Origin of the sequence: Streptomyces europaeiscabiei (assembly GCF_036346855.1) — a bacterium.
In the GTDB taxonomy this organism is placed as follows: Bacteria; Actinomycetota; Actinomycetes; order Streptomycetales; family Streptomycetaceae; genus Streptomyces; species Streptomyces europaeiscabiei.
The window spans coordinates 8,153,406-8,268,748 of sequence record NZ_CP107841.1; the positions used below are offsets into that span (position 1 = coordinate 8,153,406).

Here is a 115,343-nt window from a genome sequence, read left to right on the forward strand (position 1 = left end):
CGACCCGGGCGACTGGAACAACGCCACCGAGTGCCCCGACCAACCGGCCAGTGACTCCTCCTGGCACGGCACGCACGTCGCCGGCACGATCGCCGCGGCCACCAACAACAGCAAGGGCATCGCCGGTATCGCCTACGGTGCCAAGGTCTCCCCGGTGCGGGTGCTCGGCAAGTGCGGCGGCTACGACTCCGACATCATCGACGCGATCACCTGGGCGTCCGGCGGCACCGTCTCCGGCGTGCCCGCCAACACCAACGTCGCCAAGGTCATCAACATGAGCCTCGGCGGTGGCGGCGCCTGCACCACCGCGACCCAGAGCGCGATCACCGCGGCCGTCAACCGCGGCACCACGGTCGTCGTCGCGGCGGGCAACAGCAACGCCAACGCGGCCAACTTCTCGCCGGCCAGCTGCAACAACGTGATCTCGGTGGCGGCCACCAACCGCGCCGGCTCCCGCTCGTCCTACTCCAACTTCGGCTCGGTCGTCGACATCGCGGCCCCCGGCGGCGAGACCCGTACGGCCGAGTCGGGCGGCATCCTGTCCACGCTGAACGCGGGCACGAAGACGCCCACCTCGGAGTCGTACGCCTACTACCAGGGCACCAGCATGGCCGCCCCGCACATCGCGGGCCTCGCCGCGCTGCTGAAGTCGGCGAACTCCGCGCTGACCCCGGCCCAGATCGAGTCCGCGATCAAGACCAACTCGCGCGCTCTGCCGGGTACGTGCTCCGGCGGCTGCGGCGCCGGCCTCGCCGACGCGGCCAAGACGGTGCAGGCGGTGACCGGAGGCTCCACGGGGGGCACCACCTTCACCAACACCACGGCCGTGTCCATCCCGGACAACGGCGCGGCGATCGAGTCCTCGATCCCCGTCACCGGCCTCACCGGCAACGCGCCCTCGACCCTCCAGGTCGGCGTGGACATCACCCACACCTACCGCGGTGACCTGGTCCTGACCCTGGTGGCCCCCGACGGCTCGACCTACCCCCTCAAGGCCTCCAGCTCGGACTCGGCCGACAACCTGGTCACCACCTACTCGGTGAACGCGTCCAGCGAGGTCGCCAACGGCACCTGGAAGCTCCGCGTCCAGGACGTCGCGGCCGCGGACACGGGCCGCCTCAACAACTGGAAGCTGACCTTCTGATTCTCGGCCCCCGGGCCGAACCCTCCCGGCCGAACGGCCGGACCGAATGACCGCCACCCCCCAATGCCGGCGGCCGACCGATGCGAGCGGGCATCGGCCGGCCGCCGGCGCATGTACGCCGGGCGTTAGCGTATGCGTATGTCGACAGAGAAGTTCGAGGTGGCCGGGCCGCCCGACGGGCGGGCCGGGGGACCGGCCGAGGGGCCGGGCGGGGAATCCGGCAAGGCTCCGGCCATGGTGGTCTGCCCCCGCTGCGGGGCTTCGGGTCCGGCGGTGCGCACGGTTCCCGACACCTGCGCCGATCCCGACGCCCCGCGCTCCGGGCTGGCCGACCGGCTCGCGAAGGCCCCGGGCGTGGAGTCGCGGTTCGACAGCTTCGTGCACTTCCTGGAAGGCATGGCCATGGCCGGCGTCTGCGCGGGCCTCGCCCAACACGGCGTCCAGGACGACAAACCCCTTTTCGCGATCGGTGGCTCGATCCTCGCCGTCCTCCTCTTCGCCGGCACCCTCTGGGTGATCCGCGGCGAGTCCCGCGAACGCACCACCGTCACGGCGGGCAAGCCCCGGGCCGACGACCTCTGGAACCCCGCCCACTACTGCGCCTCCTGCGAGTCCGTGTTCTACCCCACCGGCAGCCCGTGGCCGGGCCCGCTGACGACGGACCAGTTCAGGAAGTACGTGTGGACCGAGGCAGGCTTCGACAAGCACCTCGACGACCGGCAGAGGAAGGTGGAACTCCCGCCGCGGACACCCACCGGCCCCGCCGCCCCGGAAGGAACCCACGGCCATGCCTGACGCCCCCGTCATCCGCAGCGACGACCCGGCCTCCTTCCCGCACAGCGTCCTCGCCGAACGGCACCCCGCCCTCATCCGCAAGGTCCGGGACGCCACGCCCTACGGCCCCGAACAGCGCCGCGCCCTCGACGAGTTGCTGCACAACGGGATCGAGGGCGTTCTCACGCCACCGGCCGACGACGACTGGTGGGACACCTGGAACGTACGCCGTTACGCCGGCCGGTCCTGGTTCTCCCTCCCCTTCCTCGCCGCCGAGAGCTGCTTCTACCGCCAACTCCTGCGTGCGGTGGGCTACTTCGGCCCCGGCCCCTGGCAGGGCGTGGATCCCTTCCGCCCCTTCAAGCTGGCCGAACTGGACACCCCCGAGGCGGCCGCCGAACTCACCGCCCTCGGCCCCCTGTCGGAACGACCCCTCCCGGACCAGCTCGAGTCCCTCCTCCACGGCTCCCTCTGGGGCAACCGGGCGGACCTGGGCTTCCGCATCCAGACGGCCGAGGAGAACACGGCGGCCGCGTCCGCCCAACTGGTCTCGGACGACAGCGAGTCGCTGCTCTCCCTGCTGACCGACGGCGCCACGGCCTCCGCCGACCGCACCCTCTGCCTCGTCGCCGACAATGCGGGCCGCGAACTGCTCCCCGATCTCCTCCTCATCGACCACCTCCTCACCCACGGCCACTTCGACCGTGCCGTCCTGCACCTGAAGCCGTACCCGTACTTCGTCTCGGACGCCACCACCGCCGACACCCTCGACGCGGTACGGCACCTGGTGTCCGCCAGGACCGACGCAGGGAACCGCCTGTACCGCGCCCTCTCCGAAGGCCGCCTGACCCTACGGGCCCACCCCTTCTCCTGCGCCCCGCTGCCCTACGCGGACATGCCTCCCGACCTGCGCGACGACTTCGCCGCCGCCGACCTGACCCTGATGAAGGGCGACCTCAACTACCGCCGCCTGGTGGGCGACCGTCTCTGGCCCCCCACCACCCCCTTCACGGAGGTCACCTCCTACTTCCCCGGCCCGGTCGCCGCCCTGCGCACCCTCAAGTCCGACGTGATCACGGGCCTGACCCCCGAGACGGAGACCGCCCTGGTGGCCGCCGAGGGCCAGAGCTGGCGAACGAGCGGAACCCGGGCCCTGATCCAGACCAGAACATGACGGGGGTCGGGAACGCCCTCGAAGGGCGGGGCGCAGCCCCAGCCTTGCGAAGGGCGCGGGCAACGGCGCGACCAGCCCCCACCGAACCCGCAGATGGGGGTCGAAGGGGCGCAGCCCCTGGGGACGGGAAGGGGTAGGGGCGGCGGGGGCGAGAAAACCGCCCCGGATTCACGCGATGGTGTGATCATGTGTCCCCATCCGGATGCCCGCCGGAGACCACGGGTAGGGCCCGGCCATGACGCAGCCGTTCGAACTCCCGCACTTCTACATGCCGTATCCCGCGCGGCTGAACCCCCACCTCGAAGAGGCCCGTGCCCACTCCTCCGAGTGGGCACGGGAGATGGGCATGCTGGAGGGCTCCGGCGTATGGGACCAGGCGGATCTGGACGCGCACGACTACGGCCTGCTGTGCGCGTACACCCATCCCGACTGCGACGGCCCGGCGCTCTCGCTCATCACCGACTGGTACGTGTGGGTGTTCTTCTTCGACGACCACTTCCTGGAACTCTTCAAGCGTTCCCAGGACCGCCCCGGCGGCAAGGCCCACCTCGACCGACTCCCGCTCTTCATGCCGCTGGACCTGTCGACCCCCGTCCCGGAGCCGCAGAACCCGGTGGAGGCGGGCCTCGCCGACCTCTGGGCGCGTACGGTGCCGGCGATGTCGATGGACTGGCGCCGCCGTTTCGCCGTGGCCACCGAGCATCTGCTCAACGAGTCGATGTGGGAGCTGTCCAACATCAACGAGGGCCGGATCGCCAACCCGGTCGAGTACATCGAGATGCGCCGCAAGGTCGGCGGCGCGCCCTGGTCGGCCGGTCTCGTCGAGTACGCGACCGCCGAAGTCCCGGCGTCCGTCGCGGAGTCGAGGCCGCTGAGGGTGTTGATGGAGACGTTCTCCGACGCCGTCCATCTGCGCAACGACCTGTTCTCGTACCAGCGTGAGGTGGAGGACGAGGGCGAGAACAGCAACGGCGTGCTCGTCCTGGAGACCTTCTTCGGCTGCGGCACCCAGCAGGCCGCCGAGACGGTCAACGACATCCTCACCTCCCGGCTGCACCAGTTCGAGAACACCGCGCTCACCGAAGTCCCCGGACTCGCCCTGGAGAAGGGCCTCACCCCGGACGCGATCGCCGCCGTCGCGGCGTACACGAAGGGCCTGCAGGACTGGCAGTCCGGCGGCCACGAGTGGCACATGCGCTCCAGCCGCTACATGAACGAAGGGGCCACCTCCTCGCGCGGCCCGCTCGACTTCGGCGGCGCGGTCCTCTCCGGCCCCGCCCTGGTCGCCCGCCCCGGGTTCGGCACGTCAGCCGCCGACGTGGGGGCGCTGCTCGCGACCGCCGCCGCGGAACGGTTGCGTGCCCACACGCATACGCCGTACCAGAAGGTCGGACCCTCCCTGCTGCCCGATTTCCACATGCCGTTCAAGGCGGAGCTCTGCCCGCACCTGGACGGCGCCCGCCCCCGCCTCACCGCCTGGATGCACGCGATGGGCATGCTGAGCGAGGGCGTCTGGGACGAGGAGAGGCTCGCCGCCGCCGACCTTCCGCTCTGCTCGGCCGGCCTCGACCCGGACGCCACGCCCGAGCAACTCGACCTCAGCTCCGCCTGGCTGGCCTGGGGCACCTACGGCGACGACTACTACCCCCTCGTCTTCGGCCACCGCCGCGACCTCGCCGCCGCACGCCTGACCACGGCCCGGCTCTCCGACTGCATGCCCGTCGAGGGGGAGCAGGTGCCCGTCGCGGTCAACGGGATGGAACGGGGCCTCATCGACCTCTGGGCGCGGACGACGGCGGCGATGTCCCCCGAAGAACGGCGCGGCCTGAAGGAGTCCGTCGACAAGATGACCGAGAGCTGGGTGTGGGAGGTGTTCAACCAGATCCAGAACCGCGTCCCCGACCCGGTCGACTACCTGGAGATGCGGCGCGCGACGTTCGGCTCCGACCTCACCCTCAGCATGTGCCGGATGGGCCACGGCCCGCAGGTCCCGGACGCGGTCTACCGCAGCGGCCCTGTCCGCTCACTGGAGAACGCGGCGATCGACTACGCGTGCCTCATCAACGACGTCTTCTCCTACCAGAAGGAGATCGAGTACGAGGGCGAGGTCCACAACGCGATCCTCGTCGTGCAGAACTTCTTCGGCTGTGACTACCCGACCGCGCTCGGTGTGATCCACGACCTGATGACCCAGCGGATGCAGCAGTTCGAGCATGTCGTCGCCCATGAACTCCCCGTCGTCTACGACGACTTCGGGCTGTCCAAGGAGGCGCGCGCCATCATGGGCGGCTATGTGACCGACCTGCAGAACTGGCTGTCCGGCATCCTCAACTGGCACCAGCGGGTGGACCGTTACAAGCCGGAGTTCCTGGCCCGCCGGGCCCACGGCTTCGTCCCGGACCGGCCGCCGGTCCTGTCCTTCGCGCCGGAGTACGCGGGCTGAGCCCCCGTCCGAGGCGCGCCGTCCCCGTTCCCGTCCGGGTCACGCCGGCTGGGGCACCGCCGCCCGGGTCGCGTGCTCGACCGCGGCTCGGGCGAACGCCCGCACGACCGGGTGCGGACGGCTGCCGTCGCCGGCCAGCTCCGGCTGGAAGAGCGTCGCCAGGAAGAAGGGGTGGCCGGGCAGTTCGGCGATCCGGACGTGTCCGGCCTCGTCGCGCCCGGAGAACCGCAGCCCGTGCGCGAGCAGGGTGTCGAGGTGACGGGTCGGGCCGTACGCGCAGAAGTACCGCTCGACCGACCGCTCGGCGTTCATCACGGACTGCGCGAGCGAGCCAGGCTCGACGACGACCGTGGCCTCGTGTCCGATCAGGGAACAGGCGAGCGGCTCGATGAGGAAGTCCTCGGCGTCCGGCTCGGTCTCGGCGTGCGCGACCCGGGTGAGCCCGCACTCGTGCCGGGCGTACTCCAGCAGCGCGTGCTGGAAGCCGCCGCACGTGCCCAGGAACGGGATGCCCTCCTCCCGCGCGGTCCGGATCGCGGAGAGCACCCCGGCCTCGCTGCGGTACGGGCTGCCCGGCACCACCCACACCGCGTCGAAGCCCCGCACCGCTCCCTCGTCGGCAGCGGCGTCCTCGGAGGGGATCCAGTACGCGTCGAGGACGAGCCGGTCGCGCCCGGCGAGGGCGTCGAGGAGGAGCGGGATCCGACTGTGCGAGACGACGTCGGGGGAACGGTCGCCGACGAGGGCGAGCCGGGCGGATCGGGCGGTGGCGGAGGAAGCGGGCTGAGCCGCGCTGTGTGTCATGCCCGTCATCCTGGGCGCGATGCCGACTTCACGTCCAACGATGATTCCTGCACCTCTGATAAGCATTGCTGATGGGCCGGTGCGCGATCCTGTGCGCATGGATCCGCATCTGCTGCGTACGTACGTCACCGTGGCCCGGCTCGCCTCCTTCTCCGAGGCGGCCCGCCAGCTGGGCTACACCCAGTCCGCGGTGTCCCAGCACATCGCCGCGCTGGAACAGGACCTGGGCGCCCCGCTGCTGACCAGGCGCCCCGTCGTCCCCACCACGGCGGGCGAGCGGCTCCTCGAACACGCCGGCCCCCTGCTGCTGCGCCTGGACGCGGCCCGCGCCGACGTCGTACGGATGGCGGCCGCACCCGAGCACGGACTGACGCTCGCCGCGACCCCGACGGCACTCGGCCCCCAGGCGGTCGCCGCGCTGCCCGCCGCCGGGGTGACCCTGCGGACCCTGGCCCGCGACGACATCCCGGCTGCCGTCGCCACGGGCACCGCGGACCTGGGCCTGGTCGACGGGCTCGCCGCACCCAGCGACCCCCTCCGGCTCCCCGACGTGGCACCCCTGACCACCCGGGGCATCGGCGAGGAACCCGTCTGTGTGCTCCTCCCCGCCGGGCACCCCCTCGCCCGTCGCCCCGGACTTCGCCTGGCCGACCTTGCCGACGCCCGCTGGCTCGACGCGCCCGGCGCGGGCCTCCCGCTGGACCGGCTCCGCGCTGCGAGCGGCACCGGCGGTGTCCGCACCGCCCTCCGCTACGAGGGCACCGACCTGCGGACACTGACGACCCTCGCCGCCGCCGGACACGGCCTGACCGTCCTGCCCCGCGGCTTCGCAGCCGACGTCCCCGGTGCGGTCGCCGTCCCCCTGGTCGAACCGCGCCTCGTGCACCGCACGGAGCTCGTGTACGGCGGAACCCCCCGCGGAGGGGCCGCGGCCCTGGTGCGGGAGCTGACCGGGCCGCAAGCGATGTGAGTCCTCGGTGTGACGGCTCGGTGTGAGCCCTCGGTGTGAGTTCTCGGTGTGACGGCTCGGTGTGACACGTCGAAGTGATGGCTCGAAGTGACACCTCGAAGTGATGGCTCGAAGTGATGGTTCGGTGCGAAGGCTCGACGCGAAAGTTGGATGTGACGGAGCGTCAGTCTCACTCTTTCGTGGCTCGTCGTGCCGTGGTGCGCCGGGTAGGTGTCCGGCCGGAGGCGACACCATGGAACAGACCGCGTTGCGACCCAAGCCCATGCCGGGCCAGGAGTCCGGTGGCGGCCACCCGTCCGGCACCGCCCGGCGCCCGCACGCCGCACCCCGCCGCGCCCGGCAGCGACTGATCACCCTGCTGTTCGCCCTGCTCACCTGCGCGGTCCTCGTCCTGTCGGGCGTCGGGCTCGGCACGATGGGCGCCACGGTGATCGGCATGAGCAGACTCGCGGAGCTGCGGGCGGGTGCGCCGGGCGGACCGGAGGCTTCCACCGGGCCGGGCGAAGGCGGTCGCTCGCGGTCGAGTCGCCCCAGGTCCTCGCCAGGGAGCGGCAGTTCGATCCCCGCGGCCACGGCGTCCGCACGCCCCGCCCTCGGCGTCGAAGTGGTCGACGCCCCCGGAGACGCCCGGAGCCGAGGCGCGCTCGTGGCCGGTGTCCATGTCCCCGGCGCCGGCTACACCGCGGGCCTGGTCCGCGGTGACGTCGTCCTGGCCCTGGGCGGGAGACGGACCGGCACGGCGGCCGACCTCGCGCGGGCGATCGGCGCCGCCCGCCCCGGAACGGCGCTCAGGCTCGTCGTGCGCCACGCGAACGGCACCCGTCAGTACCTGGTGGCCGTACCCGGAGTCGTCACCTGACGCGTGCTTTCCGGCCCTAGGCTGCGACCCGGAAGTGACTCGTCAGCCGTCCCTCGTCGTCCAGCACATGGAAGGCCAGGCCGGGCGGTGCCTCCCGGTCCGCGACCTGGTCGCCCTCCCAGGGCAGCCGCAGTGTCCAGGTGACCCCGGGGCCGGCGACCAGCGGGCGCCCGGCGAACGTGGTCGCGGCGGGCGTATGGGCGTGTCCGGTGATGATCCCCGCGATCTCCGGCCGGCGCCCGAGCAGTCGGTCGAGCTTCGAAGGCTGGCCGAGCCGGTACGCGTCCGGCAGCGGGTGGTGCAGTGCCACCGGCGGATGATGGAAGGCGAGCAGCACCGGCCGTTCGCCGTCGAGTCCGTCGAGGGTCTCCTCGATCCACGTGTACGTCTGCGCGTCCAGCTCGCCCTCGTCCCGGCCGGGAATGCTGGAGTCGCACATCAGTACGGCGGCGTCCGTGAAGACGTGCGCACTGTTGACCGGCCCGTCCGCGGGCGGCTCCCCGAGGAGCGCCTTGCGGTAGGGCGCCCGGCTGTCGTGGTTGCCCGGGCAGGTGAGCACCGGGAAGGGTGCCCCGCCCTCCCGCAGCCCCAGGATGCGTGCAGCCTCCTCGTACTCGGCCTCCGTGCCGTGGTCCGCGATGTCCCCGGTCACCAGCAGCGCGTCCACCCGCCCCGGCAGCCCCCACAGCAGATCCCGTACCCGCTCGGCCCGCCGGGTCGCCCGGTCGCTCCCGTCCAGATGCAGATCACTGATGTGCGCGAGTACGAGCATCGTCGTACGCCTCCTAGGGCGATGCATGTCCTAATGGAACAGTCGCATACAAGCATTAGTGCTAACGGATGGGCAACCCTCAATCATTAGCGGGAGTGGGATGCGGGCTCTCCGGGGGCGTGCTGCTGCCCGGGGTCCGGCTCGTCCACGTGAGCCGACACCGGAGGCGTACGACAGTTGACGTCATGACTCAATCGGCTCGCGTGTGCCGCGGCGGAGGGGCAGGATGCTGCCCGTAGGCCCAGGGAACTCCGAGCAGACGGAGGCATGGATGACCGGCACACCCGACGACGGGCCCGCGACCGTCACGACCGAGGCCCTGCCCGCGCCCTTCACCGCCGGCGACTACCGGGCCCGGATGCGGCGCGCCGAGCGGGCCGCCGCGGACGCCGGGCTGGACGGGCTGCTGGTCGCGCCCGGCCCGGACCTGGTGTGGCTGACGGGGCACCGGCCGCCGGAGACCGAGCGGCTGACGATGCTGGTGCTGCGTGACGGCGAGGACCCGGTGCTGGTGGTCCCCACCCTGGAGGCCCCGGACGCCGCCGCGGCACCCGGCGGCCCCGCGCTCGCGCTCCACGACTGGACCGACGGCAAGGACCCGTACGAGGCGGCCGTCTCCGTCCTCGGCCCGCGCGGCCGTTTCGGCGTCAGCGACAACACCTGGGCGCTGCACCTGCTCGGCCTGCAGCGGCGGCTGCCCCGGACGACGTACGTGGCGCTGACCGAGACCCTGCCGATGCTGCGGGCGGTGAAGGACACGGCCGAGCTGGAGCGGATGGCCGCGGCGGGCGCGGCCGCCGACCGGGCGTACGAGGAGATCCGGCAGGTGCCCTTCGCCGGGCGGCGGGAGGCCGAGGTCGCCGCCGATCTCGCCGGGCTGCTGCGCCGGTTCGGGCACTCCCAGGTCGACTTCACCATCGTCGCGTCGGGCCCGAACGGCGCCAACCCGCACCACGAGGCCGGCGACCGCGTCATCCGCCACGGCGACATGGTCGTCCTCGACTTCGGCGGCCTCAAGGACGGCTACGGCTCCGACACCTCCCGCACGGTCCACGTCGGCGAACCGGCCGCGGAGGAGCGCGAGGTGCACGACATCGTGCGGGCCGCCCAGGAGGCGGGGTTCCGCGCGGTACGGCCGGGCGCGGCCTGCCAGGACGTCGACCGGGCCGCCCGCGCGGTCATCACCGACGCCGGATACGGCGACCGCTTCGTCCACCGCACCGGGCACGGCATCGGCGTCACCACCCACGAACCGCCGTACATGATCGAGGGGGAGGAGCGTCCCCTCGTGCCCGGCATGTGTTTCTCGGTCGAACCCGGCGTCTATCTGCCGGGCCGTTTCGGCGTACGGATCGAGGACATCGTGACGGTGACCGAGGACGGCGGGCGACGCCTCAACAACACCGCGCGCGAGATGGCGGTGGTCGAGTGACCGACCACGTACCCTCGCTCCTCTGAGCCCCCGGACGACGGCGCGACCATGACCCAGGCACCGACACCCACCGCGGACAGCGTCCGCCGACTGGTCCGTTCCCTGTTGAAGAACGGGGAGGGCCGGCCCGGCGGTGGCAAGGGCGGCGAAGGACCCGAAGTGCGGCCCGTCGCCGGGGACGACACGCACGGCACCTGGTGGGTCGGCGCCCGCCATGTGCTGCGCCTCACCACCGACCGGCACGGAGTCGGACGGCAGAAGCGTGAACTGCGGCTGCGGGACGTGGTCCGTCCGCACATCGGCGTCGCCGTCCCGGTGAGCGTCGCGCACGGTGAGTGGTCCGGCGGCCTCACGTACACGCTCGACACGAGGCTGTCGGGCGGTACGGCGGAGGAGCACGACGTGTCCGCGGTCGGCGAGGCCGATCTGGCGGCGCTCCTCACGGGGCTGCGCGAGGTGCCGCTGCGGCAGGCCGAGCCGCTCGGGGTGCCGCGGCTGGCCCCGCGCTCGCTGGAGGCGCTGCGTACGGCGGCGGGGCGTGCGGCGCGGTTGCTCGCCGAGGCCGACGAGTTCGACGCGGGGCGGCTCGGGCAGTTGACGTCCGCGAGTGCCGCGCAGCTGACGGCGCCGGGCGCGGTGCTGGTCCATCACGGACTGACGGGCGACCACCTCGTGGTGAGCGCGGACGGCCGGGTCCGTGGCGTCCTCGACTGGACCGACGCGGTCATCGGTGACCCCGCCGAGGACATCGCCTGCCTCGCCACGGCCGTCGGCTCCCCGGCCGCCGTCCGTGCGGCCACCCTCGCGGGTTACGGCGCCCGCCCGTGTCTGCGCGGCCTCTGGCTCGCCCGTTGCGACACGGTCGTCGCCCTCGCGCAGGGCTTGCGGGGCCGGGGCGCCGCGCCGCTTCCGGTTCTTCGGGATCGGCTGCGGCGGACGTGGGAGCCGATTCTGCTGGAGCGGGTGACGGATCTGCGGGGTGAGGACTGAGGGGCGCCCAATAGCTCGGGGCTGCGTGTTGGGGGGCGACCGCGGGTGGGATGTGGCTGATCGCGTGGTTCCCCCGCGCCCCTGAGGGGCTGCGGCCTTTCGGTGTCGGCCTTCTCGTCTGTCCGCATGGCTGCGGGCTGCGTGTTGGGGGGCGATCGCGGGTGGGATGTGGCTGATCGTGTGGTTTCCTGCGCCTCTGAGGGGTTGCGGCCTTTCGGTGTCGGCCTTCTCGCCCGTCCGCATGACTGCGGGCAGTCGTGCCGCTGGGGCGGCACGGGTGGGCGCGGCGGTGCCCTGTCAGCGCCGGTAGGCGCCTGCCACCCCTGCCCGGCCCCAGCCGCCGGGTACGCAGGTCACGCCACCGTCAGCACCACGCACGACTCCCCGCCCAGCGTCAGCACCCCGTCCGCCCCCGGCGCCGCCACCGGATCCCAGGCCGCCAGCACCCGCGCGTGCGGGACCCCGACCGGAATCTCGGCCGGGGACTTGCCGAGGTTCATCGCCACGCGCACATCCCCGCGCCGGAAGCCGAACCACCGGGCCTCCTCGTCGAACGCGACCTTGACGTCGGAGAGGTCGGGGTCGGACAGGTCGGGGAAGGTGCGGCGGAGGGTGATGAGGGTGCGGTACCAGGCCAGCATCCGGGCGTGGGGCTCACGCGCCGGCTCGGACCAGTCGAGGCAGGAGCGGTCGCGGGTCGCCGGGTCCTGGGGGTCGGGGACGTCCTCCTCGGCCCACCCGTGCGCCGCGAACTCGCGGCGCCGCCCCCGCCGTACCGCCTCCGCGAGCTCCGGATCGGTGTGGTCCGTGAAGAACTGCCAGGGCGTGGCCGCCGCCCACTCCTCGCCCATGAAGAGCATCGGTGTGAACGGGCCGGCGAGCACCAGCGCGGCCGCGCAGGCCAGCAGCCCGGGGGAGAGGGCGGCGGCGAGACGGTCGCCCTGGGCGCGGTTGCCCACCTGGTCGTGGGTCTGGGTGTAGCCCAGCAGTCGGTGCGCGGAGACGCTCGTACGGTCCAGGGGCCGGCCGTGGCGGCGCTCCCGGAAGGACGAGTACGTGCCGTCGTGGAAGTAGCCGCCCGTCAGGGTCTTGGCCAGACCCGCCAGGCCGGCCCGCGCGAAGTCCTCGTAGTAGCCCTGCGCTTCACCGGTCAGGGTGGTGTGCAGGGTGTGGTGGAAGTCGTCGTTCCACTGGGCGTGCAGGCCGAGCCCGCCCTGCGCGCGCGGGGTGACCAGGCGCGGGTCGTTCAGGTCCGACTCGGCGATGAGGAACAGCGGCCGGGCCACCTCGTCGGCGAGCGCGTCCACCGCCGTCGACAGTTCCTCCAGGAAGTGCAGGGCGCGGGTGTCCTTCAGCGCGTGGACCGCGTCCAGCCGCAGACCGTCGAGGCGGTAGTCGCGCAGCCAGGCGAGCGCGCTGCCCAGGAAGTACGCTCGCACCTCGTCCGAGCCGGGCGCGTCCAGGTTGACCGCCGCGCCCCAGGGTGTGTGGTGCCGCTCGGTGAAGTACGGGCCGAAGACGGGCAGGTAGTTGCCGGAGGGGCCCAGATGGTTGTGCACGACGTCGAGCACGACTCCGAGGCCCAGTCCGTGCGCCGCGTCCACGAACCGCTTCAGGGCCTCGGGGCCGCCGTACGGCTCGTGCACGGCCCACAGCGAGACGCCCTCGTAACCCCAGCCGTGCGTCCCGGGGAAGGGGCACAGCGGCATCAACTCGACGTGGGTGACGCCCAGTTCGACGAGGTGGTCGAGGCGTTCGGCGGCCGCGTCCAGTGTGCCCTCCGGGGTGTACGTGCCGACGTGCAGTTCGTAGAGCACCGCGCCCGGCAGTCCGCGCCCGGACCACGACGCGCGCCACGCGTACCGCGCGTGGTCGACGACCGCGCTCAGCCCGTCGGGGCCGTCGGGCTGACGGCGCGAGCGCGGATCGGGCAGGACCGGGCCGTCGTCGACGGCGAAGCCGTAGCGCGTGCCGTCCGACGCCTCCGCCTCGACGGTCCACCAGCCCGGCCGCTCCGGATCGCGCTCCATCGCGTGCGCCGCGCCCGCGCGGTGGAGCGTCGAACGGTCGGCCTGCGGTGCCCACACCTCGAACTGCACGGACGGTTCTCCCTCGGCTGCCGGTCATGATCCTGGGTAGTCAGGGGGCAAGCCGCTCCGGGAAGGCACGGACACGCCCCCGGAACCGCTTGTCGTCCATCGTGCGGCAAACGAGATCGCCGCGCGGACGGATCGCCGCTTTTGCCCCGCGAGTCGCCCCGCCCGTCGGCCATGTCCGGGGATGGTCACCGTTTACGGCCTGTCTGGACACCTCCGGCTCCCCTGACCGACAATCACACGCGTGACGTCGTCCTTCGAGTTCCACACTTACCCCGCGCGGTTGTCGGACGCCGAGCGCGACCGCGCGCTGAGGGCGCTCCGTGACGGCGTCGCACTGGGCCGCCTGTCGCACGACACGTTCATCCGGCGGATGGAGCTGGCCCTCACCGCCCGTCGTTCCGACGAACTCGCCGCGCTCACCGCCGACCTGCCCATCGAGAAGCGCTGGTCACGGCTGGTGCTCGGCACCGTCGGGGCGGTCTCCGGCTTCGGTGTGAAGCTGCGCCGGGCCTGGCAGGCCGAGCGGCTCCCCAAGCTCCAGCTGCCGCACCCGGCGAGCGGTCACGACCTGCGCATCGGCCGGGACCCGGGCAGCGGGCTCCGGCTCAGCCACGAGACGGTCTCCCGGGTGCACGCCGAGCTGAGCCGGCAGGGCGGCCTGTGGATCCTGCGCGACCTCGGCTCCACCAACGGCACCACCGTCAACGGCCGTCGGGTGATCGGCGCGGCCGTCGTCCGCGACGGCGATCAGGTGAGTTTCGGCCGCATGAACTTCCGTCTCTCCTCGGAATGACCTTCCGACCGTTCCCCTGACAAAGCTCTGGCCTGGGATTTACGCAGCGAATTTGTCAACTTCCCTTCCGTTCCAGGGTGTTGACGTGCGTTCTCGGCCATGACTGACTGTGCTTACACGATGCACACCAGGTGAACCGACGGCACCACATTCGTGGAGGTGTGCCCTGCCGCCACTCCTCCGCTATCCGACCGTGGACGAGTTGTCCGCCCGTGCCGCGGCGCTCGTCTCCCGACATCCGCACCGCGCCCGACTGTGCCGCGTGGGCACCTCACGGGCGGGCACGCCGATGTGGCTGCTGTCCGTCGGACGGGGCAGCCGCCACACCCTGATCGTCGCCGGCCCGCACGCCAACGAGCCCGTGGGCGGCGCCACCGTCCTCCGACTCGCCGAACGGACCCTGGCCGACCCCCGGTTGAGCGACGCCGCCGACATCACCTGGAACCTGCTGCTGAGCCTCGACCCCGACGGCTCCCGCCGCAACGAGGGCTGGCTGTCCGGCCCTTACACCCTCGGGCACCACTTCCGGCACTTCTTCCGCCCCGGCTTCCTGGAGCAGCCCGAGTGGCTGCCCGACGGCGCCGCCGCGGCCGTCCTGCCCGAGACCCGCACCCTGCTCGACCTCCAGGACGAACTGCGGCCCTTCTTCCAGTGCTCACTGCACGGCGTCGACGTCGGCGGCGGCTTCGTCGAGCTGACCCGCGAGCTGCCGGGCCTCGACCGGCGCGTCGCGTGCACCGCCGCCCGCCTCGGCATCCCGCGCGAGCTGAGCCCGTACGACACCCTGTACTGGCCCCGCCTCGGCCCCGCCGTCTACCGAATTCCTCCCCCGCGCCGGGGCGACCTGGCCGCCGCCATCACCGAGGCCGCCGTCGAGTCCACCTGGTACCACCCGCACCGCTACGGCACGGTCACCGCCGTCGTCGAGGCACCCATGTGGGGGGTCACCGCCGTCGAGGACGCCTCCCCGTCACCCGACGCCGACGCCGTACTGCGCCGCGTCAGCCACGCCCTGCGCCGCGACACCCGGCTCCTGGAGGGCATCCTCGCCCGCGTCCGCCCCTCGGTGAGCGGCGGCCCCGACGCCGCCCGGTTCCTCGCCCCGGTCGACGACTATCTACTGGTCGGGCCGGGCCTCGCCGACTCCTGGGACCCCGACGTCCACGACGGCGCCGCCCGGCCGCTGCCCCCGTTCGACACCGCCCGGCTCACCACTCTCGCCATCTCCGGCCGCCGGGTCGCCCTGCGCACCGCCGGGCTGCTGCACCAGCTGGTGACCCGCGCCGGACGCGACCCGGCCGGCGTGCTGCCCGAGCTGGACCGGCTCATCGACGAGTGGTGCGCCGACTACCGCGACGGCTACGGGGCGCGCTGGATCCCCGTCGCCCGCCAGGCGGAGTACCAGACCCGCGTGGTCCTCGCCGCGTTCGACCTGGCGGCCCGGCGCCCGCGCGACTCCCATTCGGGTGAGGGGGAATGGAGTTCCGAGCCCGCCGTGCCGATGCACCGGGAATGACGAACCCCATCCGCGCGGTACGCGCCGGCCTGCTCGCCGCACTCGCCCTTCTCACCGTCGCCGCCTCGGCCCCCGTCCGGGCGACCGCCGTCCAGGGCGACTGGCTCTACGTCTCCCTCACCCGCGTCGACGCCCGCACCCCAGACACCCGCGTCGACGCCGGCTCCTCCGACACCCACTCCTCCGACACCCGCAGCACCCTGCTCCTCTGCGATCCGCCCCAGGGGCACGGCCGGGCCACCCAGGCCTGCGCGGAACTCCGCCGGACCGACGGCGACATCACCCGTATCCCCCACCGGAACGCCATCTGCACCCAGATCTACGCCCCGGTCCGAGCCACCGCGGAAGGCCAGTGGAACGGCCACCAGGTCGCCTACGAACAGACCTTCGCGAACGCCTGCGTGATGACGGCCAGAACAGGTTCGGTGTTCGCCCTGTCGGACTGACGGCCACCGGCCTTTCCAGGGGCGCGGGGCTGTGTCGATCTGCGGCTCCGCCGCGTGGGCGCGACAAGCCGCGACACACCCCGCACTACCGCTGCCCGGGCCACCGGTGGCGCGTTTCCCGTCACCCGGCAGGGGAGTCGCCGACCCGCTCCAGGAGCACGACCGGCAGCGTCTCGAAGAGCTCCGCCACCCGCACGGCGCCCGTGAACTGCCGCCCCCCACCGACCACATCGGCCCACCGCCCCTTCGGCAGCGTCAGCCGGGTGTCCCCCCAGCCCCCGGCCTCCGCCAGCCGCAGCGACAACCGCGTCACAGCCGTGATCACCTCCCCGGACCGCGCGAAGGCCACACAGTGCCCGGCCCCGGGCCCGTCCGCCGACAGCGCCGTGTAGGTCGCCGCGTCCCCGAAGACCTCGGGCCGCCGCCCGCGCAGCCGCAGCGCGGCCGAGGTGAGCCGGAACTTGTCGGAATCCCCCTCCCGCGGTGCGAAGGGCCGCCGGTTGTCCGGGTCCACCAGCGCCCGGTACTCGCCCTCCGTCCCCTGGTAGACGTCCGGCACTCCCGGCATGGTCAGCTGCACCAGGGCCGCACCGAGCCCGTTCGCCCGCACATGGGGCTCCAGGGCCTCCCGCAGCGCGGCGACCCGGGTGTCCACGGCGGGCCCCCGCGCGACGAAGTCGGCCACCGCCTGCTCGTACGCCGGGTTCTGCTCGGTCCAGGAGGTGTGCAGCCCCGCCTCCCGCGCATGCTTCAGCAGGGCACCCTCCAGCCGCTCCCCGTCCGCGGGCCCGAGCCCGAACGCCGTCTGCCAGGCCGCCCACACCAGCTGCGGATCCGGTACACCGGCGCCGTCCCGTGTCACCTCCGCCAGCACATCGGCCCACCGCTGCGGGCACTGTGCGAGCACCGCGATCGCCGCCCGCACATCCGCGCTCCGCTTGGTGTCGTGCGTCGACAGGACGGTCCCCGTGGCCGGCCAGTCGCGCTGCACCCGGGCGCAGTAGGCGTGGAAGTCCTCCGCCGACACGGCCGGGCTCCCCGGGTCGCCGCCCACCTCGTTCGCCGACAGCAACGGCACATAGCGGTAGAACGCCGTGTCCTCCACCGACTTCGCCCGCAGCGCCGAAGAGGTCTGCGCGAACCGCGCCCGGAACTCCGCGTGCTCCGGCCCCTCACCCACCCGGCCCAGCACCAGATCCCGTACGGCGTCCACCGAGCGGGCCTCCTCGGGCACCACGAACACCGCACGCGCCTCGGCCGCGGCCTCCTCGGTGACGACGAGGGAAGCGTCCTGGGAGGTGTACGGCCGGTACACCTCCATCCGCGCGAGCAGCTCGCACAGCGCGGTGCGCAGCGCCCACGGGGCCTGGTCGCGCAGGGCGAGTTCGGGGGAACGCTCGCACAACCGGTGCGCGACCCGGGTGAGCCGTTCCACCTCGGCGACCAGCTCGTGCGTGAGCACCCGGTACGCGGCCCGCCGCACGGTCGACTCCCACTCGCCGCCCCGGTCGGACTGCGCGGCCGTGAACCGCCGGTACTGCCCCAGCAGTTCGCCCGCGCCCGCCGGATCCGTGAACAGCCCGTCGACGTGCCGCAACGCGTCGTAGCCGGTGGTCCCCGCGACCGGCCAGGCCGCCGGCAGCGCCTCCCCGTCGGCCAGGATCTTCTCGACGACGGTCCACCGCCCACCGGTCGCCTCGTGCAGCCGCCGCAGATAGGCGTCCGGATCGGCGAGCCCGTCGGGATGGTCGACGCGCAGCCCGTCGACGACACCCTCCTGAAGCAGCTGGAGGATCTTCGCGTGGGTCGCGTCGAAGACCTCCGGTTCCTCGACCCGCACCCCGATCAGCTCCGAAATGCTGAAGAAGCGCCGGTAGTTCAGCTCCGTCCGGGCCAGCCGCCACCACACCGGCCGGTACCACTGCGCGTCCAGCAGTTGCGGCAACGGCAGCTTCTCGGTGCCCTCCCGCAGCGGGAACGCGTGGTCGTAGTAGCGCAGCTCCCGCCCGTCCACCACGAACTGCTCGATCTCCGCCCCCAGCGGCCCCCCGAGCACCGGCAGCAGCACCCGCCCGCCCTGCGCCTCCCAGTCGATGTCGAACCACCGCGCGTGCGCCGACTCCGGCCCCTCCCGCAACACGTCCCACAGGGCCCGGTTGTGCCGGGGAGCCATGGCCATGTGGTTCGGCACGATGTCCACGACGAGACCGAGGCCGTGGGCCCGCGCGGTACGGGCCAGCGCCCGCAGCCCCTCCTCACCCCCGAGTTCCCCCCGCACCCGCCCGTGGTCGACCACGTCGTAGCCGTGCGCGGACCCCGGCACGGCCTCCAGCACGGGGGAGAGGTGGAGGTGGGAGACACCGAGGGAGGCGATGTACGGCACGGCGGCCGAGGCGGCGGAGAAGGGGAAGTCGGGCTGAAGCTGAACCCGATAGGTGGCGGCAGGCACGACAGAGGTCATGCAGTCCTACGTACCCGCCACACAAGGATTGGAGCGCCCTGACACGCAAGGACGCGATTTTTCGGGGGCGCGGGGCTGTATCGATGTGCGGCTCCGCCGCGTGGGCGCGACCAGCCACGGACGACCCGCACCCGGGAACGACACCACCCCTCACCCGGGAACGACAGCCACCCGTACGGCTAGTCCCGCGACCTGAGAACTACGTCGGCCTCCTGAACACCGCAAGACTCCGATCCACCAAGGTCACCCGGTCCCCGGCCGCCACCTTCGGCCCGTCCTCGGGAACCGCGTCCTCCCGCCCCGTGTCCACCACCATCTGCCACTGCGGCCCATGATTGACCGGTACCACGAACTCCAGCGGCCCCGCCGACGCGTTCACCATCAACAGGAACGAGTCGTCCGAGATCCGCTCCCCCCGAGCCCCGGGCTCGGAGATCGCGTTCCCGTTCAGGAACACGCTCAGCGCCCCCGCCTGGGCGGAGTCCCAGTCCCGCTGCACCATCTCCTCCCCCTCCGGCGTGAACCAGGCGATGTCCGACAGCTCGTCGTGCGTCCCTTCCACCGGCCGCCCGTGGAAGAACCGCCGGCGCCGAAAGACGGGATGATCCTTCCGCAGCCGGACCATCGCCCGCGTGAACTCCAGCAGATCCCCGAACGGCGCACCCCCGTCCCCGTCCTCCCCGGAGGGCCACGGCACCCACGACACCTCGTTGTCCTGGCAGTACGCGTTGTTGTTGCCGCCCTGCGACCGCGCGAACTCGTCCCCGTGGCTGAGCATCGGCACGCCCTGCGACAGCATCAGCGTGGCGATGAAGTTCCGCATCTGCCGGACCCGCAGCCCGATCACTCCGGGATCGTCGGTCTCGCCCTCGGCCCCGCAGTTCCAGGACCGGTTGTGGCTCTCCCCGTCCCGGTTGTCCTCGCCGTTCGCGTCGTTGCGCTTCTCGTTGTACGAGACCAGGTCCCGCATCGTGAAGCCGTCGTGGCAGGTCACGAAGTTGATCGAGGCCAGGGGCCGCCGCCCGTCGTCCTGGTACAGGTCGGACGAACCGGTCAGCCGCGACGCGAACTCCGCGAGCGTACGCGGCTCGCCCCGCCACAGGTCCCGCACCGTGTCGCGGTACTTGCCGTTCCACTCGGTCCACAGCGGCGGGAAGTTCCCCACCTGGTAGCCGCCCTCGCCGACGTCCCAGGGCTCGGCGATCAGCTTCACCTGGGAGACGACGGGGTCCTGCTGGACGAGGTCGAAGAACGACGACAGCCGGTCCACCTCGTGGAACTGCCGGGCCAGCGTCGCCGCGAGGTCGAAGCGGAAACCGTCGACATGCATCTCGGTGACCCAGTACCGCAGCGAGTCCATGATCAGCTGCAGGACGTGCGGCGACCGCATGAGCAGGGAGTTGCCCGTGCCCGTCGTGTCCATGTAGTAGCGCGGGTCGTCGGTGAGCCGGTAGTACGACGGGTTGTCGAGGCCCTTGAACGACAGCGTCGGCCCCAGGTGGTTGCCCTCGGCGGTGTGGTTGTAGACCACGTCGAGGATGACCTCGATCCCCGCCTCGTGCAGCGCCCGGACCGCCGACTTGAACTCCAGCACCTGCTGCCCCCGGTCACCCCAGGAGGCGTACGCGTTGTGCGGGGCGAAGAAACCGATCGTGTTGTAGCCCCAGTAGTTGCCGAGATCCATGTCGGCCAGGCGGTGGTCGTTCACGAACTGGTGTACGGGCATCAGTTCCAGTGCAGTGACGCCCAGCGCGGTCAGATGCTCGATGATCGCCGGGTGGGCGAGCGCCGCGTACGTGCCGCGCAGCTCCTCGGGCAGCCCCGGGTGCCGCATGGTGAGGCCCTTGACATGGGCCTCGTAGATCACCGTGTGGTGGTACTCGGTGCGGGGCCGCCGGTCGTCACCCCAGTCGAAGTACGGGTTGACCACGACGGAGGTCATCATGTGCGGCGCCGAGTCGAGGTCGTTGCGCTCCTCGGGCGCCCCGAAGTGATAGCCGTACACCTCCTCGCCCCACGTGACCGAGCCGCTGATGGCCCGCGCGTACGGGTCGAGAAGCAGCTTCGCGGAGTTGCAGCGCAGCCCGCGCTCCGGCGCGTAGGGGCCGTGCACACGGAAGCCGTACCGCTGCCCCGGCATCACGCCGGGCAGATACGCGTGCCGCACGAACGCGTCCGACTCGCGCAGTTCCACCGCCGTCTCGGAGCCGTCGTCGTCCAGCAGACACAGCTCTACTCGATGCGCGGCCTCCGAGAAGACCGCGAAGTTGGTACCGGCGCCGTCGTACGTGGCGCCGAGCGGATACGCCTGTCCAGGCCAGACCTGCATGGATACGACTCTTCCAGTTGTCGCGCGCCGCCGGGGGTGACTTTCGGGGGGAGTCTCCCCCAAACTGATGGAACCTCCTAGGACATACGTCTCTCCTGCCCGGCGATGGACACATCGTGACGCTTCGTGGGCCCCCGGTGTCGGGTCCTCACCGCCGCACGCTATGAATCAGCTCACTCCCGGCGCGGGGGCGGGCCGGAACAGCCGCGGCACGTGCGGTAGTTGAGAAACGACCTGTCCATCCGGCTGTATCGTCACCCGCTACCGGAGTACCCTTCCTTGATCGTTGAATAGGGGTGAACCCGGGGGAGCGGAAGGCGGTGCGCGGGTGGGCTCGGGAGGGCTGGAGCTGCCTCCTGGTGACGCGGGCGACACGGGTCACGAGGGGAACTCCACGGATGTCCCGCCCGGCGCGGTGTCCCTGGCACGGCCGATGGAGATGGGTTCCATCGGCCCGGAACTGGACTGGAACGCCGACGCCTGGCTCGAGGTGCGTACCCGCGCCCAGCGGGCCGGCCGCGCCTATATCTGGCTGAACCTCGTCGAGCAGCGGCTGCGCGCCGTGGTGGCCGCCGTGCTGCGGCCCATCTACGAGCCCGTCCACGGCGACGACTGGGTGGTCGCCGCCGCCGGACCCGCCGGACAGGAGTGGGTGCAGCGGGCCGTCGCGGTACGTGAGGTCAGCCGCCGCAAGGGCTATCTGCTGGACCCCGCCGACGACAACGTGCTCAGCTTCCTCACCCTTCCGCAGCTGCGCGAGCTGATGGTGCAGCACTGGCCCTGCTTCGAGCCGTACATCGACGAGCGGCGCGACGTGGAACTGGCCCTGGACGAGCTGGAGGTCACCCGCAACGTCGTCTCCCGCAACCGGGCCCTGTCCGAGGCCGTCCTCGCCCAGGCCGAGCGCGCCTCGGCGAAGCTGCTGGAGATCCTGGGCGCGGGCAGCGACGTGCCCTCCGCGCGCCGGCTGCCCGTCGACGCCGTCGAGAACCTCGTCGGCGACCGGTACGCGGACGTCGTCGGCGTGCACCCCGACCGGGTGCGGCTGCTGCGGCAGTTCCCCGCCGAGGACCTCTTCGGCGGCGCCCGCCGCCTCGACGCCATCGGGATAGGCCTGAACCTCCTCGTGCAGAACTTCTCCGGGCGGCGGCTGGTCCGGCTCGCCGAGGGGGGCTGCCGGGTCCGGCTGCTCTTTCTCAACCCCGCCTCCAGTTCGGTGAAGCGGCGCGAGCGCGAACTGGGCATAAAGCGCGGAGAGCTGAGCCGTGCCGTGGAGATGAACATCCTCCATATGCGCCGGGTCCGCTCCCGGCTGCGCGACCCCGGCGCCTTCGAGATCCAGGTCTTCGACGAGACGCCCCGCTTCACCGCCTACCTCGTGGACGGCGACGGCTCCGACGGTGTCGCGGTCGTCCAGACGTATCTGCGCCGCACCCGGGGCATGGAGGCGCCGGTCCTCGTCCTGCGCGGCGGCAGCCGGGTCCTCAAGGCCGACGAGAACGGTGAAGTCGGGCTTTTGGACACGTACCGCGAGGAGTTCGAAGTCGCGTGGGCGGACTCCCGACCGGTGTCGTGAACCGCGCCCGTCGCGAGCCGGTACCCGGTCGGGACCCGGGCCGTGACCGGGTGTCGCGGCGCCCGGCGGAACGCGGTCCTCGGATTGTCAGTGGCCCATGCGATGGTGGTGGTCACTGGGGGAAAGCACCACCGAGAAGGGGGCCAGCATGGGTTGGCACAGGCAGCTGCTGATCGGCTTCGACCTGGAGACCACGGGGACGGACCCGCGCGAGGCGCGTATCGTCACGGGCGCGGTGATCGAGGTGAAGGACGGGGAACCGGTCGGACACCGGGAATGGCTCGCCGACCCGGGCATGGAGATCCCGGCGGAGGCGGTGGCGGTGCACGGCATCACCAACGCCCGTGCGGTGGCCGAGGGCAGACCCGCCGACCAGGTCGCCGACGCCATCGCCGACGTCCTCGTCTCCTACTGGAGGACGGGCGTCCCGGTCGTGGCGTACAACGCGGCCTTCGACCTGACCCTGCTCTCCGCCGAGCTGCGCCGGCACGCCCTGCCGTCCCTGCGCGACCGGCTCGGCGGCCTCGATCCGGCGCCGGTCGTCGACCCGTACACGATCGACCGCTCCGTCGACCGCTACCGCCGGGGCAAGCGCAACCTCGAAGCAGTCTGCGGGGAGTACGGCGTGCCGCTCGACGCCGCGCACGACGCCTCCGCCGACGCCCTGGCCGCCGCCCGGCTCGCCCGTGCGATAGCCCAGCGCCATCCGAAGGTCGCCGCCCTCGGCCCGGCCGAGCTGCACCGCCGTCAGATCGACTGGTACGCCGAGTGGGCCGCGGACTTCCAGGCCTTCCTCCGCCGCAAGGGCAACCCGGAAGCGGTCGTCGACGCGACATGGCCGCTGCGCGAGCTGGAGGACGAAACGGTATGACGACCGCCGACATCTCCCTCCGCGACGTACGGGACAGCGACCTGCCGGTCTTCTGGCGGCACCAGTCGGACCCCGAGGCGCAGCGGGTCGCCGCCTTCACCCGGGAGTACCACCGCGACCGGGCGCTCTTCGACAGCCACTGGGAGAAAATCCGCGCAAACTCCGACAATCTGACGCGCACGGTGGTCGCCGACGGCGAGGTCGTCGGCAACGCCGCGGTCTTCGGGCCGCCGGACGAACGCCAGGTCACCTACTGGATCGACCGCGCCCACTGGGGCCGAGGCATCGCCACCGCCGCCCTCACCGCCCTGATCGATCTCGCCCCCACCAGGCCCCTGCACGCCTACGCGGCCGCCGACAACACCGGTTCGCTCCGCGTCCTGCAGAAGTGCGGCTTCGTCGTCACCGGCCACGACCGGGGCTTCGCCCTGGCCCGCGACGCCCAGATCGACGAAGCGGTGCTCATACTCCGGGCCGTCTGAGCCGGGCGCCGCTCAGAACGGATACCAGCGGACCGACTCGTCGCCCTCGCGCAGCGAGGCGACGCGGCGCTCGAACTCGGCGAGCGCCTTGGGGTTGCTCGGCGCGTGCTGGGCGACCCAGGCACAGCTGGCCGTCTCGCGGGCGCCGCGGAGGACCGAGCAGCCGTCCCACTCGCGTACGTCCCAGCCGTACGCGGCGGTGAAGGCCTCGTACTCCTCGGCCGGAAGCCCGTAGCGGTCGTGGGAGAGGGCCATGACGACGAGGTCGTGCTCGCGCAGGTCGCCGGAGAAGGTCTCCAGATCGACGAGTACCGGGCCGTCCGGGCCGACGTGCACGTTGCGGGGGAGGGCGTCGCCGTGGATCGGACCCGGGGGCAGGTGGGGCGCGAGGGCGGCCGCGGCTGCCGCGAAGCCGTCGCGGCGCTCGCGGAGGTAGGCCGCGTGAGCGGGGTCGACCGCGTCGCCGGCGAGGCGCAGCCAGCGCTCCACGCCGGCCAGCAGTTCACGGCGGGGCAGCGCGAAGGGAGGGGCGGGGAGGGCGTGGACCAGCCGTAGGAGTTCGGCCAAATCGCCGGGGACGGCGGGGCGTACGGGATCGGGCAGACGGTGCCACACCGTCACTGGGTGCCCCTCGACGAGCCGGGGCTCCGACTCGGCGGCCCGCACGGCCGGGAAGCCCGCCTCGGCGAGCCAGGCCGCGACGCCGAGTTCGCCGCGGGCCCGGTCCAGCAGTTCGGTGTCGCGACCCACCTTGACCACCAGGTCACCGGCGGCGAACACCGCGTTCTCGCCCAGCGCGAGCAGCCGGGCCTCCCCGGCCGCACCGGGCAGCACACCGGCCGCGCCCAGTACGTACCGCGCCCGTGCCTCGTCCATCCTTCGCCTCCGTGTCCGTACGGCCGACGCTCCCCTCGGGGCGTCAGGTTCACGCCGTTCACGGCCAGTCTCGCATTCGCACAGGTCGGAGCCTGTGTGCGGTGCCTTGACGCCCTTTCACGCCCTCAGCACCATGGCGGGCATGACCTTGGCGACCGCGAAGCCGAAACGCACGCGACCGGCCAAGCGGCGCGCCCCGGCGGACGGCCGGGAGCGGCGCCTGATCGACCACGGCGCCTGGTTCCTGGTGCTGCCCGCGCTGATCCCCATCCTGGTGCTGAGCGTCGGACCGCTGCTGTACGGGATCGCGCTGGCCTTCACCGACGCACAGTCCGGCCGGACGGAGCCCACCCGGTGGATCGGCACACTCAACTTCCAGGACCTGCTGCACGACTCCCTGTTCTGGGACTCGTTCCGCATCGGCCTGCTGTGGGCGGTCGGCGTGACCGTGCCGCAGTTCCTGCTGGCCCTCGGTCTCGCCCTGCTCCTCAACCAGCCCCTGCGGCTGCGCTGGCTGGCGCAGGCGCTCGCGATCATCCCCTGGCCATGCCCGAGGCGGTCGTCGGCATCATGTGGCGGCTCGTCTACAACCCCTGGGGATGGGACGGGTAGGGGTGGCGGGGCGGGGGCGGGAAAACTCATTGGACGATACGTATCGTCTCGCATAACCTGTCTCTCATGACCACCCCCACCTCCCACATCGCCATGTTCTCCATCGCCGCCCACGGCCACGTGAACCCGAGCCTCGAAGTGATCCGGGAGCTGGTGGCCCGAGGGCACCGGGTCACGTACGCCATTCCGCCGGCCTTCGCGGAGAAGGTGGCAAAGGCCGGTGCCGAGCCGAAGCTCTGGCGCTCGACACTGCCCGGCCCCGACGCCGATCCCGAGGCGTGGGGCACCACACTCCTCGACAACGTGGAGCCCTTCCTGAACGACGCGATCCAGGCCCTGCCGCAGCTCATTGAGGCGTACGAGGGCGACGAGCCCGACCTCGTGCTGCACGACATCACCTCCTACCCGGCGCCCGTCCTCGCCCGTCGCTGGGGCGTCAGGGCGATCTCGCTCTCCCCGAACCTGGTCGCCTGGACCGGCTACGAGGAGGAGGTCGCCGAACCCATGTGGGCCGAGCCGAAGAAGACGGAGCGCGGTCGGGCGTACTACGCCCGCTTCGAGTCCTGGCTGGAGGAGAACGGCATCACCGAGCACCCCGACTCGTTCGTCGGCCGGCCCGCCCGCTCCCTGGTCCTCATCCCGAAGGCGCTCCAGCCGAACGCCGGCCGCGTCGACGAGAGCCGGTACACCTTCGTCGGCGCCTGCCAGGGCGACCGCACGGCGCAGGGAGACTGGCGGCGTCCGGCCGATGCGGAGAAGGTGCTGCTCGTCTCGCTCGGCTCGTCCTTCACCAAGCAGCCCGACTTCTACCGCGAGTGCGTGAAGGCCTTCGGTGACCTGCCCGGCTGGCACATGGTGCTCCAGGTCGGCAGGCACGTCGACGCGGCGGAGCTGGGCGAGATCCCGGCCGGCGTGGAGGTGCGGGACTGGGTGCCGCAGCTCGCGATCCTCAGGCAGGCCGACGTGTTCATCACCCACGCGGGCGCCGGCGGCAGTCAGGAAGGGCTCGCCACCGCCACGCCCATGGTCGCCGTACCGCAGGCCGTCGACCAGTTCGGCAACGCCGACATGCTCCGGTCCCTGGGCGTCGCCCGCCATCTGCCCATGGAGGAGGCGACGGCCGAGACCCTGCGCGAGGCGGTCCTCTCTCTCGTCTACGACCCCGGCGTGGCCCGCCGACTCGAGGAGGTGCGGCGGGAGATGGCGGGGGAGGGCGGCACCCGACAGGCCGCCGACCTCATCGAGGCGGAACTGGCGGGCGGATCGGGGCGGAACCGACCGGCGGATCGAAGTGGCGCGGAAAAGTAGCGGATAGCGGGGCAAGCAGGATGGTTCCACTTTTTCCGTGAAGTCCCGGCACATTTTGGGTAACGGTCAGGTCATTTCATAACGCTGGGGTAACGCCTGGCCTGCGAGACAAACGCATTGACTCTGTTGCCGGGTTGGACCGTTACCCCCGCCGAAAGGTTGCACTCGGCGCTTCTTGTGCCTCGCGTGAACGGATCTCAAGCTGGGCGTGAACTCATTTCGAACGCCAGGAAGTTGACCCATGCGCCGAGACATACCCGACCTCGCTGAAGTGCGCCGCGTCACGCAGAAGAAGCGGGACGCATGGTGGACCGTGCTGCTCGTCGACCCGGTCGCCACACCGCTGGTGCGGCTCACCGCCAAGTACACGAGGATCACGCCCAACCAGCTGACCTGGGGCGCCTTCCTGCTGGGTCTGGTCTCGGCCGCCTGCTTCGCGCTGGGCGACTGGCGCTGGCTGATCGCCGGCGCCGTCGTCTACCACCTGAGCTTCATCCTCGACTGCATGGACGGCAAGGTCGCCCGGCTCACCGGCCAGGGCTCCGTGTTCGGCGCCTGGCTCGACTTCGTCTTCGACCGCGTCCGGGTCGCGGCGTGCTCGGTGGCCCTGATGGCGGGGCAGTACCACCGCACGGGCGAGACCTTCTACATCTGGCTGGCCGCCGCCGTCATCGGCTGCGACGCGCTGCGCTACATCAACTCCCTGGAGACCTTCAAGGTCCGCCACACCATGCGCAAGCAGATCAAGGCCCGGCTCCGCGAGGCCCGCCGCGCCGAGAACGAGCGGGAACTGGCCTTCATGGAGGACCTGCTGCGCGACAACCCCGAGGCCGACATCGAGCAGGACCTGCGCACGGCCACCGCCGAGGTCACCGAGGCCGCGCCGCAGACCCAGGTCGTCGACCTGCACCAGGAGTTCCGCCGCCGCTTCCCCGCCTATCTGCGCGTCCGGTCCTTCCTGCTGCGCCACCGCGTCCGCCCCCACCTGATCAGCGGCATCGAGTTCCAGATGGGCGTCTTCATGATCGGCCCGATCATCGACTCCGTGATGACGACGACCATCGTCTCCGGCGCCCTGCTGCTCGCCTTCGAACTCGCCATCGTCTACAAGCTGCTGCTGTCGACCCGCGACTTCACCCGCACCCTCGACTCCTTCGACCGGGGAGACGTGGCCAAGGCGGCCTGAGCCGCGCGGACGGACGCAGGCGAGACGGACGAGGGCGGACGCGGGCGTGGCCGGGGTGGTGTCTCCACCCCGGCCACGCCCGCGTCCGCGTCGAGCGAATCGTCAGACCCGTACGCGTTCGTCCTTCCGCGCACCCGCACCCGGACCCGGACCCGGACCCGGACCGGCACCCGGCTCCGGCGTCTCGTCGTGGGTGAGGTCCGGCAGGCGGTTCAGCCACTTCGGCAGGTACCAGTTGCGCTCGCCGAGCAGGGCCATCACCGCCGGGAGGAGCACACCCCGGATGATGGTCGCGTCGATGAGGACGGCGGCCGCCAGACCCACGCCCATCTGCTTCATCGACTGCATGGACAGCGTCCCGAAGATCGCGAAGACGGCGACCATGATGACGGCGGCGCTGGTCACGACCCCGGCCGTGGTGACGACGCCGTGCTGGATGGCGTCCTTCGTCGTGAGGCCCCGCAGCCGCGCCTCACGGATACGCGAGACCACGAACACGTGGTAGTCCATCGACAGCCCGAAGAGGATCACGAAGAGGAACAGCGGCAGCCAGGTGATGATGGCGCCGACGCCCTCCGCGCCCACCAGCGAGGCACCCCAGCCGTGCTGGAAGACGCCCACGAGGATGCCGTACGCGGCCCCCACCGACAGCAGGTTCAGCACGATCGACGTGACCGCGATCGTCAGCGAGCGGAACGACAGCAGCATCAGCAGGAAGGCGAAGACCACGACGAAGGCGAAGACCGGGACGACGGAGCCGATCAGCTGGTCGTTGAAGTCCTGGTTGCCCGCGACCTGCCCGGTGACCGGCGCCTCGACCCCTTCGACCTTGCCGAGCGTGGCGGGTCGTACCTCGTCGCGCAGCTTGTCCAGGCTCGCGCCCGCCTTGTCCTGGTCGGAGCCGCCGACCAGCGGCACGTACACGAACGCCACGTTCTTCGCGTCGTGCACCTTGATCTCCACCGGGCCGCGCGAGGCGCCCGAGGCGACGGCCTCCGCCTTGAAGTCGGCCAGCGCCGACCGCACCTCGGGGGCGTTGATGTCCTTCGCCTTCACGACCACCTCGGCCGGTTCGGAACCGCCCGGGAAGGCCTCGTTGACCCGGTTGTAGGTCTGCACGATCGGCAGCGAGTCGCCGAACTCCTGGTCCAGTGTGAGGTTCTGCGTCTTCATCCCGACCGCGGGCGCGGCCACGGCGAGCAGCGCACCGGTCGCGACGACCAGCGACAGCGCAGGCCTCGCGAGGACGACCCGCAGGACGGCGGTCCAGAAGCGGCTCTCCGAGGTGCCCTGGGAGCGGCCGTTCTTCCGCCGCTTGTCCGGGTGCAGGAACGGGATGCGGCCCTTCTCGACCCGCTCGCCCAGCAGCGACAGCAGCGCCGGCAGCACGGTGACCGACCCGACCATCGCGACGGCGACGACCATCAGGGAGGCCAGACCCATCGCCTCGAACTCGGCGAGCCCGGTGAACAGCATGCCCGCCATCGCCACGCACACCGTGACACCGGAGACGATGATGGCGCGGCCACTGGTCGCGGCGGCCACCCGCAGCGCGGTCTGCGCGTCCCGGCCCGCCGCACGCTCCTCGCGCTCACGGCGCAGATAGAACAGGCAGTAGTCGACACCGACGGCCAGACCCACCAGCAGCATCACGGAGTTGGCGGTGTCACTCATCGGGATCACATGGCTGACGATGGCCATCAGGCCCATCGTCGCCATGATCGCGGTCATCGCCAGCGCCACCGGCAGCAGCGCCGCGACGACCGCGCCGAACGCGATCAGCAGGATGCCGAGCGCCACCGGCAGGGCCGAGTACTCGGCCTTCTGGAAGTCGTCCCCGAACGCGTCGTCGAACGTCTTCATCATGGAGGCGCCGCCGATCTCCTCGATCCGCAGCGTCCCGTGGTCCTTCTGGACGTCCTCGACGGCCTTCAGCACCGGCTCGATCCGCTCGCCCGCGGTGTCCGACGCGCCCCGCACGTCGAACTGGACCAGCGCGCTGCGGCCGTCCTTGGAGATCGTCCGCGTGTCGTACGGCGAGGTCACGTCCGTGACCTTCCCGGTGTCCTCGACGGCCTTCATGACATCGTCCACGGCGGCCCGGAACGAGGCGTCCGTGGCCAAGGTGTCGTCGTCCTTCGCCTGGATCAGGACGGTCTCACCGGCGGGCTCCTCGATCCCCGCCTCCTCGATGATGTGGGCCGCCGTGCTGGTCTCCCCCTTGAGCTGGTCGCTGTCCTTGACCTCGACCGAGCCCATCGCCGAGCCGATCCCCATCGTCAGCACGACGAACAGCACCCAGACACCGACCGCCGCCCATCGGTGCCGGGCGCTCCAGCCGCCGGCGCGGGCGGCGATCCCCCGCACCCGTACGTCTCCGTTCCCCATGACGGGCCAGCCCCCTCGATGTCGATGGCGACCCCCTGCCGCCACCTTTCCTTTCGAAGGTATGAGCCGGATAAACACATCTCATCGTGCTCCCCGGTGAACCCCGACGGCCGGGACTCCTCCCCTCGGACCCCGCCCCCTCCCCACCAGGTAGGACAGTGACCCCCTACACCTATCCCGGCGTCTCGGGGCCGCTCCTCAGGGTGAACCCGTCCCGGCCTGCCTATCGTGAGCCCATGACGACATACGCGGCGCTCCTGCGCGGGATCAATGTGGGCGGCAACAAGAAGGTCCCGATGGCCGACCTCCGTACACTCTTGACGGGCCTCGGCCACACCGCTGTGGCCACCTATCTCCAGAGCGGCAACGCGGTCTTCACCAGCGAAAACGGCGACGAGAACTCCCTCGCCACCGAACTGGCGGCCGTCATCGAGAAACACTTCGGCTTCACCGTCGACGTCCTGGTGCGCGACCACGCCTACCTGGAGGCCGTCCGCGAGGCCTGCCCGTTCCCGGCGGCGGAGCTGGAGGGCAAGCAACTCCATGTCACGTATCTCTCGGAGCAGGTGGAGGAGGCCCGCTTCGAGTCGATCGACCGACAGGCCTTCCTCCCGGAGGAGTTCAGGATCGGAGACCGCGCGCTCTACCTCTACGCCCCGGAGGGGCTGGGCCGCTCCAAGCTGGCGGAGACCTTGTCGAAGCCGCGCCTCTTCAAGGGCCTGATCGCCACGACCCGCAACTGGAACACGGTGGCGAAACTGGCGGAGCTCACCGGGGGCGCCCCATAAGAGGCGCGGGGAACTGCGCGATCAACCACGACGCACCCGCGGTGTGAGGAGACGGGCGGACTGTTCGCGAGGGTGCGGGCGGAGGACGAGCGGGTCCTCGACGCCGCCGGGATCGCGTACGCGAGCGCCGAGGAACAGAGGCGGACCCGTGGCGACAAGGTCACCCTCTCCCCGTTGGACGGCGCTCCGCGCGGCGGGGGTTTTTCCTGGCAGTCCCTCACCCGGGGCACCGGCACCATCGAGGCCGGCCACCTCGACGGCGAGATCGCCCTGCTGGGCCGTCTCCACGGCGTACCGAGCCCGCTCAACGACCCGCTGCAACGGCTCGCGAACACGTTCGCCCGTGAGCGGAGGGAGGCCGGTTCACTGCCGGTGGCGGAGCCGACGCCGCCGGCGGACGACGCTGTCGCGTTTGTTCAAGAGCGGTGAGCGTGCCGTCCCTAGCGTGAGGTGCATGAAGAACCACGCCAGCAGCACACACCCGCACCACCCGTACATGGTCGAATGCGCCGCCGAGGCGGCCCGGGTCGCCCGAAGCGTCACGGCGGAACAGCTCGCCCTGCCCACCCACTGCGGCGACTGGGACGTCCGCGCCCTGGTCAACCACTGGGTCCTCTACACCTCGCACGGCCTGGAACACCGCGCTCTGCGCAAGCCCCTCCCCGAGGAGCTGACGAAGCGCGACTTCACCACCGATCCCGACTGGGCCGACGCCTACGCCGCCCAGCTGGACCGCGCGGTCGCGGCCTGGGCCGATCCGGCGCTGTGGGAGGGCGACATCGACCTCGGCATGGGCCCGCTGCCCGCCGTCGACCTCGCCGGCATGATCATCAAGGAGATGGCCGTCCACGGCTGGGACGTCGCGACCGCCACCGGCCGGTCCTTCCGGATCCCGGACGCCGCCGCCCACTTCGTCCTCACCGTCGTGGAAACCCACGGCGAGCTCTACCGCCGGTACGACGGCTTCGCGGACCCGGTCCCGGTACCCGAAGGCGCCCCGGTGTTCCACAGGGCGCTGGCGTCGAGTGGCAGGGACCCCAAGGCGGGTGCCTGACGACCGGAGCCGCATGGCGAGGGCTCAGGCCGCGGTGAGCTGCCTCGGTCGCAGGGCGGCGGTGTAGCGGCGCAACAACAGCGCGGCCAGCTCGGGGGAGGGGCCGAGCACCTCGGCCAGGACGTCCGCGCCCGCCTCGGCCGCGCCTGCGGCGATACGGTCCGGCAGCCTGCCGGGCGCGATGACGTACGGTGCCACGGCCACCCGGTCGCAGCCGAGTGCCCGCAGTTCCCGTACGGCGTCCTCGGTGCGGGGAAGGGATGCGGAGGCGAACGCGGGTCGCACGGCGCACCAACCGGTGTGCCACCACTCCCGCGCGATGTCGGCGATCACCGCGATCGCCTCCGGGTCGGAGGACCCCGCCGAGGCCAGGACGACCCCGGTCGAGGACTTGTCGGCGGGGCTCAACCCCGCCTCGTACAGCCGGCGTTCGAGGGCCGACCGCAGCAGCGGCGAGGGGCCCAGCACCTCCGCCTGGCGGATGCGCAGGCACGGTGGTGCCTCCCGCAGGACCGCCGGGATGTCCGCCTTGGCGTGGAAGGCGCGGGTCAGGAGCAGGGGCAGGGCCACCACGTCCTGTACGCCCTCCGCCGCCAGCGACGCCAGCACCCCCTGGACCGAGGGGAAGTCGAAGTCGAGGAAGCCGGTCTCCACGCGCAGCCCGGGTCGCATCGCCCGCACCCGGCGCACCAGGGCGTGGACGGTGGCGGCGTGCCGCGGATCGCGGCTGCCGTGGGCGATGACGAGGAGGACCGGCTTCCTGGACATGTGGATCAGCTCTTCACCAGCAGGCCGCGGCTGCGCAGGACCCACCGCTCCAGCGGACTGAAGATCAGCAGGTCGATGGCGATGCCCACGATCAGGATGAGGAAGATGGCGAGGAACACCTGCGGCATGCTGCTGTTGGTGCGGCCCGCCTCCAGCATCTGGCCGAGGCCGGAACCGATGTCGGGAGCCTTCGCGATGATCTCCGCGGCCATCAGCGAGCGCCAGGAGAACGCCCAGCCCTGCTTCAGACCGGCCACATAACCGGGCAGCGCCGCCGGCATCACGATGTGCCAGGTGCCCTTCAGCCCGGTCGCGCCCAGCGTGCGGCCGGCCCGCAGGAACAGCGGCGGCACCTGGTCGATGCCGGACACCAGACCGTTGGCGATCGACGGGACCGCGCCGAGCAGGATCACCGTGTACATCACCGACGGCTCCAGGCCCAGCCAGACCACCGCGGGCGGCACCCACGCCACCGACGGCAGCGACTGCAGACCGGAGAGGATCGGGCCGATCGCCGCGCGGACGATCCGGACCCGGGCCACCAGCAGACCCAGCGGGGTACCGATGGCCAGGGCCGCGAGGAAGCCGAGCAGACCACGGGAGACGCTGGTCCAGATGGAGTCCAGCAGCGTGCCCTGCAGCCAGGCCTGCCGGACCTCCCCCCACACCTCGGACGGCGAGGGCAACTTGTAGGCCGGTGCGATCTCCGCCAGGACGAGGAGCTGCCAGACCGCCAGCACCAGGGCGACGGCGGTGATCGGGGGCAGCACCTTCTGCACGAGTACCTGGCGCAGCGGCGGCCGCCCGGTCTGCACCGTGTCCAGCGCGTCGAGGCCCGCCTCCAGGCCGGCGAGGTCGTCGGAGTCCTTGACGTTCCCGCCGGGCCCGGCGTCGCTCTTGGTCTCAGTGCTGCCCATGGCGGCGGATCTCCCTACGCAGTTCTTCGGTGATCTCGACGGACAGCTCCGCCACGGCGGTGTCCTCGATGCGGCGCGGCTGCGGAATTCCCACGGTCCACTCGCGGGCCACCCGGCCGGGGCGCGAGGACAGCAGGACGACCCGCTCGGCGAGCCGTACCGCCTCGCGCACGTTGTGCGTCACGAACAGCACCGAGACCTGCGTCTCGCGCCAGATCCGGGTCAGCTCGTCGTGGAGCACGTCCCGGGTGATGGCGTCGAGCGCGGCGAACGGCTCGTCCATCAGCAGCAGCTTGCTCTCCTGCGCCAGGGCGCGGGCCAGGGCGACGCGCTGGCGCATACCGCCGGACAGCTCGTGCACCCGCTTGCCGTACGCGCCCTGGAGCCGGACCAGACCGAGCAGTTCCTCGGTCCGCTCGCGCCGGTCGTTCTTCGGAACCCCCCTGAGTTTCAGGGCGAGTTCGATGTTCTTGCCCGCGGTCAGCCACGGGAACAGGGCGTGCTCCTGGAACATCAGAGCCGGACGCCCGTCGGTCGTGATGCTGCCCGCGGTCGGGTCGTCGAGACCCGCGACCAGGTTGAGCAGCGTCGACTTTCCGCAGCCCGAGGCCCCCAGGAGGGTGACGAACTCGCCGGGAGCGACATCGAGCGTGATGTCGTCCAGGACGAGCTGCTGCCCGGCGGGCCCGGCGAAGGACTTCGATACGTGCTCGATACGGGCGGCGTGCTCGGCGGCCTGGACGCCGTCGGCGGCCTTGGCGAATGTGGTGGCCATGGTCGTCACCTCCTGGGAACTCATCGGACTACGCGGTTACTTGACGCCGAGACCGGCGTCGTCGACCTCGTCGTCGCCCTCGGCCTTGAGGACCTTGTTGAGCAGCGTCAGGTCGTAGATCCCGTCGAGCTTCGGGTCCTCCAGCAGCCCGGCCTTGACCGCGTGGTCCGCCTCGGTCTGCAGGGTGGACGCCAGCGGGTCGTTGATGAACTGGATGGACTTCCACGCCGGGTCGAGCACGTCCGCCGGCAGCTCCTTGCCGGAGTCGGCCTTGAGCTGGGCGTTCGCCGCGGCCTTCGCCTCGTCCGCGTTGGAGCCGATGAACGCGTTGGTCTTGACCGAGCCGCGCAGCACGGCCTCGACGACGTCCGGGTGCTCCTTCAGGAACTCCTGGCGCACGATGATGTTCGTGATCACGAACTTCTTGTCCGGCCACAGGTCGGCCTCGTCCAGCAGCACCTTCGCGCCCTCGGCGACCAGCTTGGACGCGGTCGGCTCCGGCACCCAGGCGCCGTCGATGGCACCGGACTTGTAGGCGTCCGGGGCGACGGAGTTCTCCGTGCGGACCACGGACACATCGCCCTTGCCGGTGTTCGCGTCGACCTTCCAGCCCTGCTCCGCGATCCAGTTGAGGAACGCCACGTCCTGCGTGTTGCCGAGCTGCGGGGTGGCGATCTTCTTGCCCTTGACGTCCTTCAGCGACTTGATCTTGTCCGGGTTGACGACGAGCTTCACACCGCCGGAGGCCGAACCGCCGATGATGCGCAGGTTGGCGCCGTCCGCCTTGGTGTAGCCGTTGATCGCCGGGGAGGGGCCGATCCAGCCGATGTCGATGGAGCCGCCGTTGAGGGCCTCGATCTCGGACGGGCCCGCGTTGAAGGTCGTGTACTTCGCCTTGGTGGCGCCGAGCTCCTTCTGGAAGAAGCCCTTCTGGATGCCGACGAGAGCGGTGGCGTGGGTGAGGTTGCCGAAGTAGCCGATGTTGACGGTGTCGAGACCGTCGATCTTCTCGGCGCCGGCGGCGACCTTGTCGGTCTTGGCCTCCGTGGACTGGGAGCCGTAGCCGCAGGCGGCCAGGGCCAGCAGCGGGAGTGCGGTGAGGGCCGCGAAGGTACGCCGGAAAGCAGCGGAGCGGTGTGCAGGCACGGGAGGTGTTCCTCTCGGAGGCCCGGCGGTCACGGTCTCTCAGGTCGTGGCCGGGAGGTCGGGTTTTCGTCTACGGCGGTGGGGGGTGAGGGCGCGCAAGCGGTGCGCGTACGTCATCGCACACATCGCGCGACTCCGCCCTGCCCGCTCCCGAGGGCGCCGCTGCCCACACGGCCGCCCTCCTTCGCGAACGTCGCGTAGAAGTCCTGGGGGTTCATGTCAGAAGTCCCACCCGTCGTCCTCGGCCTCGTCCTTGACGGGCTCCGGGGACGCGAACGACTCGCCGACCATGCCGGCGGTCAGCGTCGTGCCGTCGGAGGGGTCGATCAGGATGAAGGAGCCGGTACGGCGGGAGTCGGCGTACGAGTCGACCGGGAGCGCCTCCGCCGTGCGGATCTTCACCCGGCCGATGTCGTTCGCGACGAGCTGTCCCGGGTGCGGGTGCAGGGACAGGTCGTCGAGCGTCAGCCGGGACGGGATGTCCTTGACGATCGCCTTGACGGTGCGGGTGCCGTGCTTGAGCAGCACCCGGTGGCCCACGGTGAGCGGCTGGTCGGCGACATGGCAGACGGTCGCCTCGATGTCCTGCGTGGTCGCGGGCGCGTCCTTGCTGGGCACGAGCAGATCGCCGCGCGAGATGTCGATGTCGTCCTCCAGCAGGAGCGTCACCGACTGCGGGGTGTACGCCGCCTGGACCGGCTCGCCGAGAAGGTCGATGCCCGTGACCTTCGTCGTACGGCCGGACGGCAGCACGGTCACCGAGTCGCCGACGCGGAACGTACCGGCCGCGATCTGGCCCGCGTAGCCCCGGTAGTCCGGGTGCTCGGCGGTCTGCGGACGGATCACGTACTGCACGGGGAGACGGGCGTGGCAGTGCGCCAGGTCATGGGCGACCGGCACGGACTCCAGGTGCTCCAGGAACGTCGGCCCGCCGTACCAGTCCATGTTGGCCGACGGCTCCACCACGTTGTCACCGGCGAGCGCCGAGATCGGGATGGAGGTGATCTCCGGGACGCCCAGCTCGGACGCGTACGCCGTGAACTCCTCGGCGATCCGCGCGAAGACCTGCTCCTCGTACGCGACGAGGTCCATCTTGTTGACGGCCAGGACCACGTGCGGGACGCGCAGCAGCGCGGCGATCGCGGCGTGCCGGCGGGTCTGCTCGACGACGCCGTTGCGGGCGTCGACCAGGATCACCGTCAGCTCGGCCGTGGAGGCACCCGTCACCATGTTGCGGGTGTACTGCACATGGCCGGGGGTGTCGGCGAGGATGAACCGGCGGCGCGGGGTCGCGAAGTAGCGGTACGCCACGTCGATGGTGATGCCCTGTTCCCGCTCGGCCCGCAGACCGTCGGTGAGCAGCGCGAGGTCGGGGGCCTCCTGGCCGCGGCTCGCCGAGACGCGCTCCACGGCCTCCAGCTGGTCGGTGAGGACCGACTTGGAGTCGTGCAGCAGCCGCCCGACGAGGGTGGACTTGCCGTCGTCGACGGAACCGGCGGTCGCGAACCGCAGCAGGGTGGTGGCCGAGAGCTCCTCGGCGGTGATCGTGCTCATGCTTAGAAGTACCCCTCGCGCTTACGGTCTTCCATCGCGGCCTCGGACATCTTGTCGTCGGCACGGGTCGCGCCCCGCTCGGTGAGCCGGGAGGCGGCGATCTCGGTGATCACGGCGTCCAGCGTGGTCGCGTCGGAGTCGACGGCACCCGTGCAGGACATGTCACCGACCGTCCGGTACCGCACCTGCCGCTTCTCGACGGTCTCGCCGTCCTTGGGGCCGCCCCACTCGCCTGCGGTCAGCCACATGCCGGCCCGCTGGAACACCTCGCGCTCGTGCGCGAAGTAGATCTGGGGGAGTGCGATGCCCTCGCGGGCGATGTACTGCCAGACGTCCAGCTCGGTCCAGTTGGACAGTGGGAACACGCGGACGTGCTCGCCGGGCGCGTGGCGGCCGTTGTAGAGGTTCCACAGCTCGGGGCGCTGACGGCGGGGGTCCCACTGGGAGAACTCGTCCCGCAGTGAGAAGACCCGTTCCTTGGCGCGTGCCTTCTCCTCGTCGCGTCGTCCGCCGCCGAAGACGGCGTCGAACTTCTCCGCCTGGATCTTCTCCGTCAGCGGCACGGTCTGGAGGGGGTTGCGGGTGCCGTCGGGGCGTTCCTTGAGCACTCCGCGGTCGATGTAGTCCTGTACGGAGGCGACGTGCAGGCGCAGTCCGTGCTCGGCGACGGTGCGGTCGCGGTACTCCAGGACCTCGGGGAAGTTGTGTCCGGTGTCGACGTGCAGCAGCGTGAAGGGGACCGCCGCCGGGGCGAACGCCTTCAGCGCGAGGTGCAGCATGACGATGGAGTCCTTGCCGCCGGAGAACAGGATCACCGGCCGCTCGAACTCACCCGCCACCTCACGGAAGATGTGGACGGCCTCGGACTCCAGCGCGTCCAGGTGGGACAGCGTGTACGGGGTGCCGGTCTCCCCGGGGACGGCCGCGACGGTCGTCGTCATGCCAGACCCCTCTCGGTGAGCAGCTTGTGGACCAGCGCCGCGGACTCCTGGACCGTCTGGTCCTGCGACTCGATGCGCAGATCCGGGGTCTCGGGGGCCTCGTAGGGGTCGTCGACACCGGTCAGCCCGGAGATCTCCCCGGCCGCCTGCTTGGCGTACAGACCCTTCACATCGCGTTCGGAGCACACCTCGACCGGCGTCGCCACATGCACCTCGACGTACGCGGCACCGCTCGCCGCGTGACGCTTGCGGACCGCCTCGCGGCTGTCGGCGTAGGGCGCGATGACCGGCACGAGCGCATGGACGCCGTTACGGGCGAGCAGGTCGGCGAGGAAGCCGATGCGCTGCACGTTGGTGTGCCGGTCGGCGCGGCTGAAGCCCAGGTCCGCGGTGAGGAACTCGCGGATCTCGTCGCCGTCGAGGACCTCCACGAGGTGGCCGTCCTCGCGCAGCCGGCCCGCCAGCTCGTAGGCGATGGTGGTCTTGCCGGCACTCGGCAGACCCGTGAGCCAGACGGTGGCTCCGGTGGCTCCGGTCGTCACTTGGTTCTCCTGGTTCGTCGCGGGAGCACGGCCCCTCCCGGGGACGGTGTTCCCGACGGTGTCAGCTGTCTCGGCGGGCGCGGTGGCGTTCTCCGCGGGCCCTGCGGCGCTCACAGGTGCAGCCCGCACTCGGTCTTGGTGTTGCCCGCCCAGCGGCCGGCCCGCGCGTCCTCGCCCGGGGCGACCCGGCGGGTGCAGGGGGCGCAGCCCACGGAGGTGTAGCCGTCCATGAGCAGGGGGTTGGTGAGCACGCCGTGCTCGGTGACGTAGGCGTCCACGTCGTCCTGCGTCCAGCGCGCTATCGGGGAGACCTTGACCTTGCCGCGCTTGTCGTCCCAGCCGACGACCGGGGTGTTCGCCCGGCTCTCGGACTCGTCGCGGCGCAGGCCCGTCGCCCACGCGTCGAACCGGGTCAGGCCCTCTTCGAGCGGCTTGACCTTGCGCAGGAAGCAGCACAGGTCGGGGTCGCGGTCGTGCAGCTTCGGCCCGTATTCGGCGTCCTGCTCGGCGACCGTCTGACGGGGGGTGATCGTGATGACGTTGACGTCCATCACGGCCTCGACGGCGTCCCGGGTGCCGATGGTCTCCGGGAAGTGGTAGCCGGTGTCGAGGAACACGACGTCCACGCCGGGCCTGGCCCGGGAGGCGAGGTGCGCGACCACCGCGTCCTCCATGGAGGACGTCACGCAGAAGCGCTTGCCGAACGTGTCCACGGCCCACTGGAGGATCTCCAGGGCCGAGGCGTCCTCCAGCTCACGGCCGGCCTGCTCGGCGAGCGCCTTGAGCTCGGCGCGCTTCGCCGCTTCCGGGTCCGCCGCGTCCTGCTCGGTCGCGTCCGGCAAGGACGCGGACGTATCGGAATCCGCCTGAACGGTAGTCATATGTGATCCCCTCCGCTTTCGGCTCGCTGAAGCCCCCGGGACAGCAGCCCGAGGAACTTCAACTGGAAGGCTCGATTGCAGGCCCCGCATTCCCACGCGCCGTGTCCCTCTTCGTTCGGGCGCAGGTCTTCGTCACCGCAGTAGGGGCAGTAGAAAGGGGCGGCTCGCTCACTCACGACAGAGCCTCCTCAGAAGCACGGGTGACCCAGGCGGCGAAGCGCTCGCCGTCCTCGCGCTCGTCCTGGAACCGCTTGAGCACGCGCTCGACGTAGTCGGGGAGTTCGTCGGAGGTGACCTTCAGGCCGCGTACCTTGCGGCCGAACCCGGCCTCAAGGCCGAGTGCGCCGCCCAGGTGCACCTGGTAGCCCTCGACCTGTTCGCCCGCGTCGTTCAGGACGAGCTGTCCCTTGAGACCGATGTCCGCCACCTGGATACGCGCGCAGGCGTTCGGGCAGCCGTTGATGTTGATGGTGATCGGCTCGTCGAACTCCGGGATACGGCGCTCCAGTTCGTCGATCAGCAGGGAACCGCGCGCCTTGGTCTCGACGATGGCGAGCTTGCAGTACTCGATGCCGGTGCAGGCCATGGTGCCGCGCCGGAACGGCGACGGGTTGACCGTGAGGTCCAGCGCCTCCAGGCCCGCGACGAGCGAGTCGACCTGCTCCTGGGTGACGTCGAGCACGATCATCTTCTGCTCGACGGTGGTGGCGACCCGGCCGGAGCCGTGCGCCTCGGCGAGATCGGCGATCTTCGTCAGTGTCGTGCCGTCCACGCGGCCGACGCGCGGGGCGAACCCGACGTAGTACCGGCCGTCGTTCTGCGGGTGCACTCCCACGTGGTCGCGCCAGCGCGCCACCGGCTGGTCGGGCGCCGGTCCGTCGACGAGCTCGCGCTTGAGGTACTCGTCCTGAAGGACCTGGCGGAACTTCTCCGTGCCCCAGTCGGCGAGCAGGAACTTCAGCCGGGCACGGGTGCGCAGCCGCCGGTAGCCGTAGTCACGGAAGATCGAGATGACGCCCTCGTACACGTCCGCGACCTCGTCCAGCGGCACCCACGCGCCGAGCCGCTGCCCGATCTTCGGGTTGGTGGACAGACCGCCGCCGACCCACAGGTCGAAGCCGGGGCCGTGTTCGGGGTGGCGGACACCGACGAACGCGATGTCGTTGATCTCGTGCGCCACGTCGAGCAGTGGCGAGCCGGAGATCGCCGACTTGAACTTGCGGGGCAGGTTCGAGAAGTCCTTGTTGCCGATGATCCGCCGCTGGATCTCCTCCATCGCGGGTGTGCCGTCGATGATCTCGTCCGCGGCGATCCCGGCGACGGGCGAGCCGATGATCACACGAGGGGTGTCACCGCAGGCCTCGGTGGTGGACAGGCCGACGGCCTCCAGCCGCTCCCAGATCTCGGGCACGTCCTCGACCCGGATCCAGTGGTACTGGACGTTCTGCCGGTCGGTGATGTCGGCGGTGCCGCGCGCGAACTCCTGCGAGATCTCGCCGATCACCCGCAACTGCTGGGTGGTGAGGCGTCCGCCGTCGATCCGCACCCGCAGCATGAAGTACTTGTCGTCCAGCTCCTCCGGCTCCAGGATCGCGGTCTTGCCGCCGTCGATCCCGGGCTTGCGCTGGGTGTACAGCCCCCACCAGCGCATCCGGCCGCGCAGGTCGTTGGGGTCGATCGAGTCGAAGCCGCGCTTCGAGTAGATCGTCTCAATGCGTGTCCGCACATTGAGACCGTCGTCGTCCTTCTTGAACTGCTCGTTGCCGTTCAGCGGGGTGAAGTGTCCCGCGGCCCACTGGCCCTCACCACGGTGACGGCTCACCTTGCGGCGGGGCGTGGCGGGGTTCTGAGGGGTGGCGGCCATGGGTGTATGTCCTTCGGGAAAGGCGGGTAAGCGGCTCTGAGCTGCGCCGGCGCGCGCATGCGGGCACACGCGTGCAGCGTGTGCGGCGCCTGCGCGTCCTTGCGCGGGCTGAAACAGAGGAGGGTGCGGCGCTGTTGCCCGGGGTCGTCCAACCCCTCGCGGTCGGGCGTCAGCTCACCGGACAGATGGCGCTGGACATGCGGCCGAGGTCGACGTGGCGCCGACTCACCAAGGCAATTCCAGTTCCAGACATGACGGAAGCGTGTCACGGCTCTTTAGACCGAGTCCACCATCATCCATATTCCGGACAGGGATGTCTCGCATGTCGAGACGATGTGATGTGGGTCATGGTGTGGAAGCGGCCGCGCCGGGCCAGGGCCCCGGCGCCGGAGCGTCCGCCTCCTCGGTCACCTTGGTGTCGAACAGGGTGAACCCCCGCCGCAGGTAGTTCCCCATGGCGTGCTCGCCGTCCCGGGTGCAGGTGTGCAGCCAGACCCGCTTGGTCGGCGGCAGCCCCGGCCACCGCTCGGCGAGGTCCCAGGCACGGGCCGTCCCGTACGACAGCAGGTGCCCGCCGATGCGCCGCCCCCGGAACGCCGGGATCAGCCCGAAGTACGCGATCTCCACGACCCCGTCGTCCTGCGGCTCCATCTCCACATAGCCGGCGGGCGTACCCCGGTCGTAGGCGACCCAGCTCTCCACGCCCGGCCGGCCCAGGTGCTCCTGCCATTGCTCGTACGACCACGACAGCCGGTCGATCCAGCGGATGTCACCGCCGACGGAGGCGTACAGGAAGCGGCTGAACTCGGGGGAGGGGACCTCGGCGCGCACGATACGGACGTCGTCGCCCTCGGGTGCGGCGGCGGGAAGCAGATCGCTCGGCGAGGTCTGCTCCAGGGACCAGGTGGTGACGGGGCTGCTGCTCATGGCCCCAGGGAATCACGGGGCCCGGCCCGCCTCCAAGGCCGGGCCGGGTCGCCCTGTCGGGCCGGTCGCCCTAGTCCAGCGCGCCGTCGACGTCCGACAGCTTCACCGCGTAGAGCACGCGCTCCGGGATGGGGTCGGTGAGCGTCCACACCTCGCCGGTCTCCGGTGAGTAGGACAGGGAGGCGGTGTGCCGTCCCCAGCAGGCGTACGAGCGGAGGTCGGACTTCTGGTCGGCCTTGTCCGGCGCGCACCTGGCGGCCTCGGAGCCGTCCTCGTCCTGCCGCCAGAGCGTGCCGTGCCGGTCGGACTCCTCGGCGGCCTGGTCGACGTACCAGTTCCCCTTGTGGGCGAGGACCCCCCGGACACCGGTGGCCCCCGTCTCGTACGCCTCGGTGGCGACGGCGGCGCTCTCGCGGCCGGTGGTGGTGAGCAGGCCGGTGCGGTCGGCGGTGATGTCGAGGGCGTAGCGCCAGACGCGGGCGGGTTCATCGCGGCCGGGCCGGAACCGCTCGTTCGCGACGACCGTGGGTGGTGTCGACGTCCGGTCGAGGGAGAGCGAGCCGAAGCAGGGCACCGAGTCGTTGTCGCGCGCGTCGCAGCCGCGGCCCGCCGGTGGACTGTAGGCGGCGACAGCGGGCAGCGCGTACCGGTAGTGGTGGGCCGACCAGCCGTCGCCCACCCTGCCGATCGCGTCGCTGTCGGTCACGTCGGCGCGGAGGAAGCGGGCCAGGTCGAACACGTACAGGGAGTCGTCCCGCTGTCCGCGGCTCTGCGGGCCCCGCGCGGTGACGATCAGCTTGTCCTCGTACCAGGCCATGCCGCCGAGCCGGGAACGCAGGCCCTCGAAGCCCTGTCCGCCGGTGGTCGGCACGACCAGCAGGACCCATCGGTACCTGAGGTTCGCGGGGTCACTGGCGTCGACGAAGGCGACCCGGGCGAGCCCTTCGTCGTCGACGGCGCCGACGTCGGTGCCGTCCGCACCGGTATTACCTGCGCCCGTGTGGTCCGCACCCGTGGTGCCGGCCTTCGTCGAGTCGGCGCCGGGCGTGCCGCTCCCGACGTCGCTGTGCGTCCAGCCGGCCGCGATGACCCGGTTGTTCCGGGACGTGGTGACCGAGCCGGGGACCCACCTGTCGTTGACCGCGTCGCCCGGCTCCCAGCAGTACGCCCGCGACGTCACCGGCTCGACGGGCAGATTGTCCTTCTCGGTGCTGAAACAGTCGCCCTCGTTGCGCATCGCGTGGTTCGCGCTGCGCAGTACCTCGTCGACGCCGACCCCGCCACCCATCTCGCGGGCCAGGGTGTTCAGCCCGGTGCTGTCGGTGAGGGTCTCCCTCAGCTGCAGCCTGCCCAGCTCGGCGGCCGAGGTGATGGAAGAGAGCGCGCCCGGTGTCTCACCGCCTGCCGCCTGCGATGTACTGATCAGCGTCGCCGCCGCCGTGAGGGCCAGCGCGGTCCCCGCCAGGGACGCGCGCAGCACACGTCCCCTTCTGCGTCGACGGTGCCTGCCGCGGTGCTGCATAAAACCTCCCGGGGACGGCCAACTGCCTACCAAGACCAAGATCTTGACGGAGAGGCAGGTGGGGCGGCCTGGCAGCGATGCTACGGCAGTGGGACACGTGTCACACCGAGGTCCCGAGAAATGCAGGGAGATCCCTCACCCCGAGGCCATGATCCGTTCACCGGGACGGGGGTCGAACGTGTTCGGCATGGGCTCAGGGGCCCGGCTCGGCCCTCTCGTGTCCCGAAGATCCTTCGCCCGGGAACCGGTCACCCGCAGTGGTGCCCCGTGCCCGTACCACCCCCGGCGCCACCGAGTGCGGGAACAGGTCCAACGGGGTTTCGGGGAGGAGGACTTCGACGTCGGCCCGTTCGGTGAACCGGTACGGGCGGTGGTCGAGGAAGGTACCGAGATAGCGGCGTACGCGGGACATCTCGGCGCGGACGGTGACGGTGCGGGCGGGGTCGCCGAACATGTCGTCGGCGAGGGCGGAGGCGCTGCGCCCGCCGCGGTGGAGGGCGAGCAGGTACAGGAGTTCGGCGTGGCGGGGGGTGAGCTCATGGGTCCAGGAGCCCGCGCAGCCGACGACGGTGACGGTCCAGCGGCGTGGGTGGGAGACGTCGAGGGTGATGTGCGTGGCGGTCGGGGCGGGCGCGGCGTCCGCGGTGGGGCGTATCAGCCATCCGGCGGGCAGCGGGTCGACGGTGCACAGGCCGAGCGCGGGGAACCAGCAGCAGCCGGGGGACAGGGACTTGGGGAGGGCCACCCGGCTGGTGTACGGCATGCCGGTCACGGCGGCGGTCCAGCCGTCCGGGTCGACGGCGACCGCGCGGCCGCCGATACGGGCCAGGACCGGGGCCGCCACCGCGCGCAGCTGTTCGAGCGAGGTCAGGTGCAGGTCCCGTAGACGGGCCTCGGCGAGTTTGGCGACCGAGTCGACCAGGGCGAGGGTGGAGGGATGCAGGGTCTCCAGGGGGCCGCTGATGTCCACCGCGCCGAGCAGCCGGCCGTCGCGCGGGTCGGTGATGGGGGCGCCGGTGCAGGTCCAGGGGTGCAGGGCGCGGACGAAGTGCTCGGCGGAGAAGACCTGCACGGCGCGGCGGGAGACGAGGGGCGTACCGACGCCGTTCGTGCCGACCGTCTCCTCGCGCCAGTCCGCGCCGATCCCGAGGCCGTGCCCGTCGGCCTTGCGGAGCACGGCCGTACTGCCCTCGCGCCACAGCACCCGGGCGTCGGCGTCCGCGACCATCATGATGTGCTGCGTGGTGTCCGCGAGGGAGAGCAGCCCCTCGCGGAGCACCGGCAGGACGTGGCGGAGCCGTGAGGTCCGGCGGCGGCGCTCGACCTCGTCGCGGCCGAGGAGGTCGGACCGGAAGTCGTGGTCGGGGTCGATGCCGCTGTGCGCCATGCGGCCCCAGGACTCGCGGATCGCGGGGCGCGGGGCGGGTTTCGAGGGCCGGCCGTCGAGGACGGAGGCGCGTGCCTCGCCGAGAACCCGGGCCGCTCGGGCGGCGTCCGTGGCGGTGAGCCGCGCGACTTCCATCGGCGAGTGCGGCACTCGTTCCTCCCCGGCAGGCCGCTCGCTCCTCGGCCCCTGGTGGCCGTGGCAGCCGGGTCTGCGCGACGGCGTTGACTGCGGGTTCACAGTCTGCCGCTCTTCGGCCACGGAGGGACACACTCCGGGCACAGAGCGCAGACGAGTTGCAACCCCCTGCAACCCTGGCGAACCGCCGCACGCTCCTTGAAACTTGTTCAACGTCGCCCTGTGCGGCGTGTGCGCTCCGCTCAGAAGGGGCCCGAGAAGCGGGGGTGGTGCCGTGTCGGCGCAGCACCACCCCCGCGTCGGACCACCCGAAAGAGGGCACGTGGCCCGGGCGGAACTCAGCTGACCGGACGCGCCCGTTCCACCACCGACGCCAGGTCCAGCGTGTGGGGCAGTGTGCCGAAGGCCGTGCCCCGGTCGCCGCCCAGCCGGGAGGCGCAGAACGCGTCGGCGACCGCCGGGGGCGCATACCGCACGAGGAGCGCCCCTTGCAGGACGAGGGCGAGTCGCTCCACGAGCCGGCGCGCGCGGGCCTCGATGCCGTCCAGATCGGCGAGTTCGGTCAGCAGGTCCTTGATCGCGCCGTCGAGCCGGTGGTCTCCGCCCCGGGCCCGGCCCACCTCCCGCAAGTAGGCGTCCAAAGCCTGCGGTTCGCGCCGCAGTGCGCGCAGCACGTCGAGTGCCTGCACGTTTCCGGCCCCCTCCCAGAGGGAGTTGAGCGGGGACTCGCGCAACAGGCGGGGCATGCCGGACTCCTCGACATAACCGTTGCCGCCGAGGCACTCGGCGGCCTCCACCACGAGCGGGGCGCAGCGCTTGGTCACCCAGTACTTGGCGACCGGCACCGCCAGCCGCAAGAACGAGCGTTCGTTCTCGTTGCCCGCCTCCGCCGCGTCGTACGCCGAGGCCACACGCAGCGCGAGCGTCGTCGCCGCCTCCGACTCCAGCGCGAGATCCGCGAGGACGTTGCGCATCAGCGGCTTGTCGATCAGCCGCCCGCCGAACGCCTCCCGGTACGAGCAGTGGTGCACCGCCTGCGCCACCGCCTGCCGCATCAGCGAGGCCGCGCCCAGCGCGCAGTCCAGCCGGGTGGCCGCCACCATCCCGATGATCGTGCGCACCCCCCGCCCCTCGTCCCCGACCCGGCGCGCCCACGTTCCGTCGAACTCGACCTCGGCGGAGGCGTTCGACCGATTGCCCAGCTTCTCCTTCAGCCGCTGGATGCGGAACACGTTCCGCGACCCGTCGGCCAGCACCCGGGGCACCAGGAAACAGGTCAGTCCGCCCGGAGCCTGCGCCAGCACCAGGAACCCGTCCGACATCGGCGCCGAGCAGAACCACTTGTGGCCGGTCAGCTCGTACGTTCCGTCCTCGGCCAGCGGCCGCGCCGCGGTGGTGTTGGCGCGTACGTCGCTGCCCCCCTGCTTCTCGGTCATGCCCATCCCGAAGAGGGCGCCGGCCTTCTGGTCGGCGGGCCGCAGGTCCCAGTCGTAGAGCGTGGACGTCAGCCGAGGTTCCCACTCGGCGGCGAGCGCCGGGTCCGTGCGCAGGGCGGGTACCGCCGCGTGGGTCATGGACAGCGGGCAGCCGTTGCCGGCCTCGACCTGGGTCCAGACGACGAACGCGGCGGCTCGCCGCACATGCCCGCCGGGCCGTGTCCAGGCCGCCGTCAGCCCCGCCGAGACCCCCTTGCCGAGCAGTCGGTGCCACGACGGATGGAACTCCACCTCGTCCACCCGGTGCCCGTACCGGTCGTACGCCCGTAGCTTCGGCGGATTCTCGTTCGCCAGCCGCCCCCACTCCTGCACCTGCGCGGAGCCCGCCGCACGCCCGAACCCCGTCAGTTCGTCCCGGGCCTCGTCCAGCAGCTCCGGCGCCAGATGCCGGTCGACCGCCTCCGTCAGGACCTGGTCGGCGGCGAAGACGTCGTAGTCCACCAGGGGCGGAGCCTGATTGGTCACTTCATGGGTGCGGGCTGCCATGACAGGAACCTACCCGTCGGCATCGCATCGTCACGGCGACGCTCACCGGTGTCCGGCGGGGAGGAGCCCGACGGGCCGGTGTCTCGCGGGCAGGAGTCCGGCGCCGGACCGGAGCGGGCCGGCGCCCGACTCACGGAGGCCGGCTCAGACGGGCGCCGCCAGCTCGCCCGTCCCCAGTTCCCCCGTTCCGAACTCCTCCTCCGGGTCCAGTACGGCCTCCCCGTACTGTTCCAGCGGCCAGCCCGGCCGGTAGACGGTGTCGAGATAGCGCTCCCCGAGGTCCGGGGAGATCGCCACCGCCGTGGTGTCGGGCGAGCCGTTGCGGGCCAGCCACTCGCCGGCGCCGCTGACGACCGTGCCGGTGGAGCCCCCGAAGAGGAAGCCGCGCCGGGCCATGCGGTGGCAGGCCCGTACGGTGTCGATCTCCTCCACCCGGACGACGTCGTCCACATAGGACGCGTCGAGCAGCGCCGGGGTCACGCTCGTGCCGAGCCCCGGGATCATCCGGCGGCCCGGCGCCCCGCCGAACGCGACCGAACCGACGCTGTCCACGGCGACGATCCGCACCCGGCGCCGCCGCTCCCAGAACCACTGGGCGCAGCCCATCAGCGTCCCCGAGGTGCCGACCCCCACGAACAGCACGTCCAGACGCGGGAACTGCCGGGCGATGGCGGGCGCGGTGGTGCGGTAGTGCGCCTGCCAGTTCGCCTGATTGGTGTACTGGTCGAGCCACACGTACCGCTGGTCGGTGGCGCACAGCGCACGGACGTACGCGATCCGGGCGCCGAGGAAACCCCCGTGCGGGTCCGGCTCGGAGATGACGTGGACCCGGCTGCCCAGCGCCTCGATCATGCGCCGGGTCTGTGGATTGCACCGGGAATCGGTCACGCACAGAAACCGGTAACCCCGGCTCGCCGCGATCATGCTCAGCGCGACGCCCAGATTGCCGGACGACGACTCGACGAGCGTCGAGCCCGGCCCGATACGTCCTTCCCGTTCGGCGGCCCGCACCATCTCGGACGCGGCCTTGACCTTGATCGAGCCGGCGAAGTTGAATCCCTCGCACTTCAGGAAGAGCCCGTGTCCGACGACCTGGCGCAGATCGACGTACAGCTCCTCCTCGTTGAAGTCCGTGGGAACGGATATGACTGGCACTGCGGCCCCCCTGGTTGTGCAATGTCGTACTCGCTGTGCCCGGCCGCTCAGCCGTGGCGGCGCAGCTCGTGGAAGAAGTCGTCCACGACCCGTAGTCCGCCGGAGCGGACCACCTGCTCGTGAACATGACCGCCGACCGCGAGGTCGAGGACCCCGAGGCCGAAGGGCGAGAAGATCACCGGCCGGTCCGCCGGCACGGTCGCCCGGCCGGTGAGGACGGAGTGGAGCGTCCCGTCGAGGAAGTCCCGTGCGCCGGTGAGCTGTTCGGTCAGGTGCGGTGAGGTGTCGGCCTTGAGGCAGTGCTCGACGTCGTCGACGAAGTTCGCCGACGCGAGCAGCACCTCGGGCGCGAGATCGCGCAGCGACACGTGCAGCACCAGCGGGTTGTGGGCGAACCACTTCGGTTCACGGATGTGCGGCTCGCCCGCGATCGTGGCGAGGACCACCAGGTCGCTCGCCCGGATCACGTCCTCGGCGCTGTCGTACATGCTCACCCGCCCGTCCGCGCCGGACCGCTCCAGGTACCCCCGGAACCCCGTCGCGCTGTCCGCGGACAGGTCGTGCACCCCCACCTCCTCGAACGCGAAGCCGGTCGCCGCGAGGAACGTGTGGATGTACCGGGCGATCAGGCCCGTGCCGAGGAAGCCGACCCGCGTCGGGCGCGGCGCCCCCCGGCGCGCGTCGCTCAGCCGGTCGGCCGCCAGCGCCGCCGACGCGGCCGTCCGGGTGGCGCTGATGATGGAGGCCTCCAGGCATGCGAACGGATAGCCGGTGGCGTGGTCGTTGAGGATCAGTACGGCGGAGGCGCGCGGCAGCCCGCTCGCCGTGTTCTCCGGGAAGCTGGAGACCCATTTCAATCCGTCCACCTGGAACTTCCCGCCCAGTGAGGCGGGCAGCGCGATGATCCGCGAGGACGGGCGGTCGGGGAAGCGGAGGAAGTACGACGGCGGATTGACCGTGTCGCCCGTGTCCCCGTCCCCGTGCAACAGGTAGGCGGACTCGACCAGTTCGACGATCTCCCGTTCCCGGCCCCGCAGGGCCTGCTGCACCTGGGCGCCGGAGATCACGGCGAAACCCGGAACCTCGGTCATCGGAAGCTCACCTCGTCCTTCGAGCCGGAGTCGTGCGTGTCGGAGTGCTGTGTGCCCGGCCGCTGTGTGTCGCAGGGCCGTGTGCCGGAGTGCTGCGTGCCGCAGTCGGTCGGCCGTACCGGGTCCGCCAGGCCCACCAGCACCTCGCGCGGTCCCTCGAAGGGCTCACGGCTGTGGGCGCAGCGGATGTTGTCGACGAGAAGCAGGTCACCGGGCCGCCACGGTTCGCGGACGGTGTGCGCCTCGTAGACCTCGTTGAGCGTCTCGACGACATCGGCGCCGATCGGATCGCCGTCGCCGTAGCGGGTGTTGAAGGGCAGCCCGTCGGCCCCGTACATGTCCACCAGGTACTCGCGCACCTCGGCGTCCATGGTCCATTCGTTGAGGAACGCGATCTGGTTGAACCAGCAGCGGCGGCCGGTCACCGGATGCCGCAGGACGGCGGCGCGCCGCTGCCGGGTGTGCAGGGACCCGTCGGGCTGCCAGGCGAACTCGATGGAGTGGGCCCGGCAGTAGGCCTCGACGACGTGCCGGTCGTCGGTGCCGAACGCCTCGGCGATCGACGCGCCGATCTCGTCGTTGTACGAGCGGGTGAGCAGCCAGCCGTCCCGCTCGAACCGCTTGGTCAGCTCCGTCGGCAGCGCCGCCAGTACGGCCTCCGCGTCGGCGACGCCGGTCGCCCCGCCCCGCCCGGCGGCTTCCAGGCAGGCGAACAGCATCAGGCCGGGGAACTCCCGTGTGTAGCTCAACTCGTGGTGCATGCACATCGGTTGGGTCGACGGCCAGGCCGTCGAGGAGTACACCCCGTCCGGGTACGTCCGCCGGGGCGCGAAGGCCTCCTTCTCGATCATCAGTGTGTCGGTCAACCCGCGGAAGACCGCGCCGACCTCGGCCGCGTCCCGCAGCCCGAGACCGCGTACGAGGACCGAGCCGTGCTCGGCGACGGCGGCACGCAGGGCGTCCCGCCGCTCGGCCGCCCACAGGGGGGCGGGTTCGGCGGGGGAGACGGCGAGGAGCGGCGGCCTGCCGGGCGATGTCTCGATGCCCGGCGGGAGAAGGGGAGTCGAGTTCGACGGGGGCATCGCCCCGTCCTTTCGACGGCGCCCGGCGGATCGGCGGCGGTTCAGGAAGCCCACGACGGCCTCCCCACGGTGCCGGCGGTGTGCGCGACGGCCCTCGTGTCGATCAGCCCGGCCAGCTCGGACAGGACCGGGTGCCCGGTCACGTCCTTGGGGGACACCGCCCGCTCCAGGGCGATCGCGAGCTTCACCGCCGACAGCGAGGTGCCACCCCGGTCGAAGAAGTGGTCGCGCCGGCCGATGCCGGCCCGCGGCACACCGAGCACCTCGGCCCACGCGGCAGCCAGCCGCTCCTCGGTCGGCGTCGCCGGCGGTTCGCCCGACGTGCCCTCCATCGCGTCGAGTTCCTCGGCCAGCGCCGTCAGCGTCCGCCGGTCGATCTTGCCGTTGCCGGTCAGCGGCAGGCTCTCGCGCCAGTGGAACACCGACGGCACCATGTACGCCGGCAGTGAGTCCGCCAGCCGGCCCCGCAGATCCTCGGCCGCGAGCGGCCGGCCGGAGTGGAAGGCCACCAGCCGCGCGCCCCTGGCGACGACCACCGCGCCGTCCCGCACCCCCGCCACCTTGAGCAGTGCGTTCTCCACCTCGCCGATCTCGATACGGAAGCCGCGCACCTTGACCTGGGTGTCCCGGCGGCCGAGGAACTCCAGCTTGGCGTCGGGCCGCCAGCGCCCGTGGTCCCCGCTGCGGTAGAGCCGCTCGCCGGGCCGGTACGGGTCGGTGGTGAAGGCCCGTGCGGTGCGTTCGGGGTCGTTGACGTAGCCCCGCCCGACACACACCCCGGAGAAGACGATCTCCCCCGGAGCGCCCAGCGGCACGAGGGAGAGGTGTTCGTCGACGACGTACACACGGACGTTGCGGACCGGACGGCCCAGGGGCACCCGGCCCCCCTCCGGAGCCCGGTCCATCACCTCGTGGTTGGTGTCGTCCGAGGTCTCCGTCAGCCCGTAGGCGTTGACCAGGGGTATCCCCGGCTCGCTTGCGAACCAGCGCTCCGCCAGCTCCTGCTTCAACGCTTCCCCGGTGACCGACACCCGGCGCAGCGCGGGCAGTTCCCGGGGGTGCTGCTCCAGATGCGCGAGAACCGCTTCGAGGTACGACGGCACGACCTGGACCACGTTCGCCCGGCCGTCGGCGATCCGGTCGACGAACCGTCCGACGTCCAGGATCACCTCCTGCTCCACCAGGAGGGTCCGACCACCGGCCAGGGGGCCGGCCAGCAGCTGCCACAGGGAGATGTCGAAGCACTGGGGCGCGGTCTGCGCGACGACGTCCCCCTCGCCGATGCCGAGGTCGTCGAGCTTGGCGTGGAGATGGTTGAGCATCCCGGCGTGCTCGCACATCGCGCCCTTGGGCTCGCCCGTGGAACCGGACGTGAAGTAGATGTACGCGAGCCGGTCCGGCGTGATCTCCATACCGAGGTCGGAGTCCGGGTGGGCCTCGTCGTACGCGTCCTCGACGAGCAGCCGCTGCACCCCGGGCAGCGCGGACAGGGCCCGGTCCAGTGCGGCCGTGCTGCCCCGCTCGGTGAGCACCAGCTCGCAGCCGGCGCGGGCGAGCGTGGTGGCGACGCGTTCGGCGGGGAAGTGCGGCTCGACGGGCAGATAGGCGCCGCCCGCCTTGAACACCGCGAGGACGGCCGCCATCCAGTCGAGGTTCCGCTCGGTCACCACCGCGACGACGCCCTCGTGACCGAGTCCCCGGACCAGCAGTGCCCGACTGAGCTGGTTGGCACGGGAGTTGAGTTCGCGGTACGTCCAGCGCCGGTCGCCGTGGACGGCCGCGACCGCGTCCGGGTGCGCCACGACGCGCTGCTCGAACAGCTCGTGCACCCGGCGGTCGGGAAGTTCGCGGTGCGGTCCTGCCAACCCGTCGAGCTGGAACCGGAGTTCGTCGTCCGACACCAGACTTCGTCGTCCGTGCTCGGCGTCCGGCTCGGCGGCCAGCAGGGTGAGGGCGGTGACGTGGTACCCGGCGATCCGGGCCGCGCCGTCCTCGTCGAGCACGTCCGTGCGGTACCGCAGCCGCAGCGCCGGACCGTCGTCGCGGTGCACCAGTCCCACCCGCAGGACCACGTCCTCGTCAAGGTCGCCGTCGCCGCCGCTCGTGTCGAGCACCGTCTCGAACGGCGGCTCGCTGAGGCCGAGTTCGTGCCGCAGGGCGTCCACCGGGTAGCCGGCGTGCGTCAGCAGCTCCGTGGTGACCCGGTGGGTGTGCCCCAGCAGCGCGCGCCAGGTGTCGCCGGGCGCGGTGGTGAGCCGGCACGGCAGTGTGCGGCCGTCCTCCAGCCAGCCGGTGGTGACCTCGCCCTCGCCCGACAGCGCGGCGAGTACCTTCGCATGGGCGGCGAGCAGCGCGGCCGTTCCGTCCGAAGCGGTCAACAACCGCTCTGGTAGAGCCACTTCGTAGGCGGCGACCCCCTTCGCCGGATCGGCGCTCCACCGTGGGACCACGGTCCGCCCTCCGGCGGTGAGCACCTCGTGCCAGTACTTCCGGGCAGCGTCGCCCGACTCCGACAGATCCATCTCTTTCCCCCGATTCACCGTGATCCGGTGGTCTCCGTCGCCGGGTTCCCGCCCCAGCGCGCGTGCGGCGGCACCTCCTCGCCCTTCATCAGGAAGGAGTCGGCCGCGAGCGCGGCCCCCTCGCCCAGCACCACGCCGTAGTGGACGAACGCCTGGACCTCCAGCGTGCTGCCGGCGCCGATCGTGACGTGGTCGGACTTGAAGGTGCCGTCCTCCTGCGAATGTGCCTGGATCTTGCTGCCGGCCGCGAGCGTGCAGTCGTCCCCGACGGCCGTCAGCGTCCGCTCGGTGATGAACACCCCGTCGTCGAAGACCCGGCGCCCGATCCGCACCCCCAGCAGCCGCCAGACGAGGCTCTTGTACGGCGTGCCGTTGAGTACCTCCAGGTGTTTGTCCGGCAGTTTCCACAGCCGCTCCTGCCGCCAGAAGACGGGGTCGTAGATGGAGCACAACCGTGGCCGCAGCGGCCGGAAGCGGGTCAGGGACCGTTCCACGAGCGTGTAGTAGAGGACGGTGAACACCAGCGCAGCCAGGGGCAGCGCGGCGAGCGCGAGCAGTCCCGTGATGCCGTCCCCGCGCCCGTACAGGTCGAAGGCCGTGAAGCCGAGCAGGGTGAGCGCGAAGGTGTGCAGCCAGCGCAGGAACAGGAACAGTCCCATCGAGCGCAGGTTGAAGCGGTTCTTCGCGGCGAGCCGCCGGTGCAGTTCCTCGCCTTCGCGCAGATGGTCGAAGCGGCTGTCGCGCTCCACCGAGCGGGGGATCTCGAAGGGCGGCGAGCCGAGCAGCCCGACCCCTTCGCGGATCTCGCCGTCGAGCGGGACCAGGACCTTGGTGGCCAGCAGGCAGTTCTCGCCGGTGCGGCCGCCGACCGGGTAGGCGATTTGGTTGCCCAGGAAGTTGTGCCCGCCGATCGCCGTCCGGGACACCCGGAACGACGTGGCGGAGTAGTCCGCGTTCATGACCGACAGCCCGTCCGCGACCATCGTGCCGCTGCCGACCTTCACCAGGTACGGCGTCTCGTGCTGCACCGCGGTGCCGAAGTTGGACCCGGTCTGGTCGACGCGCGAGAGGTCGTACCCGAGGGCCTTGAGGCAGGGGACGATGTACGAACTGTCGCCGCACAGCCAGGTGAAGAACCCGAGGTTGGTCAGGCGGGCGATCGCGCGGTGCACCGAGTAGTGGAAGCCGTACAGCGGATAGGTGCGGTCCGGCTTCACCAGCGGGCGCAGCAGCCGCGGTACGACGAACACGACGACGGCCCCCACGACGATCGAGCCGCCGAACAGCGCGAGCGACAGGGCCATCGCCTCGACGTGGAAGCGCGCCGTGGAAAGGTGCTGCGACGCCGGGTCGAGCAGGGTGTCCAGCTCGGGCGCGGCGGTGAGCAGCAGATAGGCGCCGCCGACGGTCAGCGGTATGTACAGCAGCAGGGTCTGGAGCAGGGCGGCGAGCCCGTATCCGGCCCGCCGGAGTGTGCCGCACGGGAGCGGGGCGACCCGGATGTGGTCCACGTCCGTGCGTCGGGCCGGTGAGCCGTGCCAGCTCTCCGCGGCGGGGACCGACTCGTCGGCGCGCAGGGCGGAGGAGTGACCGAGCTGGGAACCGTCGCCGATGGCGGTGCCGATGTCGAGGACGGTGTGCTCGCCGACGAAGACGTCCCGGCCGAGGGTCACGGGGCCGGTGCGGATGCGTCCGCCGCGTGCCCGGTAGCAGAGGAAGGAGGAGTCCTTGCGGATGACCGTGCCCGCACCGATCGTCAGCAGGTCGGTGCAGACCGGGACGGTGCGGCTGAGGATTGTGACGCCCGGTCCGATGCGGGCGCCGAGGGCCCGCAGGTACAGCACGTACAGCGGGTTGCCGACGAACAGGATCATCGGGCTGGTGTGCAGCAGCGACTTGACGATCCAGAACCGCAGATACGCCGGGCCCCACACGGGGAACTCCACGGGCTGCCACCGCCCGATCAGCAGCCATTTGGCGGCGACCGGCAGGGTGCACAGGGCGAGGAGGGCGAGCGCGCCGAAGACGGCCGACCGCAGGTAGATCTCGGCGATCCCCGAGGCTTCCGCCACCCACTCGTACCCCTGTACGTATCCAGAGGTGGCGAGCAGGCAGTAGCCGACGAAGAGGAGCAACTGCAGCGCTCCGCACAGGGTGTAGCGGAACGTGTTGCCCGGGGGCACGGGCCCGGCGGGCACCGGCGGGGCGGCCGGCGACGCCGGCGCCTCGGTCAGCGCGGCGGCGAGGCTGCGGACCGTCGGGTGGCCGTAGACGTCCCGAATGGACACCGACGGCAGATCGGGGTGCTTCCTGACGCGGGCGCAGAAATGTGCCATCGTCAGCGAGTTGGCACCGAGGTCGTCGAAGAAATTGCTTTCTATGGGCACATGTTCGACTCGTGCGACGCCGGCCAGAACTTCGGCCAGAAGTCGCTCGATGGCGGTGTACGATTCCGCCGCGTCCGGTTCGGCCGCCTGGACCTCGCCCGGATTTTCCACCACGTGTCGTGGCGCTGGCAATGTCATTGAATTTCTCCGCGACAGGTATTGCGATGGAAGGCGCCCGGGGGTGAACGGGACGGCGCGCGGAATGACAGTAGGAGAGGGGATGGAAAGCGGTGACGCGTGTGGCGGAATGGATCAGGCCTGTTCGGAGCCTGGACGAATCCCTCGGGGTGTGCTGTGCCGGCACCTTGGACGGGTGGGTTCAGCGGAATGCAATCCGGATTCTTTCGGCACATTCGGGAACGGGTCAAGGGAGGTTGGGCGATTGACGCTTTCCCGCCCCTTTGTCGATCCCCTCCGGTCTGTCGGACCCGGGCCCGTACGCCGCCTCAGCGGGGAACTTTCCAAAGAGACGGTACAAACACACCCGAACGTTCCGCTTCCAGCCACTCAATGATTCGGCCAGCAAGTTCATGACAGAAAAGGCGATTCGGAATCACCTTTGGTTTCTGCTGGGTTTCCCTTTGTTTGCTGCCCCGTGACGCGACCGGAGGGAAGCGTGCGCCGCACGCGGACCATGTCGCGGCCGACGGCACCGGGAGGTGAGGGCGGCACGCGCAGGCGGATACCTTTAGGGCGTGCAGCCAGCAAGTCAGTCACCCCCACCGTCGGAGAGCCCCCATGGGCGTCTCCACCGCGCGCGTGCCCTCTACCGGGACGTGTCCAAGCGCAGGACCGCCTGGCTGCTGCTGAAGGACACCGTCAACTCCTGCATCGAGTACCGCATCCTGGGCCTCGCGGCCGAGGCGGCGTTCTTCTCGCTGCTCTCCGTGCCGCCGCTGCTGCTCAGCATGATCGGCCTGCTCGGCTACGTCGACGACTGGACCGGCGCGGACACCATCGCCAGCCTGGAGCTCAACCTCCTGGAGGCCTCGCGCACCGTCCTGTCCGAGAAGGGCGTCGCGCAGATCGCGCAGCCGATCCTGGACGACGTGATGAAGGGCGGTCGCCCCGACGTCATCTCCATAGGCTTCCTGTTCGCCCTGTGGTCCGGGTCCCGCGCGGTGAACGTCTTCATCGACACCATCACCGTCATGTACGGCCTCGACGGCGTCCGCGGCATCGTCAAGACCCGTCTCATGGCGTTCCTGCTCTTCATCGTGGCTCTGCTGATCGGCTCGATCGCCCTGCCGCTGATGGTTGCCGGGCCCGACGCCGTCGTCCGGATGGTCCCGTGGTCGACGACCGTCGTGCAGGTCCTCTACTGGCCCGTCGTGATCGTGCTGTCCATCGTCTTCCTGACGACGCTGTACCACGTGTCAGTCCCGGTCCGCTCCCCCTGGGTCGAGGACGTACCGGGTTCCCTCGTGGCCCTCGGCATGTGGGTCCTGGGCAGCTTCCTGCTCCGCATCTACCTCACCAGCACGGTCGAGGGAGCGACGATCTACGGCTCCCTCGCCGCCGCGGTCGCCGTCCTCCTCTGGATCGGCGTGGGCGCCTTCGCCGTCCTCGTCGGCGCCGCCGTCAACGCGGCCATCGACCGTGTCTGGCCCGCCGCGGCCACCGCCGCGGCCCGCGCCGCCAACGAGCGCCTTCGCGAGGAACAGGCCGCCGAGTACGTCGCCCGCGCCGCCGCCGCCCGCTCCCACGACCCCGAAGACCCCGACATGCCCTCCGAGTTCCCGGAACGCTGGTCCCGCTTCCTGCCGCCGGAGGACGTGACGTCGAGGCTGCGGTCGCCGGTGAAGAAGGGGGAGGACTGACACGCTCCTCGTCCTGCAGGACGAGGATTCTGGCCTTCCTCGGCTGGTTGCTGTGCCGCTGCGCGGCACGGTTTCCGGTGGGGAATCCGTGGCTTCCTGTTTCTTCGCGCTGTGCCGGGATTGCTCCTGGTCGTACCGGCGCTCCGCAGGCTGATGCCGCCAGTCCGGCGGCCGTTTTCACGTTGATCGCGGCGTTGGTGTCCCGGTCGTGGACGGTGCCGCAGGCGGTGCAGGTCGATTCCCGTACGTTCAGGGGTTTGGGGGCCCGTCCACAGTGCCGCAGGTGGAGCAGGTCTGGGAGGTCTGGGAGGTCTGGAAGGCGGGGTGAACCGGCCGATCTTCACCGGAGTGCGCCCGTATCGGGCGGCCTTGTACTTCAGCATGCCGATGAACGATGACCATCCGGCGTCGTGCACGCGTCGCGCAGGGACTGCTGGAGGACGACCGCGGAGACCTCACCCAGCCAGGACCGCTCCGGCGTCCGTTGTGCCTCGATGATCAGCTTCCGGGACAGCTGACCGGCCGTCGGGAACGGCTGCCCGGCTGCGCGGGCGTCCTCGCGGATACGCGCGGCGTCGTTGAACACGACGCGGGCGGACCCGAACGCCCTGGCCGGCGCGGCCTGCTGAGCGGCGTCGGGGTACAGCCTGAAGGCGTACCGGAGCTGCATGACGATCACACTAGGTACATCGAACCCACGTCGTCATCGGGAACGTGTGGGCGACCCGTCACCGTCAGGAAGGAAGCAGGGCCCGGCACCGCCGGAGCGCTACCGTGGCAGTCCGTGTCGCGGCACGAGAATCGCCTCATCCCCGACCTGAAGGCCGAAACACCGCGAATGATTCCGGGAGCCGTGTCCTGCCACGGCACGGAGGAGCGATGTCCCGTTCCTGCCGCTGGGCACCGGCGGGCTTCTGAGAGGCGCGGGCGAGTGGTGCACGGTGATTCGCTAGGCAACAAACAGCAGGGCGGCCCCGGAGGCGTAGCCTTTTTGGTGTGTATCTGGAAAGGGCGTCTCGGCTGGGTGGTGGGGCCGTCGTGTGGACGAACAGCCCCGGTGGCCCGGTCGGGTCCGGCTCAGGTTCCGGCTCCGGGCGGGTTCTGCCGGACGGGTGCATGGATCTGCTGTGGAGCGACGGGCGGCTGATGGTCGCAGGGCCGGACACGCGGGCGTACGTCACCGAAGGGGCTCCGAGCAGTTGGGCGGGCCTCCGGTTCTATCCGGGTACCGCGCCCGCCTTTCTCGGTGTGCCCGCGCACGAGTTGCGTGACCGGCGGGTGGAGCTGGCCGAGCTGTGGTCCCCGGCGGTCGTGCGGCGGCTCACCGCGCGGGTGAACGCGGCGGGTGATCCGGCGAGCGGGCTGGAAGAGGTGGTCCTGGAGCGGGCGGCCGAGGTGGCGCGGCCCGACCCGGTGCTGCGGCAGGTCGTCGCCGCCCTCGACGCGGGGCGGCCCGTCGCGGCGACCGCCGACGAACTCGGGCTCGGGGCACGGCAGTTGCACCGCAGGTCACTCGCCGCGTTCGGGTACGGGCCAAAGACCCTCGGGCGGGTGCTGCGGCTGCAACGGGCGCTCGCGCTAGCCCGGGACGGGGTGCCCTTCGCCGAGACGGCGGCCCGGACCGGGTACGCCGACCAGGCACATCTGGCGCGTGACGTACGGGAGTTGGCGGGGCTGCCGCTCGGCGCGCTGCTCGGCGGACGGTAGCGGGCCCTGGCGGGGTGCCGGGCTACTCGGTAGCGGGCCTGGCAGGGTGCCGGGCTACTCGGGAGCGGGCGTCGGCAGCGGTGCGAAGAGGTCGACGCCGTTGCCGTCGGGGTCGAGGACCACGGCGTACCGCTGGCCCCACACCGCGTCCCACGGCTTGAGTTCGCCGCGGTACCCGGCGTTCACCAACTCCTCGTACACCGCGTCGACTTCGGCCGGACCCTCGCACAGCAGGGCCAGTCCGGCACCACCGCCCGTTCCCGGGTGATAACCGGGGTGGAAGGAGCGGATGGTCTCCTCGGTGTCGAGCAGCAGCCGCATCCCGCCGGGCAGTGGGGCCTCTGCGTGCGGTTGGTTCTCGGCGCCCTCCGGGAAGGCGAAACCGAGTCGGCGGTAGAAGGCGACGGAGGCGGCCATGTCGGTGGTCACCATGCCGATCGCGTCGAGTCGTGGAGTCATACGGCCACCGTAGGCGGGCTGTCGTGGACCGGTCTTGAAGGAATCGGACACGGGCGCGGGCACGGGGGCGGGCGCGGATACGGGCACGGGCACCTGCGCCCGTCGTTGGTAGCCGCCGCCCGCCGCCCGCCGCCCGCCGCCCGCCGCCCGCCGCCCGCCGCCCGCCGCCCGCCGCCCGCCGCCCGTCGGTCCTCCTCCGTCATGCGATTCGCCCGGCCCTCTCCAGCTCCCATGGTGGGAAAGGGCCGTGTGGGCAAGCGCTCTCACAAGAACGGACTCTTTGGCTCACCTGTGGAACAACTGTGCGGCAGGATATGGGGCATGCACATGCCTCGTACCGCACGTGTTCTGCTGCCCCTGGCGTTGCTGCCGCTGCTGCTCACAGCCTGCGGGACCGAGAAGGTCGTGGTCGCGGGCCGCGAGCCTCTGGTGCCGGCCCCCGACCGGGCGGAGCTCCATGCTCGGGCCGAGGCGCTGGGCCTCGCGCCGGGGCTCGTCTATGTCACCGAGGCCCCCGGATTCACGCTGGCCCGGCAGTCGGTGGGTGTGTACGGCGCCGACGGTTTCTCCGCCGCGTACTGGTCCCGGAAGAACAGCGCCCAGCTCCTGCTTCTCGTCGACCGCGGCACGATGACCGCCGGGAGCTGCCCCGAGCGGCCGCTCGGCCAGGGCACCGGCGAGGCGGTCGGCTGCGAGCGCGACGGGGACGCCTGGTACCGCACCTCGGCGGGACAGCACGAGTACGCCGTGCCGGAGGACGGACACCTCGTCCGGATCAGCGCCGCCACGGCCGCGGTGGACCGAGACACCCTGCGGGCCGCCGCCCTCGCCGCGCGCCGCCCCACCGACGCCGAACTCGCCGTTCTCCTCCCGCCCCGCCACCATGACAAGCCCCCGCCCCCGCCCGACGGCATGCCGATCGAACGCGGTGACCTGCCCCCGGTGGGCGACGGAGCACCGAACAACGAGGTGGGCACGTCGGGCTGAGCCCCCGCGTCGCAGCACTTGGAGCGGTCCCACGGGCGCTCCCGCCCCCGGAGCACGAACTCACGGCATGAACTGCTGCGGGGCGGATCGCCTGAACGATCCGCCCCGAGGGCATACGCGACCGACGATCAGGACGTGCCGCCCGGCTGCTGCGGGCCGAACGCCGTCATGAAGCGGTCGCGGAACTTGTCCATCCGCCACACCGGAGTGTTGTCGGCGGGCTTGAGACCGTCCGTCCAACCCCAGTCGGAGATCTTCTCCAGCACCTCGGGGTCCTGGGCGACGATCGAGACCGGCACGTCATGGCTGGGGTTGTCGCCGGTGACCGTCTTGTTGGGCTGGTGGTCGCCGAGGAAGATCAGGACGGTGTCCTTGGAGCCGTACTTGGCGACGTAGTCGACGAGACTTGTCACCGAGTACTGGATCGACTTGCGGTACTCGTCCCGCACGGCCAAGGGATCCTTCCAGACCTCCGTGGGGTCCTTGCCCTCGGCCTTCTGCAGCGAGTGGTAGATCGACCCGTCGCCGACCTGGTCCTCGGGAATCGTGCTCGGGATCGGCGCCCACGGGTTGTGGCTGGAGGTCAGGATGATCTCCGCCATCATCGGCTCGCGGTCCTTCTTGCCGTGCTCCAGCTCCTCGAAGGCCTTCAGCGTGTACTGGTCGGGCATGGTGGACCAGCTGAACTTCGGTCCCTTGTAGCCGAGTTGGTCGGAGTCGTAGATGTGGTCCAGGCCGAAGTACTTGCCTTCCGGCCAGGCCATCTGGGTGCCCGGAACGATGCCGACCGTGCGCCAGGCGCCGGTGCGGCGGAACGCCTCGGTCAGGGTGAGACGGTCGCTCGCGACGAGGTGGGAGTAACGCGACTGGTTCTTGATCCACAGACCCGACAGGAACGTGGAGTGCCCCAGCCAGCTGCCGGCGCCCGTGATGGGGGAGCGCAGCCAGCCGCTCTGCGACGCGTACCCGGCGTCCTTCAATGCCTGCGTCTTCTCCGAGAGCGTCTCGCTGAGTGGCTCACCCATCCGCGGGTCGTCGATCGCGGAGCGGCCGTAGCTCTCGATGAACGTGATCAGTACGTCCTTGCCGCGCAGCCCCGTCAGCAGTTGGTCGGGCGGCACGTCCGCGAAGGCGTCCACCGCCGACTGCTTGCGGAACGCCTCCCCGTCCTTCAGTCCGTCGCCCACCGACTCGATCCGGTTCTCCACGAGCGTCGCCGCGCTGTGCGAGGCCACCGGTACGTCGGACACCTCCAGCGTCAGTGTCGAGCAGGTGATCCACGCGGTCCCCAGGACGAGCAGCGTACGGCTCGCCGTGTGCCGGTGGCGCGCCATCAGCCGGCTGATCCGCACGACCGCCAGCGTCATCAGCACCGGCAACGCCAGCGCCAGCACGATCACCCCGACCGTCGCGGCCTGCGCGGCCGCGCCGCCGAGCGAGTCCTTCATGAACGACTGCGCGTCGTCCAGCAGGATCCAGTCCAGCACCAGGTCGAACGGGCGGTCCAGGGTCCAGTACGACCCCATGTCCAGCACCTTGACGATCGTCAGCAGCCCGAGCAGCACCCCGACCACCACCACCGCCACGCGCCGCGCCTTCGCCGGCAGCACGAGCAGGAGTCCCGCCACGAGGATCCCTTCGGCCGGGATCCGCAGGAAACGTCCGAACCCGATGTCGGTGACATCGTTCGGCACGAGCAGCGCGAACATGACGAGTGCGACGGCCAGCCCACTCACGGTCCAGGCGACGGCCCGCGCGGCCCGGGGGTGCTCGACACGCCAGCCGGACGGTGCGGCCGGGGGTTCGGGGGAAGGCTCGCCAGGGGGTTGCTCGCCTGCGGTCGGCCCCGATGCAGGTGTCAATGCCGGTGCCGGTGCCGTCGTCGTCGCCGGTTGGGGTGCCGGCCCTGCGTCAGCCTCCGGCTCGGACTTGTCCTTCTGAACGGGCTTCGGCTTTGCCGCTTCGGTCTCGGCCTTGGCTTCGGTCGCTGCTTCCGGCTCTGGCTCTGGCTCTGCCGCTGCCTTCGCTCCCGCGTCCGGCGAAGTCTCTTCCGACGTCGGCTCCGGAGGGGCGGCTTCCTCAGGGGCTTCGTCGTCGTCCGGTGCCGGTGTCGGTCCCGGAAGCTGCGGAGAGCGTATGTGAGACAACCCGAAGGTCCTTCCCTGTGGAGCATGTGGAGCTCAGTGCTGGTGGAACGGAGTGGGCCGGGGACGGCGGGACCGCCGGAACACCCGGTGGGCCATTGCTATGCGTACGGTCCCACGACGCCAACCGTTCACCCGCACTCAGGGTCTTCGCAACCACTTGACCGAACCCAAACGCACCCGTCGCCCACCCGCGTCCACCTGCTCAAGCCGGGCGCAGCGCCCCCGTACTGGACCGTTCCACCAGCCGCGTCGACAACTCGGTGCGCATTCCCTCCGGTTGGTCGCCCTCCATCATCCGCACCAACAGCCGGAGCGCGGTCTGGGCCATCTCCGAGAGCGGCTGGCGGATGGTGGTCAGGCCGGGAGTCGCCCAGCGGGCCTCGGGAAGGTCGTCGAAGCCGACCACACTGATGTCGTCCGGCACCCGCAGCCCCCGCTCGGCCAGCGCCTCGTACACCCCGAGGGCCATCTTGTCCGAGCAGACGAACACAGCGGTCGGAGGTTCGGGGAGGTCGAGCAGTTGGAGCATACGGTGGCGGGCGGTGGTCTCCATGAAGTTGCCGTAACGGACGTACTCCGGCCGGTACGGGATACTCGCGGCCGTCAGCGCCGAGCGGTAGCCCGCCACCCGGTCGCTGCTGCACATCTTCCGCCGGTACCCGGCGATCACCGCGATCCGCTTGTGGCCCAGGGCCAACAGGTGGTCGGTGGCGGTCATCCCGCCCTGCCAGTTGGCCGCGCCCACCGACACCACGCCGGCCGGCGGTTCCAGGACCGGGTCGATCAGCACGAACGGGATGCGGTGCTGGGTGAGCCAGGAGTACTGGGCGGGGGACAGCTCGGCCAGGTTGAACAGCACGCCCGCCGAGCCCCGTGCGGTCAGCTTGTCGAACCAGCCGCGTTCGGGGCGGGCGCCCTGGCTACGGGTCAGGCCGGCCGAGACCACGACCTCCAGGCCGGCGTCGTGGGCGGCCTGCTCGACACCGTGCAGTACCGCGCCCGACCAGGAGCTCTCCAGAGAGTGCACCACCAGGTCGACCATGCGCGGCGGCTTCGAAGCCTCGAACCGGGGTCGGCGGACATAGCCGAGCCGGTCCAGCGCCTCGGTGACCCGGCGCCTGGTCTCCGGGGCCACGTCCTCCCGGCCGTTGACCACCTTCGAGGCCGTCGGTACGGACACCCCGGCCTCGCGCGCCACCACCGCCAGCGTCGGCCCGGCCGTCGCGCTTCCGCCCCGCACCATCGCGACTCCACCTCTCAGGGCCCCGTCCCGAGGGCCGGTGTGAAATTTTCGAACAGCGTCGCCTGCACGTCGGAAGTCCGAACCGCGTAGCAAGCGCTTCCTACGGTAAGCCCAACTCAACACGGCGGGAAGAAGCAGGGATTCACAGGACCGTACTGGTCAAAACTTTCGAAACTTCGAACAAGTGGGGCTCTGTCGGGGTTGGGCCGGGGAGTGAGGTGCGGGCGGGCCTACCGAAGGCCGAGGACAGTCACAGGTTTGAGGCACAGTTTCGAGGCACAGTTTTGAGGCGCACGGCTGTGATGGGCCGGAGGCCGGGGTCAGGCGGGGACGGCATCCGCCACGGGCCGCAGGGCGGGGTGAGTACGGAGGAGTGCGGTTCTTCGATCGGGTGCGGGCCCGGTGACCGGGCCCGCACCCGCGGTACAGCCGGCCCGGAATCCCGTGCCCGCCCGTCCTCGCCCCTCATTCCACCGAGCACACCAGCCTGAACCCGCTGAAGTCCGCTGTGAACTCCGCGGCGACGAGGTCCTGCGCGTGGATGCCGGCCAACGCGCCGGTGAAGCGCAGTCGGGAGCCGTAGTCGTCGGAGAGGTGGGTGAAGTCGAGGACCGGTCCGATGGGGGTGCGTATGCCGTCGCGGAGGTACCAGAAGCGGGCCTCCGCGCCGTCGACGTTCGCTCCCAGGGTGACCGGCTGCTCCGGCTCGACCTCGACGACGGCCACTTGCCGGGCCCCGTCCTCGTCGCGTTCGAGGAGACTGAGCACGGTACGACCCTCACCCCGCCACTGCTGGCCGCGCTGTGGCTCGCCCTCGGGTTCGGCCCAGGTCAGGTCGAGGGAGAGGTAGGAGGAGGTGTTGTACCGGAAGGTCAATCCGGCGGCCTCGCCGAAGGTGCGCGGCCGGGCCTGCACGGTGACCTCCACCTCGGCCCGGTGCTCGGTGAGCCGCTGCGCCAGCAGACTCTGCTCCCACAACGACTCGGGACCTTGCCGACCCCGCAGCCGGATCCAGCCGGGCCGCGCCGCGGTGTCGGCCCAGGACGCGTCCGGCTCGCCACGCAGGCTGCTCCACGGCCAGGCCAACGTGCGCTCGTGCGCGGTGGACCCGGCCACCGACGCCGACGCGGCCGACGAGCCGTCGGCGCTCGACACGACGGACAAGATGCCGGCCGTCCGCACGGCGAACGCGTCGGCCGCCGTCGGCGCGGCGGGTGCGGCGGCGGAGGTCGCCGGGTACGCGGACGCGTCCAGGGTCACCGGCACCGCGTGTCCTGCGGTGGCCGCCGTCTGCGCCATCGGCACCCCCACCTCCACCTCCACCGCCGGATGCCAACCCCCCTGCCGCAGCCGGGGCCAGCCCTCCGCGTCCCAGATCACCGCCTGGACGGCGGTCTCCCGGCCCAGAGGGCAGCGGATGCCGTGGTCGGTGTGCAGGGGGCGGGCGATGAGATGGCTGAGGAACCACTCGCCGGTCGGTGTCTCGACCAGTTCGGCGTGCCCGGCCTTCTGCAACGGCGCCTTCGGGTCGTCCCGTGTCGTCAGCAAGGGCCGGTCGTCGAGTTCGTACGGGCCGGTCAGCGCCCGGCTGCGTGCCACCCGCACCCCGTGTTCGACACCGGTGCCGCCCTCGGCGAGGACCAGGTAGTGCCAGCCGCCGCGAACCAGGAGTTTGGGGCCCTCGATCAGCTGGTCGTGCTGGAGCAGCAGATGGGTGTCGCCGAGGGGGCGCAGGGTGGAGCGGTCCAACTCCGTCAGGACGATTCCGGCGAAGCGCCCGCCGCCCGGACGGTGGTCGCTCTGCATGTTGAGCAGCCAGAGCCGGCCCTCGTGGTGGAACAGGGCGGGGTCGAAGCCGTGGCTCGCCACGCGGCGTGGAGCGGTCCAAGCGCCGTCCACCGCCGGGGCCGTGCTGATGTACGTGTCCAGGTCGAAGTAGCGCGTGCCGACCGACCGCACGATCGTGTAGACGACCCAGAAGCGTTCGCCGTCCCAGCTCAGGGACGGGGCCCAGATGCCGCCCGAGTCGGGCAGCCCGCCCAGCGAGTCGCCCGGGGCCGCGCCGCGCACATGACCGGCGTACTCCCAGTGCGCCAGATCCCTGGACCGGTGCAAGGGAATCGTCGGGAACCACTCGAACGAACTGGTCGCCACGTAGTACCACTCGCCGACCCTGATCAGGGAGGGGTCGGGGGCGAAGCCACGGATGACCGGGTTGCGGGCCACAGTCACGCCCACGCTCGCGTTTGTGCCCATGCCCATGCCCATGCCCATGCCCATGCCCATGGCCACGTTCGCGTCACCGGCTCCCGGCGTTCCGGAAAGGGCCGTCACTTCAGTGCCCCCAGCGTCACGCCCGACCGCCAGTAGCGGCGCATCGCGGTCATCATGATCGCCAGCGGGACGATGGAGAGCAGGGCACCGGTCAGGACCAGGCTGGTCAGGTCGATGCCGGATTCGAGGCGCTTGCCGGTCCAGTTGTAGAGGCCGAGGTTCAGGGTCCAGTTCTCCTCGCCGCGCAGGACGGTGAGGGGGAGGAAGAAGGCGTTCCAGGTGTTGACGAAGGCCAGCAGGAAGACCGTCGCACCGCCCGTGGTCATCATCCGCAGCACGATGCTGAAGAAGATCCGCAGCTCACCGGCGCCGTCGATACGGGCCGCCTCCAGCAGTTCGAAGGGGATCGTCGCCTCGGTGTAGACCTTCGCCAGATACACGCTGAAGGGGTTGATGAGGCAGGGGATCAGCATCGCCCAGGGGGTGTCGACCAGGCCGATCTCCGAGAACATCAGGTACAGCGGGAGCGTGAGCAGGGCGATCGGGATCAGGAACGAGCCCACCACGCACGCGAACACCACACCCCGGCCGGGGAATTCGAAGCGGGCCAGGCCGTAACCGGTTGCCAGCGCGATCAGCGTGCCGCCGAGGGAGCCGACACCGGCGTACAGGAACGAGTTGGCGGTCCAGCGCAGGAAGATGCCGTCCTCGTAGGTGAACAGCTGGTGCAGGTTGTCCCAGAGGTGCATGCCGGAGAACCACAGGCCGTTGCTCTGGTACAGCCCCACCCGGTCCTTGGTGGCGGCGACGATCAGCCACCACACGGGGAACAGGCTGTAGACGCTCGCCAGGATCAGGCCGAGCAGGATGAACCGCTGGCCGCCGCGCCCGCGCGAGGCGGCGTCGGGGCTCATGATCCGCCGCACGGGAGGCACACCGGAACTCCCATACTTACCGGACTTACCGGACTTACCGGGCATCTGGGAAGTCTCGGACGTCCCGTGATTCTTGGGGGAGCCGGTGGTGGTCGTGGCCATCAGTCGACCTCCTTCGAGGTCAGCCGGTAGAAGAGGAGGGAGGCGACGCCGAGGATCAGGGCGAGGAGCACCGACAGGGCGGCGGCGTAGTGGTAGTTGCCCGCGTTGAACGCCTGGTTGTAGATGATCATGATCGGGGTGAAGGCGTCGTCGACGGTCTCCGGGGTGATGTTCCGGAACAGTGCCGGCTCGTTGAAGATCTGCAGCATCTGGATGATGGAGAGCAGACCGGTCAGGACCAACGCCCCGCGCACGAACGGGATCTTGACGCTCAGCGCGATCCGCGCCTCGGAGGCACCGTCGAGGCGGGCGGCCTCGAACAGTTCGCGGGGTACGCCCTGGAGCGCCGAGTAGATGATCACCATGTTGTAGCCGATGCCGTGCCAGGTGAGGAGGTTGCCGATGGACGGCCACACCATGGAGGGCGCGAAGAAGTTCCAGTCGAACCCGAAGAGGTCGCCGATCGGGGTCAGCGGGCCCACCTCGGGGCTGTACAGGTTGATCCACACGATCGCCGCGACCACGCCCGGGATCATGTACGGGACCAGCAGCACGATCCGGAAGCGGTTCGCGGCCTTCGACGTGAGCGCGTCCAGGCACAGCGCCAGGACCAGACTGACCAGCAGCATGAACGGGATCTGGACGCAGGCGAACAGCACCACCCGCAGGATGGAGCCCATGAACGCCGAGTCCGTCAGCCCGAGTCGGTAGTTTTCGAACCCGGAGAACTCCCGGGTCGCGCCGCCGAGTCCGAGCCCGGACTGCTTCTCCTGGAACAGCGACTCGTGGATCGCGTACCCGATGGGCAGCAGATACAGGAAGACGAATCCGAGCTGGAAGGGCACCGTGAACGCGGCACCCTTCCAGCGCTGGGAGCGAATCATCGGGAGATGCCTCAGCCCTTGACGTTGATACCGCGCGACTTGAGGTCCTTGACCGTCCACTCCTGCATGTGCGCGAGCAGATCGGTGACCTTCTGCTTCTTGCTGACGACCTTGCCCCACTCGCTCTGCAGCTCGGTGAACATGGCCGTCCAGTCGGGGCCGTAGACCCAGTCGGTGGTCACCGTGCCCAGGCTGTCCGTGACGACCTTCTTGCCGGGCTCGTAGTGGTCGCCGAGCAGCTTCTCGGAGATCGCCTCGGTCACATAGGAGTCACTGTCGGCGAGCGCCGGCATGACACCGCTGCCCGTCTCCGGGCTCGCCATGGACTTGACCGCGCCGGTGTCGGTGGACAACCACAGGGCCGCCTCGGCGGCCTGCTTCTTGTACGCGCACTGCTCGGTGACCAGGTTCATGCCACCGCTCTGGTTGGTGCCGGCCGGCGTCTTGGCCGTCTCGCCCTTGTACGTCGGCCACGGTGTGAGCGCCCACTTGCCGAAGGAGTCGGTGAAGTTCTGCACCATGCCGGACATCTGCCAGGTGGAGATCTGGCGGGTGACCGTGCCGCCCTTGTCGTAGTTGCGCTGTACGGCCGCGTAGTCGGCGAAGGAGAGTTTGGAGTTGAGGTCGTTGTCGATGATCTGCTGGATCACGTCGGCGGCCTTGAGGCTGCCCTCGTCCTGGAAGTCCACCTTCCAGGAGTCGCCGTCGATCGCGTACCAGTGGGCCCCGGCCTGCATCGCGAGCACCTCCAGGGTGCTCGGGTCCTCACCGGCGTAGTTGGTGATGTGGATGTCGTGCTTCTTCAGGACCTTGCCGGCGGCGATGAAGTCGTCCCAGGTCGCGGGCGCGTCGAGGCCGTACTTCTCGAAGACGTCGGTGCGGTAGATCGTGAAGGCGGGCGCCGCGCTCGTGGGGACGCCGTAGACCTTGTCCTGCACCTGGACCCCGGCCCACGCGCCGGCGTTGAACTTGTCCTTGCTCGGCCCTACGTACTCGGTGATGTCGGCGAGCGCGCCCTGCGACACCCACGTCGTCACGTACTCGGCGGTGTTCTGCAGCAGACACGGGGCGTTGCCCGCCTTCACCGCGTTGCTGAGCTGCTTCTGCATGGTCAACTGGTCGGTGACCTTGGTGTACTTGAGCTGGACGTCCTGGTGGGAGGCGTTGAACGCCTTGACGAGGGCCTCCTGGCCGTTGGCCCAACCCCAGAAGGGGAGGGTGACCGGTCCGGAGGCCCCGGAGGAACCGTCGTCGCCCGAGTCCGAGCCGCCGCACGCGGCGAGCAGACCTGACAGCGCCACACTCGCGACGGCGACGCGGGCGAACCTTCTCCGGGGGCTGATGGAGTTCATCGTACGGTCATCCTTCGAGACGTAGACGATCGCGGAAGTGGGGGAGCGCGAGGGGTGGCTCGGTGGGGCGACGGCGAGCGAGGCGGACCGTCAGCTCGGGTCTCGGGGCCCCTGCGAAACGTTGTAGTAAACGGTTGCTGTGAAACGTAGGTCGCCCGATCGGCTCACGCAAGAGCGCAACGACAAATTGTTACGCCGGATTGTCGGTGGGGTTGCCGGAAGCCGTCGTTCGGTGGCCGTCGAGTGGCGAGGTGTGCCCAGGTCAGAGGTGTGCCGTTCGGGACGTCCGAGCCGTCGCGGGCGTGGCGCTCGCGGCAGCGTGGCGTGAAAACGTTTGTGGTCAGGCTCATGCGCGGTGAGGTGCGGTGTGCGGAGGAGTGCCACGGAGGGGCGTACGGCGTACGGAGGCGCGGGGTGGCGCGGCGACACACGGTGCGCGAAGGGCGTGCGCCGTGTGGGCGGGCGAGGCGGCAGGGTTCAGGCGACCCGGGCCAGGTCCGTGTGCCGGACCTCGTGGGCGGGCGGCAGGCCCGAGGCAAGACGCTCCAGCTCCTCGACGACGGTACGGCCGAGGCGCTCCAGCTCGTTGCCGAGGGAACCCGCGATGTGCGGGGTGAGGAAGACGTTGGGGAGGTTGTAGAGCGGGGAGCCGACGGGCAGAGGCTCGGGTTCGGTGACGTCCAGGACGGCGTTGAGCCGGCCGGAGAGCAGCTCGTCGGTGAGCGCGTCCGGGTCGACCAGGGCGCCCCGGGAGGTGTTGATGAGGACGCCGCCGTCCCGGATCAGCGCGAGTCCGCCGCGGTCGAGCATGCGGTAGGTCTCGGGGATGTCGGGGGCGTGGAGGCTGACGATGTCGCTGGTGCGCAGCAGGTCCCCCAGTGCCATCGGCTCGGCGCCCAGCGCGGCGGCCCCCGCCGTGTCGACGTACGGGTCGTAGAGCGAGACGGCGAAGTCGAACGGCTTCAGCAGTTCCAGAAGCCTGCGGCCGACCCGCGAGGCCCCGATGACCCCGACCCGGCGGCCCACGTTGCCGATGGCCGCGGTCTCGGCGGGTGAGGGGTAGGTGTGCGTCTGCCGGAAGCGTTCGCGCTGGTCGAAGGTGTCCTTGCCGGCCAGCAGAATCATCGCGAGGGTGTACTCGGCGACCGGAAGCGCGTTGCCGGCCGCAGCGCTGGAGACGGTGACCCCGGCGTGCCACAGGGCCTCGCCGACCAGTGCGCGGACGGAGCCCGCGGCGTGCAGGACGGTGCGCAGCCCGGGCGCCGCCGTCAGCACGTCCGCGTCGAGATGCGGGCAGCCCCAGCCGGTGATCAGCACCTCGGCCCCGGCCAGCGTGGAGGCGGCGCCCGGATCGGCGAAGTCCCGTACGACGAACTCGGGGTCGATCTCGGCCACTTGCCGCAGCCGTGCCATGAGCGGCGGCGGGAAGAGCAGGGGCAGATGCACCGGATCCATGGCGAACACGGCTCGCGTCGACTGGGCGCTGGGCATGACTCTCCTGGAGGGCTGGGGGTGGACACGCAGGCTGCTGCGGGAGCGGTTCAGTTCTAGAAAACGTCTTCTACCGTAGGTCCGGGGTCGATCGGCGGTCAATCGTCGTGATCGGGTGACGGGTATGGAAAGAGGTTGAGGATTGTCAGTAAATGGGGTGTTTTGGGCGTCCGTGAGGCTGAGTGGCGCGCGAGACCTGGGCGAGCCCGGCTCTGCGGGGAGGGGGCTGTCGCCGTGGGCGGGCGCGAGCCGACTCGGGGAACGGTGGGATCGCTCACCCCCCTGCCGGTGCGCCGACAGGCTGGAGTCATTCGTCGGCGCCGCTGACCTGCATCATTCACGCCCGTCGGGTGATCGCCCGTGGGCTCCGAGGGGGGGGTCCGGGCGGGTTCCGGGCCTTACGCAGAGTTTCGAAAACTGGTTCACACCCTTGACGCGGTGTGCGGGCAGGCACAAGCTCTGCCCGTCGACCGATAGAAACCGATTGTTGCCCGTCGGTGTCGCCCGGCCGTGCCACCTCACCGGTTGTCGCTCCCGAAGGTGAGGTGTCCACGCGTATCCGTGCGGGTGGCGCCCCGAGCCGACCGTTCCCACGTTCGCCGTCACCGGGATGCCCAGGTCGAGGATCGAGCGAGTCCCGCGCCGTCCCCGTCATCGCATGCGCCGCACCCACATCCCCTGCACATAAGGAAGTCGCTCATGTCCGACACCCAGGGCTCCGGTCCGTCCCGGCGTACCCTCCTCCAGGCCGCCGGCGCCACGGCAGCCGCGTACTCCCTGCTCGGAACGGCCACCGGCACCGCGAGCGCGGCCGACAGCCCGCAGGCCGACGGACCGCGGACCGACAGCCCGCAGACCGACGGACCGAAGGCCGACCGGCTGGTGGTGTACCCCGTCCCGGTCGGACTGCCGCTGAACGCGAGCTTCTCCGTCAGGGCCCGTACACCCGGCGGCGCATGGCAGTCGGTGCCCGTGCTGCGAGCCCGTACCAAGACCATCAACGAGAAGACCGGCGCCGGCGTCGTCCGCAGCTCCTCGGTCGCGGGCCTCGACTTCCAAGGCACCGTGGAGGTCCAGGTCACCTCCTCGAAGGGCGCCGTCCCCTCGGCGCGCATCCGCCCGGTGTCGTACGACATCGCACACGAGGCCGTCGGCGACACCATCACCTTCAGCCTCACCGAGCCGCGCAACCTGTCCATCGAGATCGGCGACGCCGACGGCGGCGCGTTCGACCTCTACGACAACCTCCATCTGCACGCCAACCCGATCGAGAAGTGGCGGCCCGAGGAGGACGACCCGGACGTCATCTACTTCGGACCCGGCATCCACACCGTCACCGACAACGTGGTGAAGGTGCCCAGCGGGAAGACGGTGTACCTGGCCGGCGGCGCGGTGCTCAAGGCGCGGGTGGAGTTCAGCCATGTGGAGAACGCCCGGCTGCTCGGCCGGGGCATCATCCATGACTCGGACGCAGCGACCCTGGTGGCGTTCTCCAGGAACATCGAGATCGACGGCATCCTCGCCCTCAACCCCAAGACCGGCTACTCCTGCACCATCGGCCAGTCGCAGCAGGTCACCGTCCGCAACCTGCACTCCTACAGCTTCGGCCAGTGGGGCGACGGCATCGACGTGTTCAGCAGCGAGGACGTCCTGATCGAGGGCGTCTTCATGCGCAACAGCGACGACTGCATCGCCATCTACGCCCACCGCTGGGACTACTACGGCGACTGCCGCAACGTCACCGTCCGGAACTCCACCCTGTGGGCCGACGTCGCCCACCCGGTGAACATGGGCACCCACGGCAACCCCGAGAAGCCCGAGACCATCGAGAACATCGTCTTCAGCAACATCGACATCCTCCAGCACCGCGAACCGCAGGTCCTCTACCAGGGCTGCTTCGCCCTCAACCCCGGCGACAGCAACCTCATCCGGAACGTCCGCATCCAGGACGTCCGCGTGGAGGACTTCACCTGGGGCCAGCTGCTCAACATGCGCGTGATGGCCAACCGGTACAACGCCTCCCCGGGCCGGGGCATCGAGGACGTGTACGTCCGCAACCTGACGTACGACGGCACGCACGCCTCCACGGCCATCCTGACCGGCTACGACGCGGACCGGCCCATCAAGAACCTGACCTTCCAGAACCTGACGGTCAACGGCACGGTCGTCCACGACAGGATGAAGAAGCCCGGCTGGTACCTGACGACCGACATGGTCCCGATGTTCGCCAACGAGCACGTCCAGAACCTCCGCTTCCTGGACGCCGACACGGCGGCCGCCACCACGGCCCCGGAGATCACCAGCGCGGGCGAGGTCACCGCCACCAAGAAGCAGGTCCTCAACCACCTCGTCACGGCGACCGGGCTCCCCACGTCGTTCGCCGCGGAGGGTCTGCCCAGGGGCCTGAGCATCGACACGAGGACGGGCCTGATCTCCGGTGTCCCGTCCCGCCGCCCCGGCTCCTGCACGGTCACCGTCTCGGCCACGAACAGCGCCGGTACGGCCACCAAGTCCGTCAAGTTCACCGTGCGGCACCCGTAGGAACAGGAGACATCTGTGCTTCCCCTCAGCAGACGGTCGTTCCTCGGCGCGGCAGGCTTCACGGCCGTGGCCGGACCCGGACTCCTGTCAGCCTCCGCCTCCGCCACGACAGCGTGGGCCGGTTCCGCCGGAGCGACCCGCGCCTTCAGCCACCCGGGCCTGCTGCACACCGCGGCCGATCTGGACCGGTTGAAAGCGGCAGTCGCCGCCGAGGAGCCGCCGATCCACGACGGCTATCTGACGTTCGCCGCCCACGCCCGTTCCAAGTCGACGTACACCGTCCAGAACACCGGCCAGGTCACGTCCTGGGGGCGCGGCCCGAGCAACTTCATGGGGCAGGCGGTCGCCGACTCGGCCGCCGCCTACCAGAACGCGCTGATGTGGTGCGTGACGGGTGTGCGGGCCCACGCGGACAAGGCGCGGGACATCCTCGACGCATGGTCGTCGTCCCTCACGACGATCACGGGCGCCGACGGACCGCTCGGCGCGGGCCTGCAGGCCTTCAAGTTCGTCAACGCCGCCGAACTGCTCCGGCACACCGGCTACGACGGATGGGCGGCCTCCGGCATCGCCCGCTGCGAGCGGTCGTTCCTCGACGTCTGGTATCCGGCGGTCTCCGGCTACATGCTGTACGCCAACGGCAACTGGGATCTGACGGCCATTCAGACCGTGCTGGCCATCGGCGTGTTCTGCGAGGAACCCGTCCTCTTCGAGGACGCGCTGCGCTTCGCGGTGGCGGGCGCGGGCAACGGCGGCGTCCCGGGCCGGATCGTCACCGCCGCCGGCCAGGGCCAGGAGTCCGGCCGCGACCAGGGGCACGAGCAGCTCGCCGTCGGCCTGATGGGCGACGCGGCGCAGGTGGCCTGGAACCAGGGCGTCGACCTGTGGGGCTTCGACGGCCACCGTCTGCTGGCGAACGCCGAGTACGCGGCCCGCTACAACCTCGGCGGCGAGGTCCCCTTCACGCCCGACCTGGACCGCACCGGCAAGTACGTCAAGAAGACCGTCTCGGCCGTCGGCCGCGGCAACCTGCCGCCGGTCTACGAGATGTACCACGCCCACTACGCCGGGGTGCGCGGCCTCGACGCCCCCGCCACCGAGGCGGCCCTCTTCCGGGGCACGGCAGGTGCCCGCGTGGTCGAGGGCGGCAACGACGACCTGCCCGGCTTCGGTACCTTCGCCTACGCCGGGGCGACAGCCCCCGCGTCGACTCCCGCGCCGAAGCCTCCGGCCGGGGTGACGGCGGTGGGTGACCGCAGGGCGGTGACCGTGGCGTGGCTGCCGTCGGCGTGGGCCACCGGGTACGCCGTGCGGCGGGCCACCCGCCCCGAGGGCCCGTACGAGAAGGTCGCCACCGGGCTCGACGAGCCGACGTACACCGACACGGACGTGCGCGCGGGCCGGACGTACCACTACACCGTCACCGCCGCCAACGCCGAGGGAACCAGTGGCGCCTCGCGCCCGGCCGCCGCCTGCGCCGGTCTTCCCGGGCCCTGGGTCGGCCAGGACCTGGGGACCGTGCGGATCCCCGGCTCCGCCACGTTCGACGGCGAGAGATTCGTGCTCACGGCGAGCGGTACGGCGGACACCTGCCGCGTGGCCCATCTGCCGCTGCGCGGCGACGGCACGGTCACCGCAAGGATCGTGTGGCCGCTCAGCTCCCAGTACTCCAAGATCGGCGTCACCCTCCGCGACTCGCTCGACGCGGGCGCCGCACACGCCTCGATGCTCATCCAGGGGCTGCCGCTGCACACCTGGAGCGGTGTGTGGAGCGTACGGAGGACGGTCGGCTCGGAGATCTCGGCGACCGGCAGTACGCCCGTGCCGCCCTCCCAGCAGCAGGCCATCACCACGTCCGCCGCCTTCCCGATCTCCGCTCTGGGCGCGCTGCCGGAGTCGGCGACCCCCCTGGAGGCCCCGTACGTCGAGGGCGCGGGCGACGGCTACCGGCTGCGCGCCCCGTACTGGGTGCGGGTGACCCGCAAGGGCCGTCGCTGCACCGGGGCGATCTCCCCGGACGGCACCCGCTGGACCGAAGTCGGCACCACCGAGGTCGAGTTGGGGCGCACCGCGTACGCGGGGCTGGTCCTCACGTCCTGTCTGGGCGTGGACGAGGAGTACGCCGAGACCGGCACCGGGGCGTTCGACAACGTCGCCGTCGTGTCGGCCGCAGGGGGAGAGGTCTGGTCGGTGGCCCGTCCTGACTGGCGGGTCACCGACCTCGGGGCGACCGCCGGTGCCGACGCGGTCGAGCTGGCCTGGACCGATCCAGACCTCTCCGGCCGCTACGAGGTGCTGCGCGCCACGCGAGCCGACGGTCCCTACCGGGCGATCGCATCGGATGTCGCCCCGGTGGGCTTCGGCGCCCGCCTGCGGTACGCGGACGCCACCGGCGCTCCCGGCAGGACGTACCACTACGTCGTCACCCGGACGAACACCGGCGGACGCGGCCCACGCTCGAAGCCCGCCGCCGCGGCGATGCCGACCCCCTCCGCGCCCCGACTCACTTCCGCTGCCACGGCGTTCGCCAACAAGGGCGATGTGTTCCAGCACCTGATCCGTGCCTCGCACGAACCCGTACGGTTCACCGCGAGCGGACTCCCCGACGGCCTCCGCGTCGACAGCCGCACCGGCCTGGTCTCCGGAACCCCCACCCGGACCGGCGAGTTCACCGTCACCACCACCGCGGGCAACGCGGCGGGCGACGGAACCGGCACGCTCAGCCTGACCGTCGGCACACCACCGCCCGCCCCCTGGACCTACGGCGACCTCGGCGACCCGGTCCTCGACGACCGGCGGTTCGGAACCCTCGGCGTGGTCGCCGTCCGCACCCCCGGCAGCACCGCGTACGAGGATGACGGGACCTTCGTCGTGCGCGGCGCCGGCGTCGACCTGACCGTCAACAACCAAGCGATGACAGGCCAGTTCGTCAGGCAGCCGATCACCGGGGACTGTGAGGTCACCGTCCGGCTGGACTCCCGTACCGGGACCGGTGCCGACCGGGTCGGGCTGCTGATGGCCAAGTCGCTCTCGCCGTTCGATCAGGCGGCCGGGGCGATCGTCAGCGGCGGGACGAGCGCCCAGCTCATGCTCCGCACGACCGTGGCCGGACGGTCGGCTTTCACCGGCGACGCCACGGTCACCACCCCCTGTCTGCTGCGGCTGAAGCGAAACGGGACCGTCTTCGCCGCAGCGGTCTCCACGGACGGCGGTGTCACCTTCACCCCCCTCGCCGAGGGAGAGATCCCCGGCTTCGGTGACGCCTCCTACCACGTGGGTCTGGTGGTCTGCTCCCGCAGCCCGCTGGCCCACGGCACCGCGCGATTCAGCGAGGTGAGCATCACCCCCACATGAGCGGCCCCCGGGAAAGGGCACACACCCTCTCCCGGAGCCGCCCGATCCTCCATGGACTGGAGAGGCACGATGAGCCGCACTTCCCCCCACCCGAGCCCCGAAGACAACCCCCACGAGGGCGAGTTGAGCCGCCGCGGTCTGCTGAGGACAGCCGGCGGTCTGAGCGCCGGCCTCGCGCTGGGCGCCGCCTTGACCGCCACGACGGCGGAGGCGGCCCCGGCCGCCTTCACCCATCCCGGCATGCTGCACGCCTACGGAGAACTCAACCGCGCCAAGGTGCGGGTGGCCGCCGGAGACGACCCGTGGCTGTCCGGCTGGAACCGTCTGACGGCCAACTCCCACTCCGCGAGCACCTGGACGCCCAACCCGCAGGCCACGATCATCCGCGGTGGAACGGGCCAGAACTACGGCATCCTCTACAACGACATCCACGCGGCGTACCAGAACGCGCTGCGCTGGAAGATCGCCGGCACCACCGCCAACGGTGACGCGGCGGTCCGTATCCTCAACGCCTGGTCGTCGACGCTCACCGGCGTCACCGGCAACGCCGACCGGTTCCTGGCCGCCGGGATCTACGGCTACCAGTTCGCCAACGCCGCCGAGCTGATGCGTGGCTACAGCGGGTTCGACCTGGACCGGTTCAGGACGATGATGCTGAACGTCTTCTACCCGCTCAACAACCAGTTCCTGAACAACCACAACGACGCCTGCATCACCAACTACTGGGCCAACTGGGACCTGTGCACCATGAACTCGATCCTCGCGATCGGGATCCTGTGCGACGACGGCGCCAAGTACGACCAGGCCGTCACCTACTTCAAGACCGGCGCAGGCAACGGCTCCGTCGCCCATGCCGTCCCGTACCTCCACACCGACTCCGCCGGCCACGCCCTCGGCCAGTGGCAGGAGGCCGGCCGCGACCAGGCGCACAGCGTCATGGGCATCGGTCTGATGGGCGCCTTCTGCGAGACGGCGTGGTCGCAGGGAGACGACCTGTACGGCTACGACGGCAACCGGTTCATGAAGGGCGCCCAGTACGTCGCCAAGTACAACCTCGGCCAGGACGTGCCCTTCACCGGCTACACCTGGGGCACCGGCCAGAACTGCGCCCAGCAGACCCACACCGCCGTCTCCTCCGCGAGCCGGGGCCAGCTCCGCCCGGTGTGGGACCTCGTCCACTACCACTACGCACGGCGCCGGGGCCTGTCCGTCCCGTACATCACCGCCATGGCCGAACAGATCCGCCCCGAGGGCGGTGGCGGCGACTACGGCTCGGCCAGCGGAGGCTACGACCAGCTGGGCTTCGGCACCCTGATGTACGCCAGATAGCCCCTGTATGTCAGATGGCCCGTGTACGTCAGACGGCCCGTGTACGTCAGACGGCCCGCCGTCCCCCGAACGGCCGTCAAAGGCCCGGCACGACCGGAATACCGCGAAGGGATGTGGTGCTCTGAGGTGAACGACGGTTCACGAGCGGGCGGGCGTGAGGAGCTGGTGCGCGATGACGGCAGGCCGGCAGGGCCCCGTGGTCAGGACGCCGTACGGGAACGTACGCGGCACGTACGAGCACGGGGACGGCTACGAGGACGGGATCGCGGTCTTCCGGGGCATCCCGTACGCGGCCCCGCCCTTCGGCCCCCGCCGGTTTTGCCCGCCCTCCCCGCCCGAGCCCTGGGCGGGGGTGCGTGACGCCGTCGCCTTCGGGCCGACGCCCCCGAAACCGCCGTACTCGGAGGCGTTCGCCCGCTATCTGTCGGACCCCGTCGTCCCGGGCGACGACTGCCTCAACCTGAACGTGTGGACGCCGGAGCCGGGCCGCGGCGCCCGCCTGCCGGTCATGGTCTGGATCCACGGCGGCGCCCTCACCCGGGGCTCGTCGGCGGTCCCGGTCTACGACGGCGCCGCCTTCGCCCGCGACGGTGTGGTGCTGGTGTCCCTCAACTACCGGCTGGGTGTGGAGGGTTACGGCCTCTTCCCGGACACACCGCCCAACCGCGGGCTGCTCGACCAGCTGGCCGCCCTGGAGTGGGTGCGGGAGTCGATCGCCGGGTTCGGCGGCGACCCGGACCGGGTGACCCTGTTCGGCCAGTCGGCGGGCGCCATCAGCGTCGGCGCGCTGCTGGCCGTCCCCCGCGCGCGGGGTCTGTTCCGGCGGGCCGTGCTGCAGAGCGGGCCGCCCGAGGCCTTGGACCGGGACAAGGTGCGTCGCATGGTCCGCCGGATGGCCACCCGGCTGAAGGTACCGGCGACCGCCGCGGCCTTCGCGGTCGTGGACCGGTCCACTCTCGTCGAGGTGCAGGCCGAGGTCGGCCGCCTCAGCAGCCCCGTGCTGGGTGGCCCCGCCTTCGGCGTCGTCGTCGACGGCGACCTGCTGCCCACCGACCCGCTGGAGGCACTGACCGAGCACGGCGCGGCCCCCGGAATCGACCTCCTCATGGGCTGGACCCGTGACGAGCACCGGCTCTGGCTCGTCCCCGGCGGCCTCCAGGAGCGCGTCGACCGACTCGGCACGGTCGCCCTGGCCGGCGCCCGCGCCCGCTGCCACTGCGGCCCCGAGCTGCCCCGCGGCTACCGCGACCTCCACCCCGACAGGGGTACCGCCGACCTGGTCGGCCAACTCGTCACCGACCATCTCCTGCGCGTCCCCCTGCTCCGCCTGGCGGACGCCCGCATCGGCCAGGACCGGTCCTACCTCTACGAGTTCGCCTGGCCCTCCGGCATCCCCGCCCTCGGCTCCTGCCACGCCCTCGAACTCGGCTTCGTCTTCGACACCGGTGCCACCCCCGCCTCCGCCAAGCTCGCCGGCGGGAACGCCCCGCGCGGCCTCGCCACCGCCATGCACACCGCCTGGGTCCGCTTCGCGACGGACGGCACCCCCGGCTGGCCCGCCTGGGACCCCACCCACCCGGTCCGCGTCTTCGGCACCCCGGACGACTCGCACGCCCCGGACGGCATCCGGACGGCCTTCGGCCCCTACGACCCCGAACTCGCCCTCTGGGACGCGGACGCCAGGCGCCCCCGGAGGGTCCAGGGCGCGGGCACCTTCGTCACCTCCGGCGGAGGCCCACGTCCGGCCCTGCGCCGCTTCCGCCGAAGTCCGTGAGGAGGGATGTCCATCCGCGATCCGAGCCGGGCTAGGAGCCGGGCTCGGCTGCGCCGTCCGCGGGCGTCGGGTGTTTGGTGTGGAGGACCTCGCGGGCCTGTTCCGCGGCGCGGCGGGTGTTCTCGCTGACGAAGTCGAGGAAGCGGGCGACGTTCTCCAGGCGGGCGGCGGCGGGAGTGCCGGTGCCGAGGACGCCGACGCCCTGACGGGCGACCTCGACGACCTGGGCGATGGCGCGGGCGCTCGCCATCATCGACTGGTACCAGACGTCGTCGTCGACGATGTAGCGCTCGCGGCGGCGTTCGCCCTGTTCCCGGCGGACCATGCCCTGGCTGTCGAGGAACGTGATCGCCTTGGAGATGGACGCCGGGCTGACCTGGAGGCGCTGGGCCAGTTCGGACGCGGTGAGGCTGCCGCTGTCGGTGAGGGTGAGGCAGGCCATCACCCGGGCCATCATCGTGGGCATGCCCGAGGCCATCATGACGGTCGTGAACGTCTCTTCGTACTCGCGTACGGCTTCGGCGTCGCGCCCGTGAGCCTGCTCGGGTGCCTGCGCCTCGCGGGGGGTGGTCCGGCGGCGGCGGTGGGCGCGGCGTTCGGTGGCGCGGTGGGCCATCTCGGCACGGTAGGCGGTGGGGCCGCCGTTGCGCATCACCTCGCGCGTGATCGTCGAGGTCGGACGATCGAGGCGTCTGGCGATCTCCGCGTAGGCGAGGCCGTCGGCCAGCCCCAGCGCGATCTGCTGGCGTTCCTGCTGAGTGAGCCTGCCTCCCGGCATCGCTGTCTCCTTCGTGCTCCGTGGTACGCCCACCATAGCGTTCACCCTCATTTCATTGCAACGCATGCGTGAGAGCTGTTGCGTTAGCTTCAAGCTCGTTGCAACAATTTATCGGCCATCACCTGCAATAACTGTGTCGATGCGCAACGTGCATGTTGCTAGAAGTGTGAATGCAACGTAGCTTTTCCATCGTTCGAAACAACGACTCGAAGGAGAGCACGATGCAGAAGTTCGACACCCCCACCCCGATCTCCGCCGTGCTGAACATCCCGGCCGGACGCGTGCGGTTCATCGCCGCCGACCGGACCGACACCACCGTCGAGGTCCGGCCCGCCGACGCCGCCAAGGGCCGCGACGTCAAGGCCGCCGAGCAGACCACGGTCGACTACCGCGACGGGGTGCTGCGGATCCAGGCCCCGGAGGCGAAGAACGAACTCTTCGGCCCCTCCGGAACCCTGGAGGTGACTGTCCAGCTGCCCGCCGGCTCCCGGGTCGAGGCGAAGGCGGCCGCCGCGGAGTTCCGCGGCGTCGGGCGGCTGGGCGACGTCGTCATCGACGGCGCGCACGGGCAGGTCAAGCTCGACGAGGTCGCGAGCGCCCGCCTCACCCTCCTGGCCGGCGACGCTCTGGTCGGCCGTCTGGACGGCCCCGCCGACATCACCAGCGGCAAGGGCGACCTCCGCGTCACCGAGGCCGTGCGCGGCACCGTCACCCTGCGCACCGGGCACGGCGAGATCTCCATCGGCGCCGCCGCCGGGGTCTCGGCCTCCCTGGACGCCGGCACCTCCTCCGGCCGGATCCGCAACGCGCTCAAGAACACCCAGGGCGCCGCGGCCCAGCTCGACATCCACGCGACCACCGGCTACGGCGACATCACCGCACACAGCAACTGACCAGCAGCGTCGACAAGGAGCACTCCCATGACGAACCCGGCCATCGCGGCGAACGGGCTGCGCAAGTCCTACGGAGACAACGTCGTCCTCGACGGCATCGACCTGACCGTGCCCGAAGGGACGATCTTCTCCCTGCTCGGCCCGAACGGCGCCGGCAAGACCACCGCCGTCAAGATCCTCTCCACTCTCATCTCTCCCGACCCCGGCTCCGGCGAGCTCCGCGTCGGCGGCCACGACCTTGCCGTCGACCCGCAGGCGGTGCGTGCCGCGATCGGTGTCACCGGGCAGTTCTCCGCCGTCGACGGCCTGATCACCGGCGAGGAGAACATGCTCCTCATGGCGGACCTGCACCACCTGTCCAAGCCCGAGGGGCGACGCGTCACGGCCGAACTCCTGGAGCGTTTCGACCTGGTGGAGGCCGCGGGGAAGCCCGCCTCCACCTACTCCGGCGGCATGAAGCGCCGCCTCGACATCGCCATGACCCTGGTCGGCGACCCGCGGATCATCTTCCTCGACGAACCCACCACCGGCCTCGACCCCCGCTCCCGCCACAACATGTGGCAGATCATCCGCGAACTCGTCACCGGCGGCGTCACCGTCCTCCTCACCACCCAGTACCTGGAGGAGGCCGACGAACTCGCCGACCGCATCGCGGTGTTGCACGACGGAAAGATCGCCGCCGAGGGCACCGCCGAGGAACTCAAGCGGCTCGTCCCCGGCGGGCACGTCCGGCTCCGCTTCACCGACCCGGCCGCCTACCGGTCCGCCGCCTCCACGCTGCGCGAGGCGACCCGGGACGACGAGGCCCTCGCCCTGCAGCTCCCCAGCGGCGGCACCCAGCGCGAACTGCGCTCCGTACTCGACCAGTTGGACTCCGCCGGCATCGAGGCCGACGAACTCACCGTGCACACCCCCGACCTCGACGACGTGTTCTTCGCCCTGACCAGCACCGACCAGCCCAAGGAGACCGTCCGATGAGCACCTTCTCCCTCGCCGTGCGCGACTCGTCCACGATGTTGCGCCGCAACCTCCTGCACGCGCGCCGCTACCCCTCCCTCACCCTGAACCTGCTCCTGACCCCGATCATGTTGCTGCTGCTCTTCGTCTACATCTTCGGAGACGTGATGAGCGCGGGCATCGGCGGCAGCGACCGCTCCGACTACATCGCCTACATCGTTCCGGGCATCCTGATGATGACCATCGGCGGCACCGTCGTCGGGACCGCCGTGTCCGTCTCCACCGATATGAACGAGGGCATCATCGCCCGCTTCCGTACCATGGCGATCCACCGCGGTTCCGTCCTGATCGGGCACGTCGTCGGCAGCGTGCTGAGTTGCGTCGCCAGCGTGGTCCTCGTGGGCGCGGTCGGTGTGGCCATCGGCTTCCGCTCCACCGATGCCACGGTCCTGGAGTGGCTGGCGGCCTTCGGGCTGCTCGCGCTCTTCTCCCTGGCGCTCACCTGGATCGCGGTCGGCATGGGCCTGTCCAGCCCGAACGCCGAGGCGGCCGCCAACAGCGCGCAGCCGCTGATCCTCCTCCCGCTCATCTCCAGCGCGTTCATCCCGGCCGACACGATGCCGGGCTGGTTCCAGCCGATCGCCGAGTACCAGCCCTTCACCCCGGCCATCGAGACCCTGCGCGGTCTGCTGCTCGGCACCGAGATCGGCCACAACGGCTGGCTCGCCCTCGCCTGGTGCCTGGGCCTCGCGGTGCTCGGCTACTTCTGGTCGGCCTCGAAGTTCAACAGCGACCCGAAGTAACCGCCATGACACCGCGGGCCACCTCCCGCAACCCGTCCCACCTCCCGCAACCCGTCCCACCACAGGGCGGCGTACCCGACACGGCGTCGGCGTGCGCCGCCCCGTTCGTCCGCAGGTCGTCCGCGGGGCAGATGCGGACACCGAGTTCCCAAGCCCGAGCGCGGCGGGACGCGCCCCCGCCCCGCCCCCGCCCCGCCATCGCTCCAACGCTCGGAAGCCCTCTCCCTGCGTCTTCAGCCCTGCGCGGTCAGGCCCTGCGTCTTCAGTCCTGCGTCTTCAGCTCAGCGCCTTCGCGATCGCCGAGATCGCCTCGGGCCCCACCCGGCAGCACCCGCCGATCAGCCGGGCCCCTGCCGCCCGCCACCCCTCCACCTGCGCGGCGGTGAACGTCGACCGCCCGGTCCAGGCCCGCGCGGACGCGTCCCAGGTCTCGCCGCTGTTCGGGTAGACGACGACCGGCTTGCCGGTGACCCGGACGGCCGTCTCGATCGCGCCGTCCACGTCGTCGGGCGAGCAGCAGTTCACGCCCACGGCGACGACCTCCTCGGCGTCGGCGGCGAGCGCGAAGGCCTCCTCCAGCGGCTGCCCGGCGCGGGTGCGGTCGCCGGCGACGGTGTACGACAGCCAGGCGGGCACGTCCAGGCCACGGATCGCCCGCAGCAGCGCCTCGGCCTCGTCGGTGTCCGGAATCGTCTCCAGGGCCAGGACGTCCGGGTGGGCGGCGGCCAGCGCCTCGATGCGGGGCCGGTGGAACCCTTCCAACCCGGCGACGCTCAGCCCGTACCGGCCCCGGTACTCGGAGCCGTCGGCGAGCATCGCTCCGTACGGGCCGACCGAGGCGGCCACCAGCAGAGGGCGCGAGCCGCCCCCCGCCTTGGCCGCCACCGCCGCGTCCACGGCCAACTCGACACTCAGGGACATGAGTTCGGTGGCCCGCTCCCGTCGGATGCCGCGCTTGGCGAAGCCCTCGAAGGTGGCCTGGTAGCTGGCGGTGATCGCCACGTTCGCGCCCGCCTCGAAGTAGGCGAGATGGGCCTCGGTGATCGCCTCCGGGTGCTCCACGAGCAGCCGCGCCGACCACAGCTCGTCACTGAGGTCGTGCCCGGCGGACGCCAGCTGGTTGGACATACCGCCGTCGAGGACGAGGGTCTCGGCGGCGAGGGCCGCGGCGAAGGGGCCGACGGGAGGACCGGGGACGTGGGGGAAGCTGCCGGGTGCGTTGCTGGTCATGCCGACGACGGTAGTCGAGCCGCGGAGGCGGGAACACTCGATTGTGTCCAGTCCATGAACAGATTGACCACCATGTGGAACGCGGCGGTACGATCACGCCCTCCCCGTCCCCGCCCCGCCCATCCCCCGGGAACCGCCATGACCACCACCAGTACCCCCGAGGCCACCGAGCCCGAACCGGCCCCGGCCACGGAATCCGGGACCACCCCGGCACCCGAGCCCGGCACGAGCGCGGCGGCCCCGGGCCGCAAGTTCGGCCTCGCGGCGGCCACCGCCCTCGTCATGGGCAACATCATCGGCGGCGGCATCTTCACCCTCCCCGCCGCCGTCGCCCCCTACGGCACGGTCAGCCTGCTCGCCTTCGCCGTCCTGTCCGTGGCCGCCGTCCTGCTGGCGCTGCTCTTCGGGAAGCTGGCCAGGCGCAGCCCGGTCACCGGCGGCCTCTACGTCTACCCGCGCGACGCCTTCGGCCCCTTCGCGGGCTTCCTGTCGGCCTGGTCGTACTGGACGATGTGCTGGGTCAGCATCGCCGCGCTGGCCGTCGGCGTCGTCGGTTACGTCGACGTCCTGATACCCCTGGGCGACAGCAAGGTCGTCCTCGCGCTGGTGGCCCTGGCCGCCCTGTGGCTGCCGGCCGCCGCGAACTTCGCGGGCACCCGCTACGTGGGCGCCGTGCAGATCGTGTCCACCGTGCTGAAGTTCGTGCCGCTGCTGCTGGTCGGCACCATCGGCCTGTTCTTCATCGACACCGACAACTACGGCCCCTTCAACGCCTCCGGCGAGAGCGCCCCCGGCGCGCTGGCCGCCGCTGCCGCCCTCCTCCTCTACAGCTTCCTGGGCGTCGAGTCGGCCGCCGTCAGCGCCGGCGAGGTCCGTGACCCGGAGCGCAACGTGGGCCGCGCCAGCGTCCTCGGCACGCTCGCCTCCGCGCTGGTCTACATCCTCGGCACGGTCGCCGTGTTCGGCCTGGTCCCGCACAAGGAACTCGTCGAGTCGGGGGCGCCCTTCGCCGACGCGGTCAACTCGATCGCCGGCGGCACCTGGGGCGGCACGGTGATCGCGCTGGTCGCCGTCGCCTCGATCGTCGGCTGCCTCAACGGCTGGGTCCTGCTCAGCGCCCAGATGCCGTACGCCGCCGCCCGCGACGGCCTCTTCCCGAAGCCCTTCGCCCGAGTCGGCAAGGGCGGCGTCCCCGGCTTCGGCGTCCTCGCCACCGCCGTCCTCGGCACGCTCCTCATCGTCGTGAACTACGCGGACGACCCGGAGACCGCCTTCCGTGTCCTGGTGCTCATCACCACGTTCACCGGCTGCGTCCCGTACCTGCTCTCCGCGGCCGCCCAGCTGTACTGGCTGGCCCGGGGCACCCGCGAGCGGGTCCGTCCCGCCGGACTGGTCCGCGACCTGATCGTCGCCGCCCTCTCCTTCGCCTTCTCCTTCTGGCTGATCGCCGGCGCCGGCTACGCGGCCGTCTACCAGGGCGCCCTGTTCCTCTTCGCGGGCATCCCGGTGTACGTGTGGCTGCGGGGGCGGCAGGAGGGGGCCGAGCGAGCGAGCGGCACCGAGGACACGGCGGACGCCACCGCCTAGACACACCGAACCGGCGGGCCCCGGAACGGGACCCGCCGGTCACCCGCTGGATCAGCAGGAAGCCTGCCAACGGTGGGAGCGGATCCTGGCGTTGAAGTCGTTGTCGAAGCCGCCGTTCTGCCCGAAGCAGTAGCGGGTGCCGCTGTAGTTGGCGCCCGTGTAGAGGACGACGTAGTTGTACGAGGACGACGTGCCGCGGTTCCAGACGGACCTGACGTTCTGGGTGTCGGACCACGAACACTGGATGCTGCCGCTCCACCAGTCCGGATCGGAGTTGGTCCAGGCACACCGGCTGCCCGTCCCGTTGATGCCGGTCCAGACGCACACGTCTCCGGTGTCGCACTCCCACGCCTGCGGTGCGGCACTTGCGGAACTCGGTGCGATCAGGCCCAGGGAGGCCGTGGCGACGGTGAGGGCCGCGGCGGCGAGGGCCCTGCGGATCCGACGGCGCCCGCGGCTCGGCTTCTGGTCGTGCTCCTGCTCGTACGAGGACATCCCATGGCCTTTCTTGTGGTCGATGCCGTGACCCGTGGCGGGCGTCGGCACGCGACCGCTCGAACAGCACGGCGGTCGGCGTGCGACACCGCACCCCCGAATGTGTCAACGGGCCTACGGCTGGCGGGAATTCATGTTCCCGGCCCGGCATGCCACTGTCATGCTCATGCGAGTCTGCTGACACTTCGCAGGCCGACCACGAGGGCCCACGGAGAACCGGATGCTCCGCTTTCATTTCATGTCCGAGGACCTGACCAAGGTCAGAGTGGCGACCGAGCCGCACGCGCTCTGGGAGATCGCGGTCAGTCTGCACCGGCTCCAGACCCGCGAAGGACGCTGGGCCTACGCGCCCTGGTTCCGTACCGCGTGTGCCTCGTTGCGCCGGGCCGGGCTCGAACGGACGGTGAAGACCTTCCTGGTGCCGCTCTTCCCGCGCGCCAGCTACTTCCCGGACTTCCTGACACCACCCGAGGGCACCCAAGGACTGGCTGCCGGGCTGGAGGCCGTTCTGGCGACGCCGCGCGAGCGGGTCGTGCGCGAGGTCGACGCGCTCACCCGGACCGTCGGCGCCCCGGCCTGGGTCCGCCGGCTCGCCGAGCGGGACATGCGTGAACAACTCGTGGACGCCCTGCGCGCCTACCACCGGGCAGTGATCGCCCCGCACGAGGAGCACATCCAGGAACGCCTGTACGCCGAGCGGGCCCGCCACGCGCGCACCCTGTTCCACGCCGGCACCGAGGGGCTGCTGGCCGGGTTGGGGCCCACGATCCGCTGGCGGCCACCGGTCCTGGAGATCCATCCGTACCCGGACCACCGCGACGTCCACCTCGCAGGGCGGGGGCTGCTCCTGATCCCCTCCCACTTCTGCTGGAACGCGCCCATCGCCCTGGCCGACCCCGGACTCCCGCCCGTGCTGCTCTACCCCCTCCACCACCGGCCGGCGACGTCCCCGGACGCGGGTTCCCCGCCGCTGCACGCGCTGCTCGGCCCCACCCGCGCCGCCATCCTCAGAGCCAGCGCGTCCGGCTCCACCACCACCGAGGCCGCCCGCCGGGCCGGTGTGACCCCCACGACGGCGAGCCATCACACCGGAGTACTGCGCGACGCCGGCCTGATTGCCAGCCACCGCCACGCCAACACCGTCCTGCACACCCTGACCCCACTCGGCGCCGCCCTGCTGGACCACAAGTCCCGGCAGGCGGCTGAGTAGATGTTCCTTGATCTCTGGCCGTGAGGTGCGTGCGCCTGAATGATCTGAGTTGTGGCCGGCGGGACGGCTCGGCGGTACTCATGGGCTGATCCGGTCAACTGGAGTTGGCCGGCGCCACGGGTTCAAGAACACCTTGAAGAGGGCTGACAGCGGCCCGGCGGACGGGGTCGGGCGGACGCCGACCCCCGTACAGCGACCGCCCGACCGTCACACGTCCCGCGTGGTGAGAGTTCCGTCTCAGCTCGCGGCGGCGTGCCTGCCGCCTCCCCGCCGGTTGTTCCTGCGGCGCCGGGTCATCGGCACCAGCAGCCCGGAGAGACCACCGAGGGCCAGCGCGTACGGCCACCAGCCCAGGCCGCTGTCGGCGGAGGCGCTCGCGTTCTGCGTACGGGTGACCCGGGCGCCGGAACCGGAGCCGGCGCCCGAGGCGGCCTTGACGGCCGGTGACGGGTTCGCCTTCGCCGCCGTCAGCACGACGTCGTTGCCGTCGCCGCCCCGGTAGCTGATCCGGTACGTGTTGTCGGCGAGCCTCACCTTGGCGCCCTCGCGCAGTCCGGTGAACGTCCCGGTGTTCCGGCCCTTGCCCCGGTGGTCGATCACGGTGATCCTCTCGCCGGGCCCGCCGACGGCGGCCAGCGCCGCGAAGTCCAGCCCACCGGCCAGCCGCACCGCCCCGTTCACTTTCAACGGTCGCTCGCGCAGCACCAGTTCGCCCTTCTCGGCCTGGGTGTAGCCGCCGGTCACCGTGAGTCCGGCCACGACCACGCCCGCGTTGGTCACCGACCCCTGCACCGTGCCCCGGCCGGACAGCGACCTGGTCACCTTCAGCCCGGCCGTGCCCACGTCGAGCTTCGCCCCGGCGGTGGTGAGCCGAACGGCCCGGCTGTGGGCGAGAGTCGCCCCCGAGCGGAGCGCCAGCGTGCCCTTGGTGACGGTCGTCGCCCCGGTGTACGTCACCGCGCCGCCCGTCAGTGTCGTGGTGGCCGTGCCCGACTGGACGAGCGAGCCGCTGCCGCCGACTCGCGGCAGGGTCACGGGCTTCGAGGTGTTCCGGATGATCAGCGAACCGTTGTTGACCACCTTGCAGAGGTCGCCCTTGGTGTACAGGCCGCCGTCGCCGCCTGACCTGCCGCTGCCCAGCCGCAGCACGGCGCCCTTCTCGACGGTCGTCGAGCCGTCGTAGTACTGGACGGCGGCGAAGGTGACGTCGTTGCCCTTCGTCCCCTTGACGACGATGTCCCCGGCGCCGGGCGCGGCCAGTGTGTCGTGGAAGCGGCCGCCGCCGATGGGGGCGCCCAGGGTGACCGGCCCGTTGTAGTCGAAGGTGAGCAGTGAACGGGAGCGCGCGGCGAGGAGGTTGATGTAGACGGTCTGGGCCGTGCCCGGCATGAAGATCTTGTTCGTGGTGCCGTCGCCCCACTGGACGTTCGCGCCCTTGATGTTGGTGCCGCGCTTGTTGACGTTCTTCCGTGCGGGCGTCCAGTTCAGGGCGGGGTCGCTCAGCGAGGGGTTCCTGTCTCCGCCCTGGTCCGACCAGCTGTACTGGCCGGTGAGGATCACCCGGCTGCCGGGCCTGGACTGGACGTTGATGTCGCTGCCGTACTCGCGCTGGTAGAAGTCCATGCCCTGGGTGACGGTCCGCCCCAGCGGGGTGTCCACGGTCCAGGTGCCCTGGTTGAGGACCTTGCGCGCGTTCGGCAGGGAGGTCGCGAACTCCGGACGGCCGGCGTTCACCTGCGTGCCGTTGTCGATCACACCGGTGAAGGGATGGGTGCCCGACAGGTCCCAGGTGGCCCACAGGAACCTCGGCTGGCTGACCAGGCCGGAGCCGCTGATGGTCCCCAGGTTGTACTGGACGTTCTTCAGGGCGAGCCGCAGGGTGCCGTCGACCCGGATGTTGTTCTGGTTGAGCCGGAACGCCGGGGTGCCGTACGGGTAGTGGCCGATCACCCCGGTCGAACCGCTGTCGCCGTACTGGAGGGTCGCGCCCTTCGCGACGGTCACGGCCGGCGGGTCCGGGTTCGTGGTGGTGACGTAGGGGTGGTTCCCGCCGAGTGTCCTCACGCTCTGCCGCTGCCGGGACTTCGGCAGGGTGAAGTCGCTGTCCCGGGTGAGGACCAGAGTCCCGGAGCCGCGCACGGTGAGCGTGCCCGTGCCGCTGAACACGCCGTCGTACGTGGTCGTCCCGGACGGCACGGTCACCACCGTGTCCCCGGCGAGCGTCACGTTCCGCCCGGCCAGTACGTCGGAGGTCGCGTCGCGGGGGCCGGCGGCGGTCGCGGTCGGGGCACCGAGCATCAGGGCGGTGACCGCCAGGGCTCCGGCGGCCGCCGCTGTCTTGTGGGGTTGGCTGCGCACGACATCGGAGACGGTCGGGGGGCCACCCCGATAACAGAAACTTCGCGAAGTCCGGGTTCTACCCATGGGTTCGTTCCTGTGAGCTTGTGTTCGTCTCGCCCGACCCGTTGACCTCGGCGTAACACGCCCTTACCTTTTCGCCGTTCGGAATGACTGATCTTGTGCGAAATGTCGAACGAATCTGTTTTCTTTTGTGTCCCCCCGCGTCCCCCCACGTGCAACACCCTGCAGAGAGGCAGCCCACATGCCCCGCGAGCACGAACTTCCCGAACCTCCCCACCGGCGCCTGCTTCTGAAGGGGGCCCTGGCCGCCGGCGCCCTCACCGCCCTGCCCGCCGGCGTCGCCAGGGCGTCCACGTCCCCGGCACCCACGTCCCCGGCACCGACGTCCCGGCCGGCCACCTCCCGGCCGCCGTACGTCAATCCGCTGGTCCGCAACCGCGCCGACCCGCACATCAACCGGCACACCGACGGCTTCTACTACTTCACGGCGACCGCGCCCGAGTACGACCGGATCATCCTGCGCAGATCCCGCACCCTGCGCGGACTGTCGACGGCCGACGAGTCCGTCATCTGGCGCAAGCACGAGGCGGGCGCGATGGGCGCGCACATCTGGGCGCCGGAGATCCACCGCATCGACGGCAAGTGGTACATCTACTTCGCCTCCGCGCCCGCCGAGGACATCTGGGCGATCCGCATCTGGGTCCTGGAGAACTCCCACCCCAACCCCTTCAGGGGCACCTGGGTCGAGCGCGGGCAGCTGAAGACGGCCTGGGAGACCTTCTCCCTGGACGCCACCACCTTCACCCACCGGGGTTCGCGCTATCTCGCGTGGGCGCAGCACGAGCCCGGAATGAACAACAACACCGCGGTCTGGCTGTCGAAGATGGCCGACCCGCTGACCCTGACGGGACCTCAGGTGCGGCTCACCACACCCGAGTTGGACTGGGAGGTCATCGGCTTCAAGGTCAACGAGGGGCCGTCGGTCATCAAGCGCGACGGCCGGCTCTTCATGACGTACTCGGCGAGCGCGACCGACTTCAACTACTGCATGGGCCTGCTGACCATCGACGCGGACGCCGACCTCATGGACCCCGCCAACTGGTCGAAGTCTCCGACACCGGTCTTCACCAGCAACGACACCACCAAGCAGTACGGGCCGGGCCACAACAGCTTCACCGTCGCCGAGGACGGATGCACCGACGTCCTCGTCTACCACGCCCGCCAGTACAAGGACATCGTCGGCGACCCGCTCAACGACCCCAACCGCCACACCCGTATCCAGCGCCTCGGCTGGAAGCCCGACGGCACCCCCGACTTCGGAGTCCCCGTAGCCGACACATCCACCACGAGCACCGAGTAAGGAGAGCTGAGATGAGACGTGCGTACGCGATGCTCCTCGCGCTCTGTCTGGCGCTGGCAGGCGCCCTCGTCACCGCCGGCCCCGCCCAGGCGGCGGCGCAGACCGTTCCCAACGGCACCCAGTTCACCGACAGCGCCGGCAACGCCCTGCACGCCCACGGCGGCGGGGTCATCAAGGTCGGCTCGTACTACTACTGGTTCGGCGAGAACCGGAACTCCGACAACACCTTCCGGTACGTGTCGGCCTACCGCTCCACGGACCTGAAGAACTGGGAGTTCCGCAACCACGTCCTGACCGAGGCCACGGACCCCGAGCTGGCGACCGCCAACATCGAGCGGCCGAAGGTGATGTACAACGCCTCCACCGGCAAGTTCGTGATGTGGATGCACAAGGAGAACGGCACCGACTACAGCGAGGCCCGCGCGGCCGTCGCCGTCTCCGACACCGTCGACGGCAACTACACCTGGCAGGGCAGCTTCCGCCCGCTCGGCACCCACATGTCCCGTGACATCACCGTCTTCGTGGACACCGACGGCACCGGCTACATGATCTCGGCGGCCCGCGAGAACTACGACCTCCAGATCTACCGGCTCACCGCCGACTACACCGGCATCGCCGCCCTCGTCGCCGACCCCTGGCACGGCGGCCACCGCGAGGCACCGGCCCTGTTCAAGCGGGGCGGCGTCTACTTCATGCTGACCTCGGGCGCCACCGGCTGGAACCCCAACCAGCAGCAGTACGCCACCGCCACCAGCATCGCGGGTCCCTGGACGGCCATGGCCAACGTCGGCGACTCCACGACCTTCGGCTCGCAGACCGCGTACGTCCTCCCCGTGCAGGGCACCTCGACCACCTCCTACCTCTACATGGGCGACCGCTGGGGCAACTCCTTCGGCGGCACGGTCAACGACTCCCGCTACGTCTGGCTGCCGCTGACCTTCCCGACCTCCACCACGATGTCCATGTCCTGGTCGCCCGAGGTCACCGTCGACACGGCCACCGGCACGGTCAGCGGCACCAGCGCCACCTACAACACGCTGATCGCCCGCCACTCCGCCAAGTGTGCCGATGTCACGAGTCAGTCGCTGTGGCCGGGCGCCCAGATCAAGCAGTACACCTGCAACGGCGGCAACAACCAGAAGTACTGGTTCAAGTCCGTCGGCAGCGGCTACTACCAGCTGATGACCCGTCACAGCACCCTGTGCGTCCAGGAGAACGCCAACACGGTCACCCAGGAGAAGTGCAACTCCTCGTCCACCGGCCAGCAGTGGTCGCTGACCACCTCGGGCAGCTACGTCAAGGTCGTCTCCCGCGCGAGCGGTGAATGCCTGGACGTGAACGGCGCGTCCACCGCCGACGGCGCCGCGATCATCACGTACACGTGCAACAGCGGGACGAATCAGCAGTGGACGCGCGGAACATGACGGTGTCTCAGCTCAGGAGGTCGATCGCGTCGATCGACGTCCCCGCGCTGAGATAGGACGTCGCCCCCGAACCGCTCACCACGTTGATCTTCAGCACGTTGTACTGACTCGTGTCCGACAGCCAGGCGGACGCCGGGACGCTGTAGGTGAACGTGTGGTTGTTGCCCCGGTAGGACCCGTTCGTCAGCGACCGGGTGTTCGGCTGGGTGGGCGGGGAGGGGATCGCCGAGGTCCAGGTGTCGTTGACGACGACCTGCGGCCGGCCGTTGGCGTAGGCCGTCGTCACACCGATGCGCAGGGTGTGGGCGGCGGCGGCCTGCGCGGCGGTCAGCCGGAAGTACACGAGGAGACCACTGTTCACGTCCTTCCAGAGGTAGCAGGGGAAGCCCGAGGTCTCGGTGCCGCTGCCGATGACCACATTGCCGGTCCAGGCGGCGGCCCGGACGTCCGAGGGATGCGCGTACGTCATCAGGTCGGCGTTCTTGAAACCGCTCGGCGTGCCGTTCCAGTCGTTGATCCGCCAGATCGTGCCCGCGTTGGACGGGTCGTTCGAGGACGGGACCGCGATCGAGTTCAGCGTCGTCGTACCCCCCGCGGTGACCGTCACCGAGGTTGTGTACACCGCCAGCTCACCCTTGAAGACCGTGAGCGTGTACGTCCCCGGCAACACCCCGGAGACGGAGAAGTAGCCGTCCGACGCCCGAGCCGAACCCCAGTACTGCGCGGCCGAGTTGGCGAGCCCGACCGTGTACGCGTACGACGTGTTCCGGCCCGTGATGCCGACGCCCGCCACCCGGCCCCGCCCGCTCGCGGAGACGTACCCGCTCAGGCCGAGCGAGTCCGCCCACGACGTGGTCAGCGTGCCCGGGAACAGCGACGAGGAGGGCGCCCCGCCGTCCGTGAAGGCGATGACGTACGGGCCCTGGAGGCCGAACCGCTGCTCCTCGGTCTGGTTCTGGCCGTAGTACAGGATCTCGTAGAGGCCGCCGCCGTCAGCGCTCTGGTGGCGCAGCAGGGAGCGGTAGAAGGGACCGCCGGACGCCTTCTCGTGGTTGCTGCGGACCATCCACAGGCCCACGCTGCCGGTCGTCCAGCCGACGTAGTCGTAGTCCATCACCCGGAGCTTGGAGTAGTGCTTGGAGCGGGTCTGGCCGTCGGACTTCGCGAAGACGTCCGAGGCCTCGATGGTGGTGGGTGCGTAGGTGTAGGAGTCGGGCTGGTCGTTGAGGAAGAGGCCCGCCTTCACGCGCACGATGTAGCGGGTCGCCGAGACCGAGGTGTCGGCCTTGTTGGTCCACAGGTAGATGTTGTTCTCGCCGCTGCGGGCCGCGTAGTAGTGCCTCAGCGTGCCGTAGGTGACGGAGACGAGGATCGTCGAACCGGACTGTCTGATGGTGACCGTGGAGCTGCCGAGGCCGGACTCGATGTGCGAGTTCATGCCGCCGTAGCCCTGGTACTCCGTGCCCCGGTAGACGAGCGAGGACAGGTCGCCGTTGCTCTTGCGGACCTTGAAGACGAGGCTCGCGCCGGTGTCGATCACGTAGTTGGTGCCGTCGTCGGTGTAGCCGAAGGCCGCGGCGCGGGCGGTGCCGGCCAGCGGCCCGGCGAGCGCGGCTCCGGCGGCCGTGGCGGCGGTGCCGACGACGAAGCCGCGGCGGCCCAGGCCGGGAGCGGTGACGGTCGGTCTGTCGGTGGATTCGGACATGGGGGTCCTCCTCGGGTGGTGTGGGGGGAGTGCGGGTGATTCGGAAGGGTGACAGTTGAATCGTTTTCGCGAAAGGGCTTTCGCGGCACGGAAGTTGGTAATCATGTGAATACGTGCTGACATCTAGAAAGCGCTTGCCAAACGATGTACCGTCCAGCCGCCGGGCCTTGTCATTCCTCGGGAGGAGCCGCAATGAGACGTTTCACCATCGCCGCGCTGACAGTGGCGACGACCCTGGGCGCCGTGCTCACCGCCGTGCCGGCCGAGGCGGACTCGGGTCGGCCCGTGCTGGGCTTGGAGAACTGCGTCGCGAACGTCTGCCACTTCGACGTCCCCGCCGGCACCTACGACGTGAGGGTCCGCCTCGGAGGTGAGAGCGCGGCGAGCACGAGGATCACCGGCGAGACGCGCCGCACCTTCCTGGCGGAGACGGCGACGGACGCCGGCGAGCACGTCCGCCACACCTTCACCGTCGACGTCCGCACCCCCGAGGGTGAGCCGACCGGCGCCGACGGCACCGCCGGCCTGGACCTCGTCATCGGCGGCTCGGCGCCCGCCCTCGCCGACATCCGGGTGACCCCCTCCAAGGGGTCCCGCCAGATCTTCCTCGTCGGCGACTCCACGGTCTGCGACCAGCCCGGCGACCCGTACTCCGGCTGGGGCCAGCAGCTCCCGCAGTACCTGAGGAAGGGCGTCTCGGTCGCCAACCACGCCGACTCCGGCGAGAGCACGGTGTCCTACCTCGCCGACCCGCGGCTGTGGGCCACCGTCCAGCCGCGGATCCAACGCGGCGACCTGGTCCTGATCCAGCTGGCCCACAACGACAAGCAGACCGACGAGGCCACCTACCGGGCCAACCTCGAAACCCTGGTCGCGGGCGTCCGCGAGAAGCGCGGCAAGCCGGTCCTGGTGACCCCCATCGTCCGCCGCTGGTTCAACTCCGACGGCACCCTGAACAACAACACGGCCCTGCTGGTCAACGGCCTCGGCGTCGATCACCCGGCGGTCACCCGCTCGGTCGCCGCCGCCCACGACGTGCCCCTGATCGACCTCACCGCGAAGACGAAGGCGCTGGTGGAGTCCCTGGGCACCGAGGGCTCCAAGGCGCTCTACCTCTACAACGAGAAGCGCGACAACACCCACACCTCGGTGCACGGCGCGACCGTCTACGCCGACCTCGTCCGCGACGAACTCGTCGCCCAGGGTCTGGTGCCCGAGGGGAAGACCAGGGTGGGATAAGACCCCTGGGGCGTTCCGACCGGAACCGGGGCGCCCCAGGTCTGTACGCGGGAGGGCTCGGGGGTGCGGGTTGTACGGCGGGTGCGGGTGGGTGAGGGCTGGTCGCGCAGTTCCCCGCGCCCCTCGAAGGACCAACCCCCATCCACCCGCAGATGACGAACTCACCCGGCCACCCCCGAACTCCCAGCCAGAAAGCGCACCACATGCCCTCCCAGCCCCAGGACGACCGCACCCTCAGCCCGTACACCGGCTACACCCGAGCCCACTGGGAGGCGGCAGCCGACTCGCTGCTGGCAGCAGTCGAGCCGTACGCGACCGCCGACGGAGCGCTGTACTACTTCCCCGGCGACCGCACCAGCTGGACGGGCCGGCTCTCCGACGGACTGGAGGGATACGCCCGTACGCTGCTGCTCGCCGCCTTCCGCCGCGACGAGAAGGCGCTCGCGCGGTACGCGGACGGCCTCGCGGCCGGAGTGTCCGGCGTCTGGCCCCGTATCGAGGACCGCAGCCAGCCCCTCGTGGAAGCCGCGTCGATCGCCTTCGCGCTGCGCATCACGCGGGAGGTGCTCTGGGACCGGCTCGACGACGGCGTCCGGCAGCGGACGGCGGCCTGGCTCGCCGACGCGCTCACCGCCGAACCCTGGCCCTGCAACTGGGAGTTGTTCCCGGTCACGGTCGGCGGCTTCCTCGAAGAGATCGGCCATGAACCGGAGCTGTCCCGCCGGGTGATCGACCAGCGGCTCGACCGTATCGAGCAGTGGTACCTCGGCGACGGCTGGTACACCGACGGCGACGGCCGCAAGTTCGACTACTACAACGGCTGGGCCATGCACCTCTACCCGGTCCTGCACGCCTGGCTCGCGAACGACGAACGCCTCCTGGCCCGCTACGGCGACCGCCTGTCGGCCCATCTCGCCGACTACGCGCGCCTGTTCGGCGGCGACGGCGCCCCCCTGCACCAGGGCCGCTCCCTCACCTATCGCTTCGCGACGACCGTCCCGCTGTGGCTGGGCGCCCTCACCGGCCGTACGCCGTTGTCGCCGGGCGAGACGAGGCGGCTGGCGTCGGGCGCGCTCAAGTACTTCCTCGACCGGGGCGCGGTCGACGAGCGGGGCCTGCTGTCCCTGGGCTGGCACGGCCCCGACCCGGCAGTCCTGCAGGGCTACTCGGGCCCCGCCTCCCCGTACTGGGCCAGCAAGGGCTTCCTCGGCCTGCTCCTGCCGCCCGACCACGAGGTGTGGACGGCGACGGAGGAGCCGGGACCGGTGGAGCGGGAGGACGAGCTGCGCCCCGTGGGGCCGCCCAACTGGCTGCTGCAGTCGACGCGTTCGGACGGCCTGGTCCGCCTCCACAACCACGGCAGCGAGGACGTCCGCTACGACCCGTTCTACACCCGGCTCGCGTACTCGACGGTGACGGAGCCCGTGCCCCTCGCGGAGCCCGCCGAGGCGTACGACAACAGCGTGACCGTCGGCGGCGACGCCGGCCGCGTCGGCATCGAGCCGCTGGGCGTGGGGGAGGGCTGGGCGGCCTCCCGGCACTCGGTCGGTGAGACAGGCGCGCGGGTCACGAGCCTTGTGGCGGCCCGGGGTGCGGTCGAGGTCCGGGCCCATCTGGTGACGGACGCATCCCCCGGCACCCCGGTGCGGATCACGGGATGGGCGGGGGCGGAGGGTGTCCGCGCGGAGCTTCTCCCGGGGCACGGCCTGTCGTCGGACACGGACGGACCGGGGCTCGTCGGCCGGACCGGAGAGGGAGCGACCCTCTTCGTCGCCGTCGCCCGCCTCACCGCCGACCCCGTCCCCCTGCCCCTCCCGGAGCTGGTCTCCGTGGAGGTGCGGGGGGTGTACGAGGTGTCCGTCAACTGGGCCAACGGCGAGCGGGCCCAGTTCGTGTTCACGGCGTCAGACGGGCTACCTTCAGCGTCTTCGTGGTCGGTGACGCCCCGTTGAGGGCGGTCGTGTAGGACGGGGTGACGGGGGCGTAGGCCCAGGTCAGCGTCCCGTCCTTCAGGACGGCGATGTCACCGGAGATCCGGGCCTTGACGACCTTGTCGGCGCCCTGGAGCTTGCCGCTCCAGTCGACGAGGCGGAAGTGGGTGCCGCTGAAGGTGCCGGTGCAGGTGCCGCTCGCGCACTTGGCGTTCTTCAGGGTCTCGTAGGAGACGAGGAGCCGGTTCTCGCCGTACGGGGCGACACGCACGTTGACGTGCTCGGTGCCCTTGGCGGAGGTGAGGTACACCGGCTTGCCCGAGGGCGTGTTGCGGTTCTTGAGGAACGCGACGGCGACCTGGTGGGTGCTGGTCCTCGGCTTGACCGTCCAGCCCCGCCCGCTGGAGTCGTCCGGGTTCTTCTTGGCGGAGGCGGCGCCGCGCGAGGCGAAGGCGGTGGCGTAGCGGCCGGTGGAGGACTTCACGATCTCGCCCGTGCGGCCGGAGAAGGTGCCGCCGCAGTAGCCGGCCCAGCACTGCTCGCGCTGGACGACCGGCGCGTTGTCGGGGGCGGCGATACCGGTGGACACGAACAGGCCCGACCGCCAGTCGTCGAAGCAGAGGGAGGTGAAGTTCCCGCTCGTCTCGGCGCGCAGGGCTATGCCCTCGTTGTGGGAGCAGCCCCAGCCCCAGCCGCCGCCGAGCTTCTTGCCCTTCGGGCCCACGTACGACAGCTTGTCGCCGAAGTGGCCGTCGGCGAAGCCGCCCGCGCCGTGCACGACGAAGTAGGCGCCGTACTTCTTGCCGTTCCAGGCGAGCTGGCCGTCGAGCAGCGGGGCCGTGTCGTCGGAGGAGGCGCCGGTGAGCTTGGTGCGCCAGGTCTGCTTGCCGTTCTGGTAGCGGATGAGCGCGGCGGCCGTCTCCTTCCACTTGTTGGTGTCGGAGACCCGGGTCAGCAGCGCGAACCCGTCGTTGTGCGCGACGAGACCACCGACCTCCTTCGTGCCCTTGACGACCGAATCGGCACCGGAGCGCTTGCCGGCCGCCGTCAGCGGCGTGACGTGGACGCCGTCCGACGCGGGCCAGGCGACCCGCAGCGTGCCGTTCGGCGCCACGGCCGTCGCCGTCCGCGTCCACTCCCGGCTGTTGTTGTAGCCGGCCGAGAGGTAGGGGAACTTCGCCGGCAGGCTCACGGTCGTGTTCGTGACGGTGAGATCACCGGCCGCGGGGGTGGGCGCCGCCCCGGCGGTCGCGTACCAGGCGCCCGCCAGCACGGACGCGGCCACGAGCGAGCCGATCACGGGCTTGCGCGCGAGGTGGCGACGGCGGTGCCGGGACGGGGCGGAGGGGGTGGGTGTTGCAGGTGTCATGTGCTGTGGTCGCCCCCGTCCGGCAGAAGGTTGCCGCCGGTGCGGAAATTGTTTGAGACCTCAAGGGGCAGCCCCTTGCGGTCGGCCCTCCGCGACGGGGCTACGTCCCCTCGGGGACTTCCCGGGGCCAGTGCGTGAGCGCCAGGTGCAGCGCCTCGACGGACCTGTCCCACGACCTCCGTACGTCGCGGGGCGCACCGAAGCCGCCCCCGGCCTCCAGGGCGCAGAAGCCGTGGAAGGTGCTGCGCAACAGCCGTACGGCGTCCGTGAGATCGGGTTCTTCGAGGCCGTACGCGCGGAGCATGCCGTAGGTGATCTCGGCGGTGCGGCGCAGGGCGGGGGAGTCGGTGACGAGGGCCTGGTCGACGGGGAGCTGTGTGGCCGCGTACCGGCCGGGGTGCCGGAGGGAGTACTCCCGGTAGGCCCCGGCGAAGGCGGCGAGCGCGTCCTTGCCGGCCCGCCCGGCGACGGCCGCCGCGATCAGGTCGATCATCTCGCCGCCGGCGAGCAGTGCCATCCGGCCGCGCAGGTCCTGGAGGTTCCTGACGTGCGAGTACAGGCTCGCGTCCTTGACCCCGAAGTGGCGGGCCAGGGCGGAGAGCGAGACGTTCTCGAAGCCGACCTGGTCGGCGAGAGCGACGGCGGCCGCGGTGATGCGGTCGGGGGTGAGACCGGCTCGGGGCATGGGCCACCTCTGCGGGGGACAAGAACCTAGGGGCTCTAGGTTAAGGCCCGGCCGCCATCGGTGTGCACGTGTCCCGCCGACGGCTGGTGAGGGGGACCGGCCGGACAGGCGGCCCCGCCCCGTGGTGGTCGGGGCGGGGCCGAGTGGGCCGGGCCGGCCGTTGCGGGTGGTGCTCAGCCGATCGGCGCGTACAGCACGCCCAGCTTGTCGATCTCGGTGCCCGCGCGGCCGGTGAAGCCGACGATCTGCCAGCCGGCGGGGGCGGTGAAGGTCTTGGTGTCGGAGGTGGCGGTGCCGGAGGCGAGGGTGCGGCCCTTGTCCGTGCCGAAGGCGGCGGAGAAGATCCGGGTGCGGCCGTCCTTCTGGCCCTGGGTGAGCTTCACGGAGGTGAGGTGCTCGCCGGAGGCCAGGGTGAGGGAGGCCGCCGTGCCGCCCGTGCCGCCGTGGGTCAGCGTCGTACCGCCGTCGTGCGTGAGCGAGACCGCGTCGAGGCGGGAGGCGCCGCGCAGGGTCAGGGTGCGGGGCGCGACCGTCGAGGGGAGGTTGTCCGCGTCGTTGTACGCCGTGCCGTGCGGGCCGCCGAAGAAGTCACTGGCCCGGAGGCCCGGGTTGAGCTTCCAGGAGAAGTCGACCGTGTGCGGGAAGTGGTCGGAGAGGTTGCCGCCCGCCGAGTCGAGGAACTTGGCCCACTCGTTGTTGTAGCGGTTCGCGGTCAGGTCGACCACGTTGCTGTCCCGGTAGAAGACCTTGTCGACGACCTCGCAGTCGTTGGTCGGGGCGGTCGTCGGGCAGACCAGCGCGTCGGCGCCCAGAGCCGGGGCGACACCGCCCTTGATCAGCTGCACCCAGGGGTCCGTGAGGCCGTTCTCACCGGTCAGGGTGCGGACGTTGTCGCCGGTGCGTGTGTAACGGGTGTTGGTGTCGCCCATGACGATCACCGCGTTGCCCGCCGAGTTCGCCTTGATGAACTCCGAGAGCTGCGTGACGTTGGCGCGGCGGGCGGCGAGGGCCGCGTCGTCGGAGTCGGCGTTGGTGTGCACGTTGTAGAGGTCGACGAAGACGCCCTCGTCGAGCCGCACCCGGGCCAGCGAGAAGCCCTTCGGGGTGAGGCAGTTGGTGCCGGTGCAGTTGTTCCACTTCACCCGCTCGAAGTCGTCGAACGCGTAGTCGGAGAGGGTGTTGAGGCCGTCGCCGAAGGGCACCCCGCCGCTGGTCGCCGTGCGGTACGGGTGGTTGTCGCCCGCGTACAGCGCCGCGTGGTAGTTGAAGTCCTCCTGGACGTTCACGATGTCGTACGCCCCGAGGCGTGGCGAGATCAGCGGGGTGTTCGTCGCCGGTTTGCCGGAGCTCAGCCCCTCCGGGAGGCCGGCGACGTTGTACGTCAGCACGTTGAACGTGCCGCTGGTGGCGGCCGCGGCGGGCGTCGCACCGGTGGTGGCGAGACCGGTGACGGCCAGCGTGCCGGCGGCGAGGGTGCCGAGCAGTCTTCTCATGGGGCTCGTGGGGCTCATGGGGTTCTCCGGAGGGCGGGGGGAAGGTGAGCGGTGCTCAGGTTCGATGGCAATCAGTGTGACGTGCAAGGTCAGTTGGGGAAACAGTGAGGGACGAGGTGATCCGCCGCATCCACGGCACCCGGTGGCCATCCCTTGATCGTTCGACGTTCATGTGCCGCCTCGATCCTCCCCAGGCGGCGTGGTCGCGTCGCGAAGCAGCCGCGGAAGGCAGCGGCATCCGGGAGGCGCTTCATGGGGCACGGGCACGCGCACGGTCATCACCACCACGGGCACGCGCACGGACACGAGCACGGGGACGAGCACGGGGACGAGCACGGACACGACCACGGGGACGAGCACGGGGACGTGGCGGCCGCGCTTCCCGCCGCCTTCGACACCTCCGTGCCCGACGAGGCGCTGCCCCCCGAGCAGCGGTCGCGCCGCTCCCTCCCCTTCGAGGCACCGGAACCGACACCGTGCTGCACGGACCACTGAAGCCGCGCCCGCACCCCGCCAGGGGCGCGGGTAACCGCGCGACAAGCCCCCACCGGCCCGCGCCTCCGTTCCGCACGTCCCCGGACGAGTCCTGACCGCGAGGACGGGCTCCGACAGCGCCGCAGGGGCGGATCGCGCGTCCGCGGCTCTCTTCTCTTTCGGGGCGACGTACTCCCCTTGGGCGGCCGGCGCTCGTCGTGCGGGCGTGGCGAGGCAGGTCGCGTAGCGAGCGGATCGTTCACCCGGCAGGGTGGAAGTCTGTGACCAGTGAGCCGATCCGCTGGCCAGCCGTCCCCTGGTGCCACGGCAGGGTCCGGACGCTGACGGCATGTCCATCATTGCTTCCCTACGGGGACCCCTGCGCGCCGTGTCCGTCCTGGCCACGGCGCTGACGTTCGTCGTCGCCGTGCCCCACGGCGCCTTCGCCGCCCCCGGTGACCTGGACACCACGTTCGGCACCGGCGGAAAAGTCAGCATCGCGACCCCCTCCTTCGCCGACGGCCAGGACGTGGCGGTCCAGGCCGACGGCAAGGTCGTCTCGGTCGGTTTCGAACAGGACCCGGTCAACCTCGACGCCGAGTTCGCCGTGCTGCGGCACAACCCGGACGGCAGCGTCGACACCTCCTTCGGCGGTACGGGCGGCGGTGCCGACGGCGAGGTGCTGACCGACTTCGAGGGCGGCGACGACGTGGCCCAGGGCGTGGCCGTGCAGCCCGACGGGAAGATCGTCGTGGTCGGCCGCCACCAGGAGACCGACGACGAGTTCGCGGGCTGCTGCTGGTTCACGGTGGCCCGCTACAACACCGACGGCAGCGTCGACACCTCCTTCGGGGGCGGTGACGGCTGGGTCAGCCCCGGTCTGGCCGGCGGGGCCGAGGACGCGGCCGGAGTGGCGGTGCGGCCCGACGGGCGGATCGTCGCCGGTGCCAGGGCCGGCGGCCATTTCGGGCTCGTCCGGTACCTGCCCGACGGGAGCCCGGACACCTCCTTCGGCGGCGGTGACGGCGTGGTCACCACCGCCCTCTCCGACGCGCCCGACGTCGGCGCTACCGCGCGCGACCTGGCGCTCCAGCCCGACGGCAAGATCGTCATGATCGGCGACGTGGGCCAGACCTCCTTCGACTTCGCCCTGGCCCGCTACAACCCCGACGGAAGCCTCGACACCACCTTCGGCGGCGACGGCAAGGTCACCACGGACCTGGGCGGATACAACTGGGGCGAGGCGGTGGTCGTGCAGTCGAGCGGGAAGATCGTCGCCTCCGGATGGACCGGGGGCCGCTTCACGCTCGTGCGCTACAACCTCGACGGGAGCCTCGACAGCGGCTTCGGCACCGGCGGCGTCGCGACCACCGACTTCGGCACCGGCTCAGCCGTGAACGACCTCGTGGTCCAGCCCGACGACCGGATCGTGGCCGGCGGCACCGCGGGCGGTGACTTCGCGCTGGCCCGCTTCCACGTGAACGGCACCCTCGACACCGGCTTCGGCACGAACGGCCGCACCACCACCGACTTCGGCGGCGGCGACAGCGCGTACGGCCTCGCCCTCCAACCCGACGGCCGGACCGTCGCCTTCGGCAGCAACGGCGACGGCCTGCGCGGTCTGGCCCGCTACCTCGGTGGCGAGGGCGCCCCGGCGCCCACCGGTGTCGACCTCTCGGTCACCAAGTCCGGCACCGCCACGGTCGCCATCGGCGACCGCGCCACCTACACCGTGACGGTCACCAACACCACCGCCACGACCTCGGCCACCGGCGTCAGCCTCACCGACACCGTCACCGGCCCCGCCGCCACCGTCGTCTCGGCCACCCCGGGCCAGGGCACCTGCACCACCTCCGCCACCGGCGCGACCTGCGCCCTCGGCACCCTCGCCGGTGGCGCGAGCACCACGGTGACGGTCGTCGTCGAACCCAGGGCCACGGGGACCCTCACCGACCGGGCCACCGTGAGCGCCACCCAGACCGACCCGGACCCCGCCGACAACACCGTCACGGCCACCACCGCGGTCGCCAACTCCCGAGGCTGTACCCGCATCGGCACCAGCGGCGACGACACCATGACCGGCACCAGCGGAAACGACGTCATCTGCGGCCTCGGCGGCGCCGACACGATCAACGCCGGCCTGGGCACGGACACGGCGTACGGAAACTTCGGCAACGACCGCGTCGACGGCGCCGGAGGCAACGACACCCTCAACGGCGGCCCCGGCAACGACAACCTGATCGGCAACGCGGGCAACGACCGCCTCGACACCGTCGACAACATCCCCGCCAACGACACCGCCAACGGCGGCCTGGGCACCGACACCTGCACCACGGACCCCGGAGACACCCGCATCAGCTGCCCGTAGCCCGGCGGCCCGGCAACCCCCGTCCGTCGTGGTGAACACGGAAAAGCGGCCGGTCGGCTCGATCGCCGACCGGCCGCTTTTCCGTCGACGGCCCTACGGCTTCGTCGTCGAGAACACGAACGAGAACTCCGTCGGCCCGGCCTGCAGGTGGTACTGCGGCAGCGGCCCCGGTCCGCAGGACTGGGAGCCGATGCCCATCAGGTCGTGGTCGAGGTTCACCCACACCGTGTCACCGGCCCGAAGGTCCGTCAGATGCGCGGCGGCGTCCAGCTGTTCGGTGGTCCAGCGGCGGGCCGTGAACCAGAACTGCGGGTCGCCGTCGATACGCAGGCCGCCCAGCTCCGCCCAGCGGACATCGGGACGGGCGCCGTTCTCCTGCGGGCGGACGTACGGGGTCTGGAGCTCGTCGACCGTGGAGTGGTGACGGCTCACCATGGACGCCGACTTGGTGTCGGGGTAGCCCTCGCCGGGACCGCCGCCGTACCACTTCACATAGTTGGCGGACGACAGCCCGAAGCGGATGCCGAGCCTCGGCAGCGGCACGGTCCAGTCGCCCTCCGGCACCACCGACACGGTCAGCTTCAGCCGGGTGTCGTCGGCTGTCCAGCGGTAGGTCGTGCGCAGACCGAGCTCCCGGGCGGCCGGCGCCACCCGCGTCCGTACGGTCAGTGCGTCGGCGCCCAACTCAACCCCGTCCAGGCGGTGTTGCATGCAGTGCAGACCGAGTTCCCGCCACAGCTTGCTGTAACAGGTGCCGCCGTTCCACGCGCCCTCGTCGTTGTCGGTGGTCGCCCGCCACACGTCCAGGCGGAGCCCGGTCACATCGAGGCCGCCGATGGTCTTCAGCGCGCCCGTGCGGACGTCGAAGGAGGCCGGGCCGAGATAGATCAGCTTCTCGCTCGCCGAGGGACCGTCGGTCGGCGCCACCTTCGGCAAGGGCCGCTCCACGACCGGGAGTTGAGCCCACGCGACCTGGTGGTCCTTCCTGCCCCAGGCCGTGTCCTCGGCCAGCAGCGCCCGTACGGTCCACAGCGCCTCGCCGGCCGGTCCGCCGGTCGGCGGCTGCGGCAGCTTCACCTCTGCCGACTCACCGGGCTTCAGTGACGGCACCGACAGGGTGCCCGCCTCCACCGTCTTCCCGTCGATCTCGTACGCCCACTCGAAGGCCAGCGAGGACAGGTCGGCGAAGTCGAACGCGTTGCGCACCCGGACCGTCCCGGCCGGGCCGTCGCCCTCGATACGGACCGGCTCGATGACCTTCTTGAACTCGATCAGGCCGGGGGACGGCGTCCGGTCCGGGAAGATCAGGCCGTCGCAGACGAAGTTGCCGTCGTGCAGCTCCTCGCCGAAGTCGCCGCCGTAGGCGTAGCCCAGCTCCGGGTGCTTGACGCCGTGGTCGATCCACTCCCAGATGAAGCCGCCCTGGATGCGCTCGTGGGCCTCGAAGACGCGCTGGTAGTCGGCGATGCCGCCGGGGCCGTTGCCCATGGCGTGCCCGTACTCGCACTGGATGAAGGGCAGCCCGCGGCGCTTGTGGGTGCCGCCGTCCAGGCCCTGCCCGATGCGTTCGACCTCGGCGTGGTCGGCGTACATCCGGGAGTAGATGTCGGTGTCCCGGCAGTCCCAGTCGCCCTCGTAGTGCACGAGGCGCGAGGTGTCGCGGTCGTGGATCCACTCGGCCATGGCGGTGAGGCCGCGGCCGGTGCCGGCTTCGTTGCCGAGGGACCAGATGACCACCGAGGGGTGGTTCTTGTCGCGCTCGACCATCCGGGCCGCGCGGTCCAGGAGGGCCGGGGTCCAGCGGTCGTCGTCGACGGGGTTGTCCCGCCAGTTCTGCTCGGTGAAGCCGTGGGTCTCCAGGTCGCACTCGTCGATCACCCAGAGGCCGTACTCGTCGCACAGGTCGAGGAAGGCCGGGTGCGGCGGGTAGTGCGAGGTGCGCACGGCGTTGAGGTTGTGCCGCTTCATCAGCAGCACGTCCTCGCGCATGGTCTCCAGGTCGAGGGCGCGGCCCTTGCGGGGATGCCACTCGTGGCGGTTGACGCCCTTGAAGAGGATCGCCGTACCGTTGACCTTGAGCAGGCCGTCCTCCAGCACGACCGTGCGGAAACCGATCCGCAGCGGGACCCGCTCGCCCTCGGTGACCAGCTCACCGTCGTACAGCCGAGGAGTCTCGGCGGTCCACGGCTCCACCGGGACCGTCACCGCCTCGCCGGTCGCGACATCGATGTCGAGGGCGGGCACGAGGACCCGGCCGTCGACGTCGGAGTCGACACGCAGGGTCCCGATGCCGCCGACGTGGTCGTAGGAGGCGTGCACGAAGAAGTCGAGGGCGCTGCCCGCCGGGCGGTGCAGCAGGGTGACGTCCCGGAAGATCCCGGGCAGCCACCACTGGTCCTGGTCCTCCAGATAGGAGCCCGCCGACCACTGGTGGACCCGGACGGCGAGGACGTTCCCCGTCGGCTTCAGCAGGTGCCCGACCGCGAACTCGTGCGGCAGCCGGGACCCCTTGAACTCACCGATGTCCGTGCCGTTCAGCCACACCCGGGCACAGGACTCCACACCGTCGAAGCGCAGCACCGCCCCGCCCTCGTCGAGAGCGGGCCACTCCTGCGGCAGGTCGAAGAACCGCAGGTGGTCGCCGGTCGGGTTCTCCGTCGGCACCCGCGGCGGGTCCACCGGGAAGGGGTACAGGTGGTTGGTGTAGATCGGCGCCCCGAAGGCCCCGTCCCCCTGCAGCACCCAGTGGCCCGGCACCGCCACCTCCGCCCAGCCCCCGGCGTCGTACCCCTGCGCCGCGAACGAGTCGTCCTCGGCGTCGGCGGTGGGGGAGAGACGGAAGCGCCAGCTCCCGTTGAGCGACAGCGACCGTGCGTCGGAGGACGCGTACCAGGCGCGGGGCGGCAGGGCCCCGCTGCCCGGCGAGACGTCCTCGACGTAGTCGACGGATGCGCCGGTGGAGGAGGTGGTGGCGGTGGTGCGGAAAGACATCGGTCTCCTTGCTGATTTTTCCTAGCCCTTGATCCCAGTCTGCGCGATGCCCTGCACCAGCCAGCGCTGGAGGAAGAGGAAGACGAACACCAGGGGCAGGATGGATATGGCCGTGGCCATGAAGATCAGGTGGAAGTTCACGGTCTGGCCGGTCATGTAGTTCGAGAGCGCGACCTGGACGGTCCACGCGCTCGGGTCCTGGCCGATGACCAGGGGCCACAGGAAGGAGTTCCACCCGCTGATGAACGTGATCGTTGCCATCGCGGCGAAGAAGTTCAGCGAGTTGGGTACGACGACCCGCCAGTACGCGCCCATGTAACCGAGCCCGTCCACCCGCGCCGCCTCCTCCAGCTCCTTGGGGAACCCCAGGAAGTACTGCCGGAACAGGAAGCAGGTGAAACCACTGAACAGGCCCGGAATGATGAGACCCCGGTAGGTGTCGATCCAGCCGAGGGACGACACCAGCACGAAGCTGGGCACGAAGGTCACGGCGGTCGGGACCATCAGGGTGCCGAGGACGGCGTAGAAGACCTTGTTGGCGTGCTTGAACGGGATGCGGGCCAGGCCGTAGCCGGCCAGCGAGCAGACCAGGAGCGTGCCCACGGTGTGCAGGACGCCGACGACCGCGGAGTTCCACAGCGAGCGCGCGAAGTCGACCGACGGGTCGTCGAACGGCTCGCTGATGTTGCCCCACTGGATGTCGGTGGGGAACCACTGCCATTCCTCGCCCGTGATCTCCGGGTCCGTCATCAGCGCGTTGCGGACGATCAGATAGAACGGGATGAGGAAGAGGAGCGCGGCGAAGCCGGTGGCGATGTAGAGACCGGTCGAGCCGATCACACTGCCGGTCCGGACGCGACGCGGCTTGGCCGACGTGTCCACCCGGTTCGCCGGAGGTGTCGTGGTGGTGGTCACTTGGACTCCTCACCCCTTCCGAATCCCATGAACCTGCCCTGGAGCAGGGTCACGAGGCAGATCAGTACGGTGAGGATCAGCGCGCCCGCGCTGCCCGCGCCGTAGTCCTGGCTCTCTCCGAGCGCCTTGTAGTACAGCTCGACCAGGGGCGGCCTGCCCCAGGTGGTTTTCGACAACAGGTTGAAGAACTCGTCGAAGGCCTGGTACGCCGCCACGAGCAGCAGCAGGATCACGGCGGTGGAGGTCGCCCGCAGTTGAGGCAGGGTGATGTGCCAGAAGGTCTGCCAGCCGGGCTTCGCGCCGTCGATCGAGGCGGCCTCGTACAGCTCCTGCGGGATGTTCTGCAGGGCCGCGATGAAGAGGATCATGTAGAAGCCGGCCTGGAGCCACAGCCGGACGCTCAGGATGACCAGCCAATACCACGGTGGGTCGGGGGTGGCCAGCCAGGAGGTGTTCTCGATGCCGAAGAGGCCCAGGAAGGTGTTCACCATGCCGAAGCGGACACCACTGAAGATGGACATCTTCCAGACCAGCGAGGCGGCGACATAGCTGACCGCCGTTGGCAGGAAGAACACCGAGCGGAAGAACGCCCGCATGAACCGCAGCCGGTTCACCATCAGCGCCAGCCCCAGAGAGGCGGCCCAGGTAGTCGGCACGATGAAGACAGCGAAGATCGTGAAGGTGACGAGGGACCCCATGAAGTCCTCGTCGGTCAGCATCGTCACATAGTTGTCCAAGCCGATGAACGTGCTCGGAGTGACGGTGAAGCGGGCCTCGAAGAACGACAGATACAGGCTCCACAGGATCGGCAGATAGACGAAGACCGCCAGGCCGATCAGGAACGGCCCGGTGAAGAGCCAGAAGTTGAAGGTGGGGGAGCCCCGCAGCCCCCGCCGCGGCTTGGCCGGGGAGGCCTTCGCCGGGGCGGGGCTGGAGACGCCGTCCTTGGTGATGGTCGACATGTCGTGAGTACCTGTCCGCCGGTCTATCCGAAGAGCTTCTTCAGCTCCTTGTTGACCTTCGCGTCGGCCTTGGTGAGTTCCTTGTCCGGGTCGCCACCCTTGCGGACGGAGTTGGCGAGGACGTCCTCCAGGGCGGTGATGCTCGCCTGGGTCCAGCCGATGTTGTCGAAGTGGCCATAGTCGGTGAAGAGCTTGACGCCCTCAGCGGGCAGACCCGACTTCAGCTTCTCGGCCGACTGCGCGATGGAGGTGCGCGGCGGGATGTGGAAGCCGTAGGAGAGCGCCCAGTCCTCCTGGTACTCCTTCTGGTCGATCCACAGCCACTTCACGTACTCCTTGGTGGCTTCGAGGTTCTTGCTCTTGGCGTTGACGAACATCGACCAACCGCCGTTGTAGACGGAGAGCTTGCCCGCGTCGCCGACCTTCGGGAACGGGAAGATGCCGAGGTCGTCGCCGAGTGCCTCCTGCATCTGCGGCATCGCCCACATGCCACACCACTGCATGGCGGTCAGGCCCTGGTTGAGCGCCGACGGGTCCCAGAAGTCGGTCGGGGCGTCGAGCAGCAGGTCACCGCTGGTGAACAGCTTGCGCAGCTGCTTGAAGCCGTCGACGACCGCGTCCGTGTGGTAGGCGATCTGGTTCTTCTCGTCGAGGTGCTGCGTGCCGGCCGACCAGATCAGCGGGTTGACCATCGAGTGCAGGGTGTTGCCGAGGTAGGCGCCCTTGACCTTGCTGGTGGTCAGCTTGGCGGCGGCTTCGGCCAGCTCTTCCAGCGTCTGCGGGACCTCGACACCGGCCTTCTCGAACAGCGACTTGCGGTAGAAGAAGAACTGCGGGTCGTCGATCATCCGGATGCCGTATATCTTCCCGTCGACCGTGTGCGAGGCGATGTCGGCCGGGTTGAAGTCGTCCTTGACGGGGTTGATCAGGTCGCTCAGGTCCGCGACCTGACCGCTCTCGATCATCTGCAGCTGCGGGTGGAACTCGAAGCAGTCGGGGGCCTTGTCCGTGAGCAGCGAGGCGAAGAGCTTGCTCTCGAAGTTGGAGCCGGTGATCCACTGCGTGGTGACGTTTCCGCCCTTGTAGGCCTTCGCGTACTTCTTGATGGCCTGCTCGGTGCCCGCCTCGCCGTACGCGTGGAAGTACTGCGTGAGACCGGCGCCGGACCCCCCGCCGTTGCTGCGCCCGGTGTTGCTGCCGCATGCGGCCAGACCGCCGGCGGCGGCCAGACCCATGGCGGCCCGCAGTACGGAGCGGCGGTCGAAGTTGCTGTTGCTCATTGCCGACATGCTGACGTCCTTGTCTCGAGTACGGCTGCGGCTCTGTGCCTGAAGTGGCTCTGCGGCTCAGCGCCAGTTGACTCAGTGGCTCAAAGAGGCTTGCGGTGCGGGACGTTAACCTTCGGCTAAGGCTTCGGCAAGGGGTTGGACGAAGTCTGTTCGAAGCGTTGTATTCGGTTCGGTGTTCCGAACGTCCGTGCGGTGCAAAGGGCTTGACGAGGGAGGTGAGGGCCGCCGGGTCAGGGTCCGGCGGCCCTCGGCTCAGGGGTGCTGGTGTAGCCGTTCGCGCCCTTCGGGGCGTCCTCGGTGTCGTACGACGGGCTTGTCCCTTGTGGGGGCGGTGCGTTTGCCCGGCTTCTGCCCGACCGACTGGAGCGCGCCTTCGAGCGCGAACGTCGCCGCGCCCAGGCACGCCGGGTCCGTGGGGATCAGGGAGAGCACGACCTCGGTGGCTGCCATCGGACGCGGCAGCGCGTGCCGGGCGACGGCCTCGCGCACCTCCGTGACCAGGGGCTCGCCCAGGGCGGCCGCGACCCAGCTGCTGAGCACGACCACCTCGGGATTGAACAGATTGACCAGGTCGGCGATGCCCGCACCCAGGTAGCGTGCGGTGTCACGCACCACCTTGACCGCCACCGGGTCCCGCCGGGCCACCCCTTGCGCGAGCGCCGCGATGGTGGCGGTCTGGTCCTCGGGATGGAGCAACGTGCTGCGCGGACTCAGCTCCCGGAGGTTCAGCATGATCCCGGGAGCGCCCACATACGTCTCCACGCACCCGTGGTTGCCGCAGTGGCACAGCCGGCCGTCCAGCACGATCGTGGTGTGGCCCCACTCCCCGGCGCTGTTGCTCACCCCCCGGTGCAGCCCGCCGCCCAGGACGAGCCCGGCTCCCACACCGGTCCCGAGGTTGACGATCACGGCGTCCCCGCGCCCCCGCGCGGCCCCGAACCACAGCTCGGCCACCGCGACCGCGCGCAGCGGGTTGTCCAGGTACAGGGGATAGGCGATGTGCTCGGTCAGCAGGTCGAGCAGCGGCACGTCGTGCCAGTCCCAGTTGGGCGCGTACTCCGAGATGCCGGTGGCGCGGTCCACCTGCCCCGGCACGCTCACCCCGACGCCCAGCACCCGGGCGCCCTCGATACCGGCCTGCGCGACCACCGAGCCGACGGCGGCGGCGACATGCCCCACCATCTGCTCGGGCAGACTCTCGCCGGCGCGGACATCCTCCTCTGCACGGGCCAGGACGTTCAGCGCCAGGTCGAACAGCTCGACATGGACGTACGTCTCCGCGATGTCGACGCCGATCAACGCGCCCCCCGACGCGTTGACGGCGACCAGTCCGCGGGGGCGGCCCCCGGCCGAGTCCTCGAACCCGACCTCGGTGATCATGCGGAGGTCGAGCAGCTCTCCGACGAGCGTGGCGACCGTGGCCAGGCTCAGCCCGGTGGCCGCCGCCAGCTCCTGCCGGGAGGTGGGAGACTTGGCGATGATCTGCCGCAGCACCTCGTAGCGGTTCGCGGTGCGGATGTCGCGTGAGGTGCGCTTCACCGACGACATGATCCCCTCGATCCCTCCAGGCCATGACGAGGCCTGTTGCCCCGGCGCCGCGCCAGGCTATGGCGCGGAGGGACTTTCGACAAGGGGTTAGGAAAGGGGGTTTACGAAGTCTCCCGGTGACCCCGCGCCCCGTGGCCGGAGACCGACCGTGGGGCGAGTCGACAGGTGGGGGCCGTGCGGGCCGACCGGCCTCATGCGCCGAGCGCGTCCCGTACGAAGGTGTTGCGGAACTTGCCCGCCGGGTCCAGCCCGTCGGCGACCCTGCGGAAATCACCCAGCCGGGGGTACAGTCGCCCCAGTTCGGCCGCCGGCACGGTGAACACCTTGCCCCAGTGCGGCCGTGCCTCGAACGGCGCGAGCACCTCCTCCACCCGCCGCACCACCGGCAGTACGGGCGCCGCGTCCGCGATCCACGTGAAGTGCAGCGCGACCGTGTCCCGGCCGTGGGCGGGGCCGATCCACTGCTCGTCGGCGGCCATCGTCCGGACCTCGCAGACCTGCAGCACCGGTGCCACGGTGTGCCGGATGCCGTCGAGCGCGTTCAGGGCGTCCACCGCGAACGAGCGCGGCAGCAGATACTCCGACTGCAGCTCGTCCCCGCTGCTCGGTGTGAACTCGGCCCGGAAGTGCGGCAGCCGCTCGTGCCAGGGACCGGCCACCCCGAACTGTTCGGTGCAGTTCACCGCCGGCATCCCCGGCACCGGATGCATCGCCTCGGTCGCGGGCTCGGCCCACGGAAAGTCCGCGTCGGACCGGTCCGGGCGCCGCTTGACCCACACCTGGTCGAAGCCGGAGTGCTGCCAGCGGGTGAAGAGACTCACGCTGTACGCCGACGCCGACACGGCCGCGAAGTCCAGCCCGGCCAGGGGGAGTTCACCGTAGACATGCTGGCTCACCTCGAAGGCCGGCTCCAGGTCGAGGGTGAGCGCGGTGACCACACCGAGGGCGCCGAGCGAGGTGACCGCCGCACCGAAGCGGTCGTCGCCGCGCGTCAGCGTCAGCGTCGTCCCGTCCGCCGTGACCAGCTCGACCTCGCGGACGGCCGCCGCGAGTGGACCGTTCCCGTCGCCCGAACCATGGGTGCCGGTGGCCACCGAGCCCGCCACGGAGATGTGCGGGAGGGAGGCCATGTTGTGCAGGGCGAGACCGTGGGCGTGCACCGTGCGGGCCAGCTCCGCGTACCGGACACCGCCCGCGACCCGTACCGTACGGGCCGCCGTGTCCACCTCGATCGCCGGCGGCAGCCCGGTCAGGGAGAGCAGGACGCCCTCGGGGCCGGGCTCCGCGATCTCGTTGAACGAGTGCCCGCTGCCCAGCACCCGCACTCTCTCGCTGCCCGCGACCAGGGTCCGCAGCGCGTCCACGGAGCGCGGCCGGTGCAGCTCCTTCGCGGTGTACGTGATGTTCCCGGCCCAGTTGGTCAGGGTCTCCGTCGTCATGCTCGGTGTCCTCCGCGATCCGCGAGCCGTAGCTGTCGCAGGCCATCCTCGCCGCCTCGTCCCGGTTCTCGTTCATTGACCCTGTCGCGAGCGCCTGCCTACCGTAGAGAACGGTTGCTGTCGCCTGCCTCCCCCAGCCGGAAGGTCCTTCCTTGCCCGCGCGTCCGCTCGCTCTGTTCGCCATGACGGCCGAGAACGTTCCGCAGGTCTTCCCGCCGGAGGTGCTGTCCCGGCTGCGCGAGACCGTGGAGATCGATCCCGCCCTGGTCGCCGGGAACTTCACCGACCCCCAGGTCCGGGAGGTGTTGGCCGAGGCCGAGGTGCTGGTCACCGGCTGGGGCTGCCCCCGCATCGACGAGGCGGTCCTGGACGCGGCGCCCAAGCTGCGGGCGGTGCTGCACTCGGCGGGCTCGGTGAAGGGGTTCGTGGCCCCCGCCGTCTGGGAGCGCGGGATCGCCGTCTCCACGGCGGCCGCCGCCAATGCCCTGCCCGTCGCCGAGTACACGCTCGCCATGGTCCTGCTCGCCGGCAAGGACATCCTCGGCCGCCGCGAACGCCTGCGGACCGAGCGGGTCTCGCCGGGCTGGGGGTTCGTCCCCGGCATCGGCAACCACGGCCGCCGCGTCGGCGTCATCGGCGCCTCCCGCATCGGCCGCCGGGTCATCGAACTGCTGCGCCCCTTCGACCTGCGGGTGAGCCTCACCGACCCCTACGTCGACGAGGCCGGGGCCGCCGCCCTCGGCGTACCCCTGCTGCCGCTCGACGACCTGCTGCGCACCTGCGACATCGTCACCGTGCACGCCCCGGACACCCCCGAGACCCACCGGCTCATCGACCGCCGCGCACTCGCCCTGATGCCCGACGGGGCGGTCCTCGTGAACACCGCGCGCGGCGCTCTCGTCGACCACGACGCGCTCATCGACGAGCTGCGCGCCGGGCGGCTCTCCGCGATCCTCGACGTCACCGACCCCGAGCCGCTGCCCGCCGACTCCCCGCTCCTCGACCTGCCGAACGCCTTCGTCACCCCCCACCTCGCCGGCTCCCAGGGCAACGAGGTCGCCCGCCTCGGCCTCGCGGTCACCCAGGAGGCCGAACGGCTCGTCGCCGGACGCGAGCTGGCGCACGCGCTCGACCGGGCGGCGCTGGAACGCATGGCGTGATCACCGAGCCGAGGGCGGACGCGGACGACCCGGATGCGCCTCGGCGTCCGCGGACATGCTGGGACAGGCGACGTTGTGGAGTGCCGGACACCGCCTCGCCTGTCTGCCGCCCAGCGGGGTGGGATGAGGGGGTGGGGGTCAGGTGTAGGCGGGGCATGCCCACAGTCGGCTGCGTCACGCGGCGCGTCGACGAAGCAGTGCCATGAAGCGCCATCGACGGAGCAGTGCCATGAAGCGCATCGACGAAGAACCGCCACGCGGCCTTCGTCGCCGGGCCGGCCGAGCCGGGCCGGCCGAGCCGAGCCGGGCCGGCCGAGCCGAGCCGGGCTGAGCCGGGCTGAGCCGAGCCGGGCCACTGACTCCCGGCGGGCCCTCGGTGGCGGCACCGCGACGCACATGAACAGCCTCGCTCCTCAACGCCCCGCCTGCTCGCTCCTCCACACCGTGGCCTGCCCGCTGCTCCGTCCCCACGACCCGCACGACGGGCGGTGAGGGCCGTCGAGCGCCCCGCCGAGGGCCCCGCTCCCACCTCCGCGCGGGCGGAGGCATACCG

At 70.9% G+C, this 115,343-nt stretch carries 87 protein-coding genes and 3 pseudogenes (1 of these 90 only partly in view); 39 read left to right on the forward strand and 51 right to left on the reverse strand.

Annotated features, from left to right (window positions below):
• The 4 genes from OG858_RS35525 to cyc2 form a co-directional block, all read left to right on the forward strand.
• On the forward strand, nucleotides 1-1,144 hold the 3' portion of the coding sequence (locus tag OG858_RS35525; protein ID WP_408059446.1) for a S8 family peptidase. Its footprint begins 689 nt before the window's first position; only the last 1,144 of its 1,833 coding nucleotides appear in the window; the start codon falls outside the window, past its left edge; it ends in the stop codon at nucleotides 1,142-1,144.
• A 138-nt stretch (nucleotides 1,145-1,282) separates the two neighbouring features.
• Nucleotides 1,283-1,939 (forward strand): hypothetical protein, encoded by a 657-nt coding sequence (locus tag OG858_RS35530; protein WP_256960440.1) that lies wholly within the window; start codon nucleotides 1,283-1,285, stop codon nucleotides 1,937-1,939.
• Nucleotides 1,932-3,092: a damage-control phosphatase ARMT1 family protein gene (locus tag OG858_RS35535; protein WP_319064514.1), complete on the forward strand. Its 1,161-nt coding sequence runs from the start codon at nucleotides 1,932-1,934 to the stop codon at nucleotides 3,090-3,092. The genes OG858_RS35530 and OG858_RS35535 overlap by 8 nt, the downstream gene beginning before the upstream one ends.
• A 235-nt stretch (nucleotides 3,093-3,327) precedes the next feature.
• Entirely contained in the window at nucleotides 3,328-5,535 is a 2,208-nt protein-coding gene (gene cyc2 / locus OG858_RS35540) for a germacradienol/geosmin synthase Cyc2 (protein WP_319064515.1), read from the forward strand.
• A 39-nt stretch (nucleotides 5,536-5,574) separates the two neighbouring features.
• On the opposite strand, the gene OG858_RS35545 is transcribed toward cyc2, so the two are convergent.
• Complete coding sequence (locus OG858_RS35545; protein WP_319064516.1) at nucleotides 5,575-6,339, reverse strand: CTP synthase C-terminal region-related (seleno)protein; 765 nt, start codon at nucleotides 6,337-6,339, stop codon at nucleotides 5,575-5,577.
• 97 nt (nucleotides 6,340-6,436) lie between these two features.
• Here OG858_RS35545 and OG858_RS35550 point away from each other — a divergent pair, with 97 nt between their 5' ends.
• Together OG858_RS35550 and OG858_RS35555 are read left to right on the forward strand one after the other, a co-directional pair.
• Nucleotides 6,437-7,309: a LysR family transcriptional regulator gene (locus tag OG858_RS35550; protein WP_086750569.1), complete on the forward strand. Its 873-nt coding sequence runs from the start codon at nucleotides 6,437-6,439 to the stop codon at nucleotides 7,307-7,309.
• A 232-nt stretch (nucleotides 7,310-7,541) separates the two neighbouring features.
• Nucleotides 7,542-8,168, forward strand: coding sequence for a PDZ domain-containing protein (locus tag OG858_RS35555; RefSeq protein WP_319064518.1), 627 nt, complete (start codon nucleotides 7,542-7,544; stop codon nucleotides 8,166-8,168).
• 16 nt (nucleotides 8,169-8,184) lie between these two features.
• Here OG858_RS35555 and OG858_RS35560 read toward each other — a convergent pair whose 3' ends face one another.
• Nucleotides 8,185-8,940, reverse strand: coding sequence for a phosphodiesterase (locus OG858_RS35560; protein ID WP_319064576.1), 756 nt, complete (start codon nucleotides 8,938-8,940; stop codon nucleotides 8,185-8,187).
• Nucleotides 8,941-9,211: 271 nt separating this feature from the next.
• Here OG858_RS35560 and OG858_RS35565 point away from each other — a divergent pair, with 271 nt between their 5' ends.
• On the forward strand, nucleotides 9,212-10,372 hold the full coding sequence (locus OG858_RS35565) for an aminopeptidase P family protein (protein WP_086749693.1): 1,161 nt from the start codon (nucleotides 9,212-9,214) through the stop codon (nucleotides 10,370-10,372).
• Between the two features lie 48 nt (nucleotides 10,373-10,420).
• Nucleotides 10,421-11,362: an aminoglycoside phosphotransferase family protein gene (locus tag OG858_RS35570; protein WP_086749692.1), complete on the forward strand. Its 942-nt coding sequence runs from the start codon at nucleotides 10,421-10,423 to the stop codon at nucleotides 11,360-11,362.
• Nucleotides 11,363-11,715: 353 nt separating this feature from the next.
• Here OG858_RS35570 and treZ read toward each other — a convergent pair whose 3' ends face one another.
• Nucleotides 11,716-13,461: a malto-oligosyltrehalose trehalohydrolase gene (treZ, locus tag OG858_RS35575; RefSeq protein ID WP_086749691.1), complete on the reverse strand. Its 1,746-nt coding sequence runs from the start codon at nucleotides 13,459-13,461 to the stop codon at nucleotides 11,716-11,718.
• Nucleotides 13,462-13,702: 241 nt separating this feature from the next.
• Between treZ and OG858_RS35580 the strand changes: the two genes are divergently transcribed.
• The 3 genes from OG858_RS35580 (at nucleotide 13,703) to OG858_RS35590 (ending at nucleotide 16,216) form a co-directional block, all read left to right on the forward strand.
• Nucleotides 13,703-14,254: a DUF1707 and FHA domain-containing protein gene (locus OG858_RS35580; protein WP_037700379.1), complete on the forward strand. Its 552-nt coding sequence runs from the start codon at nucleotides 13,703-13,705 to the stop codon at nucleotides 14,252-14,254.
• A gap of 193 nt (nucleotides 14,255-14,447) precedes the next feature.
• Nucleotides 14,448-15,770 carry a M14 family zinc carboxypeptidase gene (locus tag OG858_RS35585; protein WP_319263769.1) on the forward strand — a complete coding sequence of 441 codons (1,323 nt, stop codon included), beginning with the start codon at nucleotides 14,448-14,450 and terminating at the stop codon, nucleotides 15,768-15,770.
• Nucleotides 15,767-16,216 (forward strand): SSI family serine proteinase inhibitor, encoded by a 450-nt coding sequence (locus OG858_RS35590; RefSeq protein ID WP_319064520.1) that lies wholly within the window; start codon nucleotides 15,767-15,769, stop codon nucleotides 16,214-16,216. Before OG858_RS35585 ends, OG858_RS35590 begins: the two co-directional genes overlap by 4 nt.
• Before the next feature lie 121 nt (nucleotides 16,217-16,337).
• Here OG858_RS35590 and treY read toward each other — a convergent pair whose 3' ends face one another.
• Both treY and glgX read right to left on the reverse strand, forming a co-directional pair.
• Nucleotides 16,338-18,677 (reverse strand): malto-oligosyltrehalose synthase, encoded by a 2,340-nt coding sequence (gene treY, locus OG858_RS35595; RefSeq protein WP_328544067.1) that lies wholly within the window; start codon nucleotides 18,675-18,677, stop codon nucleotides 16,338-16,340.
• Between the two features lie 199 nt (nucleotides 18,678-18,876).
• Nucleotides 18,877-21,006, reverse strand: a complete 2,130-nt coding sequence (gene glgX, locus OG858_RS35600) for a glycogen debranching protein GlgX (protein ID WP_328544066.1) — start codon at nucleotides 21,004-21,006, stop codon at nucleotides 18,877-18,879.
• Between the two features lie 328 nt (nucleotides 21,007-21,334).
• On the opposite strand from glgX, the gene OG858_RS35605 reads away from it, so the two are divergent.
• The 3 genes from OG858_RS35605 (at nucleotide 21,335) to OG858_RS35615 (ending at nucleotide 23,935) form a co-directional block, all read left to right on the forward strand.
• Nucleotides 21,335-22,582 (forward strand): SAV2148 family HEPN domain-containing protein, encoded by a 1,248-nt coding sequence (locus OG858_RS35605; RefSeq protein WP_319064522.1) that lies wholly within the window; start codon nucleotides 21,335-21,337, stop codon nucleotides 22,580-22,582.
• Between the two features lie 148 nt (nucleotides 22,583-22,730).
• A complete protein-coding gene (locus tag OG858_RS35610; protein WP_086754530.1) occupies nucleotides 22,731-23,453 on the forward strand; it encodes a 3'-5' exonuclease in 723 nt (240 codons plus the stop codon).
• Entirely contained in the window at nucleotides 23,450-23,935 is a 486-nt protein-coding gene (locus OG858_RS35615) for a GNAT family N-acetyltransferase (RefSeq protein WP_319263763.1), read from the forward strand. Before OG858_RS35610 ends, OG858_RS35615 begins: the two co-directional genes overlap by 4 nt.
• A 12-nt stretch (nucleotides 23,936-23,947) precedes the next feature.
• On the opposite strand, the gene OG858_RS35620 is transcribed toward OG858_RS35615, so the two are convergent.
• Nucleotides 23,948-24,811 carry a phosphotransferase enzyme family protein gene (locus tag OG858_RS35620; protein WP_327725218.1) on the reverse strand — a complete coding sequence of 288 codons (864 nt, stop codon included), beginning with the start codon at nucleotides 24,809-24,811 and terminating at the stop codon, nucleotides 23,948-23,950.
• Between the two features lie 142 nt (nucleotides 24,812-24,953).
• Here OG858_RS35620 and OG858_RS35625 point away from each other — a divergent pair.
• The 3 genes and pseudogenes from OG858_RS35625 to OG858_RS35635 all read left to right on the forward strand — a co-directional run.
• A pseudogene (locus tag OG858_RS35625) lies at nucleotides 24,954-25,405 on the forward strand (carbohydrate ABC transporter permease); the annotation flags it as partial.
• 84 nt (nucleotides 25,406-25,489) lie between these two features.
• Nucleotides 25,490-26,731: a macrolide-inactivating glycosyltransferase gene (gene mgt / locus OG858_RS35630; RefSeq protein WP_328544065.1), complete on the forward strand. Its 1,242-nt coding sequence runs from the start codon at nucleotides 25,490-25,492 to the stop codon at nucleotides 26,729-26,731.
• A 241-nt stretch (nucleotides 26,732-26,972) separates the two neighbouring features.
• The gene (locus OG858_RS35635; RefSeq protein WP_319064526.1) at nucleotides 26,973-27,917 is read left to right on the forward strand and encodes a CDP-alcohol phosphatidyltransferase family protein; all 945 of its coding nucleotides are present in this window, start codon (nucleotides 26,973-26,975) and stop codon (nucleotides 27,915-27,917) included.
• 102 nt (nucleotides 27,918-28,019) lie between these two features.
• Here OG858_RS35635 and OG858_RS35640 read toward each other — a convergent pair whose 3' ends face one another.
• Entirely contained in the window at nucleotides 28,020-30,305 is a 2,286-nt protein-coding gene (locus OG858_RS35640; RefSeq protein ID WP_328544064.1) for an MMPL family transporter, read from the reverse strand.
• Nucleotides 30,306-30,541: 236 nt separating this feature from the next.
• Here OG858_RS35640 and OG858_RS35645 point away from each other — a divergent pair, with 236 nt between their 5' ends.
• From OG858_RS35645 to OG858_RS35655, 3 genes and pseudogenes are all read left to right on the forward strand, one after another.
• Nucleotides 30,542-31,093, forward strand: a complete 552-nt coding sequence (locus OG858_RS35645) for a DUF1697 domain-containing protein (RefSeq protein WP_319064528.1) — start codon at nucleotides 30,542-30,544, stop codon at nucleotides 31,091-31,093.
• A 60-nt stretch (nucleotides 31,094-31,153) separates the two neighbouring features.
• Nucleotides 31,154-31,522 (forward strand): annotated as a pseudogene (locus OG858_RS35650) (ketopantoate reductase family protein); the annotation flags it as partial.
• A gap of 25 nt (nucleotides 31,523-31,547) precedes the next feature.
• Complete coding sequence (locus OG858_RS35655) at nucleotides 31,548-32,147, forward strand: TIGR03086 family metal-binding protein (RefSeq protein WP_319064529.1); 600 nt, start codon at nucleotides 31,548-31,550, stop codon at nucleotides 32,145-32,147.
• 24 nt (nucleotides 32,148-32,171) lie between these two features.
• Here the strand turns inward: OG858_RS35655 and OG858_RS35660 are convergent, their stop codons facing one another.
• The 20 genes from OG858_RS35660 to OG858_RS35755 form a co-directional block, all read right to left on the reverse strand.
• Nucleotides 32,172-32,915, reverse strand: a complete 744-nt coding sequence (locus OG858_RS35660) for a sirohydrochlorin chelatase (protein ID WP_086747773.1) — start codon at nucleotides 32,913-32,915, stop codon at nucleotides 32,172-32,174.
• 5 nt (nucleotides 32,916-32,920) lie between these two features.
• Nucleotides 32,921-33,832 (reverse strand): ABC transporter permease, encoded by a 912-nt coding sequence (locus OG858_RS35665; RefSeq protein WP_086747774.1) that lies wholly within the window; start codon nucleotides 33,830-33,832, stop codon nucleotides 32,921-32,923.
• On the reverse strand, nucleotides 33,819-34,607 hold the full coding sequence (locus OG858_RS35670; protein WP_086747775.1) for an ABC transporter ATP-binding protein: 789 nt from the start codon (nucleotides 34,605-34,607) through the stop codon (nucleotides 33,819-33,821). The genes OG858_RS35665 and OG858_RS35670 overlap by 14 nt, the downstream gene beginning before the upstream one ends.
• A 36-nt stretch (nucleotides 34,608-34,643) precedes the next feature.
• The gene (locus OG858_RS35675) at nucleotides 34,644-35,753 is read right to left on the reverse strand and encodes an aliphatic sulfonate ABC transporter substrate-binding protein (RefSeq protein WP_319064531.1); all 1,110 of its coding nucleotides are present in this window, start codon (nucleotides 35,751-35,753) and stop codon (nucleotides 34,644-34,646) included.
• A 219-nt stretch (nucleotides 35,754-35,972) separates the two neighbouring features.
• The gene (locus tag OG858_RS35680; protein WP_037700304.1) at nucleotides 35,973-37,307 is read right to left on the reverse strand and encodes a sulfate adenylyltransferase subunit 1; all 1,335 of its coding nucleotides are present in this window, start codon (nucleotides 37,305-37,307) and stop codon (nucleotides 35,973-35,975) included.
• 2 nt (nucleotides 37,308-37,309) lie between these two features.
• Nucleotides 37,310-38,248, reverse strand: a complete 939-nt coding sequence (gene cysD, locus OG858_RS35685) for a sulfate adenylyltransferase subunit CysD (protein WP_319064532.1) — start codon at nucleotides 38,246-38,248, stop codon at nucleotides 37,310-37,312.
• Nucleotides 38,245-38,790: an adenylyl-sulfate kinase gene (cysC, locus tag OG858_RS35690; protein ID WP_037691940.1), complete on the reverse strand. Its 546-nt coding sequence runs from the start codon at nucleotides 38,788-38,790 to the stop codon at nucleotides 38,245-38,247. Before cysC ends, cysD begins: the two co-directional genes overlap by 4 nt.
• A 110-nt stretch (nucleotides 38,791-38,900) precedes the next feature.
• Nucleotides 38,901-39,671, reverse strand: a complete 771-nt coding sequence (locus OG858_RS35695) for a phosphoadenylyl-sulfate reductase (RefSeq protein ID WP_319064534.1) — start codon at nucleotides 39,669-39,671, stop codon at nucleotides 38,901-38,903.
• Nucleotides 39,668-39,847 (reverse strand): hypothetical protein, encoded by a 180-nt coding sequence (locus OG858_RS35700; protein WP_079024000.1) that lies wholly within the window; start codon nucleotides 39,845-39,847, stop codon nucleotides 39,668-39,670. Before OG858_RS35700 ends, OG858_RS35695 begins: the two co-directional genes overlap by 4 nt.
• Nucleotides 39,844-41,535 (reverse strand): nitrite/sulfite reductase, encoded by a 1,692-nt coding sequence (locus OG858_RS35705; RefSeq protein WP_319064535.1) that lies wholly within the window; start codon nucleotides 41,533-41,535, stop codon nucleotides 39,844-39,846. The genes OG858_RS35700 and OG858_RS35705 overlap by 4 nt, the downstream gene beginning before the upstream one ends.
• A 169-nt stretch (nucleotides 41,536-41,704) precedes the next feature.
• On the reverse strand, nucleotides 41,705-41,788 hold the full coding sequence (locus tag OG858_RS35710; RefSeq protein WP_309474722.1) for a putative leader peptide: 84 nt from the start codon (nucleotides 41,786-41,788) through the stop codon (nucleotides 41,705-41,707).
• 92 nt (nucleotides 41,789-41,880) lie between these two features.
• Nucleotides 41,881-42,462 carry a GNAT family N-acetyltransferase gene (locus OG858_RS35715; RefSeq protein ID WP_086749319.1) on the reverse strand — a complete coding sequence of 194 codons (582 nt, stop codon included), beginning with the start codon at nucleotides 42,460-42,462 and terminating at the stop codon, nucleotides 41,881-41,883.
• Nucleotides 42,463-42,532: 70 nt separating this feature from the next.
• Nucleotides 42,533-43,984: a hypothetical protein gene (locus OG858_RS35720; RefSeq protein WP_319317588.1), complete on the reverse strand. Its 1,452-nt coding sequence runs from the start codon at nucleotides 43,982-43,984 to the stop codon at nucleotides 42,533-42,535.
• Between the two features lie 193 nt (nucleotides 43,985-44,177).
• Nucleotides 44,178-45,506, reverse strand: coding sequence for a helix-turn-helix domain-containing protein (locus OG858_RS35725; RefSeq protein ID WP_086749321.1), 1,329 nt, complete (start codon nucleotides 45,504-45,506; stop codon nucleotides 44,178-44,180).
• Between the two features lie 338 nt (nucleotides 45,507-45,844).
• The gene (locus OG858_RS35730) at nucleotides 45,845-47,488 is read right to left on the reverse strand and encodes an acyl-CoA dehydrogenase family protein (RefSeq protein ID WP_319064537.1); all 1,644 of its coding nucleotides are present in this window, start codon (nucleotides 47,486-47,488) and stop codon (nucleotides 45,845-45,847) included.
• Between the two features lie 144 nt (nucleotides 47,489-47,632).
• On the reverse strand, nucleotides 47,633-48,643 hold the full coding sequence (sbnA, locus tag OG858_RS35735; protein WP_086747681.1) for a 2,3-diaminopropionate biosynthesis protein SbnA: 1,011 nt from the start codon (nucleotides 48,641-48,643) through the stop codon (nucleotides 47,633-47,635).
• Between the two features lie 47 nt (nucleotides 48,644-48,690).
• A complete protein-coding gene (gene sbnB / locus OG858_RS35740; protein ID WP_328544063.1) occupies nucleotides 48,691-49,734 on the reverse strand; it encodes a 2,3-diaminopropionate biosynthesis protein SbnB in 1,044 nt (347 codons plus the stop codon).
• Nucleotides 49,731-50,816 (reverse strand): TauD/TfdA family dioxygenase, encoded by a 1,086-nt coding sequence (locus tag OG858_RS35745; protein ID WP_319064538.1) that lies wholly within the window; start codon nucleotides 50,814-50,816, stop codon nucleotides 49,731-49,733. The genes sbnB and OG858_RS35745 overlap by 4 nt, the downstream gene beginning before the upstream one ends.
• Nucleotides 50,817-50,857: 41 nt before the next feature.
• On the reverse strand, nucleotides 50,858-53,338 hold the full coding sequence (locus tag OG858_RS35750; protein WP_328544062.1) for a non-ribosomal peptide synthetase: 2,481 nt from the start codon (nucleotides 53,336-53,338) through the stop codon (nucleotides 50,858-50,860).
• Between the two features lie 14 nt (nucleotides 53,339-53,352).
• Complete coding sequence (locus tag OG858_RS35755; RefSeq protein ID WP_327745218.1) at nucleotides 53,353-55,863, reverse strand: Pls/PosA family non-ribosomal peptide synthetase; 2,511 nt, start codon at nucleotides 55,861-55,863, stop codon at nucleotides 53,353-53,355.
• Nucleotides 55,864-56,420: 557 nt separating this feature from the next.
• Between OG858_RS35755 and OG858_RS35760 the strand changes: the two genes are divergently transcribed.
• Complete coding sequence (locus tag OG858_RS35760; RefSeq protein ID WP_179200905.1) at nucleotides 56,421-57,545, forward strand: YihY/virulence factor BrkB family protein; 1,125 nt, start codon at nucleotides 56,421-56,423, stop codon at nucleotides 57,543-57,545.
• A 217-nt stretch (nucleotides 57,546-57,762) separates the two neighbouring features.
• Here the strand turns inward: OG858_RS35760 and OG858_RS48290 are convergent.
• Nucleotides 57,763-57,837 (reverse strand): annotated as a pseudogene (locus tag OG858_RS48290) (hypothetical protein); the annotation flags it as partial.
• A gap of 84 nt (nucleotides 57,838-57,921) precedes the next feature.
• The gene (locus tag OG858_RS48295; protein WP_373420796.1) at nucleotides 57,922-58,215 is read right to left on the reverse strand and encodes a helix-turn-helix domain-containing protein; all 294 of its coding nucleotides are present in this window, start codon (nucleotides 58,213-58,215) and stop codon (nucleotides 57,922-57,924) included.
• A 326-nt stretch (nucleotides 58,216-58,541) separates the two neighbouring features.
• Here OG858_RS48295 and OG858_RS35770 point away from each other — a divergent pair, with 326 nt between their 5' ends.
• Nucleotides 58,542-59,252, forward strand: coding sequence for a helix-turn-helix domain-containing protein (locus OG858_RS35770; RefSeq protein ID WP_086747687.1), 711 nt, complete (start codon nucleotides 58,542-58,544; stop codon nucleotides 59,250-59,252).
• Nucleotides 59,253-59,306: 54 nt separating this feature from the next.
• On the opposite strand, the gene OG858_RS35775 is transcribed toward OG858_RS35770, so the two are convergent.
• Nucleotides 59,307-59,711, reverse strand: a complete 405-nt coding sequence (locus tag OG858_RS35775) for a VOC family protein (protein WP_086754571.1) — start codon at nucleotides 59,709-59,711, stop codon at nucleotides 59,307-59,309.
• Between the two features lie 321 nt (nucleotides 59,712-60,032).
• Between OG858_RS35775 and OG858_RS35780 the strand changes: the two genes are divergently transcribed.
• Nucleotides 60,033-60,698, forward strand: a complete 666-nt coding sequence (locus OG858_RS35780; protein WP_408059447.1) for a hypothetical protein — start codon at nucleotides 60,033-60,035, stop codon at nucleotides 60,696-60,698.
• 128 nt (nucleotides 60,699-60,826) lie between these two features.
• On the opposite strand, the gene OG858_RS35785 is transcribed toward OG858_RS35780, so the two are convergent.
• The 7 genes from OG858_RS35785 to OG858_RS35815 all read right to left on the reverse strand — a co-directional run bounded on the left by OG858_RS35785 (nucleotide 60,827) and on the right by OG858_RS35815 (nucleotide 71,126).
• On the reverse strand, nucleotides 60,827-62,845 hold the full coding sequence (locus OG858_RS35785; protein ID WP_327745219.1) for an alkaline phosphatase family protein: 2,019 nt from the start codon (nucleotides 62,843-62,845) through the stop codon (nucleotides 60,827-60,829).
• A gap of 202 nt (nucleotides 62,846-63,047) precedes the next feature.
• The gene (locus OG858_RS35790; RefSeq protein ID WP_086750686.1) at nucleotides 63,048-64,088 is read right to left on the reverse strand and encodes a LacI family DNA-binding transcriptional regulator; all 1,041 of its coding nucleotides are present in this window, start codon (nucleotides 64,086-64,088) and stop codon (nucleotides 63,048-63,050) included.
• Nucleotides 64,089-64,553: 465 nt separating this feature from the next.
• Nucleotides 64,554-66,320, reverse strand: coding sequence for a family 43 glycosylhydrolase (locus tag OG858_RS35795; RefSeq protein ID WP_328545278.1), 1,767 nt, complete (start codon nucleotides 66,318-66,320; stop codon nucleotides 64,554-64,556).
• Nucleotides 66,321-66,418: 98 nt separating this feature from the next.
• A complete protein-coding gene (locus OG858_RS35800) occupies nucleotides 66,419-67,342 on the reverse strand; it encodes a carbohydrate ABC transporter permease (RefSeq protein ID WP_328545277.1) in 924 nt (307 codons plus the stop codon).
• A 56-nt stretch (nucleotides 67,343-67,398) separates the two neighbouring features.
• Entirely contained in the window at nucleotides 67,399-68,283 is an 885-nt protein-coding gene (locus tag OG858_RS35805) for a carbohydrate ABC transporter permease (protein WP_086750687.1), read from the reverse strand.
• 11 nt (nucleotides 68,284-68,294) lie between these two features.
• A complete protein-coding gene (locus tag OG858_RS35810; protein WP_086750688.1) occupies nucleotides 68,295-69,635 on the reverse strand; it encodes an ABC transporter substrate-binding protein in 1,341 nt (446 codons plus the stop codon).
• A gap of 477 nt (nucleotides 69,636-70,112) precedes the next feature.
• On the reverse strand, nucleotides 70,113-71,126 hold the full coding sequence (locus tag OG858_RS35815) for a hydroxyacid dehydrogenase (RefSeq protein ID WP_179201251.1): 1,014 nt from the start codon (nucleotides 71,124-71,126) through the stop codon (nucleotides 70,113-70,115).
• Between the two features lie 699 nt (nucleotides 71,127-71,825).
• Here OG858_RS35815 and OG858_RS35820 point away from each other — a divergent pair.
• The 4 genes from OG858_RS35820 to OG858_RS35835 all read left to right on the forward strand — a co-directional run bounded on the left by OG858_RS35820 (nucleotide 71,826) and on the right by OG858_RS35835 (nucleotide 80,124).
• Entirely contained in the window at nucleotides 71,826-73,667 is a 1,842-nt protein-coding gene (locus OG858_RS35820; RefSeq protein ID WP_086750689.1) for an Ig domain-containing protein, read from the forward strand.
• A gap of 15 nt (nucleotides 73,668-73,682) precedes the next feature.
• On the forward strand, nucleotides 73,683-77,021 hold the full coding sequence (locus OG858_RS35825) for an alginate lyase family protein (protein ID WP_328544061.1): 3,339 nt from the start codon (nucleotides 73,683-73,685) through the stop codon (nucleotides 77,019-77,021).
• Nucleotides 77,022-77,090: 69 nt separating this feature from the next.
• Nucleotides 77,091-78,350 (forward strand): alginate lyase family protein, encoded by a 1,260-nt coding sequence (locus tag OG858_RS35830; RefSeq protein WP_086750691.1) that lies wholly within the window; start codon nucleotides 77,091-77,093, stop codon nucleotides 78,348-78,350.
• Between the two features lie 172 nt (nucleotides 78,351-78,522).
• Nucleotides 78,523-80,124: a carboxylesterase/lipase family protein gene (locus tag OG858_RS35835; RefSeq protein ID WP_328544060.1), complete on the forward strand. Its 1,602-nt coding sequence runs from the start codon at nucleotides 78,523-78,525 to the stop codon at nucleotides 80,122-80,124.
• 31 nt (nucleotides 80,125-80,155) lie between these two features.
• Here the strand turns inward: OG858_RS35835 and OG858_RS35840 are convergent, their stop codons facing one another.
• Nucleotides 80,156-80,902, reverse strand: coding sequence for a GbsR/MarR family transcriptional regulator (locus OG858_RS35840; RefSeq protein ID WP_319263730.1), 747 nt, complete (start codon nucleotides 80,900-80,902; stop codon nucleotides 80,156-80,158).
• Between the two features lie 221 nt (nucleotides 80,903-81,123).
• On the opposite strand from OG858_RS35840, the gene OG858_RS35845 reads away from it, so the two are divergent.
• Genes OG858_RS35845 through OG858_RS35855 form a run of 3 tightly spaced genes read left to right on the forward strand, consistent with a single transcriptional unit; the run spans nucleotide 81,124 to nucleotide 83,555 of the window.
• The gene (locus OG858_RS35845; protein ID WP_319064547.1) at nucleotides 81,124-81,795 is read left to right on the forward strand and encodes a DUF4097 family beta strand repeat-containing protein; all 672 of its coding nucleotides are present in this window, start codon (nucleotides 81,124-81,126) and stop codon (nucleotides 81,793-81,795) included.
• 27 nt (nucleotides 81,796-81,822) lie between these two features.
• Entirely contained in the window at nucleotides 81,823-82,773 is a 951-nt protein-coding gene (locus OG858_RS35850; RefSeq protein WP_319064548.1) for an ATP-binding cassette domain-containing protein, read from the forward strand.
• Nucleotides 82,770-83,555: an ABC transporter permease gene (locus OG858_RS35855; RefSeq protein WP_086751442.1), complete on the forward strand. Its 786-nt coding sequence runs from the start codon at nucleotides 82,770-82,772 to the stop codon at nucleotides 83,553-83,555. The genes OG858_RS35850 and OG858_RS35855 overlap by 4 nt, the downstream gene beginning before the upstream one ends.
• 276 nt (nucleotides 83,556-83,831) lie before the next feature.
• Here the strand turns inward: OG858_RS35855 and mmuM are convergent, their stop codons facing one another.
• The gene (gene mmuM, locus OG858_RS35860) at nucleotides 83,832-84,785 is read right to left on the reverse strand and encodes a homocysteine S-methyltransferase (RefSeq protein ID WP_319322402.1); all 954 of its coding nucleotides are present in this window, start codon (nucleotides 84,783-84,785) and stop codon (nucleotides 83,832-83,834) included.
• Between the two features lie 138 nt (nucleotides 84,786-84,923).
• Between mmuM and OG858_RS35865 the strand changes: the two genes are divergently transcribed.
• Nucleotides 84,924-86,372 (forward strand): amino acid permease, encoded by a 1,449-nt coding sequence (locus OG858_RS35865; RefSeq protein ID WP_319064551.1) that lies wholly within the window; start codon nucleotides 84,924-84,926, stop codon nucleotides 86,370-86,372.
• A gap of 51 nt (nucleotides 86,373-86,423) precedes the next feature.
• Here the strand turns inward: OG858_RS35865 and OG858_RS35870 are convergent, their stop codons facing one another.
• On the reverse strand, nucleotides 86,424-86,867 hold the full coding sequence (locus OG858_RS35870; RefSeq protein ID WP_086749936.1) for a peptidase inhibitor family I36 protein: 444 nt from the start codon (nucleotides 86,865-86,867) through the stop codon (nucleotides 86,424-86,426).
• Between the two features lie 220 nt (nucleotides 86,868-87,087).
• Between OG858_RS35870 and OG858_RS35875 the strand changes: the two genes are divergently transcribed.
• Nucleotides 87,088-88,077: an ArsR/SmtB family transcription factor gene (locus tag OG858_RS35875; RefSeq protein WP_086749935.1), complete on the forward strand. Its 990-nt coding sequence runs from the start codon at nucleotides 87,088-87,090 to the stop codon at nucleotides 88,075-88,077.
• Between the two features lie 237 nt (nucleotides 88,078-88,314).
• Here the strand turns inward: OG858_RS35875 and OG858_RS35880 are convergent, their stop codons facing one another.
• The gene (locus tag OG858_RS35880; protein ID WP_086749934.1) at nucleotides 88,315-90,435 is read right to left on the reverse strand and encodes an autotransporter; all 2,121 of its coding nucleotides are present in this window, start codon (nucleotides 90,433-90,435) and stop codon (nucleotides 88,315-88,317) included.
• A 244-nt stretch (nucleotides 90,436-90,679) separates the two neighbouring features.
• Here OG858_RS35880 and OG858_RS35885 point away from each other — a divergent pair, with 244 nt between their 5' ends.
• On the forward strand, nucleotides 90,680-91,798 hold the full coding sequence (locus tag OG858_RS35885) for a glycoside hydrolase family 43 protein (RefSeq protein ID WP_327725226.1): 1,119 nt from the start codon (nucleotides 90,680-90,682) through the stop codon (nucleotides 91,796-91,798).
• A gap of 11 nt (nucleotides 91,799-91,809) precedes the next feature.
• Complete coding sequence (locus OG858_RS35890; protein ID WP_328544059.1) at nucleotides 91,810-93,222, forward strand: RICIN domain-containing protein; 1,413 nt, start codon at nucleotides 91,810-91,812, stop codon at nucleotides 93,220-93,222.
• Nucleotides 93,223-93,229: 7 nt separating this feature from the next.
• Here the strand turns inward: OG858_RS35890 and OG858_RS35895 are convergent, their stop codons facing one another.
• Nucleotides 93,230-94,927, reverse strand: coding sequence for a rhamnogalacturonan lyase B N-terminal domain-containing protein (locus OG858_RS35895; RefSeq protein WP_327748262.1), 1,698 nt, complete (start codon nucleotides 94,925-94,927; stop codon nucleotides 93,230-93,232).
• Nucleotides 94,928-95,119: 192 nt separating this feature from the next.
• Between OG858_RS35895 and OG858_RS35900 the strand changes: the two genes are divergently transcribed.
• Together OG858_RS35900 and OG858_RS35905 are read left to right on the forward strand one after the other, a co-directional pair.
• Nucleotides 95,120-96,166, forward strand: a complete 1,047-nt coding sequence (locus OG858_RS35900; RefSeq protein WP_327748261.1) for a rhamnogalacturonan acetylesterase — start codon at nucleotides 95,120-95,122, stop codon at nucleotides 96,164-96,166.
• Between the two features lie 203 nt (nucleotides 96,167-96,369).
• A complete protein-coding gene (locus tag OG858_RS35905) occupies nucleotides 96,370-98,118 on the forward strand; it encodes a DUF2264 domain-containing protein (RefSeq protein WP_327725230.1) in 1,749 nt (582 codons plus the stop codon).
• Here OG858_RS35905 and OG858_RS35910 read toward each other — a convergent pair.
• The 3 genes from OG858_RS35910 to OG858_RS35920 all read right to left on the reverse strand — a co-directional run bounded on the left by OG858_RS35910 (nucleotide 98,063) and on the right by OG858_RS35920 (nucleotide 101,644).
• Entirely contained in the window at nucleotides 98,063-99,466 is a 1,404-nt protein-coding gene (locus OG858_RS35910) for a hypothetical protein (protein WP_327725231.1), read from the reverse strand. The genes OG858_RS35905 and OG858_RS35910 overlap by 56 nt on opposite strands.
• Before the next feature lie 100 nt (nucleotides 99,467-99,566).
• Complete coding sequence (locus OG858_RS35915; protein ID WP_327725232.1) at nucleotides 99,567-100,151, reverse strand: TetR/AcrR family transcriptional regulator; 585 nt, start codon at nucleotides 100,149-100,151, stop codon at nucleotides 99,567-99,569.
• 173 nt (nucleotides 100,152-100,324) lie between these two features.
• Nucleotides 100,325-101,644: a jacalin-like lectin gene (locus tag OG858_RS35920; protein ID WP_319064578.1), complete on the reverse strand. Its 1,320-nt coding sequence runs from the start codon at nucleotides 101,642-101,644 to the stop codon at nucleotides 100,325-100,327.
• Nucleotides 101,645-101,896: 252 nt separating this feature from the next.
• Here OG858_RS35920 and OG858_RS35925 point away from each other — a divergent pair, with 252 nt between their 5' ends.
• Together OG858_RS35925 and OG858_RS35930 are read left to right on the forward strand one after the other, a co-directional pair.
• Nucleotides 101,897-102,139, forward strand: a complete 243-nt coding sequence (locus OG858_RS35925; RefSeq protein ID WP_408059448.1) for a hypothetical protein — start codon at nucleotides 101,897-101,899, stop codon at nucleotides 102,137-102,139.
• 328 nt (nucleotides 102,140-102,467) lie between these two features.
• Nucleotides 102,468-104,486: a calcium-binding protein gene (locus tag OG858_RS35930; RefSeq protein WP_319064558.1), complete on the forward strand. Its 2,019-nt coding sequence runs from the start codon at nucleotides 102,468-102,470 to the stop codon at nucleotides 104,484-104,486.
• A gap of 93 nt (nucleotides 104,487-104,579) precedes the next feature.
• On the opposite strand, the gene OG858_RS35935 is transcribed toward OG858_RS35930, so the two are convergent.
• The 6 genes from OG858_RS35935 to OG858_RS35960 form a co-directional block, all read right to left on the reverse strand.
• Entirely contained in the window at nucleotides 104,580-107,477 is a 2,898-nt protein-coding gene (locus OG858_RS35935) for a glycoside hydrolase family 2 TIM barrel-domain containing protein (protein WP_328544058.1), read from the reverse strand.
• A gap of 21 nt (nucleotides 107,478-107,498) precedes the next feature.
• Nucleotides 107,499-108,392 (reverse strand): carbohydrate ABC transporter permease, encoded by an 894-nt coding sequence (locus OG858_RS35940; protein WP_319064560.1) that lies wholly within the window; start codon nucleotides 108,390-108,392, stop codon nucleotides 107,499-107,501.
• Complete coding sequence (locus tag OG858_RS35945; protein ID WP_319064561.1) at nucleotides 108,389-109,354, reverse strand: carbohydrate ABC transporter permease; 966 nt, start codon at nucleotides 109,352-109,354, stop codon at nucleotides 108,389-108,391. The genes OG858_RS35940 and OG858_RS35945 overlap by 4 nt, the downstream gene beginning before the upstream one ends.
• A gap of 23 nt (nucleotides 109,355-109,377) precedes the next feature.
• Nucleotides 109,378-110,643, reverse strand: a complete 1,266-nt coding sequence (locus OG858_RS35950) for an ABC transporter substrate-binding protein (RefSeq protein WP_319064562.1) — start codon at nucleotides 110,641-110,643, stop codon at nucleotides 109,378-109,380.
• Nucleotides 110,644-110,895: 252 nt separating this feature from the next.
• On the reverse strand, nucleotides 110,896-112,191 hold the full coding sequence (locus OG858_RS35955) for an ROK family transcriptional regulator (protein ID WP_086750068.1): 1,296 nt from the start codon (nucleotides 112,189-112,191) through the stop codon (nucleotides 110,896-110,898).
• A 191-nt stretch (nucleotides 112,192-112,382) separates the two neighbouring features.
• A complete protein-coding gene (locus OG858_RS35960; protein ID WP_086750067.1) occupies nucleotides 112,383-113,630 on the reverse strand; it encodes an FAD-binding protein in 1,248 nt (415 codons plus the stop codon).
• Between the two features lie 152 nt (nucleotides 113,631-113,782).
• Between OG858_RS35960 and OG858_RS35965 the strand changes: the two genes are divergently transcribed.
• The gene (locus tag OG858_RS35965; protein ID WP_319267838.1) at nucleotides 113,783-114,790 is read left to right on the forward strand and encodes a hydroxyacid dehydrogenase; all 1,008 of its coding nucleotides are present in this window, start codon (nucleotides 113,783-113,785) and stop codon (nucleotides 114,788-114,790) included.
• Nucleotides 114,791-115,343: the final 553 nt, after the last annotated feature.

Bases quoted from the DNA above. Each gene is read 5' to 3' on its own strand.
- OG858_RS35895 (WP_327748262.1), bottom strand. From the start codon at position 94,927: ATGTCCGAATCCACCGACAGACCGACCGTCACCGCTCCCGGCCTGGGC.
- OG858_RS35615 (WP_319263763.1), top strand. From the start codon at position 23,450: ATGACGACCGCCGACATCTCCCTCCGCGACGTACGGGACAGCGACCTG.
- OG858_RS35810 (WP_086750688.1), bottom strand. From the start codon at position 69,635: ATGAACTCCATCAGCCCCCGGAGAAGGTTCGCCCGCGTCGCCGTCGCG.
- OG858_RS35715 (WP_086749319.1), bottom strand. From the start codon at position 42,462: ATGAGCAGCAGCCCCGTCACCACCTGGTCCCTGGAGCAGACCTCGCCG.
- OG858_RS35570 (WP_086749692.1), top strand. From the start codon at position 10,421: ATGACCCAGGCACCGACACCCACCGCGGACAGCGTCCGCCGACTGGTC.
- OG858_RS35550 (WP_086750569.1), top strand. From the start codon at position 6,437: ATGGATCCGCATCTGCTGCGTACGTACGTCACCGTGGCCCGGCTCGCC.
- OG858_RS35775 (WP_086754571.1), bottom strand. From the start codon at position 59,711: ATGACTCCACGACTCGACGCGATCGGCATGGTGACCACCGACATGGCC.
- OG858_RS35730 (WP_319064537.1), bottom strand. From the start codon at position 47,488: ATGGCAGCCCGCACCCATGAAGTGACCAATCAGGCTCCGCCCCTGGTG.
- OG858_RS35725 (WP_086749321.1), bottom strand. From the start codon at position 45,506: ATGGAAGTCGCGCGGCTCACCGCCACGGACGCCGCCCGAGCGGCCCGG.
- OG858_RS35710 (WP_309474722.1), bottom strand. From the start codon at position 41,788: ATGTCTGGAACTGGAATTGCCTTGGTGAGTCGGCGCCACGTCGACCTC.
- OG858_RS35655 (WP_319064529.1), top strand. From the start codon at position 31,548: ATGAAGAACCACGCCAGCAGCACACACCCGCACCACCCGTACATGGTC.
- OG858_RS35800 (WP_328545277.1), bottom strand. From the start codon at position 67,342: ATGCCCGGTAAGTCCGGTAAGTCCGGTAAGTATGGGAGTTCCGGTGTG.
- treY (WP_328544067.1), bottom strand. From the start codon at position 18,677: ATGACCTCTGTCGTGCCTGCCGCCACCTATCGGGTTCAGCTTCAGCCC.
- OG858_RS35920 (WP_319064578.1), bottom strand. From the start codon at position 101,644: ATGAGAAGACTGCTCGGCACCCTCGCCGCCGGCACGCTGGCCGTCACC.
- mgt (WP_328544065.1), top strand. From the start codon at position 25,490: ATGACCACCCCCACCTCCCACATCGCCATGTTCTCCATCGCCGCCCAC.
- OG858_RS35590 (WP_319064520.1), top strand. From the start codon at position 15,767: ATGACGAACCCCATCCGCGCGGTACGCGCCGGCCTGCTCGCCGCACTC.
- OG858_RS35680 (WP_037700304.1), bottom strand. From the start codon at position 37,307: ATGAGCACGATCACCGCCGAGGAGCTCTCGGCCACCACCCTGCTGCGG.
- OG858_RS35755 (WP_327745218.1), bottom strand. From the start codon at position 55,863: ATGACATTGCCAGCGCCACGACACGTGGTGGAAAATCCGGGCGAGGTC.
- OG858_RS35845 (WP_319064547.1), top strand. From the start codon at position 81,124: ATGCAGAAGTTCGACACCCCCACCCCGATCTCCGCCGTGCTGAACATC.
- OG858_RS35930 (WP_319064558.1), top strand. From the start codon at position 102,468: ATGTCCATCATTGCTTCCCTACGGGGACCCCTGCGCGCCGTGTCCGTC.
- OG858_RS35805 (WP_086750687.1), bottom strand. From the start codon at position 68,283: ATGATTCGCTCCCAGCGCTGGAAGGGTGCCGCGTTCACGGTGCCCTTC.
- OG858_RS35535 (WP_319064514.1), top strand. From the start codon at position 1,932: ATGCCTGACGCCCCCGTCATCCGCAGCGACGACCCGGCCTCCTTCCCG.
- OG858_RS35890 (WP_328544059.1), top strand. From the start codon at position 91,810: ATGAGACGTGCGTACGCGATGCTCCTCGCGCTCTGTCTGGCGCTGGCA.
- OG858_RS35745 (WP_319064538.1), bottom strand. From the start codon at position 50,816: ATGCCCCCGTCGAACTCGACTCCCCTTCTCCCGCCGGGCATCGAGACA.
- OG858_RS35660 (WP_086747773.1), bottom strand. From the start codon at position 32,915: ATGTCCAGGAAGCCGGTCCTCCTCGTCATCGCCCACGGCAGCCGCGAT.
- cysD (WP_319064532.1), bottom strand. From the start codon at position 38,248: ATGACGACGACCGTCGCGGCCGTCCCCGGGGAGACCGGCACCCCGTAC.
- OG858_RS35955 (WP_086750068.1), bottom strand. From the start codon at position 112,191: ATGTCGTCGGTGAAGCGCACCTCACGCGACATCCGCACCGCGAACCGC.
- OG858_RS35875 (WP_086749935.1), top strand. From the start codon at position 87,088: ATGCTCCGCTTTCATTTCATGTCCGAGGACCTGACCAAGGTCAGAGTG.
- OG858_RS35915 (WP_327725232.1), bottom strand. From the start codon at position 100,151: ATGCCCCGAGCCGGTCTCACCCCCGACCGCATCACCGCGGCCGCCGTC.
- OG858_RS35635 (WP_319064526.1), top strand. From the start codon at position 26,973: ATGCGCCGAGACATACCCGACCTCGCTGAAGTGCGCCGCGTCACGCAG.
- OG858_RS35905 (WP_327725230.1), top strand. From the start codon at position 96,370: ATGCCCTCCCAGCCCCAGGACGACCGCACCCTCAGCCCGTACACCGGC.
- OG858_RS35950 (WP_319064562.1), bottom strand. From the start codon at position 110,643: ATGTCGGCAATGAGCAACAGCAACTTCGACCGCCGCTCCGTACTGCGG.
- OG858_RS35640 (WP_328544064.1), bottom strand. From the start codon at position 30,305: ATGGGGAACGGAGACGTACGGGTGCGGGGGATCGCCGCCCGCGCCGGC.
- cyc2 (WP_319064515.1), top strand. From the start codon at position 3,328: ATGACGCAGCCGTTCGAACTCCCGCACTTCTACATGCCGTATCCCGCG.
- OG858_RS35695 (WP_319064534.1), bottom strand. From the start codon at position 39,671: ATGACTACCGTTCAGGCGGATTCCGATACGTCCGCGTCCTTGCCGGAC.
- sbnB (WP_328544063.1), bottom strand. From the start codon at position 49,734: ATGACCGAGGTTCCGGGTTTCGCCGTGATCTCCGGCGCCCAGGTGCAG.
- OG858_RS35620 (WP_327725218.1), bottom strand. From the start codon at position 24,811: ATGGACGAGGCACGGGCGCGGTACGTACTGGGCGCGGCCGGTGTGCTG.
- OG858_RS35870 (WP_086749936.1), bottom strand. From the start codon at position 86,867: ATGTCCTCGTACGAGCAGGAGCACGACCAGAAGCCGAGCCGCGGGCGC.
- OG858_RS35610 (WP_086754530.1), top strand. From the start codon at position 22,731: ATGGGTTGGCACAGGCAGCTGCTGATCGGCTTCGACCTGGAGACCACG.
- OG858_RS35530 (WP_256960440.1), top strand. From the start codon at position 1,283: ATGTCGACAGAGAAGTTCGAGGTGGCCGGGCCGCCCGACGGGCGGGCC.
- OG858_RS35790 (WP_086750686.1), bottom strand. From the start codon at position 64,088: ATGGTGCGGGGCGGAAGCGCGACGGCCGGGCCGACGCTGGCGGTGGTG.
- OG858_RS48295 (WP_373420796.1), bottom strand. From the start codon at position 58,215: ATGCAGCTCCGGTACGCCTTCAGGCTGTACCCCGACGCCGCTCAGCAG.
- OG858_RS35850 (WP_319064548.1), top strand. From the start codon at position 81,823: ATGACGAACCCGGCCATCGCGGCGAACGGGCTGCGCAAGTCCTACGGA.
- OG858_RS35855 (WP_086751442.1), top strand. From the start codon at position 82,770: ATGAGCACCTTCTCCCTCGCCGTGCGCGACTCGTCCACGATGTTGCGC.
- mmuM (WP_319322402.1), bottom strand. From the start codon at position 84,785: ATGACCAGCAACGCACCCGGCAGCTTCCCCCACGTCCCCGGTCCTCCC.
- OG858_RS35560 (WP_319064576.1), bottom strand. From the start codon at position 8,940: ATGCTCGTACTCGCGCACATCAGTGATCTGCATCTGGACGGGAGCGAC.
- OG858_RS35545 (WP_319064516.1), bottom strand. From the start codon at position 6,339: ATGACACACAGCGCGGCTCAGCCCGCTTCCTCCGCCACCGCCCGATCC.
- OG858_RS35780 (WP_408059447.1), top strand. From the start codon at position 60,033: ATGCACATGCCTCGTACCGCACGTGTTCTGCTGCCCCTGGCGTTGCTG.
- OG858_RS35705 (WP_319064535.1), bottom strand. From the start codon at position 41,535: ATGGCCGCCACCCCTCAGAACCCCGCCACGCCCCGCCGCAAGGTGAGC.
- OG858_RS35670 (WP_086747775.1), bottom strand. From the start codon at position 34,607: ATGGCCACCACATTCGCCAAGGCCGCCGACGGCGTCCAGGCCGCCGAG.
- OG858_RS35815 (WP_179201251.1), bottom strand. From the start codon at position 71,126: ATGCCCAGCGCCCAGTCGACGCGAGCCGTGTTCGCCATGGATCCGGTG.
- OG858_RS35565 (WP_086749693.1), top strand. From the start codon at position 9,212: ATGACCGGCACACCCGACGACGGGCCCGCGACCGTCACGACCGAGGCC.
- OG858_RS35820 (WP_086750689.1), top strand. From the start codon at position 71,826: ATGTCCGACACCCAGGGCTCCGGTCCGTCCCGGCGTACCCTCCTCCAG.
- OG858_RS35885 (WP_327725226.1), top strand. From the start codon at position 90,680: ATGCCCCGCGAGCACGAACTTCCCGAACCTCCCCACCGGCGCCTGCTT.
- OG858_RS35830 (WP_086750691.1), top strand. From the start codon at position 77,091: ATGAGCCGCACTTCCCCCCACCCGAGCCCCGAAGACAACCCCCACGAG.
- OG858_RS35840 (WP_319263730.1), bottom strand. From the start codon at position 80,902: ATGCCGGGAGGCAGGCTCACTCAGCAGGAACGCCAGCAGATCGCGCTG.
- OG858_RS35960 (WP_086750067.1), bottom strand. From the start codon at position 113,630: ATGACGACGGAGACCCTGACCAACTGGGCCGGGAACATCACGTACACC.
- OG858_RS35900 (WP_327748261.1), top strand. From the start codon at position 95,120: ATGAGACGTTTCACCATCGCCGCGCTGACAGTGGCGACGACCCTGGGC.
- OG858_RS35665 (WP_086747774.1), bottom strand. From the start codon at position 33,832: ATGGGCAGCACTGAGACCAAGAGCGACGCCGGGCCCGGCGGGAACGTC.
- OG858_RS35910 (WP_327725231.1), bottom strand. From the start codon at position 99,466: ATGACACCTGCAACACCCACCCCCTCCGCCCCGTCCCGGCACCGCCGT.
- glgX (WP_328544066.1), bottom strand. From the start codon at position 21,006: ATGCAGGTCTGGCCTGGACAGGCGTATCCGCTCGGCGCCACGTACGAC.
- OG858_RS35835 (WP_328544060.1), top strand. From the start codon at position 78,523: ATGACGGCAGGCCGGCAGGGCCCCGTGGTCAGGACGCCGTACGGGAAC.
- OG858_RS35555 (WP_319064518.1), top strand. From the start codon at position 7,542: ATGGAACAGACCGCGTTGCGACCCAAGCCCATGCCGGGCCAGGAGTCC.
- OG858_RS35865 (WP_319064551.1), top strand. From the start codon at position 84,924: ATGACCACCACCAGTACCCCCGAGGCCACCGAGCCCGAACCGGCCCCG.
- OG858_RS35925 (WP_408059448.1), top strand. From the start codon at position 101,897: ATGGGGCACGGGCACGCGCACGGTCATCACCACCACGGGCACGCGCAC.
- OG858_RS35750 (WP_328544062.1), bottom strand. From the start codon at position 53,338: ATGGATCTGTCGGAGTCGGGCGACGCTGCCCGGAAGTACTGGCACGAG.
- OG858_RS35945 (WP_319064561.1), bottom strand. From the start codon at position 109,354: ATGTCGACCATCACCAAGGACGGCGTCTCCAGCCCCGCCCCGGCGAAG.
- OG858_RS35645 (WP_319064528.1), top strand. From the start codon at position 30,542: ATGACGACATACGCGGCGCTCCTGCGCGGGATCAATGTGGGCGGCAAC.
- OG858_RS35935 (WP_328544058.1), bottom strand. From the start codon at position 107,477: ATGTCTTTCCGCACCACCGCCACCACCTCCTCCACCGGCGCATCCGTC.
- OG858_RS35720 (WP_319317588.1), bottom strand. From the start codon at position 43,984: ATGCAGCACCGCGGCAGGCACCGTCGACGCAGAAGGGGACGTGTGCTG.